Annotated in this window: 109 protein-coding genes (1 of these 109 running past the window's edge); 71 read left to right on the top strand and 38 right to left on the bottom strand. The window is 50.4% G+C overall.

Translation table 11 applies throughout. The features are described 5' to 3' along the window. Both PKO01S_RS03640 and PKO01S_RS03635 read left to right on the top strand, forming a co-directional pair. Positions 1 to 2,322: the 3' end of an S-layer homology domain-containing protein gene (locus PKO01S_RS03640; protein WP_127529937.1), read on the top strand. The gene continues 4,593 nt to the left of window position 1, outside the view; the window shows 2,322 of its 6,915 coding nt (coding positions 4,594-6,915); its start codon lies beyond the left edge, outside the window; its stop codon occupies positions 2,320 to 2,322. Between the two features lie 84 nt (positions 2,323 to 2,406). Beyond that, positions 2,407 to 3,684: a stalk domain-containing protein gene (locus PKO01S_RS03635; RefSeq protein WP_127529936.1), complete on the top strand. Its 1,278-nt coding sequence runs from the start codon at positions 2,407 to 2,409 to the stop codon at positions 3,682 to 3,684. 552 nt (positions 3,685 to 4,236) lie between these two features. Here PKO01S_RS03635 and PKO01S_RS03625 read toward each other — a convergent pair. Beyond that, a complete protein-coding gene (locus PKO01S_RS03625; RefSeq protein WP_127529935.1) occupies positions 4,237 to 5,322 on the bottom strand; it encodes a sensor domain-containing diguanylate cyclase in 1,086 nt (361 codons plus the stop codon). Positions 5,323 to 5,613: 291 nt separating this feature from the next. Between PKO01S_RS03625 and PKO01S_RS03620 the strand changes: the two genes are divergently transcribed. Beyond that, positions 5,614 to 7,062 carry a DEAD/DEAH box helicase gene (locus PKO01S_RS03620; protein ID WP_127529934.1) on the top strand — a complete coding sequence of 483 codons (1,449 nt, stop codon included), beginning with the start codon at positions 5,614 to 5,616 and terminating at the stop codon, positions 7,060 to 7,062. A gap of 76 nt (positions 7,063 to 7,138) precedes the next feature. Here the strand turns inward: PKO01S_RS03620 and PKO01S_RS03615 are convergent, their stop codons facing one another. After that, positions 7,139 to 7,996: an alpha/beta fold hydrolase gene (locus PKO01S_RS03615; RefSeq protein WP_127529933.1), complete on the bottom strand. Its 858-nt coding sequence runs from the start codon at positions 7,994 to 7,996 to the stop codon at positions 7,139 to 7,141. Positions 7,997 to 8,141: 145 nt separating this feature from the next. Here PKO01S_RS03615 and PKO01S_RS03610 point away from each other — a divergent pair, with 145 nt between their 5' ends. Both PKO01S_RS03610 and PKO01S_RS03605 read left to right on the top strand, forming a co-directional pair. Beyond that, the gene (locus PKO01S_RS03610) at positions 8,142 to 8,597 is read left to right on the top strand and encodes an Lrp/AsnC family transcriptional regulator (RefSeq protein WP_127529932.1); all 456 of its coding nucleotides are present in this window, start codon (positions 8,142 to 8,144) and stop codon (positions 8,595 to 8,597) included. Positions 8,598 to 8,620: 23 nt separating this feature from the next. Then, positions 8,621 to 9,541 carry a Gfo/Idh/MocA family protein gene (locus tag PKO01S_RS03605; protein ID WP_127529931.1) on the top strand — a complete coding sequence of 307 codons (921 nt, stop codon included), beginning with the start codon at positions 8,621 to 8,623 and terminating at the stop codon, positions 9,539 to 9,541. Positions 9,542 to 9,599: 58 nt separating this feature from the next. Here the strand turns inward: PKO01S_RS03605 and PKO01S_RS03600 are convergent, their stop codons facing one another. Further along, positions 9,600 to 10,514 carry a DMT family transporter gene (locus PKO01S_RS03600; RefSeq protein WP_127530058.1) on the bottom strand — a complete coding sequence of 305 codons (915 nt, stop codon included), beginning with the start codon at positions 10,512 to 10,514 and terminating at the stop codon, positions 9,600 to 9,602. A 208-nt stretch (positions 10,515 to 10,722) separates the two neighbouring features. Between PKO01S_RS03600 and PKO01S_RS03595 the strand changes: the two genes are divergently transcribed. Next, positions 10,723 to 12,066 carry an aminotransferase-like domain-containing protein gene (locus tag PKO01S_RS03595; protein ID WP_127529930.1) on the top strand — a complete coding sequence of 448 codons (1,344 nt, stop codon included), beginning with the start codon at positions 10,723 to 10,725 and terminating at the stop codon, positions 12,064 to 12,066. Between the two features lie 371 nt (positions 12,067 to 12,437). Then, a complete protein-coding gene (locus PKO01S_RS03590) occupies positions 12,438 to 14,699 on the top strand; it encodes a family 14 glycosylhydrolase (RefSeq protein ID WP_127529929.1) in 2,262 nt (753 codons plus the stop codon). A gap of 163 nt (positions 14,700 to 14,862) precedes the next feature. On the opposite strand, the gene PKO01S_RS03585 is transcribed toward PKO01S_RS03590, so the two are convergent. The 5 genes from PKO01S_RS03585 to PKO01S_RS03565 form a co-directional block, all read right to left on the bottom strand. Then, positions 14,863 to 15,726, bottom strand: a complete 864-nt coding sequence (locus PKO01S_RS03585; RefSeq protein ID WP_246070426.1) for a CPBP family intramembrane glutamic endopeptidase — start codon at positions 15,724 to 15,726, stop codon at positions 14,863 to 14,865. A gap of 157 nt (positions 15,727 to 15,883) precedes the next feature. Continuing rightward, positions 15,884 to 16,531 carry a response regulator transcription factor gene (locus tag PKO01S_RS03580; RefSeq protein ID WP_127529927.1) on the bottom strand — a complete coding sequence of 216 codons (648 nt, stop codon included), beginning with the start codon at positions 16,529 to 16,531 and terminating at the stop codon, positions 15,884 to 15,886. Then, positions 16,518 to 17,561 carry a sensor histidine kinase gene (locus PKO01S_RS03575; protein WP_246070432.1) on the bottom strand — a complete coding sequence of 348 codons (1,044 nt, stop codon included), beginning with the start codon at positions 17,559 to 17,561 and terminating at the stop codon, positions 16,518 to 16,520. The genes PKO01S_RS03580 and PKO01S_RS03575 overlap by 14 nt, the downstream gene beginning before the upstream one ends. 236 nt (positions 17,562 to 17,797) lie before the next feature. Beyond that, positions 17,798 to 18,943, bottom strand: coding sequence for a serine hydrolase domain-containing protein (locus PKO01S_RS03570; protein ID WP_246070425.1), 1,146 nt, complete (start codon positions 18,941 to 18,943; stop codon positions 17,798 to 17,800). 221 nt (positions 18,944 to 19,164) lie between these two features. Further along, positions 19,165 to 19,758 (bottom strand): isochorismatase family protein, encoded by a 594-nt coding sequence (locus PKO01S_RS03565; protein ID WP_127529925.1) that lies wholly within the window; start codon positions 19,756 to 19,758, stop codon positions 19,165 to 19,167. 140 nt (positions 19,759 to 19,898) lie between these two features. Here PKO01S_RS03565 and PKO01S_RS03560 point away from each other — a divergent pair, with 140 nt between their 5' ends. Continuing rightward, entirely contained in the window at positions 19,899 to 20,783 is an 885-nt protein-coding gene (locus tag PKO01S_RS03560; protein WP_164779463.1) for a TetR/AcrR family transcriptional regulator, read from the top strand. Between the two features lie 240 nt (positions 20,784 to 21,023). Here the strand turns inward: PKO01S_RS03560 and PKO01S_RS03555 are convergent, their stop codons facing one another. Continuing rightward, the gene (locus PKO01S_RS03555; protein ID WP_127529923.1) at positions 21,024 to 21,836 is read right to left on the bottom strand and encodes a class I SAM-dependent methyltransferase; all 813 of its coding nucleotides are present in this window, start codon (positions 21,834 to 21,836) and stop codon (positions 21,024 to 21,026) included. 391 nt (positions 21,837 to 22,227) lie between these two features. Here PKO01S_RS03555 and PKO01S_RS03550 point away from each other — a divergent pair, with 391 nt between their 5' ends. Further along, a complete protein-coding gene (locus tag PKO01S_RS03550; protein ID WP_127529922.1) occupies positions 22,228 to 23,703 on the top strand; it encodes an MFS transporter in 1,476 nt (491 codons plus the stop codon). A 202-nt stretch (positions 23,704 to 23,905) separates the two neighbouring features. Next, positions 23,906 to 24,484 (top strand): TMEM175 family protein, encoded by a 579-nt coding sequence (locus PKO01S_RS03545; protein WP_127529921.1) that lies wholly within the window; start codon positions 23,906 to 23,908, stop codon positions 24,482 to 24,484. A gap of 70 nt (positions 24,485 to 24,554) precedes the next feature. Here the strand turns inward: PKO01S_RS03545 and PKO01S_RS03540 are convergent, their stop codons facing one another. Continuing rightward, entirely contained in the window at positions 24,555 to 29,696 is a 5,142-nt protein-coding gene (locus tag PKO01S_RS03540; RefSeq protein WP_127529920.1) for a DUF7507 domain-containing protein, read from the bottom strand. Positions 29,697 to 29,980: 284 nt separating this feature from the next. On the opposite strand from PKO01S_RS03540, the gene PKO01S_RS03535 reads away from it, so the two are divergent. The 3 genes from PKO01S_RS03535 (at position 29,981) to PKO01S_RS03525 (ending at position 32,169) form a co-directional block, all read left to right on the top strand. Next, positions 29,981 to 30,652 carry a Crp/Fnr family transcriptional regulator gene (locus tag PKO01S_RS03535; protein ID WP_246070431.1) on the top strand — a complete coding sequence of 224 codons (672 nt, stop codon included), beginning with the start codon at positions 29,981 to 29,983 and terminating at the stop codon, positions 30,650 to 30,652. 76 nt (positions 30,653 to 30,728) lie between these two features. Then, on the top strand, positions 30,729 to 31,178 hold the full coding sequence (locus PKO01S_RS03530) for a peroxiredoxin family protein (RefSeq protein WP_164779462.1): 450 nt from the start codon (positions 30,729 to 30,731) through the stop codon (positions 31,176 to 31,178). A 49-nt stretch (positions 31,179 to 31,227) separates the two neighbouring features. After that, a complete protein-coding gene (locus PKO01S_RS03525) occupies positions 31,228 to 32,169 on the top strand; it encodes a LysR family transcriptional regulator (protein WP_127529917.1) in 942 nt (313 codons plus the stop codon). A 24-nt stretch (positions 32,170 to 32,193) separates the two neighbouring features. Here the strand turns inward: PKO01S_RS03525 and metE are convergent, their stop codons facing one another. The 3 genes from metE to PKO01S_RS03510 all read right to left on the bottom strand — a co-directional run bounded on the left by metE (position 32,194) and on the right by PKO01S_RS03510 (position 36,009). Beyond that, positions 32,194 to 34,479 carry a 5-methyltetrahydropteroyltriglutamate--homocysteine S-methyltransferase gene (metE, locus tag PKO01S_RS03520; protein WP_127529916.1) on the bottom strand — a complete coding sequence of 762 codons (2,286 nt, stop codon included), beginning with the start codon at positions 34,477 to 34,479 and terminating at the stop codon, positions 32,194 to 32,196. Positions 34,480 to 34,603: 124 nt separating this feature from the next. Then, entirely contained in the window at positions 34,604 to 35,122 is a 519-nt protein-coding gene (locus PKO01S_RS03515) for a dihydrofolate reductase family protein (protein ID WP_127529915.1), read from the bottom strand. Beyond that, complete coding sequence (locus tag PKO01S_RS03510; protein ID WP_127529914.1) at positions 35,119 to 36,009, bottom strand: alpha/beta fold hydrolase; 891 nt, start codon at positions 36,007 to 36,009, stop codon at positions 35,119 to 35,121. The genes PKO01S_RS03515 and PKO01S_RS03510 overlap by 4 nt, the downstream gene beginning before the upstream one ends. A 134-nt stretch (positions 36,010 to 36,143) precedes the next feature. Between PKO01S_RS03510 and PKO01S_RS03505 the strand changes: the two genes are divergently transcribed. From PKO01S_RS03505 to PKO01S_RS03495, 3 genes are all read left to right on the top strand, one after another. Continuing rightward, positions 36,144 to 36,509: a winged helix-turn-helix transcriptional regulator gene (locus PKO01S_RS03505; RefSeq protein WP_407669621.1), complete on the top strand. Its 366-nt coding sequence runs from the start codon at positions 36,144 to 36,146 to the stop codon at positions 36,507 to 36,509. 61 nt (positions 36,510 to 36,570) lie between these two features. Next, complete coding sequence (locus PKO01S_RS03500; RefSeq protein WP_127529913.1) at positions 36,571 to 37,128, top strand: DEAD/DEAH box helicase family protein; 558 nt, start codon at positions 36,571 to 36,573, stop codon at positions 37,126 to 37,128. Between the two features lie 201 nt (positions 37,129 to 37,329). Then, the gene (locus tag PKO01S_RS03495; protein ID WP_127530055.1) at positions 37,330 to 38,205 is read left to right on the top strand and encodes a YitT family protein; all 876 of its coding nucleotides are present in this window, start codon (positions 37,330 to 37,332) and stop codon (positions 38,203 to 38,205) included. 82 nt (positions 38,206 to 38,287) lie between these two features. Here the strand turns inward: PKO01S_RS03495 and PKO01S_RS03490 are convergent, their stop codons facing one another. Continuing rightward, entirely contained in the window at positions 38,288 to 38,839 is a 552-nt protein-coding gene (locus PKO01S_RS03490; RefSeq protein ID WP_127529912.1) for a helix-turn-helix domain-containing protein, read from the bottom strand. A gap of 147 nt (positions 38,840 to 38,986) precedes the next feature. On the opposite strand from PKO01S_RS03490, the gene PKO01S_RS03485 reads away from it, so the two are divergent. After that, positions 38,987 to 39,391 (top strand): DoxX family protein, encoded by a 405-nt coding sequence (locus PKO01S_RS03485; protein ID WP_127529911.1) that lies wholly within the window; start codon positions 38,987 to 38,989, stop codon positions 39,389 to 39,391. A 20-nt stretch (positions 39,392 to 39,411) separates the two neighbouring features. After that, complete coding sequence (locus PKO01S_RS03480; RefSeq protein WP_127529910.1) at positions 39,412 to 40,053, top strand: alpha/beta hydrolase; 642 nt, start codon at positions 39,412 to 39,414, stop codon at positions 40,051 to 40,053. 59 nt (positions 40,054 to 40,112) lie between these two features. Here PKO01S_RS03480 and PKO01S_RS03475 read toward each other — a convergent pair whose 3' ends face one another. After that, positions 40,113 to 41,219, bottom strand: a complete 1,107-nt coding sequence (locus PKO01S_RS03475; protein WP_127529909.1) for a winged helix DNA-binding domain-containing protein — start codon at positions 41,217 to 41,219, stop codon at positions 40,113 to 40,115. Continuing rightward, on the bottom strand, positions 41,216 to 41,431 hold the full coding sequence (locus PKO01S_RS03470; protein ID WP_127530054.1) for a MerR family DNA-binding transcriptional regulator: 216 nt from the start codon (positions 41,429 to 41,431) through the stop codon (positions 41,216 to 41,218). Before PKO01S_RS03470 ends, PKO01S_RS03475 begins: the two co-directional genes overlap by 4 nt. A 70-nt stretch (positions 41,432 to 41,501) precedes the next feature. Between PKO01S_RS03470 and PKO01S_RS03465 the strand changes: the two genes are divergently transcribed. Then, positions 41,502 to 41,861 (top strand): YciI family protein, encoded by a 360-nt coding sequence (locus PKO01S_RS03465; protein ID WP_307719805.1) that lies wholly within the window; start codon positions 41,502 to 41,504, stop codon positions 41,859 to 41,861. A 299-nt stretch (positions 41,862 to 42,160) separates the two neighbouring features. After that, positions 42,161 to 43,000 (top strand): GNAT family N-acetyltransferase, encoded by an 840-nt coding sequence (locus PKO01S_RS03460; RefSeq protein ID WP_127529907.1) that lies wholly within the window; start codon positions 42,161 to 42,163, stop codon positions 42,998 to 43,000. 84 nt (positions 43,001 to 43,084) lie between these two features. Here PKO01S_RS03460 and PKO01S_RS03455 read toward each other — a convergent pair whose 3' ends face one another. Beyond that, complete coding sequence (locus PKO01S_RS03455) at positions 43,085 to 43,957, bottom strand: AraC family transcriptional regulator (RefSeq protein WP_127529906.1); 873 nt, start codon at positions 43,955 to 43,957, stop codon at positions 43,085 to 43,087. Positions 43,958 to 44,162: 205 nt separating this feature from the next. Between PKO01S_RS03455 and PKO01S_RS03450 the strand changes: the two genes are divergently transcribed. Further along, positions 44,163 to 44,597: an SRPBCC family protein gene (locus PKO01S_RS03450; RefSeq protein ID WP_127529905.1), complete on the top strand. Its 435-nt coding sequence runs from the start codon at positions 44,163 to 44,165 to the stop codon at positions 44,595 to 44,597. Positions 44,598 to 44,655: 58 nt separating this feature from the next. On the opposite strand, the gene PKO01S_RS03445 is transcribed toward PKO01S_RS03450, so the two are convergent. Both PKO01S_RS03445 and PKO01S_RS03440 read right to left on the bottom strand, forming a co-directional pair. Continuing rightward, the gene (locus tag PKO01S_RS03445) at positions 44,656 to 46,311 is read right to left on the bottom strand and encodes an Ig domain protein group 2 domain protein (protein ID WP_127529904.1); all 1,656 of its coding nucleotides are present in this window, start codon (positions 46,309 to 46,311) and stop codon (positions 44,656 to 44,658) included. Between the two features lie 297 nt (positions 46,312 to 46,608). Next, positions 46,609 to 47,988 carry an MFS transporter gene (locus PKO01S_RS03440; protein ID WP_127529903.1) on the bottom strand — a complete coding sequence of 460 codons (1,380 nt, stop codon included), beginning with the start codon at positions 47,986 to 47,988 and terminating at the stop codon, positions 46,609 to 46,611. Positions 47,989 to 48,108: 120 nt separating this feature from the next. On the opposite strand from PKO01S_RS03440, the gene PKO01S_RS03435 reads away from it, so the two are divergent. Beyond that, positions 48,109 to 48,993 carry a LysR family transcriptional regulator gene (locus PKO01S_RS03435; protein ID WP_127529902.1) on the top strand — a complete coding sequence of 295 codons (885 nt, stop codon included), beginning with the start codon at positions 48,109 to 48,111 and terminating at the stop codon, positions 48,991 to 48,993. A gap of 105 nt (positions 48,994 to 49,098) precedes the next feature. Here PKO01S_RS03435 and PKO01S_RS03430 read toward each other — a convergent pair whose 3' ends face one another. After that, positions 49,099 to 49,674, bottom strand: a complete 576-nt coding sequence (locus PKO01S_RS03430; protein WP_127529901.1) for a dihydrofolate reductase family protein — start codon at positions 49,672 to 49,674, stop codon at positions 49,099 to 49,101. 261 nt (positions 49,675 to 49,935) lie between these two features. Between PKO01S_RS03430 and PKO01S_RS03425 the strand changes: the two genes are divergently transcribed. Then, a complete protein-coding gene (locus PKO01S_RS03425) occupies positions 49,936 to 50,280 on the top strand; it encodes a DoxX family protein (protein WP_127529900.1) in 345 nt (114 codons plus the stop codon). 72 nt (positions 50,281 to 50,352) lie between these two features. Here the strand turns inward: PKO01S_RS03425 and PKO01S_RS03420 are convergent, their stop codons facing one another. Beyond that, positions 50,353 to 51,375: a DUF4349 domain-containing protein gene (locus tag PKO01S_RS03420; protein ID WP_164779461.1), complete on the bottom strand. Its 1,023-nt coding sequence runs from the start codon at positions 51,373 to 51,375 to the stop codon at positions 50,353 to 50,355. A 154-nt stretch (positions 51,376 to 51,529) separates the two neighbouring features. Between PKO01S_RS03420 and PKO01S_RS03415 the strand changes: the two genes are divergently transcribed. Both PKO01S_RS03415 and PKO01S_RS03410 read left to right on the top strand, forming a co-directional pair. Next, complete coding sequence (locus PKO01S_RS03415) at positions 51,530 to 51,997, top strand: phage tail protein (protein WP_127530053.1); 468 nt, start codon at positions 51,530 to 51,532, stop codon at positions 51,995 to 51,997. A 139-nt stretch (positions 51,998 to 52,136) separates the two neighbouring features. Then, complete coding sequence (locus PKO01S_RS03410) at positions 52,137 to 52,631, top strand: SRPBCC family protein (RefSeq protein ID WP_127529898.1); 495 nt, start codon at positions 52,137 to 52,139, stop codon at positions 52,629 to 52,631. A 63-nt stretch (positions 52,632 to 52,694) separates the two neighbouring features. Here PKO01S_RS03410 and nspC read toward each other — a convergent pair whose 3' ends face one another. Then, complete coding sequence (gene nspC / locus PKO01S_RS03405) at positions 52,695 to 53,822, bottom strand: carboxynorspermidine decarboxylase (RefSeq protein WP_127529897.1); 1,128 nt, start codon at positions 53,820 to 53,822, stop codon at positions 52,695 to 52,697. Between the two features lie 2 nt (positions 53,823 to 53,824). Continuing rightward, positions 53,825 to 55,060 (bottom strand): saccharopine dehydrogenase family protein, encoded by a 1,236-nt coding sequence (locus tag PKO01S_RS03400; protein ID WP_127529896.1) that lies wholly within the window; start codon positions 55,058 to 55,060, stop codon positions 53,825 to 53,827. Positions 55,061 to 55,714: 654 nt separating this feature from the next. On the opposite strand from PKO01S_RS03400, the gene PKO01S_RS03395 reads away from it, so the two are divergent. From PKO01S_RS03395 to PKO01S_RS03375, 5 genes are all read left to right on the top strand, one after another. Further along, a complete protein-coding gene (locus PKO01S_RS03395) occupies positions 55,715 to 56,596 on the top strand; it encodes a LysR family transcriptional regulator (RefSeq protein WP_127529895.1) in 882 nt (293 codons plus the stop codon). A gap of 464 nt (positions 56,597 to 57,060) precedes the next feature. After that, positions 57,061 to 59,493 carry a M13-type metalloendopeptidase gene (locus PKO01S_RS03390; protein WP_164779460.1) on the top strand — a complete coding sequence of 811 codons (2,433 nt, stop codon included), beginning with the start codon at positions 57,061 to 57,063 and terminating at the stop codon, positions 59,491 to 59,493. A gap of 164 nt (positions 59,494 to 59,657) precedes the next feature. Beyond that, complete coding sequence (locus PKO01S_RS03385; protein WP_127529893.1) at positions 59,658 to 60,425, top strand: M15 family metallopeptidase; 768 nt, start codon at positions 59,658 to 59,660, stop codon at positions 60,423 to 60,425. Between the two features lie 176 nt (positions 60,426 to 60,601). Next, a complete protein-coding gene (locus PKO01S_RS03380; protein WP_127529892.1) occupies positions 60,602 to 61,846 on the top strand; it encodes a DUF4153 domain-containing protein in 1,245 nt (414 codons plus the stop codon). Between the two features lie 81 nt (positions 61,847 to 61,927). After that, a complete protein-coding gene (locus PKO01S_RS03375) occupies positions 61,928 to 63,157 on the top strand; it encodes an NAD(P)/FAD-dependent oxidoreductase (RefSeq protein WP_127529891.1) in 1,230 nt (409 codons plus the stop codon). A 203-nt stretch (positions 63,158 to 63,360) separates the two neighbouring features. Here the strand turns inward: PKO01S_RS03375 and PKO01S_RS03370 are convergent, their stop codons facing one another. Then, positions 63,361 to 65,802, bottom strand: a complete 2,442-nt coding sequence (locus PKO01S_RS03370; RefSeq protein WP_127529890.1) for a DUF7507 domain-containing protein — start codon at positions 65,800 to 65,802, stop codon at positions 63,361 to 63,363. Between the two features lie 783 nt (positions 65,803 to 66,585). Between PKO01S_RS03370 and PKO01S_RS03365 the strand changes: the two genes are divergently transcribed. From PKO01S_RS03365 to PKO01S_RS03340, 6 genes are all read left to right on the top strand, one after another. Then, a complete protein-coding gene (locus PKO01S_RS03365; protein ID WP_127529889.1) occupies positions 66,586 to 67,065 on the top strand; it encodes a hypothetical protein in 480 nt (159 codons plus the stop codon). Continuing rightward, positions 67,062 to 68,240, top strand: a complete 1,179-nt coding sequence (locus tag PKO01S_RS29100) for a LuxR C-terminal-related transcriptional regulator (RefSeq protein ID WP_218031452.1) — start codon at positions 67,062 to 67,064, stop codon at positions 68,238 to 68,240. The genes PKO01S_RS03365 and PKO01S_RS29100 overlap by 4 nt, the downstream gene beginning before the upstream one ends. Positions 68,241 to 68,333: 93 nt before the next feature. Further along, complete coding sequence (locus tag PKO01S_RS03355) at positions 68,334 to 68,789, top strand: DUF2269 family protein (protein WP_127529888.1); 456 nt, start codon at positions 68,334 to 68,336, stop codon at positions 68,787 to 68,789. A gap of 12 nt (positions 68,790 to 68,801) precedes the next feature. After that, positions 68,802 to 69,623 (top strand): arylamine N-acetyltransferase, encoded by an 822-nt coding sequence (locus tag PKO01S_RS03350; RefSeq protein WP_127529887.1) that lies wholly within the window; start codon positions 68,802 to 68,804, stop codon positions 69,621 to 69,623. A 30-nt stretch (positions 69,624 to 69,653) separates the two neighbouring features. Then, positions 69,654 to 69,878 carry a hypothetical protein gene (locus tag PKO01S_RS03345; RefSeq protein ID WP_127529886.1) on the top strand — a complete coding sequence of 75 codons (225 nt, stop codon included), beginning with the start codon at positions 69,654 to 69,656 and terminating at the stop codon, positions 69,876 to 69,878. Between the two features lie 300 nt (positions 69,879 to 70,178). Next, positions 70,179 to 70,937, top strand: a complete 759-nt coding sequence (locus PKO01S_RS03340; protein ID WP_127529885.1) for a class I SAM-dependent methyltransferase — start codon at positions 70,179 to 70,181, stop codon at positions 70,935 to 70,937. A 75-nt stretch (positions 70,938 to 71,012) separates the two neighbouring features. Here PKO01S_RS03340 and PKO01S_RS03335 read toward each other — a convergent pair whose 3' ends face one another. Both PKO01S_RS03335 and PKO01S_RS03330 read right to left on the bottom strand, forming a co-directional pair. Then, positions 71,013 to 71,567, bottom strand: coding sequence for a VanZ family protein (locus PKO01S_RS03335; RefSeq protein WP_127529884.1), 555 nt, complete (start codon positions 71,565 to 71,567; stop codon positions 71,013 to 71,015). Positions 71,568 to 71,664: 97 nt separating this feature from the next. After that, positions 71,665 to 72,333, bottom strand: coding sequence for a DUF4386 family protein (locus tag PKO01S_RS03330; protein WP_127529883.1), 669 nt, complete (start codon positions 72,331 to 72,333; stop codon positions 71,665 to 71,667). Positions 72,334 to 72,526: 193 nt separating this feature from the next. On the opposite strand from PKO01S_RS03330, the gene PKO01S_RS03325 reads away from it, so the two are divergent. The 5 genes from PKO01S_RS03325 to PKO01S_RS28655 all read left to right on the top strand — a co-directional run bounded on the left by PKO01S_RS03325 (position 72,527) and on the right by PKO01S_RS28655 (position 76,082). After that, complete coding sequence (locus tag PKO01S_RS03325; RefSeq protein ID WP_127529882.1) at positions 72,527 to 73,249, top strand: response regulator transcription factor; 723 nt, start codon at positions 72,527 to 72,529, stop codon at positions 73,247 to 73,249. A gap of 1 nt (position 73,250) precedes the next feature. After that, entirely contained in the window at positions 73,251 to 74,192 is a 942-nt protein-coding gene (locus tag PKO01S_RS03320) for a sensor histidine kinase (RefSeq protein ID WP_127529881.1), read from the top strand. Between the two features lie 82 nt (positions 74,193 to 74,274). Beyond that, complete coding sequence (locus PKO01S_RS03315; RefSeq protein WP_127529880.1) at positions 74,275 to 75,198, top strand: ABC transporter ATP-binding protein; 924 nt, start codon at positions 74,275 to 74,277, stop codon at positions 75,196 to 75,198. Then, positions 75,191 to 75,886 (top strand): ABC transporter permease, encoded by a 696-nt coding sequence (locus PKO01S_RS03310; RefSeq protein WP_246070424.1) that lies wholly within the window; start codon positions 75,191 to 75,193, stop codon positions 75,884 to 75,886. Before PKO01S_RS03315 ends, PKO01S_RS03310 begins: the two co-directional genes overlap by 8 nt. 25 nt (positions 75,887 to 75,911) lie before the next feature. Then, complete coding sequence (locus PKO01S_RS28655) at positions 75,912 to 76,082, top strand: hypothetical protein (protein ID WP_164779459.1); 171 nt, start codon at positions 75,912 to 75,914, stop codon at positions 76,080 to 76,082. 35 nt (positions 76,083 to 76,117) lie between these two features. Here PKO01S_RS28655 and PKO01S_RS03305 read toward each other — a convergent pair whose 3' ends face one another. Together PKO01S_RS03305 and PKO01S_RS03300 are read right to left on the bottom strand one after the other, a co-directional pair. Continuing rightward, entirely contained in the window at positions 76,118 to 76,888 is a 771-nt protein-coding gene (locus PKO01S_RS03305; RefSeq protein WP_127529879.1) for an SDR family oxidoreductase, read from the bottom strand. Next, the gene (locus PKO01S_RS03300) at positions 76,888 to 77,292 is read right to left on the bottom strand and encodes a MerR family transcriptional regulator (RefSeq protein WP_127529878.1); all 405 of its coding nucleotides are present in this window, start codon (positions 77,290 to 77,292) and stop codon (positions 76,888 to 76,890) included. Before PKO01S_RS03300 ends, PKO01S_RS03305 begins: the two co-directional genes overlap by 1 nt. 275 nt (positions 77,293 to 77,567) lie before the next feature. On the opposite strand from PKO01S_RS03300, the gene PKO01S_RS03295 reads away from it, so the two are divergent. Further along, the gene (locus PKO01S_RS03295; RefSeq protein WP_127529877.1) at positions 77,568 to 78,464 is read left to right on the top strand and encodes an NAD-dependent epimerase/dehydratase family protein; all 897 of its coding nucleotides are present in this window, start codon (positions 77,568 to 77,570) and stop codon (positions 78,462 to 78,464) included. A 268-nt stretch (positions 78,465 to 78,732) separates the two neighbouring features. Here PKO01S_RS03295 and PKO01S_RS03290 read toward each other — a convergent pair whose 3' ends face one another. Both PKO01S_RS03290 and PKO01S_RS03285 read right to left on the bottom strand, forming a co-directional pair. Continuing rightward, positions 78,733 to 79,476, bottom strand: coding sequence for a hypothetical protein (locus tag PKO01S_RS03290; protein ID WP_127529876.1), 744 nt, complete (start codon positions 79,474 to 79,476; stop codon positions 78,733 to 78,735). A gap of 84 nt (positions 79,477 to 79,560) precedes the next feature. Next, entirely contained in the window at positions 79,561 to 79,956 is a 396-nt protein-coding gene (locus PKO01S_RS03285) for a sigma-70 RNA polymerase sigma factor region 4 domain-containing protein (protein WP_127529875.1), read from the bottom strand. Between the two features lie 71 nt (positions 79,957 to 80,027). Between PKO01S_RS03285 and PKO01S_RS03280 the strand changes: the two genes are divergently transcribed. The 4 genes from PKO01S_RS03280 (at position 80,028) to PKO01S_RS03265 (ending at position 83,352) form a co-directional block, all read left to right on the top strand. Continuing rightward, entirely contained in the window at positions 80,028 to 80,237 is a 210-nt protein-coding gene (locus PKO01S_RS03280; protein ID WP_127529874.1) for a helix-turn-helix domain-containing protein, read from the top strand. A 188-nt stretch (positions 80,238 to 80,425) separates the two neighbouring features. Next, positions 80,426 to 81,649, top strand: coding sequence for a hypothetical protein (locus PKO01S_RS03275; RefSeq protein ID WP_127529873.1), 1,224 nt, complete (start codon positions 80,426 to 80,428; stop codon positions 81,647 to 81,649). Positions 81,650 to 81,837: 188 nt separating this feature from the next. After that, entirely contained in the window at positions 81,838 to 82,455 is a 618-nt protein-coding gene (locus PKO01S_RS03270) for an NUDIX hydrolase (RefSeq protein ID WP_127529872.1), read from the top strand. Positions 82,456 to 82,575: 120 nt separating this feature from the next. Beyond that, positions 82,576 to 83,352: a TerC family protein gene (locus PKO01S_RS03265; protein WP_127529871.1), complete on the top strand. Its 777-nt coding sequence runs from the start codon at positions 82,576 to 82,578 to the stop codon at positions 83,350 to 83,352. An 80-nt stretch (positions 83,353 to 83,432) separates the two neighbouring features. Here PKO01S_RS03265 and PKO01S_RS03260 read toward each other — a convergent pair whose 3' ends face one another. Next, complete coding sequence (locus tag PKO01S_RS03260) at positions 83,433 to 84,779, bottom strand: catalase (RefSeq protein ID WP_127529870.1); 1,347 nt, start codon at positions 84,777 to 84,779, stop codon at positions 83,433 to 83,435. Positions 84,780 to 84,967: 188 nt separating this feature from the next. On the opposite strand from PKO01S_RS03260, the gene PKO01S_RS03255 reads away from it, so the two are divergent. After that, positions 84,968 to 85,726 carry a spermidine synthase gene (locus PKO01S_RS03255; RefSeq protein WP_127529869.1) on the top strand — a complete coding sequence of 253 codons (759 nt, stop codon included), beginning with the start codon at positions 84,968 to 84,970 and terminating at the stop codon, positions 85,724 to 85,726. A 42-nt stretch (positions 85,727 to 85,768) separates the two neighbouring features. On the opposite strand, the gene PKO01S_RS03250 is transcribed toward PKO01S_RS03255, so the two are convergent. Continuing rightward, complete coding sequence (locus PKO01S_RS03250) at positions 85,769 to 86,497, bottom strand: SDR family NAD(P)-dependent oxidoreductase (protein ID WP_127529868.1); 729 nt, start codon at positions 86,495 to 86,497, stop codon at positions 85,769 to 85,771. A gap of 426 nt (positions 86,498 to 86,923) precedes the next feature. Between PKO01S_RS03250 and PKO01S_RS03245 the strand changes: the two genes are divergently transcribed. Continuing rightward, on the top strand, positions 86,924 to 87,577 hold the full coding sequence (locus PKO01S_RS03245) for a FusB/FusC family EF-G-binding protein (protein WP_127529867.1): 654 nt from the start codon (positions 86,924 to 86,926) through the stop codon (positions 87,575 to 87,577). A 73-nt stretch (positions 87,578 to 87,650) separates the two neighbouring features. Here the strand turns inward: PKO01S_RS03245 and PKO01S_RS03240 are convergent, their stop codons facing one another. After that, positions 87,651 to 88,631, bottom strand: a complete 981-nt coding sequence (locus PKO01S_RS03240; protein WP_164779458.1) for a phosphotransferase — start codon at positions 88,629 to 88,631, stop codon at positions 87,651 to 87,653. A gap of 169 nt (positions 88,632 to 88,800) precedes the next feature. On the opposite strand from PKO01S_RS03240, the gene PKO01S_RS03235 reads away from it, so the two are divergent. Next, positions 88,801 to 89,991, top strand: coding sequence for a styrene monooxygenase/indole monooxygenase family protein (locus PKO01S_RS03235; RefSeq protein ID WP_127529865.1), 1,191 nt, complete (start codon positions 88,801 to 88,803; stop codon positions 89,989 to 89,991). A gap of 394 nt (positions 89,992 to 90,385) precedes the next feature. Next, a complete protein-coding gene (locus tag PKO01S_RS03230; protein WP_127529864.1) occupies positions 90,386 to 91,777 on the top strand; it encodes an MATE family efflux transporter in 1,392 nt (463 codons plus the stop codon). A 305-nt stretch (positions 91,778 to 92,082) separates the two neighbouring features. Here the strand turns inward: PKO01S_RS03230 and PKO01S_RS03225 are convergent, their stop codons facing one another. Both PKO01S_RS03225 and PKO01S_RS03220 read right to left on the bottom strand, forming a co-directional pair. After that, on the bottom strand, positions 92,083 to 93,519 hold the full coding sequence (locus PKO01S_RS03225; RefSeq protein ID WP_127529863.1) for a HAMP domain-containing sensor histidine kinase: 1,437 nt from the start codon (positions 93,517 to 93,519) through the stop codon (positions 92,083 to 92,085). Further along, a complete protein-coding gene (locus PKO01S_RS03220; protein WP_127529862.1) occupies positions 93,504 to 94,187 on the bottom strand; it encodes a response regulator transcription factor in 684 nt (227 codons plus the stop codon). Before PKO01S_RS03220 ends, PKO01S_RS03225 begins: the two co-directional genes overlap by 16 nt. A 157-nt stretch (positions 94,188 to 94,344) precedes the next feature. Here PKO01S_RS03220 and PKO01S_RS03215 point away from each other — a divergent pair, with 157 nt between their 5' ends. The 12 genes from PKO01S_RS03215 to PKO01S_RS03160 all read left to right on the top strand — a co-directional run bounded on the left by PKO01S_RS03215 (position 94,345) and on the right by PKO01S_RS03160 (position 103,278). Beyond that, positions 94,345 to 95,064, top strand: a complete 720-nt coding sequence (locus PKO01S_RS03215) for a YceI family protein (RefSeq protein ID WP_127529861.1) — start codon at positions 94,345 to 94,347, stop codon at positions 95,062 to 95,064. 254 nt (positions 95,065 to 95,318) lie between these two features. Next, on the top strand, positions 95,319 to 96,299 hold the full coding sequence (locus PKO01S_RS03210; RefSeq protein ID WP_127529860.1) for a sigma-70 family RNA polymerase sigma factor: 981 nt from the start codon (positions 95,319 to 95,321) through the stop codon (positions 96,297 to 96,299). A 66-nt stretch (positions 96,300 to 96,365) separates the two neighbouring features. Continuing rightward, positions 96,366 to 96,977: a LysE/ArgO family amino acid transporter gene (locus PKO01S_RS03205; protein WP_127529859.1), complete on the top strand. Its 612-nt coding sequence runs from the start codon at positions 96,366 to 96,368 to the stop codon at positions 96,975 to 96,977. A 32-nt stretch (positions 96,978 to 97,009) separates the two neighbouring features. After that, on the top strand, positions 97,010 to 97,432 hold the full coding sequence (locus tag PKO01S_RS03200; RefSeq protein WP_127529858.1) for a MarR family winged helix-turn-helix transcriptional regulator: 423 nt from the start codon (positions 97,010 to 97,012) through the stop codon (positions 97,430 to 97,432). 54 nt (positions 97,433 to 97,486) lie between these two features. After that, a complete protein-coding gene (locus PKO01S_RS03195) occupies positions 97,487 to 98,314 on the top strand; it encodes an alpha/beta fold hydrolase (protein ID WP_127529857.1) in 828 nt (275 codons plus the stop codon). 43 nt (positions 98,315 to 98,357) lie between these two features. Then, the gene (locus PKO01S_RS03190; RefSeq protein ID WP_174818539.1) at positions 98,358 to 99,080 is read left to right on the top strand and encodes a hypothetical protein; all 723 of its coding nucleotides are present in this window, start codon (positions 98,358 to 98,360) and stop codon (positions 99,078 to 99,080) included. Between the two features lie 121 nt (positions 99,081 to 99,201). Then, entirely contained in the window at positions 99,202 to 100,071 is an 870-nt protein-coding gene (locus tag PKO01S_RS03185) for an ornithine carbamoyltransferase (RefSeq protein ID WP_127529856.1), read from the top strand. 101 nt (positions 100,072 to 100,172) lie between these two features. Then, complete coding sequence (locus PKO01S_RS03180) at positions 100,173 to 101,162, top strand: sigma-70 family RNA polymerase sigma factor (RefSeq protein ID WP_164779457.1); 990 nt, start codon at positions 100,173 to 100,175, stop codon at positions 101,160 to 101,162. Positions 101,163 to 101,242: 80 nt separating this feature from the next. Further along, positions 101,243 to 101,680, top strand: coding sequence for a VOC family protein (locus tag PKO01S_RS03175; protein ID WP_127529854.1), 438 nt, complete (start codon positions 101,243 to 101,245; stop codon positions 101,678 to 101,680). A gap of 202 nt (positions 101,681 to 101,882) precedes the next feature. Then, on the top strand, positions 101,883 to 102,227 hold the full coding sequence (locus PKO01S_RS03170; RefSeq protein ID WP_127529853.1) for an ArsR/SmtB family transcription factor: 345 nt from the start codon (positions 101,883 to 101,885) through the stop codon (positions 102,225 to 102,227). A 109-nt stretch (positions 102,228 to 102,336) separates the two neighbouring features. Next, positions 102,337 to 102,852 carry an SRPBCC domain-containing protein gene (locus PKO01S_RS03165; protein WP_127529852.1) on the top strand — a complete coding sequence of 172 codons (516 nt, stop codon included), beginning with the start codon at positions 102,337 to 102,339 and terminating at the stop codon, positions 102,850 to 102,852. A 51-nt stretch (positions 102,853 to 102,903) separates the two neighbouring features. After that, positions 102,904 to 103,278 (top strand): VOC family protein, encoded by a 375-nt coding sequence (locus PKO01S_RS03160; protein ID WP_127529851.1) that lies wholly within the window; start codon positions 102,904 to 102,906, stop codon positions 103,276 to 103,278. Between the two features lie 65 nt (positions 103,279 to 103,343). Here the strand turns inward: PKO01S_RS03160 and PKO01S_RS03155 are convergent, their stop codons facing one another. After that, a complete protein-coding gene (locus tag PKO01S_RS03155; protein WP_127529850.1) occupies positions 103,344 to 103,778 on the bottom strand; it encodes a MerR family transcriptional regulator in 435 nt (144 codons plus the stop codon). 155 nt (positions 103,779 to 103,933) lie between these two features. On the opposite strand from PKO01S_RS03155, the gene PKO01S_RS03150 reads away from it, so the two are divergent. Next, positions 103,934 to 104,785: an SDR family NAD(P)-dependent oxidoreductase gene (locus PKO01S_RS03150; RefSeq protein ID WP_127529849.1), complete on the top strand. Its 852-nt coding sequence runs from the start codon at positions 103,934 to 103,936 to the stop codon at positions 104,783 to 104,785. Between the two features lie 7 nt (positions 104,786 to 104,792). Here the strand turns inward: PKO01S_RS03150 and PKO01S_RS03145 are convergent, their stop codons facing one another. After that, positions 104,793 to 105,359 (bottom strand): DUF4269 domain-containing protein, encoded by a 567-nt coding sequence (locus tag PKO01S_RS03145; RefSeq protein ID WP_127529848.1) that lies wholly within the window; start codon positions 105,357 to 105,359, stop codon positions 104,793 to 104,795. Further along, a complete protein-coding gene (locus tag PKO01S_RS03140) occupies positions 105,356 to 105,874 on the bottom strand; it encodes an NUDIX domain-containing protein (RefSeq protein WP_127529847.1) in 519 nt (172 codons plus the stop codon). The genes PKO01S_RS03145 and PKO01S_RS03140 overlap by 4 nt, the downstream gene beginning before the upstream one ends. 260 nt (positions 105,875 to 106,134) lie before the next feature. Here PKO01S_RS03140 and PKO01S_RS03135 point away from each other — a divergent pair, with 260 nt between their 5' ends. The 8 genes from PKO01S_RS03135 (at position 106,135) to PKO01S_RS03100 (ending at position 115,224) form a co-directional block, all read left to right on the top strand. Further along, on the top strand, positions 106,135 to 106,581 hold the full coding sequence (locus PKO01S_RS03135; RefSeq protein ID WP_127529846.1) for an SRPBCC family protein: 447 nt from the start codon (positions 106,135 to 106,137) through the stop codon (positions 106,579 to 106,581). 206 nt (positions 106,582 to 106,787) lie between these two features. Continuing rightward, on the top strand, positions 106,788 to 107,333 hold the full coding sequence (locus tag PKO01S_RS03130) for a glutathione peroxidase (RefSeq protein WP_127529845.1): 546 nt from the start codon (positions 106,788 to 106,790) through the stop codon (positions 107,331 to 107,333). 129 nt (positions 107,334 to 107,462) lie between these two features. Beyond that, complete coding sequence (locus PKO01S_RS03125) at positions 107,463 to 108,035, top strand: GNAT family N-acetyltransferase (protein WP_127529844.1); 573 nt, start codon at positions 107,463 to 107,465, stop codon at positions 108,033 to 108,035. A gap of 107 nt (positions 108,036 to 108,142) precedes the next feature. Then, positions 108,143 to 108,871: a class I SAM-dependent methyltransferase gene (locus tag PKO01S_RS03120; protein WP_127530050.1), complete on the top strand. Its 729-nt coding sequence runs from the start codon at positions 108,143 to 108,145 to the stop codon at positions 108,869 to 108,871. 255 nt (positions 108,872 to 109,126) lie between these two features. Then, a complete protein-coding gene (locus PKO01S_RS03115; protein ID WP_127529843.1) occupies positions 109,127 to 111,814 on the top strand; it encodes a response regulator in 2,688 nt (895 codons plus the stop codon). 21 nt (positions 111,815 to 111,835) lie between these two features. Next, positions 111,836 to 112,672: a CheR family methyltransferase gene (locus PKO01S_RS03110; protein ID WP_127530049.1), complete on the top strand. Its 837-nt coding sequence runs from the start codon at positions 111,836 to 111,838 to the stop codon at positions 112,670 to 112,672. Continuing rightward, a complete protein-coding gene (locus PKO01S_RS03105; protein ID WP_127529842.1) occupies positions 112,644 to 114,428 on the top strand; it encodes a PAS domain S-box protein in 1,785 nt (594 codons plus the stop codon). Before PKO01S_RS03110 ends, PKO01S_RS03105 begins: the two co-directional genes overlap by 29 nt. Positions 114,429 to 114,597: 169 nt before the next feature. After that, positions 114,598 to 115,224, top strand: coding sequence for a DUF2306 domain-containing protein (locus PKO01S_RS03100; RefSeq protein WP_127529841.1), 627 nt, complete (start codon positions 114,598 to 114,600; stop codon positions 115,222 to 115,224). Positions 115,225 to 115,343: the final 119 nt, after the last annotated feature.

The raw sequence follows: 115,343 nt of genomic DNA, 5'->3' as shown, positions 1-115,343 counted from the left end.
ACCTACACCGTTACCGACGTTGAAGATCATATCGGTTCAACAGATGCCGTCACGAGCGCGGTGACGCCTAAGGATTATGAGGGCTTTACTTTTGACAGCAGTGTTCAGGGTACCGTTAAGTCGAGCACAATAGCAGCGGATGGCTCTACGGTTCTCAAATTGTACTACAAGCGCAATACGTATACAGCAGCATTTGATCCCAACGGCGGCTCAGGCAGTGTCTCAGCATTAACGGTTCCGTATGGGGTCAGCATACCGATGCCTTCTGTGACCAATGGAACGGAGGTACTCTCTGGATGGTCGCCTGCCATTCCGGCAACGATGCCAGCGCATGATGTCAGCTTCACCGCACAGTGGAGCGCGAAGACGGCTTCGTATACGGTGACCCATTACAGGCCGGATTACAATGCGCAATATACCGTAACGGAAAAAGAAACGTTAAGCGGTATCGTAGGCGCGACGGTCACGGCAACACCGAAGAGTTATGAGGGCTACACGCTGGACTCAGCCGTGACAGCTACAGTTGCATCGGGCACAGTCATCGATTCGAAGAGCAGCCCGCTTCAATTGAAGCTGTACTACAAGAAAAATATCTACAAGGCAACGCTTGACCCCAATGGAGGGGTTATCAATGGCGGGACAAGCAGTTACTCGCTAAATATGCGGTATGGGGATTCTACGTATCTGCTATCGGGAATGCCGATTACAAGGGCAGGCTATGTATTCGCGGGATGGTCCCCTGCTATTCCGAATGCAATGCCTGCCGAGAATGTCACTTATGTCGCACAGTGGACACCTGATTACACGATAACTAAGGTAAGTGTCGACAATACCACCCCTGCAGTAGGGGACACTTTGAATGCCAATGTAACGATCGGTGATGGTAATGCTGCAGGCAGCCGTGTGACGTATCAATGGCAAGTCGAGACGGCAACCAGCGGAACGTACATGAATGCCACAGGTACGGGGAATGCAACAGCGAATTACACGGTTGCAGCCGCGGACATGGGCAAGAAACTGCAAGTGGTGGTGACGGGAGTAAGCCCGGTTGCCGGCACGAAGACCGCAACAACGAGCGCAGTGACCGTTCCGATCACGGATGTCACGATCGACAATTTGTATCCAGCCGTTGGCGATACGCTTACCGCCATTGTGACCATGGGGGACGGCAGTGCCCCAGGTAGTCAAGTGACGTATCAATGGCAAGCCGAGACGGCAGCAGGCAGCGGAACGTACGCGAATGCCGCCGGTACGGGCAGTACAACCGCGAGCTACATGGTGGCGAGAGCAGATGCGGGCAAACAACTGCGAGTTGTAGTGTCGTATATGGGTCGATCGGCGGGAGCCGTAACAAGCGATCCTACAAGTGCGGCAGGCGTATATATTACAGGTGTCACGATTGACAATCTGTCCCCTCAAGTCGGCGATACCCTTAATGCTGTCGTAACGATGGGGGATGGCAACCCGGCAGGCAACCGCGCGGCTTTTGAATGGATGGTACAAGATATAGCCGGAAGCGACCGGTATGTGCCTGCTGCAGGTGCGGGAAATAGAACCGCGAGCTATACGGTTGCGGCGGGAGACGCAGGCAAGAAGCTGCAAGTCTGGGTGTACGGGGCTAATGAAGGTCTTGGTATGGTAATCAGCACGGTAACGAATGCTGTGCAGGTTGCCGCGCCTATACTTCCTGACTGGATCACCAGTTCTGGAGCATTAGATTTGACGTCAGCGACTGTCACTGCCGTATCTGCAACAGAAGTATCCTTAGTCGGTGCTGCGCTGACGGGTGATTGGACCCTCCCGAAGGGCGTAACGCTGAATATGAGCGGTACGGCGTTAAGCGGCTACACCTTGACCATTGACGAAGGCTCGACGCTGAATGTGAGCGACTCTACGGTGAATGGCAATATTGAGGTTCTCGCAGGCTCGACGCTGAATGTGCGGGATACGATATCGGGCGACGGCTATTACTGGAACATCTTAGAGGGTGCCGCGTTGAATGTGGATGGTACCGTTACGCTGTCTATGGCAGCAACGGTGATCGTTGACGGCACATTCCATATTCCAAGCTCAGCGACTGTGATCAATAACGGCACTATCACAGGCAATGCTGGTACTGGCGTCATCACGAACAATGGTATGATCACGAATAATAACATGATCACGAATGCCGGGATAATCACGAACGCCGGAACGATCACGAACAACAGCTATCTTACGAACTTCGGTACGATCACCAACAACGGTACAATTGTTAACACAGCAGGCGCGATGCTCAGTGACTTCGGTACGTTCACTGGCGATGCTCCGATCACAATTTAATTAGAACGCTTGGATGACTTGGTAAAGGGCTTTTCCCGATAACGGAAAAGTCCTTTTCACTATAACCAACGCGGGAGGTCTATCATGAACAAGCAGTTTGGCACAATAAGTATGGTCCTTGCGGTGCTGTTGGGGAGTCTAGCCTCAACATTATTGGAGGTATCATCCGCATCCGCTACATCGTCCGCGGCAGGAACATTGTCCGCATCGGCAACACAACCCGTCTCGTCTGACGACAGCGGCACGAGCTACGCGGTGCGAATTTTGGATGAGCTTAACGCGGTTCGGACCGCAATGGGGTTGCCCGCAGTCAAGCTCAACCCGTATCTCACCAAGGCAGCTCAGAACCACGCGGTGTACATGATCGCCAACGTCTACTACAACCACGACGAGAACCCGCGCGGTCAAGGGTTCACGGGGGTGACTCACGCCGATCGAATCCACGCCGTCGGTGGCGATACATCAATCCCCACCTGGGAAATTATAACCGTGGACGAAAGCGACCCGCACGCGATCATAGAGGAGTTTCTGAACACCGCGTACCACCGCGAGCCGTTGATTGCACCGGATGCCACGGAAATCGGTGTCGGCGTGTACGGCAGTGCCGTCGTCATCGAGATTGCTTGCGCGGCCAATACCATGGGATACGCCACATACCCCTACGATGGCCAGACTAACGTGATGACGACTTTCTCCGGGCATGAAATCCCGAACCCCCTCGAGCAATTCGGGACAGCTCGGTCGGGGCAGATTATTACGATCAAGACCCCATATCTGTTGGAAGGCATAGATGTAACCCTCACCGACCGTGCAGGTGATTCAATACCGTTGTTTCATCCTTTTGTTGCAACGAACTACTGGCATATCATTCCGCAGTCTCCATTGGCGTACAACGAGACCTACACCGTCTCGGTAACGTTCACGCCTTGGGCAGGTTCCGACGCAGGCAAGACCTTCAATAAGACATGGTCTTTCACCACGGAGAGCGCCGCCGCACCATACAGCCAGAACAACATTGGTATCCAGCTGAACGGTACCTACATAACCGTAAGCCCTCAGCCTCGGATGATAACAGGCAGCACATTTATCCCTCTTCGCGGGGTATTCGAGAAACTCGGCGCAACCATATCCTACAATGCGAAGGATAAGTCCATCGACATCATCAAGGACAGTACCGCAATCCACCTGCAGATCGGCAACAAGTCCGCCACAGTCGACGGCAAGCGGATCACGCTAGTCACAGCCCCATTCACCGATAAGAACGGATTTACATTCGTGCCGCTCCGCTTCGCAAGTGAAGCTTTAGACGCTGCGGTAACGTGGGACGCCGCCAGCTGGACTGCCGTAATCGATATAAAGTAACGGGGTGATAAGCAAGCCTCAATGATGGAATTATTACATATACTTCCAATTGATGATATAATCAAAAAACAGATAAATAACTACGGTGAAACCTGCTATGCGCTCGAAAGCGAGGGACTGTACCCATGAAAGAATATTGGAATAAGAGATTTATGAGTGAAGGTCTGATATGGGGGGAACAACCAAGTGAAACAGCGTATAGAGCAAAGGAATGGTTTGTACAGCATCAGGCCAGAACCGTACTAGTCCCGGGAGCGGGATACGGCACATGAGGATGCTGCATTTGGTTCGGGGGCAGAAATCGAACCGAACACTTTTGAATATAAGCAGGGGAAGCAGGCTCATTTTTTTAGCGAGGATGATCTAAGAAACCATTTCAACGGGACGAGCATTATGGAGACAGGATCGTTACAAGAAAGCTTTGAGTATTCGGATGGTACGATAAGAACTTATAAGCTAAGGTATATTGTTGGGAAGAAGAGATGAGCATGAAGCGAACGAACAAACAAAACCACTCCCGGAGTGGTTTTGTTTGTTATGCTAATTTAATTATTATGCCAACTTCCCGTCCAGAACAATCCGGTTGGCGCCGCTGGACTTGGCGAGATACATGGACTGGTCCGCGGCACGTATGAGATCGAGCTCTGTCTTGCCCTCCGCCCATAACGTACAGCCGACGCTGGTGGTCATCGAAAGATCCAGCCCTTTAATCCGCATCGGCAATTCCAGTTGATCGGTTAACCGTTGGGCGACCTGCATCAAACCGTCGTGGCCGTTCTGCAGCCATGCGGCCACCACGAACTCATCACCGCCTAGCCGTGCGACTAGATCCGATTCGCTAGTGGCCTTCTTGATGCGATTCGCGAATTCCACAAGCACGAGATCGCCGACTTCATGTCCGTAAGTATCGTTGCATTGTTTGAATTTATTTAAATCGAGGTAGAACACCCCGAATAAGCCTTCTTCTCGGCCGGCGCGGTCAATCCAGCTTTGGATTCGTACGCTAAAGCCTCTGCGATTCAGTAATCCCGTCAGAATGTCGCACTCGGTTAATTGAATAAGTTCGTGCTCTAGCTTTTCGCGTCTTTCAATTTCGGCTTTTAATTGAATCAATAATTGCTCATAATCGTTCAGAATACGAATTTTGTCATCATAGGTGATTTGCTTGCCTAGCTCTGACCCCAGAGCGAGCGATAACAACTGTAACGTCTCGATATCGCGGCTGGAGAAAGCATTAGGCTGGCCGGAGATGACTTTCAACACGCCGACAGCATTGCTTGATTCAAACAGGGGAACGCAGACCATGCTCCGCGCGCCGACTTTCATCGTCGCTTCCTTGTTGACACGGTCATCCTGTTGCGTGTCCGGCGAATACAAGATGGTCTCCTCCGTCACGCACAAGCCGGACAAACTGCCGTTCTTATGGATACGAATGCCAAGATGAGGCTGCAAAGTGCCGCTGACCGCAGCATAAACCATTTCATCAGCCGACAGCATCTCGATCGTAGAACCGTCGGCATCGGTTAATAGGCACATCCGATCGCATATCGTCTTCATAAACAGATTTAAATCAAAGTTAGATAACAGCATCTGCTGCTGGACTTCCATTATGACTTTCAGGCGACGGTTTTCAATCATCGTCCCTATTCCCCTCCATGCTAGCATAGTAATCTGCCTGACATTATTAGTTAACATGCTAGCATTTTTAAATAGGTTTGTCAGCCTAACTGCGTACCGTAGTTTACCATATAAAGTACGAAATAAAGGGGACTTATGGGACGCCGCGAACTGGACTGTCGTAATCCATACATTAGGAAAGGGTTCAGAAATGACTTCTGTTGGCCAATAAAATTCCTGTATTGAATAGGCGGGTATGTCTATAATAGATAGAATAGAACCGGTTGTTACTTAGATAAAAGGGGTTAATTTATGAGTGAGCAGGGCTTCAAAGACTATAAGTTAGGCGAGGAAATTTACCGTTCATTAGATAGCTTGGGGTATCAACAACCAACGGAGGTTCAAAGCAGGGTAATCCCTATTGCGCTTGAGCGTAAGGATTTGACCGTCAAGTCCCATACGGGAAGCGGGAAGACCGCCGCTTATGGCATTCCGATCTGCGAGATGATGGAATGGGAAGAGAATCGGCCTCAGGCGCTGATCTTAACGCCGACTCGCGAGCTTGCCGATCAGGTTAAGCAAGACATCATGAACATCGGCAAATATAAACGAATTAAGGCAACCGCTGTGTACGGGAAGCAGCCTTTCTACAAGCAGAAGGTACAGCTGCAGCATAGAAATCACGTCATCGTGGGCACGCCGGGGCGGTTAATCGATCATATCGAGAAGCAGACCATTGACCTGGAGCAAATTAAGTTTCTTGTAATTGATGAAGCCGATGAGATGCTCAAAATGGGATTCATCGAGCATGTGGAGAAGATTATCCGTGAGCTTCCCCAGGATCGAATGACGATGCTGTTCTCGGCGACGTTGCCTAAGGACGTGGAGAATTTATGTCATAAGTATATGAATCATCCATTGGACATAGAGGTGAAGACAGAGGCAAGAACGACAAGCCAAATTGAACATGCGATTTATTCAGTCAAGGACGAGAACAAGCTTGGTTTGCTCCGGGATGTCACCATCCTCGAGAATCCGGATAGCTGCATGATCTTTTGCCGAACGCAGATCCGGGTTGAAGTCGTGCATAAAGAATTAAGCAAGCATGGATATCCCTGCGGCAGAATTCATGGGGGAATGGAGCAGGATGATCGCACGAAGGTGATGAACGCGTTCAAGCAAGGGGAATTCCGCTATCTGATCGCGACGGATGTCGCCGCGAGAGGGATCGATATCGAGAACATCAGCCTTGTCCTCAACTATGATTTTCCGCAAGAGAACGAAAGCTATGTCCATCGGACCGGCCGAACGGGAAGGGCCGGAAATTCGGGCACAGCGATTTCCTTCGCTACGCCGACCGAAGAGAAATTCGTTGCCAACGTCGAGCGATATACCGGGTTCGAGATTCCGAAGAGAAACAACCCTTCCAAGGAAGCGGTCGCACGTAACCTTCCTGCTTTTGAAGCGAAAATAATGAAACGGCGAACGGCCAAGAAGGATCGCAGCCCCCGTTCGAATCAGGAAGTGCTGAAGCTTTATTTTAACGGAGGGAAGAAAAAGAAGATCAGGGCGGTAGACTTCGTCGGCACTATCGCCAAGATTGACGGAGTATCGGCGGATGACATCGGGATTATCACGATAGAGGATACCGCCTCCTACGTGGACATCCTCAATGGCAAAGGGCGCCTCGTTCTTGATAAGATGAAGGATACGACGATTAAAGGCAAGCTGCTGAAAGTACATGAGGCTAACCGGAAATAAAAAGACATCCCATGACATACGTTAATCCTGAAGAAAATAGTAAAGGCACCCAAGCGGGTGCCTTTTTGTTCTTGCCCTATAGAATGACACGGCCGTTCATAATGGATTCGTTCGGTTGCAAGAAATTCAACACGGCGTTCAAGAATTCGTCCTGATGCTCGACATTTGATAGGTGAACAGACGGCAATATGACGAGTGTTGCGTTCGGCACCGTGTCTGCGATTAATTCGCTGTGGCTAGGAAGAGTCACGGTATCATATTGGCCAGCAATGACTAATGTCGGGTTATCGATGAGGGAAACCGTCCGGCGCATATCCATATCGCGGATTGCGGCCCAGCTTCCGGCGATTCCTTCGGGGCGGGTCGCGAGCACCATCTCGCGAAAAGAATGAACGACCGCATTCTCCGGCTCCAGCATATGCGGAGGAAACCAGTTCTCAATGAAGGTGTCGGCGATTTCGGGGAGATTCTCGGGTTGTAGCACCGCTTGGATCAGCCCTTGCCATCGTTCAGGCGGCCCCAGGTAGGAGGAGGTATGGCTTAAGACCAGCCGGTCGATCCGCTCAGGGGCATAGATACCGAGCCATTGGCCGACGACACCTCCTAATGACAATCCGAGGAAATGTACCTTGTCGATAAGAAGAGCGTCCAGCAGTTCGATGACGTCCCGTCCCAGTCTGTCGAACGAATAGGGGCCGCTGGGAGAATCCGAGTCGCCATGTCCCCGGTAGTCGTAACGAAGCACGCGGAAATGCGGAGACAATTCTGCAATTTGGCTGTCCCACATATTCATCGTAGTGGCGATGGAGTTCGCAAGCATCAACACGGGTCTATTGCCTGATCCATCGATTCGATAAGCAATTCGAACGTTATCATCGGTCGTAAAATAGTGTACCCCTTCGCTGGCTATAGCTTCGTTAGGCGTCGTAGACATTTTATCGGTCCCCCTTACTGGTTATAGTGGAATTTTACTGGTATTGGTTTACAATCTAAATAAGATGATGAAGGAATATGGAGCCTGAAACCTTAATTTTATCGTTGTTCTCGATCCTAACTTTAAATAATGAGGTGCACGGATTATGGACCGGATAGACAATCAGATTTTATCGATCATTCATGAGAATGCCCGCATAACGATTTCTGAGATGAGCCGGAAGATCACGATGTCACAGCCGGCCGTCACCGAGCGGCTTCGAAGGCTGGAGGAGCAGGGGGTCATAGCAGGCTATAGGGCGGTGCTGTCCCCTCCCAAGCTTGGAAAGTATACAACGGCGTTCGTTCTGTTCAAAACGAATAACTGCAAGGAATTCGAAGAGTTCGGAGAGGCGGCGCCTGAGATCGTCGATCTCTACCGAACAAGCGGAGAGTATAATTATTTACTTAAGGTTGTAACCGCAACAAGCGAGACCTTGGAAGCCTTCCTCGAGAGCTGCCATGCATTCGGTTTCTCCTCGACGCTTGTGGTTCTGTCTACGCGATTCGAGGATAAGAGTCTTGTTGCAGACCAGGATGTATCAAGCTCAAGCTCAAGTTAAGTCTTGTAGATGGACGGTCAATAATGAATGACGGAGGCGTTAGGGTGAAAGTCGGAATGATTGGCATTGGAGATATTGCGAAGAAAGCTTACCTTCCGGTATTAACGCAAATGGAGGGGATTGAGCTTCATGTATGCACGAGGAATGAACAGACTTTAAGAGAAACGGCCGCTAAGTATAAAATTAACGATACCTATACAGATATGGATGAGATGTTAAAGAGCGGGATCAGAGCGGCTTTCGTCCATTCTGCTACTGCCGCTCATGAAGAGATTATTCATACATTGCTCGATCACAATGTTCATGTTTATGTGGATAAACCCATTACATCCGACGGCGAATCCTCTGCAAGGTTGATCGAGAAGGCGGCAAGCAAAGGTTTAGTATTGATGGCGGGCTTCAATCGGCGGTATGCGCCGCCTTATCAGAAATTGAAGGAAATAGAGAAGCCCAATCTGATCATTATGCAGAAAAACCGGGGTCATCAAGCCGCTGATTTGCGCACGTTCGTATTCGATGATTTTATTCATGTCATCGACACCTTGCTTTATTTGATCCCGTACCCAATAGACGAAATCAAGATAAGCGGCAAACAAGCGGACGGTATGCTGCATCACGTCATTCTGCAACTGGAATCCGGGCAAGGTACAGCAATTGGAATTATGAATCGTGAAGCGGGGACCTCTGAGGAGAAAGTAGAGGTTATGAGCCGCAGCGAGACAAGGGTTGTAACGAACGTGAATGAAATCTATACACATAAAGATAAACAAATCTTGCATTATGGCTCGAATGATTGGGAACCAACGCTTTATAAAAGAGGCTTTCACGGAATCGTGTCCGCTTTTATTGAAGCAATAAAAGATGGTTCACCATCCTATGATGGTTATGACCGGGATTTACAAGCGCATCAAATAGCAGAGAAGATTGTTCGAGCCCTTGGATAAGAGTTGAATAGGAACTTAATAAGGCACCCAAGCGGGTGCCTTTTGAATTCGCTGGCCTTCACTTGTTTACCGCGGTCTCCACTTTTCTTTGTCCCAGAAGATTCGTTCCCATAACCCCCGCAATAATGAGTACAGAGCCGATCAGATGATAAAACGTCACCTCTTCCCCGAGAAACACCGCTCCGGCAGCCATGGAGACGATCGTTGCGAGATTGGCGAATACGCTCATTCTCGACGCCTCCATCTTAGACAGGATGTAGTTGGACAACAACGCCGTACCTAGCGAGGATGCTACGCCCAAGAAGAGGATGGCGGAGATAAAGGTGCTGCTGGTAAGAGGCGCAAAATAGTGGCCGAGGGTGCCATCGATGGCATGGCTGGTAATTGTAATGGCCAGAAATACGACGCATCCGGTTCCTAATATCAAATAAGCCATTTCCGCCGGGCTGAACTGCTTCAATAGCAAACGGACCAGAATGATATATCCGGCAAAAGCGATACAGGTTAACAATAACAAGGAGATCCCTGTCAGATTCGAGAAATCGATGCGGTTGCCTTTCATAACGAAGATGAACACGACGCCGAACACCGACAGAAGAATAGACAGTTTCTGTAAGACGGACGTCTTTTCTTTAAGAAATAGAGAGGCAATGATCATCGTAACGACAGGGGTGAATGCATACAGAATGCCTCCCTCCGCCGAGGTGGCATGCTTCAGACCGAATGCTTGAAGCGTGAAGAAACCAAGCGGGTACGTGATGGCCAGCAGCAACACTTTGTACACAGGCTTGCCGCGATACGAAAGTTTAACCCGGCCGAGCGCTACCGGGATGGACATGGCCAAGAATGAAGCTGCGAAACGGAAGGCCAGCGCGTCGAGCGGATTAGCGTAGTCGAGTACGATCTTAGCTAACAAGAAGGATATTCCAAGAATAACCGCATTAAGAACGGCCAAGAAATAGGGAAGCCTCATATTTTTCACGATTAGGGTTGCTCCATCCTTTCTAATTAACGGTAACGTGTTCGCGAACTTCTCACCCGTTGATTTGAAGATAGGGCAATTCTAACAATCGAACAATGGCACTTTGCGCGGATTGTTCCGGTACAGTTAGATGGAATGCAATATTAAGAGCTGGAAAATAAATGTTATGATAAGGACAGGCAGGGAAGGAGAATCGTGTGTGAAAAAGTATTTCTCGATACTGTCGGACATGGAGCGAAAGATACAGGGGGGGATGTACCTTCCCGGTGAGAGGCTGCCCTCCGTTCGCAGTGCCGCAGCGTCTTACGAATGCAGCATCAGCACGATCACCCGGGCATACATGGAACTGGAGAAGCGCCACGCCATTTATTCGGTTCCGCAGAGCGGATTCTTTGTCGTCGAGAAGCCGGGAGACTGGCGGGACAACAGAGAAACGAGACTAATCAACTTCGCTTCGGTAGTGCCTGATTTGGATGTGTTTCCTTATCTGGATTTTCAACATTGTTTAAATAAAGCGATCGACATCTACAAGTACGACCTGTTCACCTATGGCGATCCGCATGGGCTGGAGTCGTTCCGTCACACACTTGTGTCCCATTTGGCTGGTGACCAAGTGTTCGCCAAAGCTCATCAGGTCATCATAACTTCGGGTGCACAGCAGGCGCTGCAAATTTTGGCCAAGATGCCGTTCCCGAACGGAAAGACCGCGATATTGGTCGAACAACCGAGTTACGATCTCTATCTACGATTTCTGGAAACGGAACGGATACCGGTCTATGGTATTGCACGTACGGCGGCAGGAATCGATTTGAGCGAATTGGAGAGGTGGTTCAGAAGCGGTGACATCAAATTCTTTTATACGATGTCTAGATACCACAATCCGCTTGGCACCACTTATAGCGCAGCAGAAAGGAAGGCGATCGCGAGATTAGCCGGCATGTACGACGTATATGTCTTAGAGGACGATTATATGGCTGACTTGGGCACGGAGCAGCCATTCGATCCGATTTACGCTTATGATACGGGTTCGCATGTCATCTATGTAAAAAGCTTCTCCAAAATTATTTTTCCAGGCCTAAGGGTAGGGGCCGTCGTGTTGCCGGAACGTTTGCTAACGGCCTTCCATGCCTACAAGATCTATCCCGATACGTCGCTGTTGTCCCAGGCGGCGCTTGAAGTGTATCTCAAGAACGGAATGTATGAGCGGCACAAGCACAAAATAAGCAGCTTATATGCATTGCGCATGCGAGCGCTGAATGAGTCGGTCGAGCGGTACAACGAGGCGGGTTCAGTCGAAGTACCCCGAATAGGTTCGGGCATTCACACGCAATTTAAAATAAAGCCGACGGTCAATATGGAGCAGCTTATTAAGCGGCTAGCCGAGAGGGATATCAAGGTCGTATCCGGAAATGCATTTTATATTTCGGGTTATTTGGAACGGGAGAAGTTTCTGCGGATCAGCATCTCCCAGACACAACCGGTGCAAATTGATGAGGGGGTCAAGGCCATCATCGAGGAAGCAAGACAGGGAAACCGGTGGTAAATTAGAGTGCTAACAAGATGGTCAATTTATTACAAGCAATAGGTCAATTTATTACGATGACAGCAACACTAAGCGCGTGGTAATTTTAAGACAGGAAAATGAAGGCAATGCAACCTTCGGGTTCAACCTCGCTGAGAAGTGTGGGTGGGACCTTTTTTTACTTTAACTGCAGTCCAATTACTGGCCGATTTTCCGTAAATTGTTGACAGGATGGCGCAGAGGGTGATAACATCTCAGGTGTTAATGCAAGCGTTTGCACAAAATAGTCAACCCTTCCCTTTAATCGCGGCGCATGAATCCTACTGTTAGAGGGGAAGGAATTGCAGGCAATTATGCAAACGTTTGCATCACATAAAAAAGGAGGATTGTTTATGTCTTTAGGTAAAAGACTGCTCAAAAAAGGAAGTTCGCTCCTGCTAAGTCTGACGTTATTGATGTCCGTGGTACTTGGATTAAGCACGGGCACCACGAATGCCGCGGTTGGGACCGACTTCCGTGTTTCAGTGATGGGGCCCTTGACGCAGGTTACGGATTGGACTTCATTTAGAAATCAACTGCAGACTTTGAAAAGCAACGGTGTGTATGCTATTACGACTGACGTATGGTGGGGGATTGTGGAAAGCGCCGGCGATAACCAGTTCGACTGGAGCTACTATAAAACCTATGCAGATGCGGTACGTGCGGCCGGCCTGAAATGGGTTCCGATTATGTCCACTCACCAATGCGGAGGAAACGTCGGCGACAATTGTAACTTTCCGCTTCCAAGCTGGTTGTGGAGCAAAGGGACCGCCGATGAGATGCAGTTCAAAGATGAAGCCGGGTTCGTGAATAAGGAAGCGATTTCCCCGTTCTGGAGCGGTATCAGTGCGCAGTATAACGAGCTGTACGCTTCTTTTGCCCAAAACTTTGCTTCCTACAAAGATATCATCGCGAAAATTTATCTGAGCGGCGGACCTGCGGGCGAGCTTCGTTTTCCATCCTATAATGCTGCAGCCGGTTGGTCTTATCCGTCCCGCGGGAAATTCGAAGTTTACACGGACACGGCGAAGCAAGCGTTCCGCAGCGCAATGATCAGTAAATACGGTTCATTAAGCGGCGTCAACAGCGCGTGGGGGCTGAGCCTTACCAGCCAGAGCCAGATCAATCCTCCGAGTGACGGGGATGCCTTCTATACGGGAGGCGGCTACGCCACCAATTACGGGAAAGACTTCTTAACCTGGTATCAAAGCGTGTTGCAAAAACATTTGGGTGTCATCGCCACTGCGGCTCACAATCAATTTGATTCCGTCTTCGGCGTTCGCATCGGGTCCAAAATCTCTGGCGTGCACTGGCAAATGTCCAGTCCAACTATGCCGCACAGTGCTGAGCAAGCGGCAGGCTACTATGATTACAACAGTCTGATTCAAACGTTTAAAGACAACAACCTGGATTTAACCTTTACTTGCCTGGAAATGTTCGATGCCGGCTCCGCGCCGAACTATTCCATGCCGTCGACGCTGGTGAACAACGTGTCGTCTATCGCGAACGCCAAAGGCGTGCGTATCAACGGCGAGAATGCGCTCGTCGCTTCCGGAAGCAGCGCTTTCCAAAAAATCGAGGAAAAAATAACGACTTACAACTACAGCGGCTTTACGCTGCTTCGCCTCAATAATATCGTTAATTCCGACGGATCGGCGACAAGCGATATGGCCCTCTTCAAGCAGTATGTCATCAGCCATTCAGCGCAGGATGACACGCATAATTCCGTAACGGTGTATTACAAGAAAGGCTATGCAACGCCATTCATTCACTATCGTCCAGCAGGCGGCACATGGACGGCGGCTCCAGGTGTCAGGATGCAGGATTCTGAAGTGAGCGGCTATGCGAAGATCACGATCGACATTGGATCCGCTACGCAGCTGGAAGCCTGCTTCAACGACGGCAACGGCAACTGGGACAGCAACAATTCGAAGAACTACTTCTTTAATGTGGGCACCTCAACCTATATGGGCGGCGGTGTCATCACGTCCGGTCCGCCTGCAGGCATTACGCCGGATACGACGGCGCCAAGCGTGCCAACAGGGCTGACCAGCACAGGAAAAACGGATACAACCGTGTCTCTGTCCTGGACAGCATCGACAGATAACACGGGCGGCAGCGGGTTAGCCGGATACGACGTTTACCGGAACGGCAATTTGGTGAAGTCGGGCGTTACAGCAGCATCCTATACCGACACCGGCCTCAGCCCGGCGACGAGCTACAGCTATACCGTTAGAGCGAAGGATATTGCCGGCAACGTGTCCGCAGGCAGCAGCGCAATATCCGTAACGACCAATACGGCCCCGGCTACTAACAAAGTAACGGTATATTACAAAAAGGGCTTTACAACGCCATTCATTCACTATCGCCCGGCAGGCGGCACATGGACGGCGGTTCCAGGTGTCAGGATGCAGGATTCTGAAGTGAGCGGCTACGCGAAGATCACGATTGATATTGGAACCGCCACGCAGTTGGAAGCTTGCTTCAACGACGGCAACGGCAACTGGGATAGCAACAATGCGAGGAACTACTTCTTTAATGCAGGTACCTGGACTTATTCGGGCGGCGGCGTCATTACGGCAGGCGCACCTGTAGTCAGTTCCTTGGCAGCATAGCCGGATCTGCCTTAGGAACCCGCAGCGATTACGGAAGTAAACCGACAGAGCAACGCGAGCAATCGCCGAGCTCTGTCTTTTTTCTACCGTTAAAACTCATGGTGGAAGTAACGTACGATTAGTAATAATATAACGGGCATACAGGCTGCTCTTATAGTTGGGCCTAGTCTTTAGAGGACCGTGCAGCAGCAATCAGCATGGGAATGGCAATCAGAAGGCTAATGATAATCGGAAAAATAGAGCCTTCGAGTCCAAAATCCCCTCCTGTAAGAAGGGCAGGACCCTTTACTTGTACAGTGAACAATCCGGTAGCAGCATGCCCGGAAACAGGGATCCCAAGCATTCCCTCAAGTGCATTCCAGGCAAAGTGCAGTCCGATGGCAAACCACAGGTTCCTTCGCCACAGGAATGCAGCTCCGAGCAGAACACCTGCTTCAATGACTATAGCGAACCCGCTCCATAGTGTTGCCCCTGCATTCCCAAGATGCACAACTCCGAAGAAAAGGGAGGTCACAGCGAGTGCGGGCCAGGTTCCAGCCCATTTGCTGACGGCTTGAAACATAAGGCCGCGAAAAATAAATTCCTCAACAATGGCTGCACCTAAAGCTGCTACAATGGAGGTCATCAGCACAGAACTCGTATCTGCAGCACTCGCCCATTGAAAGGAATAAACTCCCGTGGCAGCAATAATAAGAGTGGATACTAGGATAAAGATTACCCCGGTTAGCATTCCCATCCCGGCCTCAACACCGGCACGTTGTCTTGCTATCTCAGGCGTTGACCGGCGGGCCAAGTATTTCATCGTAAGGCTATAGACCATGATGATAACTGCACCCTCCGCAAGCGTCACAAGAAGAGAAGTAATTCCCCCTGCTTGCTCCGCTAGCGGCCGAAATATCGAATCGACCAGAATAATACCGATAGCCCCTGTAATCATCCAGACGAGCGGGAAGCGCCAAAACGCACTCCAAGCACTTCTTTTTCCGCCATTTTGCTGCATCACTTTATGTTCAGATCTGTTCTTCATGTCTCGCATCAGCTCCTTTATTATTGCTTGATGATTATCAGTTTAAGCTGAAAAAGTCATGAAGGGAGAGTGCGCTTTAGTCAGAATTTGGTCACATGACAATACAAAAAAAAGCCGGCAACGATAATCAGCTGCCAGCTTCCTAGATATCAGATTTTTAATGATCATCCATGATTCCTGAGTCTCGGGCTTTACGGGCTGCTTCCCGCCGTCCCTTCACATTAAGCTTCGAGTAAATCGTGGAAATATAATTTTTGACCGTGCCTTCACTAAGAAACAGTGCCTCAGCAATGTCTTGATTGCGCATGCCTGAGGCGAGCTTATGCAGGACTTCAAGTTCGCGACCGCTGAGCCCGTATTCATTACTTTTTGGAGCGGAGGCATGGTTCATGCTTTTGATCATTTTACCCGCCATCTCCTGCGTGATTAAGGTTCCTCCCGCATGAACCACCCGTATGCCAGCGGCTAGTTCCTTCGGATGAATGGCTTTGAGCAAATAACCTTCTGCCCCGTGGCTTAATGCCGTCAGAACATATTCGACTTCCCGGTAGGAGGTCAGGATGATCACTTTGACTTCAGGCATCCGCTCTTTGATCTGTGCCGTTGCGGCAACGCCATCCATGACAGGCATATTGATGTCCATCAGCACAATATCGGGCTGGAACTGCTCACAGATTCTAACGGCTTCATCCCCGTTCTTGGCTAACCCGACAATCACCAAATCTTCTTCCATGGATAGTACGATATGGAGGCTCTCCAGAATTAATTCCTGATCATCGGCAATCAGTACTTTAATTGTGGCCATGCAGCATCACTCCTTTCAGCGGAATTTCACATTTGACCTCGGTGACCGCTGCGGCTCCCGTCTTAGACGATATGCTCAGGCTGCCTCCCAGTTGCTCGACCCGTTGTTTCATAGTCGTCAGGCCGAAGCCATACTCCAGCTTGTCGATTGGCTTCCCATTATTTTGAATGATCAATTGTAGAGTGGACTCGGAGAACGTAAACTCCAGATTCAATTGAGACGCTTGGCCATGTTTCAATGCGTTCGTGAACGATTCCTGAATGACTCGAAGGATCGTCTGCCGTGCTTCGAATCGCAGTGGAGGCTCTGTCCCGAGCAGATTCAAAGTCAGGACGGTTCCCGTATTCTCCTGGAAGCGGGTCACAAGCGCCTCGACCTGCTCGATAAGATGGGATTCCTCTTCGTCGCCCATCTCATGGACAATGTTCCTCATCTCGTCCAGATTGTGCTCTGTCAATGCTCTTAAACGAATTAACCGATCTTTGACCTCGGCGGGCTTGTGATCCATTAAGGCAATGGAAGCGTCCAGACTCATGATGATGGAGATAAAGGAGTGTCCCAGCGTGTCATGAAGCTCCTTGGACATGCGGTTGCGTTCTTCAAGCAAAGTCATCTTCTCAATCTCCGCGGCGTAGTGGGTCAGCAGCTTATTCTGCTGTTCGACTTCAGCTACCAATGCATTCTTCTGAGAATACGCATTGGCTACGGAGCTTGCCCATATCCCGATGAAGCAGAACAGCAGGTTGTCTGTTCCAATACTAAGGGTTTGTTCCCAAGATAATTCCGAATGAGATTGAAAGGTAAAGGGCATCAGAACAACTGCGGGAATGACCCAGAGCGTATACTTCGTCCATACGTACCCCATTGCGAGACTCGGCAGCAAGTAGTCTGCCTTGGAAGCAAGATCCGGATGGAAGACCGTATACACAAAATAAGAACCGCCCAGCACTAGCTCCAATATGCAGAACCAAGCTTTGTTCATTCGCCGCCCAGGAAACCAGAACATCATCGGGGCGATAAACGCTGCCATCAACCAGATGAACTCCAACCATGTACGGCTAGAGGGCTCACCCATAGTAAGGAGCTGGGATAACAGCAAAATATAATGGTATGAGCGGAGAGCAAATATGCCCCAATCCATGAAAGATAATATTTTTTTCATATGAGTGATGACCGTAACTCCTATATATTCATTTTCTATTGATCTCCAATAGAATACCATTTTTTATACTAAACTTCTTCCAGAGATTGTGCTTTGGTATTTGGTTAAGAGTGCAGCCACTCACGCACTTTATTCACTAGGAGTACGTCTGTATCCTGATTCCCGCGGTTGAAGGAAAGGGAGTTCTTGAGCAGGGCAAAAGAAAACTGATGCTCCGGATCGGCGAATCCAATCAAGCCGCCCATACCGGTATGGCCAAAAGTACGAAGGCTGCCGCCCATCGCGAGCGCCGACTCGTTATCCCCCAGCCAGTAACCAAGGGCTTTCGGAATAGAGATCAAGCCCATAAACACTTCATCGGGTTGCTTGGTATGCAAGAGGGTAGCCTGTTCTAAGGTGGAGGGGTTCAATAGCCGAATGCCATCAACGCCGTCACCGATCAGGGAGGCATATAGGCGGGCAAGTGCATTAGCTGTGAGGCAAGCGTTAGCCGCAGGCACAACGGCCTGATGAAACGCAAGTTCATTCCAAGCAGCATTCTTGATGGGCATGATGGGGGTAGGCAGCATTTTTTTAATCAGCATATCGTCAGGCATATCCATCCAAGGCAATGTTTCCCCGCTAATCGTAGCAATCCGTGACTCCGCTCCATCTGGAACGCCGAAGTAGAGCTCGTTCTCAATACCAAGGGGGACACCGATGTCCTCCTGTACAATCTGAGCAAATGGCCGCCCGTCTGCGCGTTTCGCTAGTTCACCCAGAATCCAGCCCATGGTAAGTCCGTGATAACCGGTCTTGGTGCCAGGTTTCCACACAGGCGTTAGCCGTTCGATTGCATGAACCATGGCATCCCAGTTGCAGACGGTGTCCATATCGATAGGCTCCGGCATTTGTGGAATGCCGGCCTCATGGCACAGTACTTGGCGAATGGTTATATCGGCTTTGCCGTTCACGGCGAACTCCGGCCAATAGTCGGCTATCTTGTCGTCGTACCTCAGCTTGCCGGATTGCGCCAGCAGGTGGATGACCGTTGCGGTAATTCCTTTGCAGCTGGACATGCTGATGAAGAGCGTATCGCTTGTTACGGGTTTGTTCGCCGCGGCATTCATGACTCCCGATTGAGCATTCAATACCCGCTTGCCTCTGTGGTAAGCCGTCACCTGAAGGCCGGATTCCAACCCGCTCTCCGTAAATTCGTCCAACATGGCTTGAATCGAATGCTGCAGATGATCCGGTCGCAGTTCGTTCATTGTTATCCCTCCATGATCCTTGGCATCTCAATGGCTGATATATGGAGTATACGGGGCGTATATAAATTCAATTTAAACGACAAGGTCCCCTTCGCCGTCTCGGCGTATACCAGTTGCTTAAAGAACGGGGGCGGTATTATCCGGTTAAAAGGCAAGAGGGTTGTGACAGGCTATTAACAATAGCCAGTCGCAGCCCTCTTCATTCGTTATTACCGTTGCTGTTATACGGATGACCTGTCTTGTTGAAGCGCGGCGCAAGCGAGGATGTCTTCGGTCGTACGAATTCTGCCGATGCGCGGAAAGATAATCTGGCGCACATGCTCATGCTCCGCCTCGCTGAAGCCGGTCATGGCGTCCATCGCGAATACGACCTGATAGCCATGGGCGAAAGCCTCACGCGCTGTCGTATCTACGCCAATACCGGAAGCAATCCCGCACAGCACGATGGTCGTGATGCCGCGCCGGCGCAGCTGTTGGTCCAAGTCCGTTCCATAGAAGGCTCCCCATTGGCGCTTCGTAATGAGGTGGTCACTGTCGGTGACTCCGATCTCAGGTACGATTTCATCCCATCCGGGCACTAGATTGAAGGGGGGAGGGGCCTGATCCAGCAGAGGACGGGGCATATCCTTGAAGTCTTTCGTGGATACGCGGACAAGTCCGACGAAAGCGCCTGCCTCGCGGAATGATTGAACCATGGCGGCTGCGCGGCTGATGACTTGCTCCTTCGAGTGAGGGGCGTAGCTATTGCCAAGCCATTGCTGCAAGTCGATTACGATTAATGCCGTCTTCGGCAATTGAAACAATAAATCTTCCAAGATCGATCACACTCCATCCAAAAAATCGAGCACGACCCTTGCTTGACCTTGAGTATGAAAAATTGAACACGGGGTCGATTGACTCTATGTTCATTATTTTGTACGATGAGTTCAAAGGTGTCAAGAGGGGATACGTGAGGATGAGCGCAACCAAGCAGGATATCATTCGTTCGGCTTCTAAAATGTTTAAAGACAAAGGGTTTCTGGCGACCTCGATTCAGGAAATCGCCCAAGACTGTTCCATTGCGAAGGGTTCGGTGTACAAGCATTTCCCGTCCAAAGAAGACCTGCTGTGCGAGGTGTTCGACGAGTGTCAGACCGGTTATTTCGACCGGGCTGAGCATCTGCAAGAAACCGGGACGGGTACTCCCAGAGAGAGATTCGTCCATCAGATCGTATTTCGTTTTCAGTATTTTATTGAATTCCGTCACATTATGGTCGACTTCACCGATCTTCCGATCGCGCAGTACGCGGCTTTCCGCTCGCTGAGAAGTCATGTTCGCGCCCGCATGATGGAATGGCACAAGAGTTGGCTGCTTGAAGTGTACGGCAAGCGAGTCGAGCCGTTTCTCTGGGACCTGATCTTTATATACCGCGCGATTCTGAAGGATTACTTGCAGCGGATCATCAACGAGGTGAAGGTGCTGTCGATAGAGGATACGGCTTGGTTCATCGTCGATAAGTTGGATGCGCTGGTCGAGCACATGGCGAAGTCGGATTCGAAGGGGCTGCTTGGGCGAAGCGCTTATGATCAATTCGTTCACTCAGGCCCAGACGACTGGAATAACGACAAAGACCGGATCGCTAAGGAGAAGTTCGACAGATTGACGACGCTGCTTGAGGCTTGGCCTGGCGGAACCGCCCGGCGGAAGGAACTGCAAGAAATTGCCCAGCTGCTGGGGGCGGAGATCACGCAGGCGCAGCCTAGAAGGCCGCTCATTCAGGCACTTTGCGCTTATCTGGAACAAGAGCAAGAGCTGAGAAGCTTGGTCATCCAGTTGAAGCAGATTGTTCTGGAAGAGTAAGGTGGGGCAAGCGGCACGGGTAACAGGAAAGAGCTGTCTCAGAAACAGGAAGAAGGGGCAACTCTTTGTCTGTATTCGATGTAACTTTGCGATTTTGCCCGTCGATTGTACTTCGTACAATGAAACTGGCCCGTTCGGAGCCAAAAGAAATGAAACGGGCTGTTCCAAGATCAGAGGTCAGAGAATGACTTATAGGACAGCCCGTTCAACTTTGCCGTTAAGGACAGGGCGGGTATTGAACTACAGCTTTCTTGCCTTGATTACGAAGGTAACAGGAAGCATCGCTGCTTTTGCCGCAAAATCGCTGTTCGTACTCCACGACTGCATAATGTCCTCGTCAGATTCCTCAATTAATTGCTCAATGACAAATCCCGCTTTCGCCAACGCATTCACATAGGTGGAGAGTTTACGGTCCGATAAGGTTAGCGTACTGTCTCCAAGGGATACCGAATACCAGGATTCATCGAAATAATTTTTCTTGAAAACAAGCCGGTCATCTTCTGCCGCAACACATTTATGGATAGGGTGAGACCAGCTAAAAATAAATACGCCGTCTTTTTTCAGGTACGAAGCAATTCGGCCCAGAGTGCCTTCAAGGTCGGTTGTCCAGCCTATGGCATAGACCGAATATACAAAGTCGAAATAATTCTCCGGTATGCCGCATTCTTCTTCCATCGGAGAGCAGACTAATTGCGCGGACAGACCGCACGCCGCCAGATGCTGCCTGGTCTTCTCGATCTGGTTCTCGGACAGATCCATGCCCCATAGTTCAGCTGCGCTCCGTTCCCCCTGATATTGCAAAGAATGGCCGCTGCCACAGCCTATCTCCAGCAGCTTCTTTCCAGAGACATCGCCGAACAGCTGACACTTGTCCTCAGAGACAAATGCTCCATATAGAGGAAGTGAGGTTGCCCCTAATAGCTCAGTGCCTTTTGTATCCCAAAATAAGCTGTTTACGGTATGAACAACGTTCTTATTCATGTCTACCGAAATAGCAACGCCAGCCTCGCCAGTGCCAATAACGTTTGTTCTATAAACAGAATGATTATCCATGCAGACACTCTCCCCGAACATAAATGATAGGAGGCTAGCTAATTCGCACAGCATAATCTACCATTTTTTGAATAATAAATCCACATAACTTTGCCCGTCAGTTGCTAGAGACTGGATATATTTGATTGGAAACTAGATGAAGTTGATTGTTCATCATAATTAGGCTATACTCGTACTCTACTCAAGTTTGTTTGTTTAATAAACAAAGAAAGTCGATTGACTCAAACGAAGAGGAATAGGATGAGATTTTTGGTAAATAATTGACTAAAAGTCTCTGGTCATTTTTTTAATTTAAACCAAACGCATAGTTGAGTTTGAAAAAATGTAAGGGCTTTATTTCATTTCATAAACGCCTTTTGCTTTATTTGCATCTTAGAGAGGAGTATTCATCATGAGTAGTAACACGCGGAATGTTCAGCAGAACGAGTATCACAAGCTGAGTCTTGTTGAGCGACTTGGTTACGGTTTCGGGGACTTTGCTCAAAACCTTGTCTTTGGTACAATTGGAGGCTTTCTTGCCCTCTATATGACGACCGTCAATGCAATCGGTACAGCCATAGCAGGTTTTATTTTTCTTGTTGTCCGTATCATCAATGTGATCTGGGATCCAATGGTCGGGACATATGTCGATAAGCGCTCATCCAAAGCGGGCAAATATCGTCCTTGGTTGCTGCGTGCAGGTATTCCGATGGTGATCTTGGCTGCGCTGATGTTTGCACCCATTCCTGCCGTCCAAGGCTCTGTGACCTTTATTTTCATCACGTATTTCATACTCGATCTGGTTTATTCCGTCGTTAATATTCCTTACGGCTCGCTTAACGCGTCATTGACCCGTGACCCTGAATCGGTTGACCAAATTACAACGACGCGCATGATGCTTGCGAATGTGGCCAATCTTCTCGTGTATACTTTGTTCCCTATGTTTGTTCAGATGGTTGCTCCTAAAGACCGTGAACTCAAAGACACCGGATTTTTCGGACTGAAACTGAATATGGGAACGTATACGGATCCTTCCGCAGGCCATGCTTGGTTTAGCGTTTATGCCGTTTATATGGTGATCGGCGCCATTGCGCTGTTCCTTTGCTTCAAACTGACCAAAGAGCGCGTTGTCGCTAATGCTGAACAATCGGCACACGTTAAGGTTAGTGACTTCTTCGCTGAATTTAAGAACAACAAGCCGTTGGTTATCTTAGGATTGTTCTTCATGTTGGCCTTTACATTCATGTTCTTCATGAATACCGTTAATGGCTTCTTTAACCAATACACGGTCGATCACTCGGACTGGATGGGCGCTGTGGGGCTGATTGCCTCGATACCGGGTATCGCCTTTGCGGTGTTCTGGCCGAAACTCAAGAAAATCTTCGGTAAAAAAGGTTTCTTCCATGTCTTCCTCGGCATGTTTGTTATCGGCGAGATTCTGACTTGGGTCTGGAGCCTTGACGGCATGCATGATCAACTGTGGCTGGCTTATGTTTCGACCTTCATCAAGCAATGGGGCTTGAGCTCGGCGACGGGCTTCATGTGGGCACTTGTTCCTGAAGTCGTTTCCTATGGCGAGCTGAAGTCTGGTAAGCGTAATGCTGCTATTATCAATGCCATTATGGGACTGTTCTTCAAGGTTGGCTTCACGATCGGCGGTGCCGTGCCACTGTGGTTCCTTGCCGCTTATGGATTTGACGGAGACGCGGACCGTCAGACAGCTGGCGCTCTTGCAGGGATCAATATGACGGCGATTTGGATACCTGCTGTTCTTGCTATTGTTTCCATGGCCGTGATGCACTTCTATCCGCTGTCCGATAAGGATGTCGAGAACATCAATAAACAGCTCGACGAGAAACGCGCTGAAATGAAAACAACAGAAGCGTAAGATACGCTTAAAGTAATCATATAAGCGGTTTAAATCAGAGATGATGTCCCAATAGGCATCATCTCTTTTTTTCTGCAATCTCTCCCACGTCCCTCATGTTCTTGGTAAAGTTGTGCTTGAAGGATGAAGAAAATTCATATTAAACTACAGAAACAGGAAGAGAAATAAGAACATGAAGCGAGGAATAGGTGATTCCCCCACAATGAAAGCAAACCGGATGGAAGCGTTCAGCGATGGCGTATTGGCAATCATTATTACGATCATGGTGCTTGAATTCAAAGTGCCGGAAGGCCATGACTGGCATGCGTTAATCGAGCTAGGCCCGAAAGTTCTTAGTTACATCTTCAGCTTCGTTTATGTCGGCATATACTGGAACAACCATCATCATCTGCTGCACATGATTCGAACCTTGAACTGGCGGTTGATGTGGCTTAACTTGATCCTGCTCTTCTGGCTATCCCTTATTCCGTTCACGACCGCCTGGATGGGAGAAAGCCATTTTGCACCGGCCCCGACGGCGTTGTACGGGATCATTCTTCTGCTTGCCTCGGTCTCCTACTGGCTGCTCCAGCTCGCAATCGTAAGCCAGCATTCCGGCGATTCTGCACTGGTTATGTCGATGGGGAGAGACTGGAAGGTAAAGCTATCTCCATTCCTCTACTTGATCGCGATATTGACAGCGTATGTGGGTCCATGGGTCTCCGGCTTCTTTTACGTACTTGTTGCTGCGATCTGGGTCGTGCCGGATAAGCGAATCGAACATATTTTGAGAGGTCAATAACTGTTGCAGATGCGTTCTTGGGATAATCAGAAATCGCCCGTCCTCCAAACTGGAGAAGCGGGCGATTTCTTTATTCTTCTTCCTCGGGGATGACCACTACCGAGGCTCTCGCTTCAAGAGTCGGACCGTTATCCGATACGAGAGCCGCCACGTTCACGAGCTTGGTGTCTTCTTCAACTTCCGGTAGAACGAATGGAGTCCGCAGCGTCTCGATCGCCCTAACGTCAAATCGCACTATTTGCACCTGCAAGCCGAGCAGCGGATCTGTCAGCCTTACATTCACCAATGGAACATTGCCCGTATTGCGGAGCTGGATGGTGAAAAGAACCTTCTCTCCCGACTTCCCGCTCGTAGGCACGACCATTTTGTCGAGAGACGCTCTTGCTAGTGCTTGCACTACGACGGAAGCAGAAGCCGATTGCGGCGCAGTCTCGCCGGTTGACAGGGTCACGGTGTTGGTCAAGAGCGAACCGGGCTCGGCGAATGGAGGAACGACGACGCTTGTCGTGAGCGTAGCGGTCTCTCCCGGGTGCAGCTCTTCGAGGACTTCGTTCAAGCTTGTAAGCAAATCGATCAGGTTGAGGTTGGTCAACTTCTGATTAGAGGTATTGGTCACCGTCGTCGTGAATGTGACCGTACTGCCTGGCTGCGCTTCCGTTACGTTCGCCGTTTTCCGCAAATCCACTGAGAAACGGCTAGCGACGATCAGCTCGGAAATCGTACTCTGTACCGGTGTTTGATCGGTTCCTACGTTGAGGATATCAAAAATCCTCACGTCCGCCAGCGCATCCAGAGGAATAGCAAAAGGCACCGTAAGCCTCAGTGTCGTTCGAGGTTGGATAACGGTCACAGTCTCTGATAGTCCGAAGAGGGGGTCGTTTATTTGCACGTTCGTCAAAGGCACGTTCCCGGTGTTCTCTATAAATATAAAATAGGTGACGGTTTCCCCGGGCGCAGCAAGGTTAGTGTTTACGGTTTTGAGCAGCGATAAGGCCGGGGCCGCTGCCGTAACGACGGACGAGGAGGCCGTAACGGTCAGCGATTGATCGGAAGTCGCTGTCGCCGTATTGACGAACACTGTACCTGCTGGCGATTGAAGCGGAATGACAAATTCGGCCGTCACTGATTCGGATGTACCTGGAGCCAGGAACGGGATAACGGCAATAAATCCGAGAAGTGAATCCGTAATGTTCACATTCGTAAGAGGAGCCGTGGACGTATTGGCAGCGACGATTGTAAAAATAACGGTTTCGCCCGGGACCGCGGTCGGAACATTAACGGTTTTGCTGAGCCCCAATGCCGGAGCCGCTCCAACGCTGAACGAGGCTTCGGCTTCGACGGGAACCGGCGTTTCGTCCGAAAGCGCAAAGGCAGTATTGCGGAATATCGTCCCGATAGGTGCGGCCGGAACGATGAACGGGACTTCGAAGGAGCGGGATTCGCCGATTGGCAGCAAAGGAATCGTAGTTGCAAAGCCAAGTGCCGTATCGGTCACTTGCACATTCGTCAGCACCGTGTTTCCCGTGTTGGTGACGGTAAGGGTGAATAGAACGATCTGGCCGGGCAGTGCACTCGTTACATTTGACGTTTTGCTAAGCGACAGGATCGGATTCGGAAGAACGACGATAGACTGGCTGGACGTGCTCGCGCCACCGGGCGAAGTTACAGTTACTGTATTATTCAAGACGGTTCCTTGCGGAGTGCCGAGCGGGACGACAAAGGGGACCTCAAAGATTACTGTTTCGCCCGAAAGCAATGTAGCGATAGTCTCCAGAAGACCGACCGCCGGATCGGACACGGTAATGTTATTGATCGTCGTCATCGTCGGATTATGAACAGTGATCATGTAAGTAACGGTTTGCCCAGGTATGGCCGCGCTGACGCTAGCCAATTTGACGGCACTGGGGATAAACGGACCCGTCTGTACAATCGCGATTTCTGCCTCCGTCGACTGCACACCCGTTTGCTCCGAAACGACGGCGATGGTATTGGTAAAGATACTCCCGGGAAGTGCCGTCGCCGGTATCTGAAACGGAACTAAAATCTCTACAGAGGCACCAATTGCGAGCAATGGAATTAACCTCAGTAAAGAGATCGTGGGATCGCTCACTTGCACATTCGAAAGCGGGGCGTTACCCGTGTTGGTGACGATAATCGTATATAGAACGGACTGATCTGGCTGCGCAGTTCCAACATTGGCAGATTTCGAGATGGATAGACTGGGGGCTGCCGCAGCCGTTACGCTGGCAGACGCCGTTACTTCCGCTGTTTGATCGGATGTTGCCGTAACATTATTGACGAAGACCGTTCCGTTTATGGCGTTTGCAGGAATCTCGAAATCCTCCAATAAAGTTTCCGATCCGCCGGGAGCGAGTTCCGGGAACTGATGCGTCAATCCAAACAAATCAGAAATAAGAACGATGTTGGTAAGCGTGACGGAGGAGGTATTGGTTAGTACCGTTTGGAAGGTTACCGTCTGGCCGGGAAGCGCCGCTGTCGCGCTAACGGTCTTGGTTAGCACCAGCGTCGCCGGAGTGCCTATGAACACTTGCGCCGAAGCCGTTACTGGCGACGGTGTTTGATCCGATAGAGCTGTTGCCGTGTTGGTGAAGACCGTGCCGGGCGGAATCGCTACCGGCAGGGTGAATGGTACGGTGGTGATACTTGATTCACCGACGTTAAGCAAAGGAAGCGTGATATCGACCCCGATATCGGTATCGGTCAGACTAACGGTAGTGAGAGGCGTGTTTCCTGTGTTGCGGATGGAAAGTGTAAAGGTGACTGTCTCTCCAGGAAAAGCGAAATTAGGAACAACAGACTTCTGCAGTGTTAATGAAGGTACCGCTGCGACCGTCACCAGTGCTGTAGCTGTTCGGACAGGAGTTTCGTTGGCGTTGGCAGTGACAATGTTCGTCAAGATGGTCCCCGCAAGCGTACCCGCAGGTATGGTGAATGGAAGGGTGAATATCAGGATTTCTCCGGCTTCCATCGTATCGATGACCTGATTGAGACCAAGAGTAGGGTCGCTTATTCTGACATTCGTAATCGGTCCATTGGACGTATTGGAGACAAGGACAGTATACGTCACCGTTTCCCCAGGAGAGGCTAAGTTTCTATCCGCCGTCTTCTGCACGCCAATCGAAAAGACGGGTTGCACAATCACCTCGCTCGTCGTTTCAACGGTGCCCGTCTGATCGCTCGCAACAAATACGGTGTTGAAAATATTCGTCCCTGCCGGTGTGTCTGGCGGCACGGGACTGTTTAAACTGAAGGATTGCACACTGCCGACGGGGAGCTGCGGGATCGTCAAGCTGAAGCCTAGAGACGGGTCGTTGATAGCCACATTCGTTAATGGTACGTTGCCGGTATTGGTGACGACGATGTCGTAAATGATAATGTCGCCAGGGGCGACCTGGGTACGGCGGGCATTTTTGGTTACCGTCAGCCCCGGGAGTGCACCGACAATCACTTCTACTGTCGCAAACGTGCTGCCGAGCTCGGATGTTAGCGTTGAAGTATTGATTATTGGGCTTCCGGCGGGAGTTCCTGGCGGTACGGTGAAAACTCCGGTAAATTGCACGACAGAGCCTGGAGTGAGCTGGTTGATCGTTTCATTTAAGCCGAGCAGATTGTCCGTTAATTGCAAATTAGTCAGCGTTGTAACGAGGGAATCGTTCGTCACGGTAATCGTATACGTAACCGCTTCTCCAGGCGCAGCTGAGGAACGGTCAGCCGACTTGGCTAATCGGACCGCAGGAATTTCCGTAACGGTAACCGACGTTTGCGACGCAGCCGGATTAGGCAAATTATCGGCTGTCAAGGTTGCCGTATTGGTAATGACCGTACCGATCGGGGTACTGGCTGGTATCGTAAAAGTAACGGTAGTCAAAACGCCGCTCAAGAAGCTGGGAAACAGAAGGTCGACTCCCAGCAGGGGGTCAATGAGCCGAGCGTTCTGCAAAGGAATTCCGCCGATATTATCAACCCTGAATTGGTACGTCACCGTTTCCCCGGGCGCCGCCGTCAGCCGATCGACGCTCTTATCGAACAGGATACTAACGCTGCCTGTGACCGTAACGGTAGTGGTTGCCGTTGCCTCTGGCGTCTGGTCGGAGGCTGCGGTAACGATGTTCTGTTGGATTGTCCCCGGTGCACCGGCTGGAACCTGGGAGTTAACGGTGAATATAACCTCCCGTCCGCTCTGCAAGGAAGGGATGAGCTGGCTGAAGCCAAGCAGCGGGTCGGTGACCTGCACGTTCGTCAGCGTGCCTCCGCCTGTATTGGTAACAGAGATACGGTATTCGATCAGTGTACCCGGCGTACCAGAGAAGGAGGCAACGCCGTTGACCGTCTTGCGAACGGCTAACTGAGGGGCGCAGAACAACTGCGGTAAGCAACCGATGAACGGAATGTTGTGTGCTTCAAGCGTGCCCGTCGTGTTTCTCAGAGATCGGGCAACGATCGTGCCGTCGATATTGCCGAAGCCGATTGCACTCCAATTCGCAGACGGGGCAAGCACAGAGCCTTTTATCGACAGATTCAGGTTGAATGCCGTGGTTGCTTCGAAGAGGTTCCATAGAATGAGCCGGCCATCGCTTGGAATAGCCGTATTGCCGTTAATGAATATGGAGTAGTTGCCAAATCCGATATTGGTCCCCGCAATATTAATCAGAACGGTAGAGCCCGGAGGTGTAACGATATTGATCCCATTCACCGAGGACAAGCTAAATCCGGAGCCTGCTACGTTGTTTCCGTCGATAGTAAACACATTCAACGATGGATCGCTTCCGGTCAGCACGATCTGTCCGAAATTGACGCTGACCGTTCCGTTCGGAGCGACTGCGGCCCATGACGAGGAGGCACAGGTCAAAGAGAACTCGGCGTCTTCGAAATCGAACGGCGTCTGACGCAGCGGCTGCCCGGGAACACCGTTATTGTTTGTCATTGTATAGTTGATGATGGCACCGGTCGGACTGATGACGCTGTTTCCACTGAAGTTGGTGCCGCCGATGATGTCCATGCTGCCCCCGACGATAAGATCATTCCGCGTCGTGGATAAGGTGAGCTTGTTTCCGATTCCATAGTTCCGGTAAACAGCGTTTCCGCCGACGGCGACACGCCCCTCCGAATCGACAAAAGATTGTATATGGTCCTCAAATACAAAGACATTAAAATCGTTAGCGATGCCCAAATTTTCGCAGGCCACCTTCACACCACCTCTCCTCTGTGGTATTTTGCGCCATTACTAATATATAGGGAAGGCCGGCAAGTATGAGAAATTTTCAGAGGCGGTTCTGGTGTGGCGCGGTTGAAGATTTGGCGGTCTTCAGTGTGTGGGTGACTCTGTATCATGCATTGAGGTCATATGGAGATAAACGTTTGTAGAGACACCCATTATGAGGCGTCTCTTTTTATTTCACTCTATCAATGTTATGGTGAATCGTGTCGCCACTAACGGCAAGTTTTATAGGTTAAGGGGGTGTGAAAACATTGGGTATGCTACCGAAATCACTTAACCCGCAAGTTTTGGATGTTCTGCCTTACTTGAGCGAGATTACTTCTGAAGAATGGGTCAAAGCACAGCCGACGGTTCGGAAGTACTCACCTAAATCGCGAATATTTCAGCGGGAGGAGGCGGCTTCCTATGGGATGTTCCTGCTGAGCGGCACCGCGCGCATTAGCCGTATCGCTGAGGATGGCAGTGAGTCTATCATGAGTGTACTCCAAGCAGGCGAGATATGTGCCCTATTCGTACTTAGAGGCCTAAGCAGCCGCGATTACCCAGGGACTATAACGGCTGAGTCGGACGTCGAGGCGCTGTTCGTTACCAAAGAGAGCTTCCTCGGCTGGCTGCAGACGCATGCGGAAATTCGGGGGGCTGTGTTCGGAGGGCTGCTGGATGATTTGCTTCGCATAAGCGAGCAGCATGGCGGCCGCCGTTCGGAGTCCTTGGAAGCGCGGATGGTCAAAGCATTGCTGCGACATACTTCGGAACGAAAACAGCTGCTGAACTTGACCCACCATGAGCTGGCCGTTGAGATTGGTTCCTCTCGTGAAGTCGTAAGCCGCGCATTGCGGCGCTACCGACTGCAGGGTTGGATCGAAACGGGACGCGGCTGGATCCGAATTGTACGGCGAGATGAATTAGAATCGCAGTTAGGTGACTAAGTCACAGAAGCGATGCCTACCTCCTGTTAAGATGAAGTCGCGAACTCATCCAATGAAATTTAGGAGGTATTTTGCTATGTCTCACCTGATTCGACCTGGCGTATTTGCCCCGACATTCAATACGGTTGACATGCTTGGCAGCCCTGTAGCGTTGGAGAGCTATCGGGGCCGTAAAGTGTTGCTCTCCTTCTTCCGAAATTCCGCCTGCGCATTATGCAATCTAAGAATACGTCAGTTCATTGGCCGACACGCTCAGTGGAACGATCAGGGCATGGACGTCATCGCTGTGTTCACCTCCGAAGAGAAAATGCAGGCAACAATGGCCGACTTCCGTACAAAGGCGTTTATCGCTGAGGCTGCAGCTGCCGGCTTCGAGCTTATCCACGAGAAAGATTCCAACTTCCATCGAGTCCCCGCCGAATTTCTAATCAACGAGAATGGAATTGTGCAGGCAGCCCATTACGGTCAGCTTGTCACCGATCATCTGGATATCGCGGTGATCGACCGGTTCGCAGCAGGCAAATAAGCTGGAATACGTTATACTTTATAGAAACACACCATAAGGGTTGATAAGAATGACCTTGCAGCAATTAAGATATATTCTGGCCATCGTGAGCTGCGGTTCCATTAGCGAGGCGGCTAAGCAGCTGTTTATTTCTCAACCGAGCCTATCCAGCGCAGTGAAAGAAATAGAGCAGGAGATCGGCGTAGATATTTTTGTACGGTCATCCAAAGGCATCGTGCTCTCGAATGAAGGGGCCGAGTTTTTATCCTATGCCAGACAAGTCGTAGAGCAGGCCGAACTGCTCGAGCAAAGGTATATGAATAAGAAGCCTTCGAAGAAGCTATGCGCGATATCGACGCAGCATTATGCCTTTGCCGTTCAAGCGTTCGTCCGTTTATTAAAGGATCTGAACGAGGAAGAGTATGAGTGCACGCTGCGAGAGACCAGGACCCATGAAATTATAGAAGACGTACGAAATATGCGCAGCGAGATCGGCATCCTGTATCTCAACGACTTCAACCGCAAGGTCATCGAGAAAATGTTAAAAGAAAGCGAGCTGGAGTTTCACCCTTTGTTCACTGCGGAGCCCCACGTCTTTGTTAGCTCCACGCATCCTCTTGCGGCTAAGGAGATGCTTGAAATCGAAGACTTGGACGAGTTCCCGTGTCTTTCTTTCGAGCAAGGCGAATACAATTCATTTTATTTCTCAGAGGAGATTCTAAGCACGAGGTCCTACAAGAAAAAAATTATGGTGAGCGACCGGGCGACATTATTTAATCTTCTCGTCGGATTGAACGGCTATACGATCAGTTCTGGCGTGATCAATGCGGACCTGAACGGGGGGCATATTCAATCGGTGCGCCTAAGAACGGAAGCGAACATGCAAATTGGTTATATTACGCATAGGAAAGCCAGATTGAGCCTGCTCGCCGCTGAATATGTCCGGAATCTGAAAGACGTCATTACGGATTACGGTTATCCGATTCTAAGCCAAGAGGATGAACTCGGGTGAGTTCATCCTCTTCTAATACGTACCTTATGAATGCAACGGCAACGTTTCTCTAACCTCTTTCGCCGCTTGGACTAGATGTCTCAGACTCGCCCAAGTTTCGGTTACGCCTCGCGTCTTCAGTCCGCAATCGGGGTTCACCCACAGCTTGGCGGCGTCGATGGTGTTCAGCATGCGTGACAGCCCCTGCTTGAGTTCATCCACGCTTGGAATGCGCGGGGAATGAATATCGTACACCCCCGGACCGACCTCCGTCTGGAATCCGCACGTGTTGATGTCTTCGATAATCGCCAGGTCCGACCGGGAGGCCTCGAACGTAATGACGTCGGCGTCCATGTCATCGATCTCACGAATAATATCGCTGAATTGGCTGTAGCACATATGAGTATGAATTTGCGTATCGGGCTTCACGCCGCTATGCACCAACCGGAAAGCGGGGATAGCCCAGCTCAAATACTCGGCATGCCAATCGGACTTCCGAAGCGGCAGCTTTTCTCTCAGTGCGGCTTCGTCGATCTGAATGATCTCGATATGGTTAGCTTCCAGATCCAACACTTCGTCTCGGATCGCAAGCGCAATCTGGATGGCGCTGTCCTTCAAGCTGATATCCTCGCGAGGGAAGGACCAGTTGAGGATCGTGACCGGACCGGTCAACATTCCCTTAACCGGCTTGTCGGTTAAGCTCTTCGCATAGGCTGAATATTCGACCGTCATCGGTCTGGAACGGCTAATGTCTCCCCACACGATCGGCGGTTTCACGCATCTTGTTCCATAGGATTGCACCCAGGCATGGTCTGTGAAAATATAGCCGTCTAAGCACTCCCCGAAATATTCGACCATATCGTTGCGCTCATATTCGCCGTGGACCAGCACGTCCAAGCCGATTTCTTCTTGCAAGGCGATGCATTCCGCGATCTTGTCGAAGTTGAACTGTTTGTACTGCGTCTCGGATATGGCTCCTTTCTTGAAGGAGAACCGGTTCGCCCTAACGTCGGCTGTCTGCGGGAACGAGCCGATCGTCGTCGTCGGCAGCGGCGGCAGATTGAACTTGGCTTTCTGAATCGCTCCCCGTTCCGCGAAAGCCGGCAGTCTCGTGAAGTCCGTATCCGTCAAGGCTGCCGCCCTTGTCTGCACCGTCTCGTTGCCTAGGAAACGGACGCTCTTGAAGAGTTCCTCGTTGTGTCTATATGGCTCATTCGTATAAGGATCTTCTGCACGTGCTAGGATGGATTTAAGCTCCGCGAATTCACGCAGCTTCTCTTCGGCGAAAGCGAAATATCGTTTCGTCTCCTCTGACAACTTGGCTTCGTGCTGCAGGGAGTAAGGCACGTGCAAGAGCGAGCAGGAAGAACTAAGCACCAGATGCCGGGCGTGACCGCCTAACTCTTGAACAAGCGCGAGCGTGTTCTTATAGTTGTTTCTCCATATGTTCTTCCCGTTGATGACGCCGGCGAACAGCACTTTGTCGTCGGGGAACCCGTATCTCCGCACGAGTTCCAGAGACTGCTTCCCTTCGACCAGATCGATTCCGATCCCGTCGAACGGCAAGGCCTGAAGCGTTGGATAACAGTCCCGAACATCCCCGAAGTACGTCTGAGCGAGAACCTTGACGCTGCCCTTGGCAGATAGAATGCGCGAATACAGCTTCGAGAAGAGCGCAATATCCTCTTGGGTCAGATCCGTTACGAGCGCGGGTTCATCCAGTTGGAGCCAATCGGCTCCGAGTGCGTTCAGCTTTTCCAGCACGTTCACATAGGCCTCCGCCGTTTCATGAACGAAGTCATCGGCTTGTTTGACGCCGGTATATTTCGCAAGCTTCAGCAGCGTAAAGGCTCCGGTCAACACGGGCTTCGTCGCGACCTCGTGCTGCCTGGCCTCCAAGAACTCATCGAACGGCTTCGTGCCCGCCAAGCGAATGCTTGTGGAATCATCGATCTCGGGAACCATGTAATGATAATTCGTGTTGTACCACTTCTTCATCGCTAACGCTTTAACGTCGCCATGTTCGCCCTGATAACCTCTCGCCATGGCAAAATACGTCTCTAACGGGCTAAGCCCTAGCGCTTGGTAGCGCTGCGGAACGATATTGAACAGGCACGCCGTATCGAGCAGATGGTCATAGAAGGAGAAGTCGTTCGACGGGATGAAGTCGATGCCGTTCTCTTGCTGTCTTTTCCAATGGCTCACTCTTAGATCGGCGGCTGTCTGCTGCAATTCATGGATTGTAATCTCGCCCTTGAAGTACTTCTCGGATGCGAATTTAAGCTCCCGCAATGATCCGACTCTTGGATAACCGATAATGGATGTTTGCAATGTCAATCTCTCCCTGCTCCGAATAGTGACTTTATTATAGAGCGGGATATTGGCTATCGGAAAACACATATAAACTATATCGGGTCATAGGTATTTCATATGGCTGGAATTTCAAACGAGGAACCTAAGAAACCGTTCGGTCAATCGCATAGCGCAGTTGAACGACGCCGCCTCCGAGTGGTTTGCAGTCCAGCAGCTGCACTTGCTTGAACCGATAGTGATCTCTGTCGATCAGGAGATTTAATCCTCTGCCCTCCAATACGGGAGCCACGTTGAAAATGACTTCATCTACAAGTCCCTGGCCCAGGAATGAATTGTGGATATCCGCGCCACCGCTAATAAGAGCAGTTAGATGACCATTGCCCCTCAGGTAATCCAAGGCGTCTTGCGGAGAGCTTACAACCTTTGCACCTGGTATATCCGCAGCGCTCTTGGACACGACGACGATATCGAGATCAGCCAGTGGCCCTGGTCCTCCGCTGCCGCGCATTCCTTCGAAAGTCCGACGCCCGACAATAAAATTTCCTGCAGCTGCGGCTTGTGCGAAGAAGTCATCCAGCGCTTCTTTGGTCGGCGGGTTATCGGGACCGGATTGTGCATAATTGCCGTTGGCGGTTAAAGTTGCCCATACAATCGTTTTCATCGTAATACTCCTCCTAAAGTTCGACTCGATACTCTTCGGATAGCGGAAGCTACCCGATCCGGACGATCCTCTTGTACATAGTGCGAGGCGTCCTCCAGCATCTCGGTTTCGTTCATCGGCAGAACCTTCTGCCATTTGGCCATTTGTTCAAGCGGGAAGCCGGCACTGTCTTTGGTCCCCCACAAAATATGAGCAGGCAAGTCGGACAGATTCGGCAGCTTCGATTCAATGCCGGCGAGCCATGTTCGCTCTTTGCGGATAGATCTTGGAAATACCCATGTCGGTATTCTGGACTCCGGAGTCGGGAACGGATCGGTGTAAGCTTTCCGCAGACGGTCCGTGACTTTCTCGGCGTGGTGGATCCCATTCGGTACAATGGTTTTGGCGAAGAAATTCCGCCGCGTCTGAAGCCAGTACCCGAAAGGCTTACCTCCCATAGCGAGCGAGAACAATTTCATCGGCATAATCTCTGCTGGCCAAGCCCATGTGTTCATGACGACGATGCCGCACAAATTTTCCCTATGCTGTACCGCGTAATTCAGCCCGACCGGACCTCCCCAATCTTGGACCACCAATATAAAATCTTTCAGATCAAGATGGCGAATCAAATCTTGTACGGCTTTCGAATGCTCTTGCGGCGTAAACCGGTAGTCGGCGGGTGCCTTCGACATGCCGAAGCCGGGGTAATCCGGAGCGATAAGACGATAATCCTTGCGGAGCTCTTTGATCACGTTCCGATAAAGATAAGACCATGTAGGATTGCCGTGCAGGAGAAGAATTGCCGGTCCTTGCCCTTCATCCACGTAGTGGATGTTGCCGTCGCGATAAGGCAGCCAGCGGTCGGTGAAAGGGTACTCCTCGGGGTCGATTTCGAACGGTCTATTCATGTTGAGCTCTCCTTTCTAATGTGTACTAGCATTTATTTCCTTTCCTTGATTCACATGTTAATCCCTCTGTGGTACATTTGAAAAGTAGTTACATTTAAGTGCAATAGTTTCAAAAAATGAACTATGGAGTGGTTATGATGATGGATCAGTCCTGCCCGGGTACGGTTGAACCTATCCTGGAAATCTTGGACGGTAAATGGATGCTTCTTCTCTTGTTTGAACTGTTCAACGGGAACCGGCGGTTTGGCGAGCTGCGCCGCAAGCTGCAGCCGATAAGTCCGAAGACGTTGACCGACCGCCTGCGGCTGCTGGAGGATAAAGGAATTGTCACGCGCACTTTATTCCCCGGCGTACCGCTGCATGTCGAATATGACCTTACCGAGAGCGGAAAGGGGCTTCAGCCGATTTTTGAAGCGATGTGGAAGTGGACGCAGGAGCACGGCGCATATTTGAGGAATGAATCGAACGAGACGGATCAAGAAGCAGAACAGGTGCTGTAATCATCTTTTTTTTAAAACGCTGTGATAGTTTTGTTGAAATATTTTCCAAGGGAATGATTTAATGAAATTTGTTATAATATTTGGTCCGCAGGCGGTAGGAAAAATGACAGTAGGACATCAATTGGAGAAGGTAACTGAACTAAAGTTGTTCCACAATCACGTAACAATTGAAATGTTAGCTCCCCTATTCGGTTTTAATCATGAAATGTGGAGATTAGTAAATAAATTTCGTCAAGACATATTTGAAGCCGCCGCTGATAGTGATATGTATGGAATGATTTTCACTTATGTATGGGGATTCGATTTACAAGAGGATTGGGATTACGTTGATAAAATTTGCAAAACAATCGAAGATAAAGACGGCGAAGTGTATTTTGTCGAGCTTGAAGCCGATCTTGAGAAAAGAATTGAGCGTAACAAGACTCCTCACAGACTTGAACACAAGCCAACAAAAAGGAATGTTACTCGTTCTGAACAGGATCTATTACAGACAATGGAGCAACACCGATTAAACTCCTTCGAGGGAGAAATTAAAAGAGGAAATTACATCAGAATTAACAACTCGAATTTAAGTGCTAGTGAGGTTGCTGAAATCATTAAGAACAGATTCGCTTTATAATGATTTGAATTTAACATAGCCTTAAGATAAAAGGGCCGTCCCGACAGGGATGGCCTTTATTTGCAGGCGGAGTCCTAAATTAGCATCCAGCACCTGAAAGTGGTATCATTCTACAACAGGTGAGCCATCCTTTAGCTTATATTGGCAAGATGCGAATGGAACACACCAAATACGCTTGTGATGAAATGAGGTTAAGACATGATGACGGGACAAAAGGGACACAGACAACCTGCCGTGTTAAGAAAGTTTCTGCGAGGGCTAATGGTGGTTCTGGGGGCATTCATAACGGCTTATGGACTTGAAGCGGTATTAATTCCGAACAACGTATCCGACGGCGGCGTGACGGGCATCAGCATCGTGGGGTCCGAGCTCATCGGATTGCCGCTAGGGCTTCTCATCGCGGTTCTTAATATTCCGTTTATCTTTCTAGGGTACAAGCAGATCGGCAAAAGCTTTGCAATTTACTCCGTGATCGGTATTGCTTCGCTCGCTGTCGGCACGGCTGTCATGCATGAACTATCGCCGATCATTGAAGGGGATACGTTGCTGATAACCGTCGTTGGCGGTATTATTATCGGCTTCGGAATGGGTCTTGCCTTGCGTAACGGCGGTGCATTGGACGGCATCGATATGCTTGCCGTGCTGTTATCCCGTAAGTTGCCATTCGGCACCAGCGACCTGATCCTTTTCCTGAACACCTTTGTATTCATTATCGTCTCGAGCATATTTGGCCTTCAAGGGGCGATTCTATCGGGTATTGCTTATTTCATTGCCTCGAAGGTCATCCATATCGTTGAAGAAGGTCTAAGCGGGGCCAAAACGTTCAAAATCATTACCAGACATCCAGAGGCTATGGTCGAGACCATTCGTGACCGATTAGGCCGAAGCGCAACCTATAACCTCGTGTCGGGCGGATACTCGAACGAGCAATTCAAAGAAATTACTTGCGTCATCAACCGAATGGAAGAAAGCAAAATGAAAGAAATCATCCACGAGCTCGACCCGAGCGCATTCGTAATGGTATACGACGTGGCGGAAGTGAAGGGCGGCAACTTCAAGAAGAGAGACATCCACTGAGCTGGGGATGTACATACATGAAAAAAGCCGGTTTTCTACTCGAGAGTAGAAAACCGGCTTTTTAATAATTCCTATAGTTGGTTTAAAGAAAATCTTGAGCCTGATCGCTTTCGATATAGACAGCAATCAGAATAAGAGCGGTTTCCTCGCTAATATTTTTGACAAGATGCGGCGTGCAGGCATTCCAGCCGAAGGAGTCACCCTCTCTGAATTCGGACGCATCCTCTCCTTGCTCGGCGTAAATTCTGCCCTTCACAACAACGTGGACCTCCTCGCCTTCGTGAGCGTGCGGAGCCAGGCCTGTCGAAGCGCCGGGAGGGATCTCCACGAGCATCATCCTTACGTTTTTGGTAGAGCTCAAGTGCTCTACTTTTAATTTCTCGGTCCCGCTGGTCGTTATTTTTCGCTCGTCCTTCCGAACGATATTCATGCGTTCCTCCTGCTGCAGCAGCAAGTAAGCCAACGGCACCTTCAAGGACTTGGCAATGCTCTCCAAGGTCGCGATGGAAGGGGATGTTTTATTCGTTTCGACCTGGCTCATGAAGCCTTGGGACAAACCGGTTTCTTCACAGATTTGCGCGATCGTTATGTTTTTGCGTTTGCGTATCGTTCGAATGGTGGAGCCGATGTTCAACGGATTTCACCCCATCAGAATATTTGTAATACAGAATATATATTCATAATAACAATATTTCTATTGACAAGCTACTCCTTTCCGCAATATATTAGCTATACGAAACAAACATCTTTATGACTAATATGTTCAAAGGAGAGAAATAATATGACGAAAATCAACATTGTTTCGACTATAGCGCGTGTCGTACTCGGTATCTTATTTACAGCTCACGGAATCGACAAATTACAGATGGGCTTAGGCAATGTGGAGGCGTGGTTTGACTCCATCGGTGTACCGGGACCATTCGCATATGCCGTGGCGTATATCGAGCTCGTTGGGGGAATTCTGCTGATCGCAGGTCTCTTCACTCGATATGTAGCAGCCTTGCTGGTGGTCATACTCATTGGGGCGATTATGACAGCTAAGCTGTCCGTCGGATTGCTTGGGAACGGCCAGATGGCCGGCTATGAGTTGGACTTGAGCTTTATTGTTATCGCGTTTTACCTGATTGTCGCTGAACGATCGCCGTTGTCGCTTGATTGCGTGTTATGGAAAAAACGCAGCGCCTAACGCAAAGGAGAAGTGACCGCATGACCCCAACTTATCAGTATGACATTCATCTTCCAGCTCATATGGATCCGGACAAGCGGTATCCGGCGATCTTCACGCTTCACGGCAAAGGGTCAAATGAAAGGAATATGTTCGGTTTAGTGGAGCCTCTGGCGGATGAATTTATTATTGTCGGCATTCGCGGCAATCTTACATTGGGCGCGGGCTACCAATATTATGAACTGAAGAGCTTAGGCAATCCGATACGGGACATGTTCGATCAAGCGGTTGAACATTTGCAGGCATTCCTTCACTATGCGACGGAGAAGTATCCGATTGATGCGGCCAAGCGCTATTTGCTCGGGTTCAGTCAGGGCGCGATCTTGTCGATGGCGCTCGCGCTTACGATGGGGGATGCGCTGAAGGGAATCGTGGCGTTGAACGGGTATGTGCCGGAATTCGTGAAGACGGAATATATGCTCAAGAGCATCCAAGATGTATCGGTATTTATTTCTCATGGCGAATTCGATTCTGTGTTCCCGATTCGGATCGGTCACGAAACGGCCGATTATATAGGAAGTCTGACGTCTCACTTGACGTTCAACATTTATCCGACCGATCATGGTGTCTCCGAGCGCAATCAAAGGGATTTCGTGAACTGGCTTAAGCATGTGAACGAATAATTAGGCGCGCAGCAAATAAGACGTTGAAGGGCACCGACTCGTGTGCCCTTCATTTTGTTTTATTCCATCGGGTGAAAAGAGGTTGCGGCCAAAGGGAGTCCCATAAATGCGCAATATCGCTCTGCAGCCTCAATGATATGCTGTTCACTGTCTCTCAGAGGGGCAAAGAGTTTAAATTCGATGTCGATCCCTTTGCTCTTCACAGTTCGCTTCCATATGCCGCAGACTTGACCGTCGACAACGATGGTCGGCATGAATACCCCGTTATTGCCCGGGATGATGTGCCGGGCATGTTCCGCACGCAATACCGGGCTCCGGTCTTTGTAGCCGAGCAGATATTCGTCGAATCCCGGTAGCAGATGAACAGCCGGTCCTTCACCCGCGGAGGACTCATGGGCGTTGTCGGCTCTCCAGTAGGTTTGTCCGTTTATTGTTTCTGACACCAGCCGAGATTGCGCCGCTTCGATTCCTTGTCTTGCATCCGAGAGCGTGATCCCGGCCCACCAGGCCAGATCCTGTACGGTTGCCGGGCCATGGCTCGCATAATACCTCTCCGCAAGCAAAGCGAGCGCATCGCTCCTGCTTAAATCGTTCGCTGAAGGTACCCACTCATCCAGCAAAACAAAGGTTTGCTGCTTGCCTTCTCTCGGCCCAAGACAAATATGGCCGCTCTGCGCGAGATGCCACAGAAGATGATATCCTCGCTGGTTATCGGTGGGGATTCCATGCTCCTCCAGTAATAGCATCAGATCAGGACGGGCTAACCGTTGGCTCCTGCCCAAGGCGGTATAGACGATCTGTCTGCAGCGCTCAATAATCTCCTGATTAAGCTCCAATTGTTCCAGTCTTCGCTCATCCTTAGCCAGAATACGCGGGGCTAGATGCTTCAGCATCCATCTCACGTTGTCCGGATGGACGCAATGAATTGTACCGCGCAGCGCCCAAGTCAGAACAATTTTACGGTCTTCAATGAGCTTCTCGACATCCGTCACGGTGGCCGATTGCGTACGCATTCCGACGGCCCACAAAGCCTGATGATAATCTTGCGCTTGCAGAGCGCCGAGATGTCTGACGACATGCTCGCACGTATCTAACCTCGCGCCGGCGATCCGCAGATTGTGCATCCGCCGATAGGGAATGCCTCGTTCGTTTAAGGATTGGATCATGGACGGCCTCCTGAACCCGATTCATAGTCATGGATGGAATTGCGATAGTTGTTCGCACCCCTTGGACATGCCGATCTAACAGCCTTATCTAACAGCCCCTCCTTCTCATAATAACGTATAGTGTGAATCGATAAACCTGTCCGAACGGCCAGTTCCTGAATTTCATTGGAGTCACAGCTGAATGGAGTAGCTGACGATGGCGTCCCGTACATGAACGTATCCGTCACTTGCATCGGGAAAGCGATTGAAGGGATAATGATCATGAAGTGAAGGGCTAAATGGATGACAAATTTGGGGTATGTGGAGGCTCTCGCAATGTCGGATAACACCGCAAGCAACAATCCGGGAAAAATGCACTTTATGTTATGGTCTACACCACCAAGATTAACTTTCCATCAAGATATGACCGAGGAAGAACGAAGCATTATGTTTAAGCACATTGCTTACTGGACGGACAAGCAGAACCAGGGGATCGCTCTTGTGTTCGGACCTGTCCGGAAACCGGATGATCCGCATGGGCTCGCCATCATTGAGGTCGAGAATGCTGATCAAGTCCCAACACTCATCGCAGAAGATCCTGCCGTTATCGCGGGTATCATGACTACGGAATTTTATCCGATGATGGCCGTCTTGCCGAAATAACACCCAACAAAACCCGGTCATGCAGACCGGGTTTTGTTATGCATGCCTCTGATGTCACGGGGCATTGACAGCTTTGCTTCGTCTTATTTTTGCACATTAGGTTTTCCTTGATCATTCGGGTCGTTCGAACGCGACGCGCTTTTCTTTGGATCGCTTTTATCGGGCTTAGCTTTCGTACTCACTTTGTCGTTCACCTCCTGTGTCAGCCATACAGAGTATTTCACCAAACCGGTATCCTTATTAGGATATGAACATTTCTAGCAGTATCTGTTAAACTGTATATTAAAGGTGGGATAAATATGGAGAATAGCATAGAGAGCAGAGTATGCCGATTCATGTCTTTGATATCTACGGGTGCGGAGAATTACGTGCGCGACGCATTTGCTAATGGGACAGTAACCCTTGTTCATTATGAGGAATCGCGTTATCACCACGGTGTTTTCTGTATAGTTGAGAATGATGATTGTACGATCGCTTATGCAGCTTTTTCTCGTTATCGTCATGATGAAGCTTTGCTGAACCTTATGGAGACAAGCCTGCAAAGACACTTAGGCACCAATGAAACAAAAGAAGTTTGTTTTAACATCTACGGGCCGAATAAAGAGTTCATTCAGCTCGCTCGTAAACTTGGATTTGCGACCGACATGGAAGGCTTCCAGCTCCAGTACGATTTCAGTAAGGAAATGAAGGTATTGGAGATGCATCCGCTCGTTGAGAAGGGATTTTCCCCGGGGTGGCTTGATCCTTTCGTTCAATTGTTCGATAGAGCCTATTATCAATTGAATGTTGAAAATGGCTGGAGCACAGAAATAAAATCAAAAGACGATTTTTTGCGTTTCTTGCTAAGTTGCGAAGCGGAAGATCGGGTAAGATCTTTTTGGATTGAGGATAAACTAGTCGGAGCTTACATTATAGCAGGCCAGTACATTCGGGATTTTGTCATTCACCCTGACTATCAGAACTGCGGGTACGGAAGTCTAATATTGAACAGTTGTATCCATCGAATGGCGTCCATATTGGGGATAAATAATATATTTTTGCGTGTGGCGCAATCCAATAGCGGGGCCAAAAGATTTTACGAAAGACATCAATTTATTGAGCGGTCTAGTTTCGCTGAGCATACGTTTGTACCCAAATAACCCCTCACAAATTAAGGTGGAAGCAAGGTAAGCCCCAAAAGAGCAGTACAGTGGGAATCACTTGTGCTGCTCTCTGTCTCCGCTCTAAGCCCCGGACCTCTTAACGACCGGAATCCAAACTTCGATTTCGTACATGCCGCTGCCGCGGTCGTAAGTCATTTCGAACTCGGGGCCGTTGGCGAATTCGTAATTGGAGCTCGGAAACCATTCTCCCCATATCCGTCTCCACAATCCATGGATATCATTCTGTCCGTCGGGATTGACTCCGGTTGAGAAAATAGCGTATGTCTGAGGAGGAATTTGAAACCTCTCGAACCCCTCCGGCAAGCCGCTTTGGGGCAAGAAATAACCGATCATGTAGTTTTTACTCTCGGCTTGATGGTTGTACGTGACCGAATGAATCTGGCCATTGTCCCCTAATTCTGCAGCTGCACGAATTCGATCGACGGTTCCGTCGGTGATGCACCGTGTCCAGAACTCCGGTATTTCAATAAACGGTCTCTCGCCATCAGCACTGATGACAGTCGATACGCCGAACATTTCAATGGCTTGTTTTTCCTCGATTCTATAATTCATTGCCGCATCTCCCCGAATTGAGATGTGAAAGGATAACCGGGGATAGGCTTTGAGTGAAACGCCCTTGTCGCGCGCCGATGTTGGCATCACACCATGCATTTTTTTGAACGCTCTGGAGAATGCCTCTGGCGATTCGTAACCATACTTCAACGCGACGTCGATGACCTTGGCGCCGCCAAGTTGCAGATCGAATGCGGCAAGGGTCAGCCTCCTGCGCCGGATGTATTCAGAGAGCGGTACATTGGTTATGAACGGGAACATCCGGTGAAAATGGTAGGTCGAGCAGCAGGCAATTCGGGCTAGTTGATCGTAGTCCATTTCTTCCGTCAGGTGTGTCTCTATATATTCCATTGCGTTATTCATGCGGGCAAGCCAATCCATGCCGATCCTTCTTTCAGGTTTGATTATAGGAGACGGCGGATAATGGAACATTGCCGTCCTTGTACGAAATGATCATGTTCGGTATTGTTTTAGTAAAATCCTCTATTTGGGCGTGCAGCGATCCAGATTGTGCAAATTCACTGACATACAGTTGTCAGCGGCTTTAACGTATGATGAGTGCAAACGAGGAAAAGAGGGATGCTAGATGTGGACGGTTTCAGCAACGGAACAAACCAAGGTGTCATCGGCCGAGGTGTGGCAAATCTATTGCGATTTCAGCAATTGGTCGAAGTGGGATTACGGTCTTTCCTTCTATCGGCCGGAGGGGCCTTTCGCAGCGGGAACAACGGGAGTGCTGCAGCCGGCAGGAGGGCCTGAGCTTGCGTTTGAATTGCTTCAAGTCGTAGAGGGGCAATGTTTTGTCGACCGAACCCCGATTGGACCCGACCATGCGATTGTTGGCCGGCATGAACTGACCCCTCTATCCTCCGGCACTCAAATTACTCACATCATCGAAATCGAAGGACCGAATTCGGAGCAAATGGCTCAAGAGATGGGCTTTTGCCAAGAGGAGCTGTACGAGACGGTATCTAACCTTGCCCGATATGCAGATAAGCTCGCCGTCGCAGGAAAGGAATAGGCAGCCAAAAAGGATGGCATCCCGCCATCCTTTTTTGTATTCCACTTCAAGAATCGGACTAATTCACAACCAAGAAAGTATCCACGTTGATCCGGCTGTCGGCCGTGCCGGCAACGACAATCTTGAAGCGGACGGGAACGGTCGAGTTGACGGTAATCGTCTTCTCGGTCAAGGTCGAGGTCGCGGCTGCTGCGGTCGTAACGTCGGTCCAGCTTGTCCCTGCATTCGTCGATTTCTGCAGCTTCCAAGTCGCGCCCGAGTCAGTGTTGAAGTTCGCCACGCTTAGCTTAACGGTTGTTGCAGACGCCACGTTGAAGTTCATTTGGATGAATCCAGCCGCGCGAACGCGGGCGGATTGCGTGCCGGTCTTCTTGTCGGTGCTCAAATTGCCGATAAGCGCGTTATTGAACGTCCACGAACCGGTGCTGAGCGTAACATTTCCAGTCGTATACGCGGTTTTGCTGCCGCTCTCGAAACCTTCGTTAAGCGTTGTTGACGGGTTCGTAACGGTACAGGTGCCGGCTCCGTAGGAGCCCGTCTTGAACGTGCAGCGGTCCCACCATTTGTAGTCGGCAGCTGGTGCCGCCCATGGTTCTGCTTGCGGCTCGGTCGATGCAGCCGGATCTTCCATTGCAAGCAGCGAGGTCGGTTGGTCCAGCGTCAGCCCGCTTACTTGATTCAGGCTAGTGTAGGATTCTTGAACGGATAGCCAGTTGGCGAGGTTGACGAGCAGCGCGCTGTCATTTTGTTCGGTGAATCCGGCGTAAGTCGTCTTCGCAGCCCCGGTCTCTTCGCGCTTATACTTCGGCGTTGCGTCCTCGACGGCAGAGGAGTCGCCGATGAAAGCGGCTTTCCCGAGTCCGACTTTCGAGACGGCAACATACGGCCCTTCATTCACGCCGCCGCCTTCATAGACGCCCTGATCGACGGCACTCGACCATTTCGTCGTGGTGGAAGGCAGATAGACAATTCCTTTCGCTTTGAGCGGGTCCATAATGGCAAGTGTGGAACCTGCATGCATCGCTACGGTCGATACGCCTTGGGTGATGCCGAACGCTTGCGACGGGGAGACGATAGTATTCGCGGTAACATCCCCGATGGCGTTATAACGGAACCGGACGCCGAAGTTCGTTCCTAGCCAGTCCGAACTGACGACGCCCTGCATGGCGTCGGAGTTAGCCTCTTCGGTGCTCATCCCTTTGGCCGGGTTCGTCCATGCGCCGCGGCGGTACCCGTTGAACACTTCGGAGGAATCCCACCGGTTCTTATTCCGGTCCGCATTGTAATGGTCCGCGATGAAGAAGATGCTGCCGCCGTTCTGAACGTACTGCAGCATCGCAGCTTGTTCGGATGCCTTGTAAGGGATGTTCGCTTCGCCGATAACGAAGACATTGTATCCCGATAGATCGCTCAGCGTGAGCGGGGTCGTTTTGCGCAGCTCTTTGACGTAGTAGCCTTGTCCAGCTAAAGCCTGCGCGTAATCCGAGAAAGCACCGTCAATCACCCAGTCCGCGGCGCCCGCCGTTTGACCGTGTGTGTTATCGAACAACACTTTCTTGCCGTTCGAGGTGCCCGTCGGCTGCAGTACCGGAGCCGGATCGGCAGGTCCCTCGCCAAACGCGGCCCCAGGTATGCTGATGACACTCATTAAAATAGCGCACGCTAAAAGATAAGTCCCTGCCGTGCGGCTCCATACTGGGTTGCTCTTGCTCATTTTCTCTCCTCCATCTCCTCAATGGTTTCCTTCATTCCGAGAGCCCATGCAGTCAACAATACCGTTCATCGCGATACTCCTGCGAACTTCAATGTCCCTCCTTGCCTGTTGAATGGTTGTTACGAGTCTATTAGAACAGAACTTTATTATGGAAGAGTCATGGGGTCCCGAAGGATTTGTAAATTTAAACATAGAGAGTATCGCGTTCATGAAGATTTTCCGGGCAAATGCCAAACTGCATCGGTTTCTGGAGGATTTTAATCTCCAGAACAAGTCCATCACGGATAGCGCCGTTCCTCATTGCGAAGATGGGCTGGATTCCCTGCGTCTCCGGCTTGTGAACGTCAAGGACAATGCGATAGCCGTGAGGATGATTCCAAGCACTCGAAACCCCTCGAAGCTGAACTGATTCCCCATTACGACGCCTATCAATAACGACGACAGAATGGCCCCTAGATTTCTTGATGTGCTGAACATGCCGGAAGCGACACCGATGATGTCCTTCGGAGAACTTTTAAATAAGGCGGCTTGCATTCCGACGCTGTTAAGCCCGTTGCAGATGCCGAACGCAGCCAACGCCAAACCTACGCTGATCATGGGTGACGTATGATTCCATGTCACAATCCACGCGGACCCCAAGGCCATGAGAATGGCGGACACAAGCAGTGCTGGCCGTGGACCGGCTTTATCTATCCATCGTCCGGCCAGCGGGGATGCGAGGAGCGAGCATAGACCTAGGCTCAACATGAGCATTCCCGTGTGGAACTCGCTGATATGGCGGACCGTTTGCAAGTAGGACGGAATCCCGAAGAAGAGTGCGTAGAACAGCAAGTTGACGACCATAAATTCGATATTCACCCAAGTGATCGCAGGATACTTGGCAAGCGTGCGTATAGGAATAAAGGGCGACGCCGCTTTTAATTCATGCCGTATGAAAGCCCCCAGCAGAGCCAGCCCTGCCAGCCCCGCTATGACATTCGCAGCCGTTATCTGACCGGATGATTTCGTTGATAATAAGCCAATCAACAAGGGGACCAGCCCCGCCGTGAAGAACACCATTCCTGTCGCATCCATTACAACCAGCCATTCACGAAAGGACATGCCGCGTGCGGTTAAAGACGCCTCGTCCGAGGGAATCATCCTCCAACACAGCAGGAAGCTCAAGACGACGAACGGAATGTTGACGAAGAAGATGGCGGGCCAATCCCACCAGTGAATCAATGCCCCGCCGATAAACGGCCCAATGGCCGCCGCCCCAGATTGGAAGATGGTCAGAACGGACAGCGCAGTCGCCTGCTTCTCCTTCACATGTATGCGAATAATGGCCATTCCGACGGAAATCGTCATGCTGGTTCCGATCGATTGGATAATGCGGAACACAATGAGCCAACCGAAGTTGGGTGAGAAAGGTGCGAGTAAGGATGCGGCAAGGGCGATGATAAGCCCGGCAAGGAAGATTTTTTTGCGGCCGAATAAATCGCTTGCCTTACCTGCGACAGGGTTCGTAATCGCACTTGCGATGTAGAAGGAGAAAATAATCCACGAAATAACGGTAAAGTTTAGTTGAAAGGCATGACTTAGCCGGGGAATCGCTACAGCAATCATTGAAGAATTCAAAGGATTGAGCAGCATCCCCAATCCAACGGAAATCATTAGCCACGAGCCGCGTGCATTCATATTAAGCCCCCCATTAGATAGAAACATCTCTTAATGGAATCGTACTTGAAGGCAGACATTTACTCCAACGCATTTTGTGTTATGATTCCATTGATTAGAAGGAATGAGCGGAGGGGCGGAATGGAACTTCTTCAATTGCAATATTTTCTTACAGTGGCCCGTACGGAGCATATGACGGAGGCCGCGCAAAGCCTTCATGTGACGCAATCGTCGCTTAGCAAGACGATTCAACGTCTGGAGGAGGATCTCGGGGTTCCTCTATTCGATCGAACGGGGAGAAGACTCCGGCTTAATGAGTTCGGAAGAAGATTTCTGCTCCGTGCGGAACGTGCATTATTTGAGTTAGAGCAGGGGAAGCAGGAGATGAACGATTTGTCCAGTCCGGAGAACGGCTGTATCGAGCTGGCGGTGACAACCGCAAGCACGCTGCCGCAGCTCCTTCGAGAATTTCGGGCAAAACGGCCTAATGTCCAATTTCATGTCCAAATGGTCAGGACTCAGAAAATGGCGGCGCTTCTTCACCGGGGAGAGGTCGACTTCTGCTTATCGTCACCGCCGATAGAAGACAGCGACATTGAGTCCCAGGTTGTATTCATCGATCCCATCCTTGTGGCTGTGCCCAAGGGGCACCGGCTAGCCGACCGAAGCAGCGTGTCTCTGGCTGAGCTTAAGGACGAATGGTTCGTCGGAGTCAAGAAAGGTTTTGGCGCACGTGACTTCGTGGATTCTTTGTGCCAGTCGGCCGGATTCGTACCGAGGTTCGTGTATGAGGGCGATGAACCGGCAAGGTTAAGCTCACTTGTAGAAGCCGAAATCGGCATTGCCTTCATGCCCAGCACGGCAAGGAACTTACGGGAACCGATCCGGTACCTCCAAGTGGAGGATCATGAATTGATACGGAAGATCGCGTTGTCATGGCACCGCAGTCGTTACATTTCGCGGGCGGCTCAGGAATTCCGTGAGGTAGTGGTAGAGTATTTCAAGAACATATCCATGGAGCGATAGGTAACGAAAGGCAGTCTTAAGACTTGGAATATAAAGTCTTAGACTGCCTCTTGTTATGGGGCTATCTTTCTCCGTTAGTCAGCGTAATCTGCTTAGAAGACAAAATCATCTGAGCGTCTGGTAAGCGAGGCCTATGGCTCCAGAATCAAATGTCTTATTCTCGATAAGTTCAAGATTGATCTTCTCCTTGAGACCTTGGAATAACGGCAACCCGCTGCCGATCAGGACGGGAGAAACCGTTATTTTATACTCATCTATTAAATTAAGCTGCATAAGGTAGTGCGCGAACCTGGGACTGCCGAGGATGACTATATCCTTGCCTGGCTGCTGTTTGAGGTTCTTGATCTCTTCCTCGACATTTTCTTTCACCAGTCTGGAATTGTTCCATTCGACCTTCTCCAGTGTCGTGGAAAAAACGATTTTGGCGGTCTTTTCGATCCACTCCGCATGATTCCGTTCATGCTGCGAAGCTGATGGGTTCGAAGGCACAGATGGCCAGTAACTGTACATCATCTGATAAGTCCCGCGTCCCCAAATGACAGTGTCGGCAGTACTCAAAATTTCTTTCGCGTGTTTCTCCAAATCAGCATTGTAGGAAATCCAGCCAATGTCCATTGCTCCGTTCGGCCCTTCTACAAAACCGTCAAGCGATGCGTGCAGAAATAAAACGAGTTTTCTCATGTTCGTTTCTCCTCCGAATTCGAATTTATTATGTTCGACTTTTATGGCTGTTAACCCGCGTTTCATCCTGCTGGTACGTTCATTATAAATCTTAACACTACGTAAGGTTCAAGCGGAAATGAAGCCGAATCGCTATTCGGAGTCGGACTTTTCTGTGTTGACAGGACACCAAATGGTGTCCTATAATAAAAACAGCCACCAAATGGTGTCCAATTGGATCGAATAAGTCGCAACCAAATCCTAAGTAGGAGGAAGAAACGTATGTATATCCTTTTCGTTATTTTACAAAGCTTTCTGCTCGTCTCGATGTCCTTTGGCGGAGCAACCAAGCTGACAGGATCGAAAAATTTTGTTGAAATGTTCGAATCGCTTCGACTACCGCAATGGTTCCGAGTGGTTACGGGGATCGTTCAATTAATCGGTGCTGCCGGGCTCGTCATCGGTTATTGGGACCGGGGAGTAGCGGCATGGGCAGGCATTTGGATTGGGGTCACCATGTTGGTGGCATGCCTCTCGCATTTCAGGGTCAAACATCCCGTTGGGCAAGCAGTGCCTGCGTTTGTGATTACGGTAATTGCAGCCGTGTTGGTTGCCGTGCAAGTCTAAGAGTCAAGCAACAGGCAGAGCGAGCGGACGGAATAAAAAAAGCCCGCTATCCTTAAGATAGCGGGTGGCACATCACGTTAAGTGGTCATCACTTGTCGGCGTGTTGTCATTCTGGTGCGAAATGCTGCGTGTCTCGGACTCGGCTTGAGCACGTTGGCGGCGGCGCCGTTTCACAATGACAATTATTATGATGACAATCGCGGCGAATGGCAGCAGCGGCAGCAAGAAGGCCGCAGCAATAACGAGCGCTCTACCAAGTGCGACGATCATATCCGCGCTATGGCGCAGAGCGTCTCCGGCTTTCGTCATCAGACCAGGATTCTCGTCCAAGTCCACCTCGCGGCCGTCTCTGCTGAGCGTCTGGTACATGTCGATGTCGACCGTAGAGTAGTCGACATTCTGGTCGATGTAGCGCATTCTTCCCTTAATCTGCTCAATGGCTTCCTGGACTTGGGCAAGCTCGTTGGAGAAGGAGACAAGATCTTTGGAAGTCTTGGCGCTCTCCATGAAAGAGAACAACCGCGTTTCTGCCGCTTCTTTGGCCTTTAGACGTGCGGAGAGGTCCGCATATTCTTCGGTCACATCTTCGCCGCTAATATTTTTGCTCAGCTTCTTATCGGGCAGCTTGTCGATCGAATCGATGAAGGAATCAAAGCCCTTGGCGGGCACCTTGATCTTGAACGATCCGCTCAGCCGGTTCGATGATTCATCTTCCGCGAAGGAGAGCAGGTACCCGCCGCTGCTGATGATTAACTGGTCAATGGTGTTGCGTGCACTGGCAAAGTCTCTGACTTGCATTTGAAGATTTGCGGTATAGATTACTTGCCGATGGACATTCGCCATTGCGGAAGTATCCGCTATTCCGCTGTCTGTCTGGCTCGCCGTACCAGTTGCAGCATCTGCGGTCGTAGTCTCGTTCTTGAGCTCCGAGTTTGACCGTGCCATAGCGGGCGGCGAGGCCTCTGCCGCTTTTGCATCCTCGCTCGAGGACTTGTCGTCACTTCCGCTGCCGCAGGCGGCAAGGCTTGCAGTAAGCAGGAAGACCGCCAGCCATAACCCGATAAGCGGAACGATTCTTTTTCTCTCTAATCTCATGTAGATCCCCCTCTGGCATTGGTCTTCATGGAATATTCTTGATGATGACCATATAGACGTATCGGTTATCAATATGTTGCAATAGATAGTGGCCAGTATGATATGATCAGTCCATGTGAACCAACCAAACCCTAATAGAAGATGAGGGATCATGATGTCGTATATCGTTGATTTTAAAAATGTGTCCACAGTCGGCTTAGAATCATCACCGGTAGCGGAAGCGCTTGCTGGATTACGTGCGAATGAAGCCCGTTACTTTATGAACAAATACAAACATGAATTTGCGGTTGTACCGGCTAGCGAAAGCCAGGACAACCTTGAATATGTGACCCGGATCTTGAAAGAAGAGCGCGGGATTGAGTTTGCAGCCAAGCCTTTGGAAACCGCGCGTCTTCAAGTGGAGAATATCGACTGGACCTTCGTTTTCTACGAGGACGGTCTTGGTGTCAACGTGTTGTATACGATCGATGACCCGAAGAAGCGGGCCGTTGGGTTTAAGCTTTCGGAGGGGATGGAAGTACCGAAGGAGTTGGAAGAGAAGAAGTTTAAGTTCGCTAGGCAGAAGTCGAAGCTAGCGGGAACGATTCGGGGTACATTCTTTGTTATTAAAGGGCAGTATTAATGGAGAGCCTCTATTCCTAGGTGGAATAGAGGCTTATTTTTCATTAGCTTGATGTGGCACCTGCTAGAAGGATGTCTGTGGTACTGCATAGAATGGATATTTATTGCATTTACCACTTGAGGTGGACACGGGAGGAACTATGGCTGCGAATGAGTATTATATGCCGACAGATTGGCGTGTTAAGGGAGACATTAGGGATGTTTACGAGATTTGCGCTGACTTTAAGGGTTATCAAAGATGGTGGGCTGAAGTGTACTTAAATATTGAGGACGCGGGGAAGGATGAGGAGACGCACGGAGAGGTTTTCGCAATTCTTTCGAAAGGCAAGCTGCCATACAAACTGCGCTGGAAATCGTGTAAAACCGCCGAAAATGCACCCCATTCTATATCTTTGAAAGCGGAAGGAGATTTGGCAGGCCGCGGTACGTGGACCTTTGAGCAGGATGGGGAATATGTTAATGCACGGTTCGATTGGTATGTAAACGCGGAGAAGCCTCTTCTTAAGTACTTGTCTCCAATGTTGAAGCCAGTCTTCCGCTCGAACCATTACTGGGCAATGGCTAGAGGAAGGGAGGGCCTGGAAAGGGAAATGGAAAGAAGGCGAAACGCCGGAATCTCCGCAGGCCGTAAATAAAGAAGTGTTAGATAGAATAAGGCCATCCGGAAGGATGGCCTTATTGGTGATGCGGCATCTATATTACGCTAAGCGCGTCTTAAAATCTTGATAGCCGAATTCGCGCACGACGCGGCAGTCTCCATCCTTGCCTTTGACAGCAATAGCGGGCAGCGGAGTGCCGTTGAAGGTGTTCGTCTTCACCATCGAATAAATCGCCATATCGCCGAACACGAGCCGGTCGCCGTACTGCAGCGGTTGGTCGAATGAATAATCTCCGATTACATCGCCCGTCAGGCAGGTTTGGCCGGTAAGCCGATATGTAAATGGCTTCTCGCCAGATTCGCCGCTTCCGAACAGCGGTGGACGATACGGCATTTCCAATACGTCTGGCATATGGCAAGTGGCGGAGGTGTCAAGAATCGCAATGTCGATCCCGTTCTTATGAAGATCCAATACCGATGCGACCAAGTAACCTGCGTTGAGCGCAACCGCTTCACCAGGCTCGAGATAAACCTCAAGGCCGTACTTCTCCTGCATACGCTTGATACAAGCATCAAGAGTGTCGAGGTCATAATCTTCTCTGGTGATATGGTGGCCGCCGCCAAAATTGATCCATTCCATCTGAGGAAGCCATTCGCCGAACTTCTCTTCGACCGCTTGCAGCGTCGTCGCCAAGTCGTCGGAGTTCTGCTGGCAGAGCGTATGGAAGTGCAGTCCGGATACACCGTCCAGCAGTTCCGGTCGGAAGTCTTCCCGTTTCACACCGAATCTGGAGCCCGGGGAGCACGGATCATAGATCTCATGCCCCACTTGAGTCGAGCATTCCGGATTGATGCGCAAGCCGACCTTCCTGCCGGCTAGCAGAGCTCTGTCTTTGAACTTCTCCAATTGAGTGAAGGAGTTGAAGATAATGTGATCACAGATCGAGAGGATTTCGTCGATCTCTTCTTCCCGATAAGCCGGGGCAAAGACATGCGTTTCTTTGCCCATTTCTTCATAGCCTAATCGAGCCTCGTATAAGCCGCTTGCTGTCGTCCCGCATAAGTATTCTCCAATAAGGGGGTACATGGTTGTCATAGAGAATGCTTTTTGGGCCAAAATAATCTTAGCTCCCGTGCGCTGCATGACGCCGCTCAGGATCTTCAGATTGTTCTCGATGAGTGCCTCATCGACGACAAAACAAGGCGTTGGCAGTTCTTCGAACCGCATTATTAGCGAACCAGCGCTGGTTGCTTAGCTTCTTGGCCGTCGTCAACCAGTACAGGATTAAAGTCTTCTACCCATGGAAGTCCCCATTTGTTCAACTCTTCCATGAATGGATCCGGATCGAACTCCTCGACGTTGTATACGCCTGGTTTGTTCCATTTGCCAGTCAGAACCATAGCTGCGCCGATCATGGCAGGAACGCCCGTCGTATAGGAGATCGCTTGGGAGCCGACTTCTTTGTAGCACTCTTGGTGGTCGCACACGTTGTACACGTAGTATGTTTTCGCAACGCCGTCTTTTTTACCTTGGAAAATGCAGCCGATGTTCGTTTTGCCGACCGTACGCGGTCCGAGCGATGCTGGATCCGGCAATACAGCTTTCAAGAACTGAAGCGGAATGATTTGTTTGCCTTCGAACTCGATTGGCTCGATCGAAGTCATGCCCACGTTCTCGAGTGCGCGAAGGTGCATCAGGTAGCTTTGGCCGAACGTCATGAAGAAGCGGATGCGTTTCAGACCTGGCATGTTAACAGCAAGGGACTCCAGCTCTTCATGGTACAGCAGGTACATATCCTTCTGGCCAACTTCAGCGAAGTTATATTCGCGCTTGATTTCCATTGGCTTCGTTTCGATCCATTCACCGTTCTCCCAGTAGCGGCCGTTAGCCGATACTTCGCGGATGTTGATCTCTGGGTTGAAGTTCGTAGCGAACGGATAGCCATGGTCGCCGCCATTGCAGTCGAGAATGTCGATATATTCGATCTCGTCGAAATAATGCTTAAGTGCATAAGCGGAGAATACGCCCGTTACGCCTGGGTCGAAGCCGCTGCCGAGAAGAGCCGTAATGCCGGCTTTCTCGAAACGCTCGCGGTAGTCCCACTGCCATTTGTATTCGAACTTAGCCGTATCTTCCGGCTCATAGTTAGCTGTGTCCATGTAGTGTGTTTTCGTTGCCAGGCATGCATCCATGATCGTGAGATCTTGATAAGGCAGAGCCAGGTTCATAACGATGTCCGGTTTTACTTCGTTGATCAGAGCGATCAGCTCATCAACATTGTTTGCATCAACTTGTGCAGTCGTAATTTTCGTTTTGCCGCCATCGAGTTTTGCTTTCAGTTCGTCGCATTTCGATTTTGTACGGCTTGCGATACAGATTTCTTCGAAAACCTCACTGTTTTGAACACATTTGTGGATTGCTACCGATGCCACACCGCCACAACCAATAACTAACGCTTTGCCCATTTCTCAATCCCCTTACCTCATAGATTTTTTGGTTAAAACTTACATATTCCCGGCAAACGATCGATTTTTACGCACAAAAAAAACAAGTCGTAAAAACGCATCGTCGCGAATCACACTTGTTTGATATAAATTGCGAATATTAAATGTCACCATCACATGGGACATGGCTTTAAAGGAAGCACATTAATATTCAAAATATATCGATAACGGATCAGAGTCTATATAGCAAATAATCGCCTTTAATACTCTTATTGATCGTTTCACAAGTTGATGCGCTCTTAACGCACTGGTCGTAAAGAAACCAAAACTTATAAAATTTGAGCTCTTCGCTCAATCAATAAGGCAACAAAGTTGCCAATCGGCATTTGACCCGGCTGTCCGTATGGCCTTAACGTCCGTAAGTGGATGTGGTCAAAAATTATCTGCTTTTGGAAAGATCCTCGTATATTTTGAATAACAACTTTCCAACAACACAACTCATAATATCACAAACCTTAAATATAGCAATACAAAAAAATAAAAAATTTTCGATATAATATTTCCAAGTAACAACATGGACACAATTTTCAAAAAGCGCTTGGTCGAGCGGCCTTTATTTCTGCTGCTTCCGGTCGGCGGCCAACCGATAACACACCAACGTAGAGGGGGAGACATGTGGATCTCAGAACACTGAAAACCTTTCAGATGATTGTGAAGTACGGAAGCTTCGTGCGCGCCGCACAGGAACTGAACTATGTGCAATCGACCGTCACGATGCAAATGCAGAGGCTGGAAGCCAAGCTTGGAGTTCCATTGATCGAGCGGGGCAAGGACATGGCGCTGACGGGAGCGGGAAGGCTTTTCTACGATCAGAGCCTGCAAATCGTTAAGCAGATGGAGCATCTTCAAGCAAGCCTATCGGATCTCAAATCAGGCGAAGCGGGACATGTTCGTATCGGGGTTACCGAACCGACAGCCAGCTACCGGCTGCCGCGCATCCTAAGCGCATTTATGTCGGCCCATCCGAAAATTAAAGTTTCCGTGGACATTGCGGGCACGGCGGTTCTGAGCGAGCAATTACTAAGAGGCGATCTTGAATTCGCGCTGTGCACGGCGCCGGAAATCAGATCGGACTTCTACTTCGAGCCGTTGTTCCAGGAAGAATTCGTAGCCATTATGCCGAGCGGTCACCCGCTTGCGCAGAACGATATGATCGCGCCGGAGGATCTTCAAGGGCATCGGCTGTTGGTCACTTCCGAGACTTGTCCTTACCGCAAGAAGCTGGAGATGGTCATGCTGGACAAAGGGATTGCGGTCCAGGATGCGATGGAGATCGGCAGTATGACGGCATTGCAATTTTACGTAGAGAACGGGTTCGGAGTCGCCTTAATTCCTAAGATCATGGCGGAGTCCGCAACAGAAGGGACTGCGATTAGGAAGATCAGCGGAAGCCTCATTCATATGACCACTGGCATCCTATGCAAGCAATCCGCCTATCCGTTTCCGTCGGCCAGTCACAAGCTTTATGAGTTTCTCGCGCAGGAATTGGTTAGATAACGAACGAAAATCACGCTAATTTATTGTTCGCTGGACTTTCTATTGAAGTAGTAGACATGTTCGTTATATTTATAGAAATAATTCGTCCAGGTCAGTATTGTAGATTTGGAATAGAATCTCCTTCTGATTCCGATCATTAAACACGAAGCAGCTTGCTCCGCTATGGACGATTTCGTTTCTAATTTTTCTTAAGCTGTCGAACCATTGGCTGGAAAGTATTTTTCTCGAGAAAGCCTCCGAATCTTCGGAGATATCATGCAAGTAATTTAGTTTATTCTCTAAGTTATAGCACAACTATACATTCTCGATCAAAGCCTAAACATGGCGAAAGTATTACGAATAAAATAAAGCTTGCATCCAACGTCCGGCGCCTATTCTTTAGGCGCTTTTTATGTACCGCAACCTCCTTGTCCAATCTATATATGTTACAATATTACAGTAAAATTTTTCCTTGGAGGTGTGCTTTGAAGAAGATTCAGAGACTCATTGTAAGTTTGCTAGCCGTAGTCTTAGCCGGCAGCATCGGATTGTCGAATGCTTATGCGGCGAGCGATACGTTCGTAACAAGAGGACAATTGGCAGCCTTGATTAATCAGACGTTCCAGATCACGGCGGACAAGTCGGCGCAATCCTTTGTTGACGTGCCTGCCAGCAATCCGAATGCGAAAGATATAGCAATCGCTGTAACGGTCGGCTATATGAAGGGGAAGGGCGGCAACAAGTTTCAGCCTAACTCCTTCGTGACGGGACCGGAATTAGCCGTTATTGCTTGTAACCTTCTTGAATGGAAAGGGATCGAAGCAAACAGCAGCACAGCAGATGTGCCGGCATGGGCTGCACCGTACTATGCGGCACTTGATGATTTTGGCTTGTTGGACGATCTTGGGCTTCCTGCTCACAATGCAACGATCGAACAGGCGCAGAAATTCCTGACGACGTTGTCGTTCGTGGCGCATGCAGCTGCGAATAACCCTTACGGGGCACAACAGGTCGGCTTGAAGGATGACTTCTACCTTTACACGAACCGGAAATATGTTGCGGCTCCGGTTATACAGCCGGGCTTCCATGAAGCCGGAACATTCTATGACGTGATGAAGAAAGTGGACGACACCCGTTCTGAAATTATGCAACAGCTTCTCAAGAACAAAAGCGCAGCGGCGCTTGGATCCACGGAATGGAGAGCGGCTCAAATCTATAGCTTGTACACCGATACAGCCGCGCGCGAGAAAGGAATTCAAAAGCTCCGTTCTTATCTAGATGAACTGTATGCGGTCAAAGATGTTGCGGGCTTGCGGTCAATTGCCGAGAAATACGGGGATCGATTCAACTTCGTTCCTTTCATGGCCTATGCGCCTACCGAGGATACGTTGGGGGACCGCTCGAAATTTGCCGCTGCCTTCATCGGCACAGACTTGGGGTTGGGCGCGCCGCTCTATTATTCCAAGGACTCCTCTTTCGCAAAAGTCCAACAGGCCTATAAGAAATATATCGAGCAAGTACTAAGCTACAGCGGCGAGAAAGATAAGCTTCCTGAGCGCGCGCAAGCGATATTCGAGATCGAGAGGCAGCTTTCTGCCAAGGCTACGCCGGTGGAACAGAAGCAAGACCCGGCCAAATCCTTAGTGAAGTCCACATGGGACGACATGAAGAAGGCGACGCCGAACTCGGGATTAGCTGCAATGGTAATGAAGATGTACAACCTTCCTGCTACTATGACGGTCTACTCCCCAGAGCATGAATACATTAAATTTGCCGACAGCCTCATCACCGATCAAAATTTACAAGCGATTAAAGATTTGCTCACCTTCAGAACGTTTGAACAGTATGAAGATGCTTTCTCCGAGAAGGCACAGAACTTCCGGGATGGATTGGACCAAGCGTTATTGGGCGTCATGCCGGAGAAGCTTCCACTCGAAGAGCGTGCGTCTGCAGTGGCCCAAGACTTGGAATCGCAAGCATTCGATAAAATATTCGTCAGCCATTATTTTTCGGAATCCAGCAAGAATGATGTAAAAGATATGGTCAGCGAGATTATTGCAAAGTATGAGGAACGGATCAATGATCTGACATGGATGAGCGCCGAGACGAAAGCGAAAGCGATTGAGAAGCTGAACCATATCAAGGTGAACATCGGCTATCCCGACAATTGGGGAGCGACGCTTTCTTATAGCTTCTCAAGCGCATCGGCAGGAGGCACCATGTTCGATATGCTGATAAGCCGGAACGTTGCGACGGAAGAAATAATTAAGAAAGCAGTTAGGGGACCGTACGCCTCTGATGAATGGAGCCTGCTGCCGGTGATGACGGTTAATGCATTCTACCTGGCCTCGACCAACAGTATTACGTTCCCTGCGGCCATTCTTCAAGCGCCTTTCTATGATCCAGAGGCGAGCCGCGAGCAGAATTTAGGCGGCATCGGTTCGGTTATCGGCCATGAGATATCTCATGCTTTTGATGTGAACGGCGCGAAGTTCGACAAAGACGGCAATTTGGCAAATTGGTGGACGGACGCGGATTATGCCGAATTCCAGAAGCGTACAGACCAGATGGCGGAGGAGCTGTCGGACATTGAACTCGTGCCTGGCCATAAACTGAACGGCGAGCTGACGCTGGCCGAGACCATTGCCGATCTGGGCGGAATGTCGTGTGTTATGGACATCGCCGATGACGACCCGAACGCGGATCTTTCGCAGGTGTTCGAAGGCTTTGCCCATGCTTTTGCAGCTTGGATGCCTGTTGAGTCGGTCGTCAACTACATGCAGTTCGACAGTCACGCTCCGAATAAAGTGAGAGTAAATTTCGTGCTGGGAATGTTGGACAGCTTCTACAAGGTGTATAACATAACCGAGAAGGATGGAATGTACTTATCGCCGGATAAGCGCATCTCCATCTGGTAAACCATTCGAACCGGCTTACACTCGCAGGCCGGTTTTTTGCTGTTCTGTCCGCCCGGCTTCCGGCAATTGGCATTCATCAAGAAGAGGGAGACCAGCTCATACTAGGAAACAGCCGACAATTCGAGTGTGACGTTGCCGGACCAGTCTGGTGTAGAGGTGCCCCGATGAAACGTAAACAGATGGCCGCATTATTCGTGATAATGGGCTTTGCTCTCCACGCAACCGGGTGCGGCAAGCATATGAACCCCGAACCTTCGCCGCCGAATCGATACCATACCCAATCGATTGATCATAGATCTTACCGCGCCTATGACGACAATACTCCGGCGCAGACGATGTTCCCGTCGAAGTATCCCGCATCGATCGGAGTCATTGTGAACAAAACTATTTATTTGCCGCAAAACTACAAGCCCAATGATCTGGTCTATCCGAACGTGCCGTTCTTGTTCGAGGAAAAGATCGAAAAGCGGCAGCTGCGGGCTGAGGCCGCTCAGGCATTGGAGAAGCTGTTCGCGGCCGCGCGGAAGGACGGCTTGTATTTGAGCGGGGTGTCGGGCTACCGTTCGTACGATACGCAGAAGTGGCTGTTCGAGAGCTATATGAAGAGAGACGGCTATATCGAAGCGATGAAATATAGCGCACTGCCGGGTACGAGCGAGCATCAGACGGGGCTGTCGATTGACGTAAGCGGCGAGGACGGCAAGTGTGCTGTATCCTCGTGCTTCGAGTATACGAAGGAGGCGCAGTGGATCGGCCGGCATAGCGCTGAATTTGGATTCATCATTCGGTATCCCAAAGGCAAGGAGCATATTACCGGTTACAAGTATGAGCCATGGCATATCCGGTATATAGGACCGAGTAAGATCTCGCTTGAGATGGTGAGACGCGGCGTTTCCTTAGAGGAGTATTACAATGTGATTCGGGTCCAATAAAGCAGCATCGCCTCACCCTTCTGTACAGCGTGCAGAGGGGCTTTTGTCGTATGAAGGGATGGAAGGTGGGCTGTCACATACTCGTTTCTAACGAGATTTAAACGATAAAAATTTATTGTAAAACGATAAAAGTTGTGATAATTTCTTTAGTGAAAAGCAATAAGGGAGGCATGGCTATGGACGTTAACAATCGAATAATGGAGAACCTTTCGAATCCACAGGAGCTCGAGAGAATGTTCCGAACGGAACCCGAAGCTTTTAAGAAATCGTTCGCATACGCCTGGGAGCAGAACCCGCATTCAGAGGTTCTTGCCGTCTGGAACGAAAGGCTGAATTATAAAGAGACGGTAAGCAAGGAGAAGGCTTCTTTGCTTCACAAAGCCTTCATATCCATGGGTATTCTAGCGCTGCTGGCGGGGATCAGCACCCGAATCCTATTTTACTTCACCGAGCAGGAATCGATTGCCCCGATCAACCTTGCATTCGGCATACTCCCTTTCATTGCTGCTTATTTCGTATACAATAATGCCGCCCGCAAGAAAGTGGTTTACACTGTTGCGTCATTATTATTAGTCTCTGGCGTTTATCTGAACCTGCTGCCGCTGGAGCAGAGCGACAGTATCATTCTCGCTTATCTGCACCTCCCGATATTCTTATGGGTGTTAGCGGGTCTTGCCTTTACAGGGAACGAGTATCGGTCAGGCAAGACGAGATTGGCTTATCTTAAATTCAACGGGGAGTTCGGTATTCTCTACGCCAGCATGGCGATCTGCGGGATGCTGCTCACCGGAATTACGATGCGGTTGTTTCAGTTTGTAGGGATGGATATAACGGAATTCTATTTCCGGAACGTGGTTCTCTTCGGTGCAGCTGCTCTTGCAGTGGTCGCTGCGCATCTTGTATCCCGAAACCTGAAGCTTGCGAAAAATATTGCACCGTATATAGCCCGGATTTTCGCTCCGCTAGTGCTGGTTACCTTGCTGGCTTATCTCATAACGGTGGCATCGGTCGGCAAAAATCCATTCTTGGACCGTGATTTCCTCCTGTCCTTCAATGGGGTGTTGATCGGCGTTCTGGCTGTCACCATCTACTCCATTACGGAGAGCGGCACGAATGAGCGAAGAAGCATTTCGGACTATATCAATGCTGCTCTGATCGTTCTAGCGGTCATCATTGACGGAGTGGCCTTATCCGCCATCGTGTTCAGACTTTCCTCTTACGGGATTACGGCCAATAGACTTGCTGTGCTAGGCATTAACGCGGTTATTCTGGCCAATCTAATATGGATCTTAATCTCATATGTACGCCTTCTGCAGAACCGGTCGGGTTATTCCTCCATCCAGGATGCCGTGACGAAGTATCTGCCGGTCTACGGGCTGTGGGCGGCTGTGGTTACTTTTATATTCCCTCTCTTCTTTTAGTCCGGCATAGGATTTCATTCTATCCAATATGATGGTTGGAGGACCGATCGTCGGTACAACCGTTACGGGAGGAATGATTGAATGAGCCATCAATACGACGTCATTATTGTTGGAGCCCGGGTCGCGGGCTCCACTCTTGCTTATGAGCTGTCCCAGGCAGGCTACGAGGTTCTGCTGGTGGACAAGGGTGAGTTTCCGAGCGATATCTTGTCGACCCACAATTTTTTCAACAACTCCTTGGCGATATTACGGGAAATGGGCGTTCTGGATCGGCTGCTGCAAACCGGCACGCCTTTGTACAAGAGGGCTGTCGTTCAGTTCGAAGATGTCGTCATCGACGGGGAGTTTCCGGAGGTGGATGGGGAGACGGAATGCTTGTGCGTCAGGCGCCTGCATCTGGATCATATTTTGTTCGAGCATGCAGCATCGCAAGCCCGCGTCACCTCGATCGAAGGCTTCCGGGTAACGGACGTGATTCGGGATGGGAGCAAGATTGCCGGGGTTACGGGTATTCGCCGCAGCGGAGAAGCAGAGCAATTCACAGCCAAGCTCGTTGTTGGTGCCGACGGCCGCAACTCGACCTTGCGTGAGAAGGTGAACAGCGCACAGCTCATGGCCGTGCCGACGGACTATGCTTCTTATGTCGGGTACTTCTCCGGCTACAAGCAGGACGGCGACCTTCATGTAGAGTTATACAAAATCAAAGATAAAATGGTCATCGTATTCCCGACTAGCGATCAGTTATACGTTATCGGCGTCATGTTTCCATTGGATGATCAGGAGTGGAGCGGGCGGTTCACCCTTTCCCCGGAGACGGCTATGCGCGAGTTGATTGATAGCGGATTCGCGGATTCTCCGCTGCCGGCGCGGCTGCGCCAATCGACTCTTGCTGGCAAGGTGCGGGGGCTGCGAGGCTACGATAATGATTGGCATCAAGGGATGGGAGAAGGATGGGCGCTCGTGGGGGATGCCTTATCGTTCAAGGATCCCGCTGTCGGGCAAGGCATGCAGGATGCGCTGTACAGCGCACGCTTATTGACCGATATTTTATCTCGTTATGACAACTGGGACGCTTCATGGGAGGAAATGGCGCAGACGTATCAGAAATTGGCGGAAGCGAAGATGATGCCACGGTATGATATGGCTTGCCAGGTCACGAGGAATGTTACGTTCACACCGGAGCAGACAGCAGTTAACCGGCTGATCGCGGCTGATCGAGAGGTAACGCGGGCTTTTCTTGGGATGTACAATCACGCGTTGGAGCCGGAAGACTTTGAATCGCGTATATGGAGTTTGTTGGAAGGAAGTTAGTTCTATTCCGGGGGCTGTCTCAAAAGTCAATTTTGGATTTTTTGGCCCCCACTTAGAATCAAATATCTTCGAAAAGAAGGACCTCAACCTCCACTTTGCTGCAGTGGATTTCGAGGTCCTTTTGCGTATTAAATGGGACGTTCTCGTGTTATACGAACGCTTTTGGGACAGTCCCTTCACTCGCGCTAGAGAGAGGAGAACGCTTATTCCTCTTCCTCTTTCAGCTCCACTTCGACCCGGTTGGATTCCTGTTGGAAGATGGGGCCAGACACGACAACGCGGAACGTCACAGCGGCTTGGTTGGCAACCATATCCGCGTCGTTGAGCCGTTCGGGAATGGCGAAGAACGTAATGACGATCTCTTCGCCGGGTGCAATCGATCCCAGCTGAATCTCTTCAAGGTTTACGTCGGGCCGCTGCCGCCCATTAACCTTTACACTGCCCTGAACGAGCCGCAGCGGCTCCGGCAAAATATCGGCAACCTTCAGATCGATCAGCTTCAATTGTCCCGGGTTGGCGATCACAATTCGATAGTGGATCGGTTCGCCTATGGCGACCTCATGAGGCACAGCCGACTTCGTGACGGCGAGCGGCGGAGGCACGACGGTGATCTGCTCCTTGCCGCTTATGGGCGGCGTCTCGATCGAGACGCCCGTCGCAATATTGGCAATGACGGTGCCGCCCGCGGCATTGGATGGAACGACTAATGACCGCTGTACCGTTACCGATTGTCCAGGCGCCAGCAATCCGATCGTTTCGACCAGGCCTAGAAGCGGATCTGTAAGCACGACGCCGGTAAGAGGGATATTGCCGGTATTCGATACCTTGAACGTGTAGACGATCTGATCCCCAGGAGCGGCTGTCGTTCGGTCGGAGGTCTTGGATATCTCTAGCTTAGGCTGCGGCGGTACGGCAACCATGGCGGTTGCAGAGACTTCGCCCGTCTGGTCTGACGATGCACGGGCTGTGTTGACTAGGTGCGTATTGCCCGGAGTGCCAGGCGGTATGGTAAAGGGCACGCGGAAAGCGATGGATTCGTCGGATGCCAGCATCGGAATGGTTTGCTCGAACGAGAGGAAAGGATCCACGACCTTAACCTCTGTGAGCGGAGCGTTGGATAAATTCGTTACCGTAATCGTATACAAGACGGTTTCTCCAGCTAGAGCTGCCGTCCGATCAACGGTCTTGGTAATGCCCAGTTGATAGTTCGGCGGAGCAATAGGGGTTATGACTTCGTTGGAGGGGATATCCCCGGTATTGATCTCGCCGCCTGCGATGCTCTGGTATTGGAATTCAACAATCGCTTGGTTGCGAATAAGACCATCATCCGGGAAGGATACGACAATAGCTTGGTAGGTAACGATGACGGTGTCGCCAGGCGCCAATGATCCAAGGCTAACGCCTGTGAGCGGATCGCCCGGACTCGGGACGCCGTCCACTGTGAGACTGCCGGGAACGAATGCGGTATCGTTCGGCAAGCTGTCCAGCAGGAATAGTGCATCCGCCGCCGTTGTGCCCGAGTTGCCGATGACGACCGTATAGGTCAGAATCTGTCCGAGCTCGGCCAAGTCAGCATCGACGTCTTTCTCGACTGTAATGCGAGGTGAATTAATATCGATGTAGATGCCAACCGCAATAACGGAATAGCCATCGTTGGTCGTCCGCAACTGGAAGACGGCCGAAGTCTGGTTGTTCTGAAGCGTCTCGGAGATGTCTACGTTCGTGATGTCCCAGCTTTGTCTGCCGCCTACGATTTGCGTCCCCGGCTCCCCATTGATCTGATTCCGGTCGCCGAATGTTCCGGACGTGTCCAGATTGCCGCTATCGTCGTTAATTTGCGAAGCAAAAAAATTGTTTAAGAAGTTGTTAGGTCCGCTCAACGCGGTTAAGTTCGCTTCGCTCGGACCGAACGCCACTTGGTCTCCGACTTTGTTGGCGTCGCCGTCCTGGGCGACGAGCGCCATTCGTCCGCTTACCGGACCTTCGATCGGCGTTGCAAATCCGGATAGGGTAGTTGTAACAGAAGGATCGCTTCCGAAGGCGATTTCGACAATGCCGACATTAAGGCTCAAATTCCGGAAGGGCATGGCGGGATCCTCATAGACAACGCATAACGTCCAGCCGCAGCTGTTCGCTGTGCTGTTGCCAAAGTCGATATTACCGACCACTCCTCCAACCGTATAGGTACCGGCTCCGCTTGACTGAATGATGGGAGTAACATTGGCGGAACGAAAGTAATTATCCGTAGCATTCCGGTGTGATATTTGCGCTGTGGCCGGATCGGGTGCGATGGCGAATGTCGCGCCCAGCGGAGTCGTTAACGAGACAGACTTGTCGATAAAGGCCAAATAATTGTTCGTTCCGCCAGTGACATTGTACGTACCCGCCCATACCAGCTCTGCGTAGAGAACCTCGCTCTCGGCAGGCAGACGCAGAATAGCGCTCGCGCTGTCCAAGTTAAAGTCTGAAGTTGTTCCAGGGGGGTAGCTCCCGAATTGCAGATTCGTATCGACTGTGATGAAGGCCCCGATATAATCGCGGGTTCCGGGGACTCCCTCTTGTGAAGAGCGGCTAAGGCCTAACGTATTGCCGGTGAACGTTATGGCGCCGGTGTCGTTGCCGCTGAATCGGAGAATGAAAGGCATCGTATGTCACCGCCTATTCTGCATAACTTCTTCGGCTCAGTTTATGCCTGCGGGCCAGTACTCATGTTCCAGATGTGATATCCAAATCCCGGTCTAGCACGAGAGAAACTCTGATTGCCGCGAGGGCATTGAGCACACTGTGCTTGCCGAACGTTGGAATGCCGAAACGGCCGATCCTGGTACTGTGGTAATAGACATCGAAGAAAGCGGCCCCTTTTTCAATGGATATATCGGAGGTTGAGTTCGTTGTTTTGTTCGAAACCATAATAGAGAACAGGTGTAGTTGTCTTGAGCAGATGAACCTGTTCGTCGTCTCCGCATGCTATAATCGTTTTGGACATTTGGGAGGCCATCTCTTCAAAGGCATGCCTAACTTCATCCACACACAATAGTCCGGATGGTCATAATCAATGCGCTCATGCCGCAGCCTTTAATGCCGATGAAGTGAAAACTCCCCATAGTGACCCCCTGCAAAAGATAATTGAGTTAGTCTGTTACGATCTACTATATTTAAATAATATTCCTCGTAATTAACAACTGTGATATGCTCTCCAAACCCGAAGCTGTACGTTATGATGAGAAGCTTGTATAACGACGCAAACCAGCCGACCATATGAGCTTGGCAGTTGGACGGGGCGCAAGTCGAACTAGCCAAACAAGTTGCCCTTGATTCGCTGAAAAGGCTTGAAACCCGCAATCGGAACCAGCTGCGCGGCGAGCATGCTCTCTATGCACTATGCCAGGATCTCGGAATATTGAAGTAAGCAGGAGATGGGGAACGACATGAATAAGTGGCCAGACGAAATTAACCTTTTTTTGCAAAGGCCGGTGCCTATCTTTATTCATTTGGCGGCAGCACAGAAAGGAACGACTCCTTATATCTCTAGGGGATACGGCGTACAGCCGGAGCCCGAACGGGAGTTGTTATGGATATATATCTTGAAAACCCAGTGGTTAAGGCTAAAAGAATGTATAGAGAACCAGCAGCATTTGGCCGTGCTTCTTACCTCGGGAGTGGACAATGAGTCCTATCAGTTTAAAGGCCAGTTCATCGGTTTTCGGTCGCTGACGAAGCAAGATAATACGAAGCTTTACGAGCAGAGCAGAAAGGTATCCCAGCAGCTGCCGGGTGTTGCATCACTAGTTCAGGTCTCGCCATCCGAATGTCTTGCGGTCGGCATTCAAATCCGAGCGGTCTACGTGCAAACCCCCGGTCCTAGAGCCGGATCTATTGTGATGGAGACGGAAAGAGGGAAATCATGATGCTGCCTATAGAACTTATGTCTCTATTCGAAGGTGCTTGGCCTGCATGCCTTGTCACCAGTTCTGTCGAAGGAATCCCCAATATCGCCAACCTGACCCGGGTCTGGTGCACCGAAACTCGCCACGTTGCTATTGCTAACCAACTTCTGAACAAGAGCTTTCGGAACTTAGAAGAAAATCCGCTTGCTCTGCTAAAAATAGTGAATCCACAAGATCTCATCCACTGGGAGATTTCCGTTCGTTATATCCGTTCCGATTACGAAGGAACCCTCTTCGAACAAATTAGACAGGATATTGAGACCGTATCCTGGGTGGCTGGTGTTCCGTTGCCTGCGCAATTACGGTCGGCCGTCGTATTCGAGGTCGTCTCGGTGCGCCAATGTGTCGAAGAATCCGTTCATCTGAAACCGCCTCCGGAAACGTACGGGGATCTGCTGAACGTACTGGCAGCCGTTCATGACTGGAACCGGCTGTCTTATTGGATTCCGGGGGAAACCGATGAGGATGTGAAGCTGCAAGCATCACGGGGAGTTCCAGGAGCCGGAGTGGATGAGTCGGCATTTGATTCGATGAAGAGACTTGCTCGGCTCGTCAAGAGTGAAAGCCGCATTGTCCGTTTAAAAAACATTCGCTCCCAGCTTAGGTATCTCCATTCGATCTGCTCTGAATCAGTCGAGCAGGGGGATCGGCCTGCGGCTACCTTCACAGAAGGGACACCGGTCAGTTACCTGGCGTTCCCCATTCTTTCCTCTCACGCCTTAGCCGGTATCGTCTGTTGTGAAGGGGCCAGCGGACAGATGGAGTCCGTTCATTCCGTCGAGGACCGTTATCTTGCCAGTCTTGCTGCAAAGCTTGGAGAAGTTTTGCTTACGATTTCATCCATACCGGCACCGGAGCGGGAAGCGTTGTTTAAGCAGGTTATAGAGCTTGCCAAGCTGCAATGGCAAAAAGAAGCTGACCCTTTCCACTCCAGCCTGAGCGCAAGGGAGCGGCAAGTGGCGGTCAATGTTGCCAAAGGGCTTACGAATGCGGAGATCGCAAAGCAATTGTTCATTAGCCCGAGAACCGTGACGACGCATCTGGAGAGGATATACCTGAAGCTGAATGTTCCGTCCCGCGCCGCCTTGACCCGTTATGTGATGGAGAAGGGATTGCTCGCAGAAGGCTCCGAATAGGCCGTTAAATACGTATTTTCACCGATATAAGCATTCAAAACCGCTTGTTATGATGAGGGCAGAAACAAATACTCATCGAAAGCGGTGATTTAAATGATGGGATTAGTGGTTGTTCATGTTTTGACCGCGATCCTGGGCCTGGGACCGGCCTATGCATTTCCTTTCCTGCTGCGGAAGGCGTTAACGGTTGAAGAGATGAAAAGAAATTTGATGCAGGTCGCGTATTTGGAGATATTCCCCAAAATATTCGGCACGCTGGCTGTTCTCTCGGGCCTCTTATTATTTTTCCTCGGTTCGTACGGTCCATTCGCACAAGTATGGATTATTGGATCATTGGCCGTATACGTTGGAATTGAAATCCTCGTCATTGGGTTTTTGAATCCGTCAGCAGCCAAGCTGCTGAAGTTCATTGACGAAACCGGAGAGAAGACCCGGGAAGAACCGGGGGTCCATCTGAACGGTCTATATTCCCGTGTACGTAGTCTTCATTTGTGGGCGGGTATACTAGGGCTCCTTCTATTTGTCTTCATGATTGCAAAGCCGGATTAATGGGGTGTTGACGTGGATATAGCCTTACAGCAGCGATACTTATCTCGTCTTCAGGCCGACATTCAAACGCCGACATTGGACTATTTGCGCTTATTGGTCCGAAGGCATTTGCACACGATTTCGTTCGAAAATTTGAGCAAGTTTCATTACTGCACGACTCGAGGGAAGACCGGATGGGAATGGCTTCCGCCGTTGGACACCTTTCTAGATCATGTTGAGCGCGAGGGATTGGGGGGCAATTGTTATATTCTGAACCTCCATTTCGGCAGGCTGCTTCAATCGCTCGGGTTCCGTGCGGAATTCATCCGGGCAACGAACGGCAATGCCCATATGGCTAATCAAGTGACCGTCGAGGGGCGCTCCTACTATGTAGATGTAGGTTATGGGGCACCGTTGTTTGAGCCGTTGGATTTGGAGGAGCAGCCCCGGTTCTCCCGCCGCGGGGAGGAAGTAGAGATTTCCAAGCTGGATTCTAACCGTTACATGATCGATAGAAGAGCAAATGGTCAAAGCCTCGTAACGAAATATATCGAGTGGACGCCAGCCGCAGCGGAAAGCTTTGAACCGGATATTACTCATTCGCTTAGGGATGAAGAGGATAACCCTTTTATGCGCAGAATCGTCGTGACCTTATTCAAACCGGGCGCTGCCTACTCGGTCATCAATCAGAAGCTGTTCATCAAAACCGACTATAGTACCGAGGTTCATGAATACTCCTGTGAACAAGACTGGATAGCGATGATGGAGCAAACGTTCGGCTTTCGGAGAGAGCGTCTCAATCAAGCACTCCTATTTATTGCTGATCGCGGCAACCGGTTGTTCGCGGAGATCTAAGAGCTATAACCATATTGGAGGTAAACGAAAATGAAAAGAAAAAGCGTGATGATGATGGCATTAGCTGCGACTATGATGGTTGCTGCATTCCCGGTGTATGCTGCTGTTAAGGCCGAGGCAAAGCCAGAGCGAGTAGCCGTAGCGGTGAAAGCCGAAGCGAAGCCGGAGAGAGCCCAAGCTGTTGCGATGCAGATGCAGATGCAGATGGGCCCAGATACAAATGAGCCGGAAATACCTGAAGTTCCGGTTGTGTAAGCCTGTGTAAGCTATACCTCCAGTATCGTTCGCCGTGTCAGCGGCGCGCATGCCATTGTTTTCTTGTGTGAAAATGATTTTGTAACCGGCTGCTCGCTCATCGTTGACGGCGGTATACGGTTCAATAGCTCGTGGCCCATTAATAAACATATGCCCAATCAGTAGACGGACACTATCCGTGTATGGTTTGGGCTATTTGATTTGTTCACAGTTTACTTAGGTCGGCATATATGTCCAGGCAGGTTAATTGATTATTTATATGGAATATATTAGGTATAAAAGTAAGAGAGGAAGAGATACATGTTGGAATCAATAAAAGAGGATTACATCATATCCAACAAAAAAAGCTGGGATGCAGCGGCTCCTCGTTTTTTCGGAAGGTCTGCACTTCCAGTATACGGCCCATTCATGCCTACAGAAAACGAACTAAACCTATTTGGCGATCTATCGAATAAGAGAGTATTGGAGATCGGTTGCGGAAGCGGGCACTCGCTAAAGTATATGGCCTCGCACGGCGCCTCGGAGCTATGGGGAATCGATCTGTCCGATACGCAAATCGATACGGCGCGGAATCTGCTGTCGGACTGCCAAGCTAAATTAAACCTGTTTCAAGGAGCTATGGAGAAGAACCCTGGTATCCCGACAGAGCATTTCGATATCGTGTATTCGATTTACGCGCTTGGCTGGACGGTTGATTTAGGGAAGACGCTCCACAATATAAACAGTTACTTAAAGCCGGGCGGAACGTTTATCTTCAGCTGGGAGCATCCGCTTCACAGCCGTATGAAACAGAGCGGCGACCAATTGGTCATTCATAAGTCATACCATGAGGAAGGCCTTCAGCAGTGTGAACCATGGGATAGTCCGGCTATCATGACTCAATTGAAACTGAGCACCTATATTAATGAACTCATTCAAGCGGGCTTTCAAATTGAAAAGGTCGTGGAGGATGTCATGATCTGCGAGGACAATAAATCGGGTGACCCCGCAGTGTGGTACACGCCTATGAAGGCATCCCTTATTCCTCCTGCCTTCATCATAAAATGCACGAAAAAGTAAAGAATGGCTGCCATCGATATGGCAGCCATTCATCTATTGCGGGTAATGTTCAACGTATAAATAAATTCTGGCCGGCTAGGAGACGGTGCTTTGTGAAATAGAAGAACCTAGTGCAGCCGCTGGTTTAGGTGCCGTCTTAGCGGTCAGCGATAACAAGTGGAACAGCATGCATCCGAGCACGCCGCCGGCCGTGTTCAGAATCAAATCATCCACGTCAAACGTTCCGATGGTGCATAGGAGCTGAATGCCTTCCAGCAGCAAGCATAGTACAAACGAGGAAACCAGCACTGCCCCGTATGTTACAAAGCCAAACCGCTTGCCTCGTACTAGATACGCCATGAACATGCCGAAAGGGATAAATAACCCGATATTTCCATAGAGCTGAATATATTCGTAGAGCGCTCCGCTGTGCAGGTTGCCTGCAATGGTATGGAATGGGGTGAAATTAGCTCCGTACAGCCCAACCCGCAGCCGGCTATTGTCGGTTATAGCCGCCTCGGCCTGCCTCCATAAAAACATGAAGTTCACTTCGCCGAACTTGAATAAAATGATTTTGACCAGCATGTATAGGTATACCACAAACAGCAACGTAACCGGCAAAGTTATAAGCGCCTGCATTCGTTTCATCATTTTGCCTCCCGCCTTTCTCTATCCAGCATAGAGCAGCGGGTTTAAGCAAACATAAGAAAAACCTTTCGATTTTCTTAAAAAACGGATTTGGTCATAACTAATTTATGGAACGGCTGCGGAGCAGCGCGATGCCCGCCCCGATAAACCATGCAATAGCACCTAAACCGAACACATAGCCTGCGCTGTAAAGCGCGGGAACAACCGTTAAGATTCCTGCTGTACCGATGATGATCCCAATGATGTTGAGCGTCTTCGGAAGAGCATCCGACCGCAGAGCAGCTCCGCTTACGAGCAATATCCATAGCCCGCCTGGAAGCTCGATCGCGCCTCCAAGCCCTTCCTCTACAGCCGACAGCGATAACCATACCGTACTCGCCCGTGTGGGATCTTCGCTGTACAGGTCGGCAATGACGCCGAGATCGTTGACGATAATCATGCCGCTGGAGATGACCGTAACGACCCAGATCAGCCCGAAGGAGGTGGCGATCATCATCCCTGCAGGCGATCCGTGCTTAAGCCGTTCATGCAGCGCGAGTGCCAAAGGAACCATCGTTACGCCGGCGATCAAATAGATGAGCAGGTGCCAGACGAACATCAGCGTCTGATGATCGGCGATGAATTTTACATACTCTTCGGTTTCAGCGTTCATGACTGGACTCAGGTAGGTGAATACAAGACCTATTCCGACGATGTACGCGAATGCATTAATTAGCGCGGCAATGCCGCCTATAAGCGTTAAGCTGTTCAAGCTGCGGGTCGTCAACATCGTTCCGATACCTCCGCTCTCCTGCGCGTTTTACGATCAGTGTACCGGCAGCACGGATCATCGAGTAGATACTAAAGTATGTTCATGAGGAAGAAGGAGGGATTCCGAATGCCTTGCGAAGGTTCTAGATCATGAATATGATAGATGGATAGGATAGAAATAGACAGCATTTGGAATGAAAGGGGCAGAAAAGATGTCTCATCACTTGTTGCTTATCGAGGATGACAGCCAGATCGTCGAGATGCTCCACAGCTACCTGCTCAAAGAAGGCTATAACGTCACGGTGGCGCTAGATGGACTAGAGGGTGTTGCCCGGTTCCAGCAAGGTGCTTTTGATATTGTTCTTGTGGACCTCATGATGCCTAAGCTGGACGGCATTGAAGTAATTAAGCGCATCCGGGAGCTGAGCAGGGTGCCCATCCTGATCATGTCGGCGAAGGATAGCGATGTAGATAAAGCAATTGGACTCGGCTTCGGTGCGGATGATTATATCGCGAAGCCATTCTCCCTCATCGAAGTATCCGCCCGGATCAAGGCGGCTATTCGCCGCGCGACGACCTATTCCGATGCTGGGCCTGCCGGAGCCGGGAACCATTCGTCCGCTGCGGAGCCGCGTGTATTGACGATTGGCACGCTGCGTATAGACTTGGATAATTTCTCGGCTAATAAGAATGGTTCGGATCTGAAGCTGACGGCCAAGGAATTCGAGATTTTGAAGCTGTTCGCTTCTAATCCTAACCGCGTGTTCACGAAGGCGCAGCTATACGGATTCATATGGAACGATGAATATTACGGGGACGAGAATGTCATTAACGTCCATATTCGCCGGTTGCGGGAGAAGATAGAAGATCAGCCGTCCGCTCCCCGTTACATCAAGACATTATGGGGCATCGGCTACAAGTGGGAAGGCCAATAAGATGGTCGTTGTATTAATCGTACTCATCGTCGTTCTGATAGCCGTCATTGTTATGCAATATTACGTTTACCGGACAAGAAGCGTTAATCTTACACAAATTCATCGCAGACTGCACGAAATTATCGAAAGCGGTACAAGCGAGAAGCTGCTCTTATTTACGGGAGACCGTGCATTAACTCCGATCCTTACCGAAATCAATCATCTGTTGGACCACAACCAGAAGACGGCGGCGGACTTCCTTAAGATCGAACAATCTATGCGGAAGATGGTTTCGAACATATCGCATGATCTAAGAACGCCGCTTACCGTGCTGCTCGGTTATTTGGAGACGATAAACCTTGATCCGGCCATGAGTGCGGGGGAGAGGGAGCGGCTGTTGTCAAAGGTGCAGAATAAGGCGCATGAGGTTATCGGACTCATTCGGCAATTTTTTGATCTGGCGAGATTGGAGGCGGGCGACAAGCCGATTCCGCTCTCCCGCCTTCATATCAACGATATTTGCAGCCGAAATATGCTGTCCTTCTACGACACGCTCACAGTGAAAGGCTTCGACGTTTCCATTGAAATTCCGGCGGAGCCTCTTCTGGCATGGGGCAACGAGGAGGCGCTTGACCGCATTCTGAACAATCTGATCGCTAATGCGATTCAACACGGCGGAGAGGGAGAGACGGTCGGACTCATTGTGCAAGGTGATGAAGAATCCGTATATGTGCAAGTATGGGACCGCGGCAAAGGCATCAACGAACGGGATCAGGACCGCGTGTTCGAGCGCATGTATACGCTGGAGGACTCGCGTAATAAATCGAACCCGGGCAGCGGACTTGGTCTGACGATTACGAAGAGGTTGGTCGAAGGGCAAGGGGGAACGATTGCGATACAAAGCAGGCCGTATGAGAAAACGGTGTTTACGGTCAAGCTGAAACGGATCGCCTTCACCGCTTAAGAAATTCGTAAGAAGCGGGTAAGAAAAAAGCCGAAATCGATGTTTACAATAAAGCTTGCAACGAGCAAAGGAGGTATGAACGATTGTGAGCGTGGTGAGAACGAAGCAGCTGACTCGTGTTTATAAAGGCAAGGAGGTTGTCTCGAACGTTAATATGAATGTCGGACAAGGTGAAATTTACGGCATGCTCGGTCCGAATGGGGCTGGTAAAACAACGGTCATGAAAATGCTGACGAACCTTATAAAGCCGACGGCCGGTGAAATCGAGCTGTTCGGCGAACGGTTGACCGATACGTCGTACCGGCAGTTGGGGCGGATGGGTACGATCATCGAGAATCCGATTTTCTACGACAAGCTGACGGCACGGGATAACTTGGAGCTGCACTGCGAATATTTGGGCTATCCGAACAAGATGGCGATCGATGAGGCGCTTGAGCTTGTTAATCTTCGCAAGGTCGACGGCAAGCTGGTGAAGGAGTTTTCCCTCGGGATGAAGCAGCGGCTCGGCATCGCGAGGGCCATCACGGCGAAGCCGGAGCTGCTCATTCTGGATGAGCCGATTAACGGGCTTGATCCGCTCGGCATGAAGGAGCTTCGCGATCTGTTCAAAATGCTGAGCAAGCAGTACGGGATCACGATCATCATTTCGAGTCATATGCTTGGCGAAATCGAGTTGATCGCCGACACGATTGCGGTCATGAATGACGGCAAACTGCTGCAGGAAGTTTCGATGGATCATATCGCCAAGCAGACGTCCGAATATATCGAAATCACGACCGGCGAATGCAGCAAAGCGGCTTATGTATTAGAAAACCATCTGCATATATCGAATGTTAGGGTCACGGACGAAGGTCAGATCCGCATCTATGATTGCCCGATTCCGCAAAGCGAATTAATGAAGGCATTAGTGTTGCACGATGTCGCGATCGAAGCGGTCCATAAGAAAAAGGGCTCGCTCGAGGATTATTTCTTATCCATCGTGAATGGAGGTGTCGTCGTTGTTTAAGCTTATGCGGCTCGAAATGCGCAAGTTTCGTATAGGGACGTACATCCGCGCGGCGGTGATCGCCAATGTCGTGATACTAGCATTGGTCTGCGCGATTAGCCTTAACGAGGAAATCACGCAGGACGTGCCTTTCACAAGCTACGGCATGGCGTTCTCCGTCATCGATACACTGGTTAGAGGTACGTACGTCGTATTCGCCGCTGTGCTCCTTTCACGGTTAGTCATTGACGAATTCCGAAGCAAATCGATTACGGTGCTGTTCATGTACCCGATCAACCGCAAAAAGCTAATCGCGGCGAAGCTGCTCGTCGTGGCGTTGTTCACATTGGCCGCCGATATTGCTGCCAACCTGTTCATTGGCGCAGGCTTTTTATTGTTCAATCAGTTTACGGATATCATTGCGGAACCGATAACGGGAGCTATAGCCGCTCATTCGCTGTTCGTCACGGTTATGAGCGCGCTGGCGACCAGCTTGCTCGGCTTGATTCCTCTCTACATCGGCATGCGCAATTATTCCGGTGCAGCCACCGTCGCGTCGTCGTTCTTCGTCGTGGCCCTCGTCTGCCAGACCGCTGACGGCTTCACCTTATATTCGATCATTGCAGTACCGATTGGCTTGGCGCTTCTCGGCGCGGCTGTCGCATATATGTCAATTCGCAACATCGAGCATATCGACGTGCTTAAGTAACGGAGCAGGGGGAGAAGTTAAGGCAATGAACCGAGTGTTAAAATGGGTCCTGCTGATTTGCGCCGCTTCGGTGGTGGTGAACGGATTGTTGTATTGGGGAACGGGCAACCGGGACGTGATCATCAACCTGTGCAGCTCCACCGGGTTAGGCGTCTTATCCGCCGTCTGGTTGTTGTTCTTGAGGAAAAGACAGTAAAAAAACTCGCCATCTCCATGGCGAGTTTTGTTTACTTATTCGATCGCACTTTTTAATGCCTCGTACATCTTCGCTGCGTATTCGTCGATCTCATCCCGAGACATACGCAAGCGGGGCACAGAGCTGCCGTATCCAATCTCCGGCTTGCCCTCTTCTAACCCCGCGAAGATTCCGTCCGCGAAAGCGTCCAAAGGCTCGCCATGAATATGCAATCCTGCTCCGCCCAGATCGGTATTGACGGCCGGAGGAGCGACTTCAATGACTTCTACAGACGTGCCCGCAAGCTGATGTCTTAGGCTCATCGTAAAGGAATGCAGTGCGGCCTTTGTCGCAGAGTAAATCGGTGCAATCGCGAGCGGCGTAAACGCTAGACCGGAGGTAACGTTAATAATTGCCGCCTGTTCCTTGGCCTTGGCTGCCGCAAAGTAAGGAGCGAACAGCATCGATAGATGGAAAGGCGCTTCAATGTTCGTCGTCAGCTCTTGGTTGAAATAACGCCAATTGTCCTTCGCATCCGCTTTGAGCACATGGAAACGCTGCTGGATGCCGGCGTTGTTGACCAGCACATTCACAGCCGGATAATTCGCCGTTACCCAATCGAACAAGGCGGCGCGTTCGGATTCAACAGCCAAGTCGCTCACGCGGGTAATGAGGCTTGGGAGCTTTTCTTTGGCAGACTGGAGCACCTGTTCACGCCGTCCTGTCACAATGACCGTATTGCCGGCTTGAATAAAACGTTCTGCGAAAGCGAGCCCGATTCCGGAGCTTCCGCCTGTAATAAGAATCGTATTCCCCGAAAGTTTCATTATTGTTCCTCTTCTCTCATAAGTTTGTCCTCGCTTCGTCGTTCCTGAATTCGCTTGGTATAGTTTGTGATTTTCACATCTATTCCGGCTAATGATTCTGTCATCAACGCAATCTCATCCAGCACCGTTTGCTTGTGCTTGTTCATCATCTCAAGCCGCTTCTCCAGCGTGCTCTCGCCTTCCAGAATCCAGTCTATATACCGCTTGATGCTGCTTATCGGCATGTGCGTATTTTTAAGACGTATGACGGTTCCGAGGAGTGCCATTTGATTGTCCGAAAATAACCGTCGTCCAGCCTCGTCACGCTCCATTAGCGGAAGCAGTCCTTGTTTCTCGTAATATCGTAATGTTGATTCCGGAATATGGAACGCAGCAGCAGCTTCGCTGATCGAACGATACTTCATCTTGAATCCTCCCAATGGGCCTTGCCTTTACTTCGTCGACAGGAATAGCATACGACTTAAACCATGGTTTAAGTCAACAGGGGGACGGGATTAAATATTTTAGCAAGAAAAGTACATTTGATCGGAGAGAAGGATAGTAAAATTATTTCTTCAATTACTTTCAATGGGAGGGTGTGTGATTCTATCTCGAGGAGATCAAATTCAAGTTTACGATCCTTCCCGTGACCCCGGGTTTGACATAAGGTGTGTATAAATGACAGAGGTGAATACGACATATGAAGCTTCAAGATAAACTTGTTCTCGTTACAGGTGTGTCTGGTACAGCGGGCGATAGAATCGCTGCGAGGTGTGTTCGTGAAGGTGCTAGAGTGCAGGGGCTCATTCGTAAGGAAGAACAGGTCTCCCTTTGTAACGAACTCGGTATTACGCCTGTGCTAGGAGACTTAACGGATAGAGAGACCATTAAACAAGCGCTTCAGGGGGTCGACATCGTCATCCACGCTGCGGCATATCTGGGCGGCGATAGAGCCGCTGCTGAGCAGGCTAATATACAAGGCGTTCAGAACTTGGTGGACGAGTCCTTATCCGCAGGAGTGGGATGCTTCGTACATATTTCGACGGTATCGGTTTATGGGCATTCGGAGGACGAGGTGGAGATGGATGAAGCAAGCGAGCTTGCCTATGGCCATTCCGACGTGTACGTCTCAACGAAGTGCGAGTCGGAGAAAATCGTACAAGCTGCCGCCACGAACGGACTTCCCATCGTCATATTACGGCCAGGTGTTATCAGCGCCGAATATAACTCCCACTGGGGAGATAAACTTGTTGCAAAGATTGACGCAGCAGAAGAAGTAACGTGGATTCACCCTGACGATCTCACGCCATGGGTGCATGCCGATAATTTGGCGGAGATGTGTATACTAGCAGCGACCCATCCGGCGGCATGTAACCAAGTTTACAATGCAGTGGACGGAAACTATAGGGAAGATGAATTCACCGCGCGTATTGCCCGTGCCATGGATAAGACGCTCAAGATCCCAGGCGGCAATCCGATAAGAATGGCTTTTCGCCATAACAAAATAAGAGACGAGCTGGGCTACCGCCCCGTTGTCACGTTCGAAGAGACCGTAACGCAGTTGGAGAGTCAAACCCGGAGATTGAGTTCCATGTAGTACCGGCGGGTTCTAAATTAGCTAATTGGAGCATACCTTATTGGAGGAAGAGTGGTTTGTTTCACGAATCAATCACATGGACAATGACCCCTCAGAATGAGGCTGCAATAGAGAAATCAATCAACGCAACAAAGGGGTTGAACAGCTGCCGCATACATTGGATAGTGGCAACCTCGTTGGGCAAACACAAACAATGCCCTTAACCGCTCCTATTTCCTATTGGAGCGATCAAGGGCTATTGAGTTTGCCTATTCGATCCGACTTAGTTCTAGTAAGTTTTTCTAAAATAGAAATTGCCGATTTTGATTCTGCCTGTTCCGGATGTCTCGTTGAAATAGAGATATCCTGTTGGCAAGCTAGAGAATCTCGTGTAATCAGATGCACTGCTAACCGATGAGAACCAAGGGTACGCTCTGTTTTCGTTAGCCAGCATAATGTAACTATTGTTATACGCCCTTACCAGTGCTCTAATTGAGTCTGTGCTCGAAGACGCATCCGGAACCGGATTTTTCATAATAGAGTGCCAGTAATTGCTTGAACTTGAATTAAGGCCATCTAAACTAGTGAATGCACTCTGATAGTTTGTTGCCGTGTTAGCGATAATTCGATTCGTCATACAGTCACTTGCTCCGTTAAGGCTATCAACTCTGCTAGTAAGATTACTAACCTCTAAATACAGCCCTCTAGTCATAGCACTCACTTGAGATACCCCAGTCGAGCTGGTTACCGTTTTAACGGCGCCGACGAATTTCTTGAATTCTGTATAACTATCTCCGGATCCTAGCATCGCAGTACTTCCGAAGTAATTGTCATCCGTGAACGCTTCCCAATACTTGTAGATGCTGCTTTTATAAGTCGTCGGCCAACCGGCATTCATGATGTCGGTAATCTGTGCGTCTGTAAAGTAGGTGCTATTCGATGTTGCAGCAGAAACTGTAGCATTTCTTGGAACTAATAATCCGCCAATTAATAATGACAACACCATTGAGAAAAATAATATCTTTCTCTTCATAACTCTAACTCCTCCTAAATTTTAGATTTCAAATTGTTAAGAGAAATACAAGTATGGTAAAGTAAAGTTGAAATTTAAAAAAAATCAAAAAATGTCACCTTTCTCGAAAACCAATGTTTTTCTTGCCTTATCTATAAAGCTTTTTTTATAGCTAAATGCCAATTGCTTGCTGATTCCAAGTTTGTCTGCACAATGGGATAGTGGCATTCCTCCGAATAAATTATTGACTATAATAAACTTTTGTTTTGGAGGAAGTTTGTTGATCAAGTTGTAGAGTTCTTCACTTTCAACGTGATGGTTCCAGTCGGAAGTGAATTTTTGTTCATAATAGATTAGTGCGTTTGAAAATTTTTCAAAATCATATACCCTGTCGTGCTTATTAGTTTGTTGCGCTTCTTTCAAAAATCTTAATTTTTCTCCATGTAAATACTTTGTTATGTAACTAATGAACTTCCGCTCTGTTATAGATAAATTTTGCACACGAAAATCCCCCCTTTAAGAAAAAGAAGAGCAGGAAGCAACAAAATGTAAAATGAAAGGAGGAAAATAATATGAATAATATTGAAATGAAAGAGGAAATGTTTGCTCAGGTGCTAGAGAAAGCGAAAACATGTAATGATTCCCTAATGGAAATAATACACAAATACGATCCGCTAATTAAAAAAAATAGCATAATTGATGGGCGGTTTAATGAAGATCTACACTCCCAGATCATTATTGTATTTATTGAGGCTGTGAAAAAATTCCGAATAATTGAATAGTGAATTAAATATAAGTAATTCAGGAAATCATATTGTTATATTTCTGTAAAGGAAAAATATACGTAGTTGAGGCCTGGAGGGCGTTGGTCAAATTGGGGATTAATGAAGGAGAATCAACTCTTCTAATCGAAGTAGTTGCGAGAATTTCAGAGGTTGAGGAATTTATCAGAATAAGGGTGTGAATCCGGATGAGGGTCTATAAAGAAAAACATTTTAGCGCGAGTGCATTGCACACTGTGAGATATGTATTTGTTTTATGTATTATTTTTCTTATTTCATGCAGCAATCAAGAAAGTACTGTACCGGAAAGCGTGTCAGAAGAACATATAGCATCTTCAATTGGAGTGGCAGATCAAAATCAAAGGAATGAAGAGACTTCAAATAAGAGTCAAAACATCGATGCGCTATTATCAGGGGAGAAAGCGAGTTTAACGATCAGCCAGCATGATAATGTGTTTATTGCGGCTAGTCCATCTTTTACTCAACGAATCATCGATGCGCTCAAAACCCACGATGATGCAGTTACCAAGACAAGTGAAGTTGATCCGTATGATATAGCGCTAAGATTTGACGGGTACAAAGATATATTTATAAACCTAGAATGGAATTCATTCTGGTTTGAAGGAGCCGATCAACAATACCCAATGGGCATTGCGTTTGCGAATCAATGGGACCGTTATTCGATACATGTTGTGGATGGAAATATTACGTACGACACTTTTGAGAAAACGATATTAAGAAAGACGCCGTTCATTAGTCATGATGGGATATCGAATACGGCGGTGCTGTTTTATGATGGGGATATTCGATTGGACGTCAATAACTCGCAAGTCGTGATCGATTCAAACGTAGATGAGAATTCTTTGAATTATAATGATTCAAGTGCTCCGTTGACCTCCTACTCTATGCAAACGGTAGGTGATTATCCTTTACTTGCAGTGATGAAAAATTTCAGTACTGTAAAGGGTCCTAACGTTACATTGGATCTATTCTCATATACCGATCAAGATATTCGCAATGTATTTTCAACATCAGAGATGGCATGTGAATTAGATGCACTTGATTTGGTGAAGGGGAAGGTCACGATTGGTCTGCCTTTTGCAAATACGATTATGACACATAACTTAACGAGTAAGGAAAGAAGTATCTCCGCCAGTAAAATGAAAGATTTTAAAGAAAACAATGTGGAGATTGATGATGAGTATATAAAATCAATCAAGGATACAATATCATGCGCACCTGTTAAGGTTGCTTTTAAAGTTGCAAATGGCGTTGAAGAGATATTGATTTCAACCAATATACAATCAGTAGGGGCAAGGACTCCCATAAGCATCAATTGGAACGTTGTGTTTAAATTTGAGATTAAGGATAACTTAGTCCATTACAAAGAAGCTGTGTTTGATAACGTATAGGCCTATAAGCGCACTCACTTTCATATAAGATGTAAGAATGGCGTATAGGCAAGAACCAAACAACCCCCACCTTGAACATCAAGTTGGGGGTTGTTTGGTTCTATCGGTTTTTTTTGGGGTAAAACTTTCTTGCTAAAGAATCGTATTTAAAATAAATAGTTACATAGCGAACAGGGGGCTTTATATTCGTGGATCATGAGCGGTTAAAAATTTTTGATGATAACGGGAACGAAATAGGCGTTGCAACCCGTGAAGAGGTGCACCGGATCGGCCATTGGCATGAAGCGTTTCACTGCTGGTTTCTTAGCAGAGAGGGCGGCAAGGGGTATATCTACCTCCAGCTTCGCAGCAAGCTGAAGAAGGATTATCCGAACCTTCTCGACATTACGGCCGCCGGACATCTGTTGGCTAATGAAAAAGTTCTGGATGGGGTCAGAGAGATTCATGAAGAGATCGGAATCGATGTACCGATTCAGGAGCTTTTGCCCCTTGGAACGATTAAGTACTGTGTAACTAAGCCTGGCTTTACGGATAAAGAGCTGGCCCACGTTTACTTGTACATAGGGGAAAATATACTCGGCAAAGCGGTCCTTCAGAAAGAAGAGGTATCCGGGATCGTCAGGGCGGAGTTCCAGTCCTTCTGCCAGTTATGGCTCGGGCTTATAGACCGGATTCGGGTAGAAGGATATGAAATAATAGACGATATCCGCATCCCGATAAGCCAAGAGGTACAACGGGACCGGTTTGTTCCCCACGACAAGTCTTATTACGAGGATATTGTAAAATTAATCGCCAGCCAAATATAACTCATGGAAGAAGACCATCCTAATTAGGTGGTTTTTTTGTTATTTTGTCGTTACGAAAAGACCGCTGAGCCGTACTACAAGTGACGGCACAACACCCGTACATAGAGAGGAGAAACACTGTTGGATCAAATATGGTTGGAGTACGCGTGGACTTTACTGATTCTCATTGGATTAGAAGGCTTATTGTCGGCGGATAATGCACTGGTTCTGGCGGTTATTGCGAAGCATTTGCCGGAGGACAAGAAGAAGAAGGCGATTAATTACGGCATTATTATGGCTTTCGGTTTCCGCTTCGCCGCTCTATTCGCCATCTCGTTCATTGCGAACGTGTGGCAGATCCAGGCGGTTGGAGCAGCCTATCTTCTATACCTTGGTTTAAAGCACATCATCAAAGCGCGTTTCGGCAAAAGCAACGAGAATAATCAAGAAGAAGTGAAGAAGAAAGCGGCGGGAAGCAGCTTCTGGCCAACTGTGGGGAAAATTGCCATCGCAGATTTGGCCTTTGCGATTGATTCTATTCTGGCGGCAGTAGCGCTGGCACTTGGTCTTCCGAATTCGCCGCTCGGCGATTTCGGCGGGATGGACGGCGGACAATTCCTGGTTGTCTTGCTCGGCGGGGTCGCGGGGCTTGTTCTAATCAAATTCGCAGCCGCTTGGTTTGTGAAGCTGCTCGAAGACCGGCCGGCTCTGGAGACGACCGCTTACGCAATCGTGGCATGGGTGGGCGTGAAGCTCGCAGTCATTACACTGGCGCATGAGGACATCGCGGTGCTGGATCATCATTTCCCGCACAGCACGGGCTGGACAGTCGTCTTCTATGGCGTCCTGGTCGCGATAGCGGTACTCGGCTGGTTTGCACCAGCGAACAAAAAACAACTGCAGGCTGACCGGCTGTAGACTCGCTAAGCAGACTGCAGACTATCCTTCAAATGAAAAGCAAGGCCATCCCGAGCGGATGGCCTTGTTCGTGTATAATGCTATCCTTTGGCTTGCGTTTGGATCTTGCGGGCAACCCGTTCTCCGAGCTCGGCGGATGCCTTATACAGGTAGCCGAGTACAATGGTTTGCGTGTCGGGCGATATGCCGGCGAGATCGGCGGCCAGGTTATCGACCAAGTGCTCTTGCGCTAGCGGTGCAAGAGCGCGGTAATATTGGCCGGCCTGTGTGAAGTCGTCCTGCTTGGGGATGTCGGAGCGCATGAGACGTCCTTCTACATGCCGCCCGTTGCCGCTCGTCACAAGAGATTCAGGCGTCCAGTTCTGCTGATGATTGATCGGAATCTTGCGGAAATCCGGGCCGAGCCGATGGCGCTCCGAATCATAATAAATATTAGCGCGCCCTTGCAGCATTTTATCGTCCGACAGCTCCGCGCCTTCCAGCAGGTTGGAAGGGGAGAAAGCCAGCTTCTCGACTTGCTCCATATAATTATCCGGGTTGCGGTTCAATACCAGTCTTCCGACCGGCTGCAATGGATATTGCCGTTCATCCCATATCTTCGTATCGTCCAGCGGATCATAAGGGAGAGTGGACTCGTCTTGGGGGTTCATCAATTGAACGTAAAGCCCGTATTCAACGGTCTTGCCCGCGGCGAGCGTATCGTATAAGTCCTTGCCGGCATAGTCCGGATTCTCGGCAGCAAGTCTGGCTGCTTCTTGACGGTCTATGTACTGCACGCCCGCAAGAGGAATCCAGTGGTATTTCACATAAGTACGAACGCCCTGAGCGTTCTTCCAGACGTAAGTATTGACGCTATGGCCCGGGATGTGGCGGAGACTCTTGACGGTGCCCGCATCGGAGTAGAGCCAGACGAGAAAGTGGGTGGCTTCCGGCGCCCTTGCGATGAAGCTCCAGAACCGCTGCGGATCGATGAGGTTGTTAACAGGCGAAGGCAGGAATGCCTTGATCGACTCCGGGAAACGGATGGCGTCACGAACGAGAAATACGGGAATGTGGTTGAAGACGAGATCGAACACGCCATGATCGGTATAGAACTTGGAGGCGAATCCGCGAACGTTGCGGGAAGTGTCTGGCGTGCCTTTGTTGCTGACGGCTAAAGAGAAGCGTGCTGCGACGGGAACTTGCTGGCCCGGATTTTGTAAGAAACAAAGCTGCGTGTAGGCTGACATGGCATTCACGGTCTGAAAATAGCCGAAAGCGCCATAGCCTTTGACGTGCACAGGCCGTTCCATCAACTTCGAATGAACGAACGTTTCCAGCGTTTCGTGCAGTACGGTGTCCTGCTCCAATACGGGGCCTCTATCGCCCACGGTCTGCGAATGCAATGCAGCCGGATTGTCCGGTCGATTGCCGTTGTTCTCGTTCATCTCTCTACCTCCCATGCCGGCGATGCGGATTGTCTGGATATATAAAGGTATGAACAGCCTTAAGGCGAATATGACAGTGCCGTGTCCAATAGAGCCCGGTGAGGGTCTTCCAACGAATGCGCTCGAATAGGCAATCTGGGCAAGACTTACCTGATTGATAATACTGGTTTGTATAGGAGGACGAAGGATTGCTGCTAACTAAGAAAGCGAGCCGGTTTAATGAGATCGGTGTCTATGAAACGTCCGAATTATATGGGAGAACGGGCAAGTACCGCATTTTGCAGTTCGCGGACGGGGCGGTGCAGGGCGCAATGGACATGAAGGAGCCGCAGCGTGTCGTGCTGGAATACCAACGCGCCATCATTCATCTGATGGATTGGAATGATCCGGACTTTAGGAGTGCCTTCCTTATCGGTCACGGGACCGGGACGATCGCTGGGCACTATCCCGGCAAACCATTCGTCGTCGCAGAGATCGACGAGATGGTGGTGGAGCTGAGCCGTGAATATTTTGGTTACCGGCCGCACAATGTCTTGATTGGAGACGGACGCGAGCTTCTAGAGGAACAAATGCCTAATGCCTTCGACTACATCATCTTGGACGCCTTCACTTCGAAAGGGACTCCGATGCATCTGACGACGCTGGAATTTTTCCAGACGGTAATGGACAAGCTCCGTTCGGGGGGCGCCATCATTCTGAATCTTGCGGGCAAGCTTCGGAACGACAGGCTGAGCTCGGCCATTCATACGACTCTGAGCGAGACATGTGCCTATACGAGAGTCTTCTTTCTGCCGGTGAACGGAGCGGGTATGGACGACTCTGGGAATATGATCATGATCGGCAGCAACCGGCCTATCCAGGCACAGTCCGGACTTACGGCAGGCTTTGCTGAGATTGAGATGGAACAGGGGCATATGATTAGAGACAGTAAGCAGCATAATGTCTGAATCTCCCCAAGATAAAAAAGAGACTGCCCGTAATCCCTATTGTTAAAGGGTTTGGCCGCTATCTACCGTAATGATCTGGCCGGTCATGGCCTTCTGTTCCAAGGCAGCGCAGATCATGGCGGCGATATCCTCCGGTGTCGATATGCGCTGCAGCGGAAGATGGGGAGCAAGGCGGTTCATTTGCTCCTCCCGGCCCTCCCACCATCTTGTCGCAACGGCTCCCGGAACGATGCAGTTTACTCGAATCTCAGGAGCAAGAGCGCGGGCCAATGATTTGGTAAGACCGTGAACAGCCGCTTTGGATACGGCATAGGGGAGTGAGGAGCCTAGCCCTGTCTGTCCTGCGATGCTGCCAAGATTGACGATCGCGCCGGCCGGACTTTGCTTCAGGTAAGGAGCGGCCGCCCGTGCACAGTTGAACATTCCCTTTACGTTCACGTTGAACAATTCATCCCATACCTCATCGGTCGCAGCATCCAGGTCGCTGAATGGAATGTGCCTGGTAATGCTGGCGTTATTAACGAGCAGGTCAACGGCACCGAATCGCTCGATAATTCTTCGTACCTCTTGATCCCGGGATACGTCGGCCTGTATAGCGACCGCCTGACCCCCCTCTTCGAGGATGGCCCACACCGTTTCCTCCGCGTCGGATTCGGATCGGGAATAATTCACTACTACGACCGCTCCTCGTCTAGCCAATGCGATGCTGGTTGCTTTGCCAATCCCTGTGCCGCCTCCCGTAACTAGTGCCACCTTGTCCTTGAATTCCATAGGGGCTCCACTCCTTCATCTGTTATGGGTCTCATTGTAATGCCGTTTGGGTAGTTTTGTATAATTGAACGAATTGAATAAGGTATTCAAATTTCTTGAATTCATTCGGAACGACGGGCATGAAGGAGCGACAAGGAGAAATAGGAGGAGCGGAGGGAAACAAAAGGGGCATGAGCAGCTTTTTTTCGATATCCCATTCGGCTATAATAGTCACATTCCGGATAACGGGAGGTGATACTCATGGCAGTCAGAGATTGCCTGACTGGAAAGCCTCGTGCAAAGCCTGTAAGAGGAGGCGATACTTTGCATGGGGGACACGGATTCATACTTGTCGCCTGAATAATCGCATATATCGTTTTCTAATACTTGGCTTTGCACCTTATTGTCGTACCACCGTACCACAATACCAATAAGGGGCTGGCGTCCATGTGTAAACCATTTATTAGAAACCATCACTATAACTTTATTAAAAACCAGGCAGACTACGTGCTTCATGCACTCCGAACGGTCGGTGACCGGAAGGTGCTGGAAGCCGTCCGCTACAGCGCACAGACGAAGGTAACCGAGCTGTTCCCTGATGTGCAGGACGATCGTAGAGCGATGCTGGAATCGGTTGCGAATTTGCAGACCGCAGAGGAGCAGCACAAATTTTTGCAGGCACTCGAGCCTTACCGGGTAGAGTTCCCTCCGATTACCGAGGCGCAGATTCGGAAGCTGTTTCCGAAGAATAAGAAGCTGAAGCTGCCCGATCTGGTGCAAATCGATTTCCGTAACGTATCCTATCTGAACTGGATCGATATATCGACCAATAAAATGTTTATCGTCTACCATACGGATGGCCAGTTTGTTGGGATTGAAGGCCGCTATACGGCAACCAACAAGAAGAGCTACTGCTTCGCATGCAACCGGTACGAGAGGCTGGCCTTGTTCTCGGCCGTATCGAAGAAGCGGCCGGCGAATGCTTCGCCCGATTATTACAAGGCGGTCGGCAACTATATCTGTATGGACGGCCATGACTGCAATAAGAACATGACGGACGTAAGCTCGTTAGAACAATTTATCCGCGCTGTTCTAGGGTAGAGCGAGATTGGGATCGGGATGATAACGCAAGCACAAGAGGCGGCCGCTGGCCGCCTCTTGTTTGTTGTACCGATTAAATACCGGCGAGCATATCGCGCAGATGATCCCAATGATCGGCCACCCAAATATTCTCTTCCCTGAATCGCTTAAGCGGGATCGAGTCATGTTCCCGTTCGACTGCAACCCACTCCGCTTCTTTCCACCAGGTTAACTGGATGGACCGAACCAGTTTCTCCGCCGTTAATGGCATACGCTCGCGGTAGCCTTGGACAAAGGTCTGTACCTGACCGATACGAAGCTGCCGTCCATCCAGAGCGCAGGACAAGATAGGCCGGGATATATCGAATTCGGGATAAACATAGTTCAGCCTGTCGAAGTCGAGTATCGCACCGACTGACCCAGGCCGGAACAATAGGTTGTCGGTGAACAGATCCCAGTGTCCCCAGCCCCGTTCGCATTCGGCAAAAATACCGGTATCCGTATCCTCCAAGATGATGCGCTGAACCTCTAAAGCGGCAATCGTTCTCCCGCATTGCATGGCATTGGCATGAAGCCATCGCTGTTCCCAGAGCAGATACAGCTCCTCTTTGCTCCGAATATCCCAATGCAGGGGCTGCGGAACACCTTTCGAGTTCAGAAGGTGATGCATTTTACCGACCGCCTGCCCAAGAGAGTGCATTTGATCAGTGCTAGCCATGCCCGGCTTTATGATATGCCCTTCGCACATCCGCATGAGAACGAACCGTTCCTGCGAAGGAGTTCTTAGAACATGCCTCCCTTGGTGGGCGAATAATTCAGGCACGGGAACCCCTTGCTGATGCAAGCGGGCTTGATGAGCTAATGAAACTTCAAGTCCATGAACGGATTGCTCCGGATAACGCGTCTTGTTGTACTGCTTCACGAACAAGCTGCCGATGTCGGTAGTCAGTTTCCACTTCCGATTCAAGTAGCCTTGCTCGATTTGGGCGTAATCATGAATCGTTATTCCGAACAAATCGTTGACCGTGGTGAAGATGTCATCTCGAACCATTAGAGCTTCGCTCGTCTCCAGCAATACATAACTCCCCCGTCTTCGGTGGCTGTAGTTTCTCATTCGAGGAACACATGTTCTAGATCTCATTCTACACCCAAGTAATGGACGTGTCATTGACCTCGAATAAATTTCCATAACTGCAAGTATGATTCCAAGGGAGTCATCCTGAACATGCAGGGGGGATGTTGAAGTGAGCAACAAGAAGGTGGCGATCATCGGGGCAGGGATAGCGGGGCTGACGCTAGCCTATGCGCTGGAGCGAAGCGGGCGGTTTGATTATAAGCTCATCTTGGCCAATGATGCGGAGGACATTCGGAACGGCCGCATTCTATCGACGCAGGTTCATTTCAAGAACTTATTGCAGATCGAGGAACGCCATCAGATTCAAGATTACGGACCCGTGAATGAAATTAAACGAATGGAACTGTATATAGACGGACACAAGATGTTCCAGGGAAATCTGCATAGCCGGGCTTCGAGCCAAGATCAACGCTTATATCTATCCTCCTTACTCAACGGGCTTAAGGCAAGGGGAGCCGATATTCAGAAGACGCGTCTGGACAGCAACGATTTGGGGGGACTCGCGGATGAGTTCGATCTTATTGTCGACTGTACGGGCAAAAGAGGACCGCTAGCTTCGTTTCCTCCCTATGAGCAGCTTCCAAATGCTCCGTCGACACCGTTAAGAAGGATAACCGCCGGTATGTTCCATGGGATCGAGACGGAAGATTGGAATCGGATGGGCTTCAACATAGTTCCGGGGCACGGGGATTTGTTCGTCATTCCTACTGTAACCCGGTATGGTCCGACAATCTCCTTGCTGCTCGAGGCCGTGCCCGGAGGTGAACTGGACCGAATCAAAGGAAACCCGGACCCGGATGTTCTTAGCAAGGAGATGCTAGCCATTCTGAAGGAGCACTTTTATCATCTCTATGAAAAGGTGAAGGCAGATGATTTCCGCCTCGTCGACCCGCTGTCCTATTTGAGAATCGCGATACAGCCGCAGGTTCGCATTCCCTATACGACCGTGAATGGAACGTTAGTCATCGGCTGCGGGGACAGCGCCGTGTTGAACGATCCGATTACGGGACAAGGGGCGAACGCGGCCTCATATTGCGCTAACGCCTTATACGAAGTATTATCGAGTTCCGCTGACCAGCCGTGGGACGCCGCCGTCGGGGAACGTTACTGGAATGCAACGAAAGAATACGTGACGAAGATGTCGGAGTGGACCAATGCGATGATGGGCCCGCCCTCGCAAGGGTTCTCGGAGCTGCTGGGCAGAGCTTCGCAAAGTCAGGAATGCGCCGATCAGTTCGTCAACTTGTTCGCCAATCCGATATCCGCGCATGGCGCGTATTTCTCTGCAACTGGTCCATAATGAAACGGTGATCGGCACTGCTGCCGACTAAGGCTGACCTTCTGCGCCGCCGCCTTCCTTTTATCCCGTTAAGAGGAAGTCTGGAGGAGCGGGCGGCGAGAGTCGACGACGTGCTGCAGAAGTTCGTGAAATACCGGAGTCTGGGTGAGCTAGTGCTGATATCCAGTGAGGAGAGCAGTGTTCCGTAAGCCGCTATGGATACAAGCGGAGCGCTTGAAGGCGGCACTTTCGGAATGTAAATGATAAAGGAGAGAAGCCTACTGGCCCCTGGACGCACGAAGCAGAAGACAAATTTGCACAAAAATTGGCCGTTTCAGCTCCATAGACGCGAGGCCCTATAGGCACTACACTAGGATAATCACACTGAATAGGGATTATAGGGAGCATTCGAAACGTGACAATATCCGATCATATTCCATCTTGGAAGAAGCTTAGTCTGTTTGCTGTTACTTGGCCGATTTTCATCGATTCCGTCCTGCGCATGCTGTTAGGCACGGTAGACGTGTTCATGTTGAGCCGCATCTCCGACACGGCGACCGGAGCGGTAGGCTTGGCCAACGAAATCATTTTTTTCTGCATCCTGATGTTCGGCTTTGTCGGAATCGGGACCAGCGTAGCGGTTGCTCAATACATCGGCGCAAGACGGGAGAAGGAAGCGAGCCGCATCTCGGCGCTTGCCATTACGATTAACCTGATCTTCGGGATTCTCGTCAGTGTCGTCCTTGTTACATTCGGGGAATCGCTCATGCGGATGATGCATTTAAGCCCCGAACAAATCGGGATCGCCAGCCGGTATTTGAAAATTATCGGCAGCTTCATTTGGGTCGAAGCTCTGTCGTATGCCATCTCCTCCATCATTCGTTCCAATGGCCATACGAAGAGCGTTATGTATGTGACGTTAGGCGTTAATCTGGTTCATATTGCGGGCAACTACTTGCTCATCTTCGGTAACTTCGGGTTTCCGGATTGGGGCGTTACGGGCGCGGCCGTATCGACAGTTGTGAGCCGCCTGCTAGGCATCGTCGTTCTAATCATTCTGTTGTACCGCCGGATACCATCGCCGATTCGAATCAGAGATTACGTGACCTGGAACGGCACCTACGTCAAGCAGATCATGAGTGTCGGTCTGCCTGCTGCGGGCGAGCACTTGTCTTGGCAGTCGCAGTACCTTATGGTTGTAAGCTTCGTGAATGTAATAGGCGTTACTGCGCTTAATACCCATGTGTACGTCATGAACGTATCCAACTACTTCATGGCTCTTGCTCTGGCGATTGGTGCAGGTACCGAAATCATCGTCGGACAGATGGTGGGAGCAGGGGAAATGAATGCTGCGTACCGAAGACTGATGAAGAGTGTGAAAATCAGCTTCGTTCTAACGTTCGCCATCGTCGGCGCGGCATCGTTATTCCGGCATCAGATTATAGGCATGTTCACCAATGATGCTGATATCATTTCGGTTGGCGCGAGTATTTTTCTGCTGTCCATCGTGCTCGAACCGGGCCGGACCTTCAATATCGTCATTATTAACTCGCTGCGGGCGGCTGGGGATGCGCGTTTCCCGGTTATGATGGGCGTGCTGTCGATGTGGGGAGTATCGGTGCCGCTTGCTTATTGGCTCGGTGTTCATACGGACTTGGGGCTGCTGGGCGTCTGGATCGCATTCGCCGTTGACGAATGGCTGCGCGGAGTCATCATGCTGCTTCGTTGGAGGAGCCGGGCTTGGGAGAGCAAGGCGCTGGTGAAGCCGATGTCCGCTTCGGACTCCGGCACAGAGCTTCAGGCTTAACACATACAAGTGGAATGAGGGGCTGTCCTGCAAGTCGTCTAACGACTTCGGGACGGCCCTGTTTGTTGTTCTTCGTTGTATTATGTACAACGAAATTCAATAGCTGATGCGCAAGGGAAGTCCTCATTGTACTTCATACAACGAATATATCGGCGAGACCGTTAAGTAGATGCCATACGGCACGATTCACGTTTTTCCCATTGTACGTTATGCAACGAAACCTTTCACTTGGCACCAAATGGGCTCAATTCATTGTACAAAGTGCAATGATGCTAGCGCACTCCGTAACGATGAAACTTCAAATGTTAGTGAAGGAGCGGTCCGGCAGGCTGCTGCGGTCCTTGCGCGCCCGCAATCGGCAGCGTCATGGCGAATGCGGTCCCCTCTGCCGAGCTTTCCTTCAGCTCTAAATCCCCTTGTTGGGCTTGCCCAAGAAGCTTGCTGAACGCGAGACCTAGACCAAGGCCGCGAACGTTCTGCTTCTTGCTCTCTCCTCGAAAGAACCGTTCGAACACTAACGGCTGCTCGGACAGCGGAATGCCCGAGCCGTTGTCGCGAACGATGATTTCGGCATGCCCGCTGTTCCGTTCGAACAAGGTGATCGTGATCCGGAGCGGCCGGCCGGGATGCTTGGACTGAACGCTGTTGTTCAGCAGATTGACGATAATCTGTTGGATGCGGAGCGGGTCGCCTTCCACTTCGACCGGCTGCGCGGGCAGTGTAAGCAAAGGCTCACAGATACCCTCGTCTTGGTGCAGCGTCCATTGATAGATCACCTCGGATAGAAGCGCAGCCGCATCCAACCGGCAACGGCTGATGTGGACAAGGCCGGCGGCCAGCGCGTTATAGTCGAGCAGATCGGTGATCATCCGTTCCAGTCTGCCAGTCTCTTGGAGGGCAATCTCAAGAAATTCGTCTGCCTCTTCCTCTTGGACAACCTTTTCCTTGACGGCGTGGATAAGTCCTTTCGCGGAGGTGACGGGCGTCTTCAGTTCATGGGTCAGGCCGGCTAGCATGAAGGTGCGGGAATGCTCCAGCTGCTTCAGCTTGCCGGCCATTTCCTTGAACGAGACGAATAACTCGCCGAGCTCGCGCTCCTTCGCATTGGCGCTTAGCTCGATGTCGTAATGACCGAGGCTGATGCTGCGGGCGGCCGACGCTACATTGCGAATCGGGCGCGACAGCTTCCGGGACAACAAGTAAATCATCAGCCACCCTAGAGCGGTTAGGTTGACCAGCAGCAGCATTAACGCCCATTGGAACTCGCGGCGCTGGATCAGAGACTCGGTTGGATGCAGCAGAGCGACTTGTCCGACCTTACTGCCGTTATTTAGAATCGGGGCGGTAACGGCGCGATACCCGGGCACAAGCGACTTATTCAGTTTCGCGTTCAGCCTTTCTGGAAGATCCGCCTGCGTGATCTGCTCGTTCGAATACAGAAGCTTGCCCGCCTTGTCGGTAACGATGACGCACAATTTGATCCTGTTCCCGAGGAACCGGACCCTCTTATTAATCATCTCGCTCATGTTCTGCGGAATAAGAATCGTTCCGTTGTACGAATGAAGACGGTAAGCGATCTCCTGTGCGAACATCTCCGCCGTCTGCTGGCGGCTGTCCATCGTGGCGCGGTTCGTCCACCATACGACGGCGGCGGCTATAGCGAGCAGCATGATGAAGAGAATTAGAAAATAACGCATTGTCCAATAGGACAAGATCGAAGTTGGCTTCAGTTGGCGATCCAAAATTGATACCCCGTTCCTCTCAGTGTCCGAATTTCTCCTTCTTCCGCGGGCCAATGAGACAGGGTCTGCCTGATTCGCTTAATCGACAAGTCGACCGCCCGGTCGCTTCCTTCGTAATCCGTCCCCCACACATTCTCGATGAGTTGAGCCCGCGTGAAAATCCGGTGCGGGCGTTCGGCCAAATATAACAGCACCGCCATATCGCGGGGGATTAAATCGACTTCTGCGCCGCTGAGCGAAACGCTCTGGCAGAGGAAGTCGATGCTTAAACGCCCGAAGCGGCATTGTCTGCCTCCGTCTGTCCATTGCAGAGGACGGCGCAGTACCGCTTGTACCCGCGCGACAACTTCTTCCGGTATGAATGGCTTGGACATGTAGTCGTCGGCACCGCCGTTCAGTCCGGACAGCCTGTCTTCGATCCCGTCACGGACAGTCAGCATAATAACCGGACAGCTGCTCGTTTCCCGTATGTGGCGCAGTACTTCCCAACCGTCGACGTGCGGCAGCATGACGTCAAGCAGCACAAGAGAAGGGGGGTGCTCCGTGAATGATTTGAGCGCTTCGCGTCCATCGGAAGCGAGCGTCACGCCGAAGCTGGCTTTGCGCAGATAGGCGGCCAGTACGCGGGCGATTGCAGGTTCGTCTTCAACCACTAAGATCGACTTCAAGCGATTAGCTCCTTTCGATTGTTCTTATCAAATTATAACAACGCATTCATAAACTTCATATAAATCCCAGTTCCTAAGACTCGACATCTGCTCGACATATTCGGCTGTTACAATGGTCACGCAAGTGTGATTTTCAGAAGAGAAAGGGGGGATATTGATGAAAAAGAAGCAGGTGATCTGGTTATCGGTCCTCATTGTCGTCTGTGCGGTCGGGGTCGGGGCTTATATGTGGTTCGACCGTTTCGTCGGCAACAATGTGGAGATCGAGTCGGTTATGGCCCCGGCTAATGAGGCAGGGAAGACGGAAGAAGCTGGAGCGACCGCTTCAGCGGCAGGAGCGGCGGTATCGTCCGACAAGCTGAACGGCATGTGGCATATCGCGGACGGTTCCAAAGTGTATTGGTCGGTCACGACGTCGAAATCGGAGGTTAATTTCGTTGATGAAGCCGTAACGGGCTCATGGTCGGTTAATCTCGACGACGCGGCGGCGATGGTAGGCGAAGGGGCTGTCGATCTGAACGCACTCGACTCGGGCAATAGCACGCGAGATCAGCACGTGAAGGAACGCGACGATTTCCTGGATGTTGCGAAGCATCCGCAAGCGACGTTCAAGGCGAAATCGTTCTCGGCGGTGCCGAAGGAATGGAACGAAGGAACGTCGGTGCCGCTTACGATGACAGGAACATTGAACATTAGAGGCATTGACAAGGAAGTGACGTTCGACTCGAACGCGATGTACAAGGACGGACAACTGCTTCTCTCCGGCAAGACGCAGGTCACGTTTGCTGATTTCGGCATGACCAATCCGCATACGGTCGTAATGGCGACGGAGAACGAGTTCGCGGTGCAGGTGGAGCTTGTCATGAATAAGATGTAAGGATGGATTCACAGCTATACGGTTTATGGATTGGCAGAAGGCGCCCGAGAAGGCGCCTTTTTGCTGTGCTGCTGATGGCGGCAAGGAATACCTTAACCGTTGTAGAATCATAACCTATGCTAAGTGACCGATGGACGTCGAACGGGACAGTGTTTCGCAAGCGGCTGAAGTGACCGGAAACTGGAGGACCGAGCGTAAGGAAACGGCGATCTGATTCGTCTTAGATATATAGAATGAAATGGAGGGATGCTTAAATGCCGACGGCAAGGACGGAGTTGCAGAAGCTCGGAGATGAGACGCGGCCATATTACGAGAAGTTCTGGGGAATTATTACCCCTTATCAGGACGAGTTGTGGAGATACTGCCGGAAGCTTGCGGGCAATCCATGGGACGGCGAAGATCTGTTCCAAGATACGATACTGAAGATGTTCACCTCATTATCCTCGCTTTCTCATCGGGAGCAGCCGGTTCATCCCCGGGCATTCTTGTTCCGGGTCGCGACGAACCACTGGATCGATATTTGCCGCAAGCGGAAAATGCAATCCGAGAAGCAGCAAGATAGTCCTGCTGCAGCAGAAGAGCTGGATATCGAGACGCCTCTCGATATACGGGACGCGTTCGAGACGTTATTGGCGCATCTTCCTCCTCGGCAAACGGTCGTCCTCGTGCTGGTGGATGCCTTTCAATTTACGGTTCGGGAGGCGGCTGACATCGTCGGAACAACGGAAGGTGCTGTTCACGCCGCCTTATTCCGTGCAAGAGGCACTCTACGGCAATTGGCCGCCAAGGAAAACGCTGAAGGGGAAGATGCCGGGCGAGCATCACTCGCTCCTAAGCCGGACCCTGCTCTGGTGGAGCGGTATGTGTCCTGCTTTAACAGCCGGGATTTTCAAGGTATTGCGGACCTGTTGGCCGACAATGCCGTCTATAGCTTTGTCACTCAATCGAGCAAAGAATACGGCAAGTCCGCAATTATGAAAGCATCACATAATCCGAGCCATTATGAGCGCCGCGATTTGCAAGCTTTTGTGATGGAGCTGTGGGGGAGACAGGCGGCCGTTTTCTGCAAAGTGAGGCCAGACGGTACGCCCGAGGCTTTGAACGAGGTTATAGCTCTGGAAACGGAAGATGACCATATCGTATACTTGAGCGGTTACTTCTTCTGCCCTTCGTTCATGGAGGCAGCGGCGCTCCAACTGGGTCTGCCGCGTGAAGAATGGCAATGCGCAGAGTAATCTAACCGTCACATAGGAACGGCGGTTTTCGGATAGGCTATTGCAGGAAATGGAGAACATCAATTTATGCTTACCGCTGTCACTCAAGGCGTTTTGTTATCGCTGGGACTCATCTTGCCGCTAGGCGTTCAGAATGTATTCGTGTTCAATCAGGGCGTTAGCCAGCCTGGATTTACTCGAGCTTTACCGGTCGTTCTAACGGCTGCGTTATGCGATACGGCTCTCATCTCGCTCGCTATTCTAGGGGTATCGGTCTTCATCGTCACCGTGCCGGCGGTGAAGACGATTTTATTCGCGGCGGGGATCTTATTCCTGCTATACATGGGACTGGTCACTTGGAGAAGCAAGCCGAAGGGCGACGGCTCCCCGCAAGACGCGGCGATGTCTCCGCGCAAACAGATCATGTTCGCGGCCTCTGTCTCCTTATTGAACCCGCACGCCATTCTGGATACGGTGGGCGTCATCGGAACGAGCTCGATCTCTTATTCGGGCGCGGATAGGCTGGCGTTCGCGTTTGCCTGTATCATGGTGTCATGGGTCTGGTTCTTCGCGCTGGCCTTAACCGGAAGGCAGGTCGGAAGATTGGATAAGTCGGGAACGTTCATCGTTATATTGAATAAAATATCGGCCGTTATTATGTGGGTGACTGCTGTCTATCTCATAACACGGTTACTGTAGACATTTGTTTGACGTCAAACTATAATGAGCATATGGAAACCAGAGACATCGTATCGTTAATCTCCAAGATCAGAGAGAAAGTAAACCGGCACATCGTCTCGGAGATGGCCAAGCAAGGAATGGAAGAGATCGGCACATCGCATGGCGATATTCTCTATGCGTTATTTAAGACGCCCCGGCTTACGATGGCTGACATTTCGCGGCGGATCAATAAAGACAAGTCAACGGTTACGGCGCTTGTCGATAAGCTGGTCCGGCTCGGCTACTTGACCAAGGAGAGGGACCAAGAGGACGCAAGGGTGGTCTATGTTGCTCTCACTCCGAAGGGCAGCGAGCTGGAGCCGATTTTTGAATCCATATCGAGAGAGATGCTGGACCGGTTCTATGCGAACGTTACAGACGAAGAGAGAGAGCTTCTATTTGGCGCGCTGACGAAGATTTATAACAACTTTTAAATTTTTTTGCCAAATAGTTTGACGTCAAACCATTATTCGAGGAGGACTTTGAAGATGGATTATACGAAACTGTTGCCTGCACACACGGGGAAGTATGTAGGGGAGAATGATTTGTTTCTGGAAATATTCGAGCCGGACAGCACAGTCGGCGGAACGGAAGAAGCAATGGGCAGACCGCCGCTGTTATTCGTGCATGGCGCCTTCACGGGGAGCTGGATGTGGAGCAAGTACATACCGCATTTTGTCGATGCAGGGTGGAAATGCTGCGTCATGAATTTGAGAAGTCACTATAGAAGCCGGCAGCTCGATCTGTCGCGGATTACATTCGAAGATTACTTAGAAGATATCAGGCAGGTAATCGGGGAGTGCGATACCGCTCCGATCGTGATCGGGTTCAGCATGGGAGGCATTCTGGGCCAGAAGCTGGCCGAGACGGCTGACATCGCCGGGCTGGTGCTGATCGATTCGGTTCTGAGCCGGGAAGTACACGATGAAGTGCCGTACCTGCAACTAGGCGAGCTTGTGCCTCATATCATCGTGCCGGCCCCCGTCCGCGAAGAGACATCCAGCATTGATGAATCGGCAGAAGATATTGCGTTCCAGAGGAAGTACCTTGCGATGGAATCAGCCAACGCTTATAACGCATTCGTATTTTCTCCCGAATCCAAGGGAATATCGGTCGACAGCCGCGCGGTTACTTGCCCGTGCTTGGTCATCAAAGCGGTAGGCAGCGATAATGACGACCGCCAGGGGAGAGCGATGGCTGATCGATTCCGCGGCGAATACTTAGGGCTATGGAACACAACGCATACGGGAGTGCTCATCGGGCAGAGGTATCGGGAGGCGGTAGAGCGAATATTGGAATGGCTGAAGCGGTTGTAGAAGGGGTGATCGAGGGCGTATGGTCGCAGGGGCAATCATAATCGTGATTCTTATTGTTGCGGGTATTCTTTATATCAGAGGACGGCGAACAACGAAACGCAAGCAGATTGAGGTTAGTCGACAGGGGGGAGCCGCTAAGCAGGACCGTATAATCGGCGGATTCGCTGCGACGCCTGACTATCCGGAACCGTTCGGCTATAAGTGCCAATGGTTTGCGGTGAAAACGTTGGATACGCAGGCTGTAATTGAAGCCATGAAGATGAAGGACGTGCAGGTGTCGAATTGGAAGTCCGGCATCGAGGGCTCATATGAAGGTTATTATTTTGTCTCCCCGCCCGTGGAGGGATGGACCTTGGTCGTGAATCCTATCATGCCGGATTTAAGCGGTGCTGCCGCTCCGAGCCCGTTAATTGTAATCGACAGGTTGAGCTCGCGGTTCGGGGAAGCCTGTTATTTTGCTACTCATCGGGTAGTCGAATATCATGCTTGGGCAAAGTCGATTCATGGCAAGATCGTTCGCGCTTATGGTTATGTAGGCGAGATCGGGGAGACGATTATTGATGAGGGCGAGATGAGTGAAGAGGAACGGGAGAACGACGTGATCTTCACCGGGTTGGACGCCGATGAACCGCGTCTGCCTAGTGAAGAAGATGTGCTTCTCATGGCGGCTCAATGGACGATAGACCCGATGATGCCTAATGACCACTACGATAAGGGCACCGGATTTGTCGGTGTTGTTATAAACGAAGAACCACTCCATCGTTGATGAGAGTGGTTCTTTTGTATGCAGGGGAAAGGGAATCTTAATCCAAAATATTGAATAATTATTCTTATGAGTGTATTATCATGCATATTAATGGGACTTCATTCCAGAGAGGGTTGTATGTATGCACTTATTGGACCTCCATCCATTGTCGTCAGGTGATGTTATTGACATTTTCGATCTTGCCCGGAGATTGCAGTACGCAGAGAAGGACAGACCTCGGCTATTAGAGGGGAAGACGTTTGTTTTATTTTTCCCGGAGATAAGCGTACGGACGAGAATCACATTCGAGAAGGGAATCAAGGATTTAGGCGGCGAGAGTATACTTTTCCCGCCGGCAACGCTTGACCGAAGAGAGTCATTAAAGGATACGGTGAAATATATAGAGAACTGGGCGGACGGTATCATCGTCAGACATCCTGACTTCTCCGTCATTGATGAGATGGCGAGGCATTCCGCTATTCCTGTCATTAATGCTATGACTTCCGATAATCACCCTTGCGAAATATTAGCCGATCTATATTCAATCCGTGAATTGAAGGGGCAGGATACGGAGTTAGTGTACACATTCGTTGGTCCGGCGGGCAATATTGCGAGATCTTGGGCCCATATAGCGAAAGTCATGAACCTTCCATTTCACCACGTATGCGCAGCAGGTCATGAACTAATGCAGTCTTCGCCTAACTATACGTTCCACACCGAGCTTGAACCTGTATTGAGGATTAGCGACATCGTGTTGACCGACTCTTTGCCAAGCTCATTTCGAACGGCAGAATATATTAATAGCTATCAGATCACGCTAGAGAGAATGAGGATGACGAAGAAAGGTGCTCTATTAAATCCATGCCCGCCGTTTTTCAGAACTGAAGAAGTGAGTGAAGAGGTAATGGATTCGCCTTATTTCGTCGGACATGCGTTCAAGAGAAATTTGATTTATGTTCAACAGGCCATCATTTGTTATTGTTTATCGAAACAGAATGATGGGGGGGAGTAAACTGTTATTAGGAAGGTAAACATTGGACGATATAGAAATGATATAGGGAAAACCAATTCTTTGATCTAAAATTATACGGATACGAGGTGTCATGGAATCCGGTGAACCACTTCAGCTCTGATCCTGATCCTGATCCTGCTCGTGAGCAGGCAGAAGACGAACGCCTTGTGCTGGCTGCCGCTGGCGGTGATGTCGATGCTTTCGCTGAGCTCGTTCGCAATTATACCAATGCCGTGTGCGCAATTGCATATGATGTTATGCGCGACTATCATCTGGCCCAAGATATTGCGCAGGAAAGCTTCGTTAAGGCTTACCGGTCTTTGCAATCCTTGCAGCAGCCCGGCAAATTCGGCAGTTGGCTATATGCCATCGCGATGAATCTAAGCATTGATTACAAGCGGTCGCAGGCCCGTAAGACCCGGACATACGATCAGCTTGAATCGATGGAAGCTGCGGAGCGGAAGCCTTCAGCGGATGACCGGCTGCTGCAGCAAGAGCTGCGTCTCGACGTCGGGCTGGCACTTGATCATCTTGACGAGACGAGCCGCACAATCCTGTTGTCGTATTACATTAGCGAAATGACGATGCCTGAGATTGCCGGGATGTTGGACATGTCCGTGTCTGCCGTGGAGAGCCGAGTAAGACGCAGCCGCAAGACGCTGCAGTCGAGCCATCTCTCCGCTTATGCCCGTCAATACGGTAACCGCGGCGCCTCCGATAAGCTGGTCATGCGCGTTATGGACCGAATCGTCAAGCAGGCGGGGCAGTTCTATATTCCCGTATCCGACCGAAGCCGGTCGACGGCATGGTTCGTTACGCACCTTGGTCTGTCCTTGGACTCTAACGGCCATGTATGCCTGCCGTCAGGCCAGGCTTTATTCATGGTCCATGTTAGCGATGAAGTACTGGCGGAACGCTCGCAGTCTGCGATACCCGTCTTAGTATTCTCAGTTGAGGATACAGCAGCTTTCTACCAGGCCATAATCGGTCAAGGGATTCGCGCCGTTCGTGAAAGCAGTCCGGAAATGGCGGGAGAGCTTGTCCTGTTCTACGACCCGGACGGAAATTGTTATGGAGCTTGTTCGCCATAAAAATTTTTTCATCTGTGCGACGGTTCTCTGCGATTCCGTTCGTCTATATAGCGATAACCAATGAGGAGGGTTCACTTCAGATGGAGAAGACGACGAATTCACAAGGTCAACAACCGGTGGCTGCATCAAAGCCGCTGGTACAAGGGGTACACTGCAATTACATTCCGGTCGCGGATGTTAAGCAGGCCAAAGAGTGGTACATGCGAGTACTAGGCGTGACTCAAGTTCGGCCGGAAGGCGGGATCGTCGTATTGGGGAACGGACAGTGGCTATTTCTAATCGAGTCCAAGGACCGGCCGAACGCAAACTTTACGACCGACGATTGGAATGAAACCAAAGGCTTCGAGATGTTCTCCCTGACGTTCGCAACGGAAGATATCGTAGCGCTGCACGAATCGTTGAGGCAGCATGGCGCGGAGGTGGAGCCGATCGTTGACTATGGTCCATGCGGGCTGCAATTTTTATTCAAGGACCCGGACGGCAACCGGTTCAACGTGTGGCAGGTCGATCGAGCTTAATCAAATGTAAGTCGAAGGCAAGCGTCTCATGTATAAAAGAGTCAGGTGTATGGCCATCCTGCACAGGGTGGCTCCAATTATTTTTTGAATATTCCTTTACAGGAATATTCCCTATGAGGTATTATGGATTCAACAGGAAGATAATACCCGCTGCGGAAGGAGATGATGTACACTAGAGATCAATAAGCAATGAGGTGACGACATGTCAGGCAATCATTCGGAGATGGATATGACGACGCTGAGCGCCCTGGCTGAGCCGAATCGCATGCATATTGTAGAGCTCTTGCGGGACGGCCCGCTCACCGTAGGGGAGATCGCCGAACGGCTTGGCCTTCGCCAGCCGCAGGCATCGAAGCATTTGAAGGTGCTGAGCGATAACGGGATCTTGGAAGTAAGGGCCGATGCGAACAGGCGGATCTACAAGCTGCGGTCCGAGCCGTTCCAGACGCTGGATTCGTGGCTCAAGTCCTTCCGGCACATCTGGGAAGAACGATTCGATAACTTAGATCAGTATCTGCGCGAGCTGCAGAATAAGGACAAATCATAGATCAATCATGTATGTGAAGTGTGACTTTGAGCTCCGCTCAAAGATCCAGATGTACAAGAGGTGTGACTTTGAGCTCCGCTCAAAGATCCTGATGTTAGGGGGAAGAACAATGACGAACAACGTAATGGCTTCAAGTGTAGAAAACGGACGGGTGCTGGTACTGGAGCGGGTATTCGATGCGCCTCGCGAGCTTGTGTTTCGAATGTTCAAAGAGCCGGAGCATCTGAGCCGTTGGTGGGGACCGAAGGGCTGGGAGCTGCCGGTATGCAAGATCGATTTTCGGCCGGGCGGCGTATGGCACTACTGTATGAAATGCGTGGACCGCAATCAGGGCGATTTCTACGGCATGGAATCATGGGGCAAAGGCGTGTACAAGGAGATCATCGAGCCGGAGAAAATCGTCTATGTCGACTTTTTCTCGGACGCGGAGGGCAACGAGAATCCGGATATGCCTTCGACCGAAGTGACGCTGACGTTCATTGAGCAGGATGGCAAGACGAAGCTGGTTAACCGCGCGGTGTATGTGTCCGAGGAAGCGCTGAAGACGGTTATGGATATGGGGATGCTGGAGGGCATTACCCAGACGTGGGACCGCCTGGACGAGATCGTTCAATCGCTTAAGTAATCAACTCCGCTGGCAGCGGATTACGAAATCATATTGAGGAGAGTGTCAGCCGTGATTAATCAAGTTGGCCAAATCATGCTGTACGTGAACAACCAAGACGAGGCTCGGGACTTCTGGACGGAGAAATTCGGCTTTGCTGTAGTCGGGGAAGAAAGCCACGGTCCTATGAGATGGATCGAGATCGCGCCACAAGGAGCGGCAACGACGATCATTTTGCACAATAAAGAGCTGGTCGCGCAGATGAACCCGGGCATGAACCTCGGAACGCCTTCGCTCATGTTCTTCACGGACAAACTGGATGAATTGTACGCTGATCTCAAGAACAAGGACGTTAAAGTCGGTGATATCGTTGAACTCCCTGGCGGCAAAGTGTTCAACTTCGCGGACAAGGAAGACAACTACTTCGCCGTCATGCAGAAGAAATAGATTCGTTGTGACAAGCACGCAGGACCTCAGCCTCCACCCCGAGTGGAGGCTGGGGTCCTTTCTCATTAAATCGGGAACCGCGGATCTGGGGGCCGTTTCTCCGGCTCCGCTAGCGTGCACGATTCTTTATGGAGGTGAGTGCCTCCCGATTGGAGCTGGAGATCGAGAAAATCGACAATTTGCTGCAGAGAGGCGATTTGATGCTCGATCTTGCGCTTATGCTCCTCCATCATCGAGTACAGTTCCGGATGGCTGCTCAGATCTTCGCCGCGAGATAATTGAAGATAGGGCTTCATGCTTTCCAGCGGCATCCCCGTCTTGCGGAAGCAAGTGATCATTCGCATCGTCTCTACGTCCTCTTGCCGGTAGACGCGATGGCTGTTCGGTTTCCGCTTCGCGCGGGGCAGCAAGCCGATCTTCTCATAATACCGGATGGTGTCCTCCGTCAGCCCCGTCTCGATGGCCGCTCCCTTGACCGTATAGGTTATAGGTTCATCCATAGCTGGCCGCAACCTCCTCATCGTATACGCTCTTTCTATTATCGTACAACTTGGAGCCGACTCCAAGTCAACTGAAATGTTCGGCGCTTGACTTGGAGTCGGCTCCGGGTTGTAGACTGAGCGCATATCGTCAACAACGAAGGAGGAACCGTGCAATGTTAACGAATCGGGAAGGATATACGGCTCTTATTACAGGAGCAAGCAGTGGGATAGGGCTTGAGCTGGCCCGCCGGTTATTGAGTGAGGGGTGGCATGTCATTGCGCTCAACCGTTCGGCGTTTCCCAGCGATGACAGCGCGATACAGGGAGCGGTACGCGGCGGCAATCTGCGGGTTTATCAAGCAGATATGACGGATTTCCGCCAGTTGAAGCAGGCGCTGCAGGCGATACAGGCGCAGGAGACGAGAATCGATGTGCTGTTCAATAACGCGGGCGGGAGTCTGAAAGAACTGCGTTATTCGAAGCAAGGGCGCGAGCTGCATTACGAGCTGCAGACCGTTGCGCCGTATATCGTGTTTATGGAATTGAAGGAGCTGTTATTAAAAGGGGCGCTGCGAACCGTTGTCGGCACGTCTACCAGCGCTTTTGCTACCTTGCGCTCATTCGATCCGGAGATGCTGGAGCGTCCGGTGAAGTTCCGCAAGCTGTTCGGTCCGTACTCCTCGACCAAGCTGGCGCTATCGCTATGGACGCGAGCCATTGCGCCGCAACTCGAACCGGAGGGCATTACAGTAAGAAGCGCGGACCCCGGCGGGAACAACACGATTCGCCAAGGCAATAGCTCGGGGCTGCCGTTTTATTTGAGACCGGTCATGAAGCTGCTGTTCCCTCCGCCAACCCGGGGGGCCGCACTTCTCTATGAGGCGGCGCTCGGTCGGCAGGCGGGTTCGAATGGGGCTTACTTGAAGCAAGGCAAAGTGTCAGAGCTGAAATATACCGAATACGGACGCCGGGTGTTAGATAAGGTGGATGCGATCTATAAGCAGGAATACCGGCAGCTTGCCTGACTCCTCCCTAGAGGGAGAGCTTCTCTTTCAATTCCTGGTCCGACAAGGGTTCGAGCAGGAGCAGTTCTGCGTAAGGATCTCCTTCGATACGAAAATAGTGCGCGAAAGCGGGCTCGGTCTTGAGGCCGAGCCTTTTCAGTCTGCGGATATGTTCTTTTGTGCCGGGATCTGTCATAGCCAATAGCCGGTGCTCAACCGCCATATGCAAGTATCCGTTTTGCTTCATAACAGGCCGGTTCTGTCCGAAGATCTCGATGCAGAAGCCGTCGTATACGAATCCGCATACTGCCGCGTCGCTCTTATCCTGCAGGATTGTCTGACCGATCTCGAACCCCTCATAATGCCGATACAGCTGTTCCAGCCGGTCCGTGAAGCGCATCAGGTCTGGAACCTCGCATAAAATGTCCAAGTCGCTTTCCTCGATGTCGATATCGATCGGAATAGTGCCCGCCAGCAGCGGGGAATAGGCGGACAGGTCCTCGAGGATGTTCAGGCTGGATAAACACCGAAAAGCCTGCTGTTGCCTCTCCGTTCCTCGGTTCAAATAACGGATATCCAGCCAATCGATACTCATAAGCTACGCTCCTGATGGGGCGTACGGAATGCTTCGGCCACTGCGAGGAGCACCAGCTGGTGATCGTTGATGACATAAGCGATTTCTTCGGGCTCGACCCATATTCTTGTCCGGCATTCATTCTCGCGCCGATAAGGCAAACATTCCGCAATGCGGGCCCGGTAAAATAGCTGGTAGCCGATAAGCGGATACTTCCCGTTAGCATCGAACGACGGATTGCCCTCGTGGCTGACTTGAATCGCCCCGATCAGGGACAAGGAATCGCATCGTACGTATCCTTCTTCCATACACTCTCGCGCAAGCGCTTCTTCCGGCGTTTCTCCTTCTTCAATGTGGCCGCCAGGCAGATTGAACCCTCTTGCTGTGACTTGAACAAGAAGAACCTTGCCATGGTCTTCGCATACGCCATGCACGCTTGTCGCCTGCATTTGCTTCCTATCCGGAAGTGCCGAAGCTGCGAACCACGTTAACTGCACGGGATGTCCGCCCCAAGTGACCGTAATCGTTGTCTCCATCGATGAGTACGCCTCCATGCTGATCAAGATAGTATCCGAGATAACTACGGGATGAATTCGATTCGCACTTATGCATCACCTCTCTTAATTGTTCCATAATTATGGCAATTATGTAACGCTTTCAATTCGCTGAGCCGTCCCGGATTCCGCTGTAAAATTTTATTTGATCCTGCGCTTGCACCTGACGCTACGTCATGTTTTATAGTGAAGCTACTGGTGATCCAATAGCATAATCAAACAATATGAGGAGGCGTATGACGATGACAACGGTTGTAGGAACGAACGAAATCATTACGACGCGGGAGCTTGAATTTGCACGGGAGGATGTTTTTAAAGCGTGGACGACCCCGGAGCTGATTGCCCGCTGGTGGGGGCCAGACGGATTCACGAATACGATCCATGAATTCGACCCGAGGCCTGGCGGCGACTGGAGGTTCATCATGCATGGACCGGATGGCACTGACTATTCGAACCATAACGTATTCGTAGAAGTCGTGCCGTACGAGCGGATCGTCATTAAGCATCTGTTTGCCCCGGAGTTTCAAGTTACAGCGACCTTCGAGGAGCGGGGCGGTGCTACGGGCATGATGTTCCATCAAACGTTCAACAAGCCGGAAGAGTTCGAGGCCGTGAAAGGCTACTGCGGCGACGCCAATGAGCAGAACTTGGACCGGCTGCATGCGGTGCTGGCTGGGTTAGCGAAATAAAATGAGGGCTCCTTCGGTCTGGACCGGGGAGCCCCTAAATGTTTAGAGCGGGTTATTTGGCTTTCTTTTTTGTCACAAAAAACCGACATGGCGGAAATATGCAAGATTATTTTATTTGTAATATCTATTAAACTAATTACAACTATATATTAGACCTATAGCAAACAACGGATTATGATAATGGCAAATAAGAGGAGGGATTGCCATTGTCGATATATGAATACCAGGCGCGCTCCGTGGATGGTGCAATTGTTGACTTATCCGTCTATCGCGGTCAAGTTCTGCTTATCGTCAACACCGCCAGCCGATGCGGCTACTCGCGCCAATTCGCCGGGCTTCAGAGCCTGTATGACGATTACCGGGAGCACGGCCTCGAAGTAATCGGATTTCCTTGTAACCAATTTAACGACAAAGAGCCGGGAACCGGCGTTGAGGCCCAGCAGTATTGTGAGCAGAATTTCGGCATTACCTTCCCATTGTTCGAGAAAGTAGAGGTTCGGGGACCAGCCGCGCATCCGCTATTCCAATACCTTGTGGAACAAGCGCCGTTCGAAGGCTTCGACCTGCAGACCGAGAGAGGGCGATGGATGGATCAGTTCCTGCGGGAACAATACCCGGATCTATATTCAGATGATGGGGTGAAGTGGAATTTCTCGAAGTTTCTGATCGACCGGGATGGCCATGTGCGAGGCAGATTCGAGCCGACGATCGAGCCGGCTGATATCGGGCAGGCGATCCGGGAGCTTTTATAAAAGAGAGACTGGACCTGCTGTACAGAAGAATGATGCACCAAACCTTTATACCCATTCTTGGCCTATGATGCGGGAGTGCCGCCTCGTATACTTGTCGTATGAATACGGGAGATGAAGGAGGGGTTGAACGTGAAGATAGAACTGCAGCTTTGCAGTGTCGAAGACAAATTTATTATCAATAATATATACCCGCTGTATTTGCATGATTTGTCCGAGATATGGGAGCGCAAGACGAATCAATATGGTGTTTTCGAAGAGGACGATACCCAGACGTTAGCGGACCAGAACCGGGTATTCGATATATGGTGGGAGCACCCCGGCGTCCTGTTCCCTTATCTCATTAAGGCAGACGGTCTTCCGGCCGGACTTGCTTTTGTCGCGACAGCGCCTTATATGCCATGTCCGGATGATATCGACTACTACTTGAACGAGTTCTTCTTGCTGCGCCATTACCGCGGGAAGGGCGTCGGAGAAGAAGCGCTGAGGCAGCTTTTCAGCCAGCATCCCGGACACTGGGAAATTCACACGAACAAGACAGACCGCAATTCGCGTGCGCAAGGATTCTACAGAAGGACGCTGGCGGTTCTTACGAATGGTGGATTTGCCGAAGAAACCGGTCCTAATCCAGAGGCCGGAGAGATGACTATTTATAGGTTCCGTTATGAGAACGGCGAACAGACGGACACGGCTTTGGATCGGTAGATCCACTACTGAGGCTGCGGCTTAATGCCGCAGTCTTTTGCTTTTGTCCTACAGGATTGTCAGAGGTGTCCATAGAAAATAAAGGTTGGAGGCGATGCTGGATGACCATGAAGGACAAAGTAATCGAAGCTTACAGCAAGCTGGCGAAAGATTACGAGCTGCATGTAGATACGCAGAGCGGGCATAACGCTTACTATGAACGTCCGTCTATGATGAAGCAGATGCCGAGCGATATGAGCGGGCTTAAGGTCTTGGATGCGGGCTGCGCTGCGGGATGGTATACGGAACAGTTCATTCGGTTGGGCGCACAGGTGACGGCAGTCGATTTGAGTCCGGAGATGGCTGAGGCATGCTCAAGGCGGGTCGGCGACCAAGCGAACATATTTGCCTGCGATCTGACGGAGCCTCTCCCGTTCGAAACGGACTCGTTCGACCTTATCGTCAGCTCCTTGACGCTGCACTACATCAGCGATTGGGGACCCACCTTCCGAGAGTTTCAACGTATCTTAAAGCCTGGCGGGAAGCTGATTTATTCCGTTCATCATCCTTTTATGGATTTTACACATTTCGAGCGGCCGGATTATTTTGCGCATGAGCTTCTTTCTGAAGTATGGAACAAGAAGGAGTCGGGTCCGGTCGAAGTGACGTTCTACAGGCGGCCGATTCAAGAGGTGATCAATGCGACGGCGGAGCTGTTCGTGATCGACCGAGTCATTGAGCCGCAGCCCGAAGCGGAGTTGTGGAACAACCCGGATGCGCTGGCATGGTGCAACCGATGGTTCGACCGCCTCTCGATCCGTCCTCACTTTCTAATCGTGAAGGCGAATGCGAGGTAAGTCGCTTAAAGTCAGCATATATGAACCAAGTAAGCTTAAGCGTCCTCACGGGATGCTTATTTTTTTCGTCAGTAGCGAGAAAAATGGCGAATCTTGTCGAAGCCTCTTGGCAATTGTGTCTATTTTGTGACAGTTTCGCGCACCCCCTTACAATTCATTGGCGCTATATTAATCTGTTAACAAGAATAGTAATTTACAGTTAACAGAGGCGAATTGTTCGAATTAGAGGCCGAAGAAACGAATTGGAGGAACGACATGAGGTTTACGATTCGAAGCAAGCTGCTAATCGGTTTCTTATCGGTTGCGTTCTTTGTAACCGCGGTTAACATTACAGCCTATATCTATAACGATAAGGTCAATAAGTCATATAACCATCTCATTGACCAACGGGCGGCTATTCTAAACAAGGTAAAGGATATTCAGTATTTGTCCGTGGAGCAGACGAACAGTTTGAGGGGTTATTTGCTTACAAGTGATGCCGATTTTCTAACCGAGCTTCAGTCTGCTAACGATCAGATGAATCTGCTGACCGGCCAAGCCGAATTTATGATTACCGCACCAGAAGAGATGGAGGCTTTCCAACAGCTCGATGCGACGAATCAAGCGTTCAAGAGCAGCTACGAGCAAGTACTATTGAGTCTGGAACAAAATGACGATCAAGAAGCGGCGTTAGCCTATTTCAGAGACAAGGTCATGCCAATCGGCCAAAAGCTGGGGACGATCTCGAAGTCAATCGCTGATCAACAGCAATTGCTGCTCGATGAGGGCAGGGACGCGAACATCGACATGGTCCAATTTGTTAACCGGACGACTGCAATCCTGACGGTAATCACTTTTATTCTAACCCTGCTAATTGGACTTATACTGTCACACCGCATTACGACCAATTTGTTCAAAATTACGAGTGTCATCACCGGCTTTACTCATGATTCGAAATCGTCGTCCGTGCTTCCGCAGATTGAAGTGCGCACACAGGATGAGATCGGCGACATCGCCCGTTCTTTCAATGAAATGGCGAAGACGCTTAACAAATATTCGGTTCTGGAGCAAGAGCAGCGCTGGCTGGAGACGAACGTTGCGAATTTGGCGACGAAATTTCAAGGTGTTCACAATTTGGAGTCGCTCGCCCAGCTGTTTATTGCGACCATTACGCCGCTTGTCGATGCGAGCTACGGTGTTTTCTATTTGAAGCAGAGCAACGGCCGGCGCCAACAGCTGAACAAGCTGGCGTCTTACGCTTATCAGCAGACGAATATCGGAGCGGAATCTTTTAAGAGCGGGGAAGGCCTAGTCGGGCAAGCCGCCCTCGAAGGCCGGACAATTGTGCTTACCAGTATCCCGGACAACTATATTCAGATCGCCTCCGGGTTAGGCAAGGCTGCGCCGGCCAGTCTGCTCATTATGCCGATTCAATTCGAGGAGCAGGTCGTCGCCGTTATCGAGCTGGCGTCGTTCGGTACATTCAACCCTATCCAGCAGACGCTGCTTCAGCATGTATCGACTCATCTCGGAAGCGTTATCAGCAGCATTTCGGGCCGAATGCAGATCGAGCAGCTGCTCGTGGAGTCGCAGGTGCTGACCGAAGAACTGCAGACGCAGTCGGAAGAGCTCCGGGGAATTAACGAGAAGCTTGAAGAACAGTACCGAAATTCCGAGCAGAAGACGAAAGAGTTAGAGAAGACGAAGAATGAATTGGAGGAGAAGGCGGTACAGCTGGCGCTCAGCTCGCAGTATAAGTCGGAGTTTCTCGCCAACATGTCGCATGAGCTGCGTACACCGCTGAACAGTCTGCTTATTTTATCTAACATACTGACGGAGAACGTAGACGGCAATCTGAACGAGAGCCAGATTAAGTATGCAAGAACGATCCATCATTCGGGCAACGACCTGCTTCAGCTGATTAACGATATTCTCGACCTGTCCAAGGTGGAGTCGGGCAAAATCGATCTCGTCCACGGAACGGTCGGACTGCAGAATATCCAGGAATTTGCTGAGCAGCAGTTCTCGCCGGTCGCCCGCCAGAAGGGCTTGAAGTTTACGACGATGCTGGACCCGAATCTGCCGCCGGCGATCTTCACCGATGAGCAGCGTCTTCTGCAGATCGTCAAAAACCTGTTATCCAACGCCTTCAAATTTACAGAGCGCGGCGAGGTTAAGCTGCATATTCACCGCGCGACTGCGAACTGGCTGAACGGGCACGAGAACCGGGCGGCCATACACAATGGCATCGCGTTTACGATTAGCGATACCGGCATTGGCATTCCGCAGGATAAGCAGAGTCTGATCTTCCAAGCGTTCCAGCAAGCAGACGGGACGACGAACCGCCGTTATGGCGGAACCGGGCTTGGTCTGTCGATCAGCCTGAATATGGCGCATCTTCTCCATGGCGACATTATCGTGAATAGCGTGGTCGGCAAAGGCAGTGTCTTCTCGTTCATTCTGCCATGCGAGGAGTGGAAGGAAGCAGGCGATTCCGGCAGTCTGCATCAGGAAATTGCAGCAGCCGATGCGAGTGCTACAACGTTGGCAGACCCGTATGACGCTGATGCTGAATTCAACGGGGCTTCATGGGAAGGCCGAAAAATATTGATCGTCGACGACGACATGCGGAATATATATGCTACGACAATTGCACTGGAGAGCCGGAATGCGACCGTGCTATTCGCCGAGAACGGAATTTCTTGCTTGAATGTGCTTAAGGATCACCCGGACGTAGATCTCGTGCTCATGGATATCATGTTGCCGGAGATGGACGGTTACGAGACGATGCGTACGCTGCGGACAATGCCGGCCTTCGAGTCGCTGCCGATCATCGCACTCACGGCCAAGGCAATGAAGGACGACAAAGACAAATGCATCGAAGCCGGCGCATCCGACTATATCAGTAAACCGGTCAAGCTGGAGCAGCTGTTCGCCCGTATCCATCAATGGCTTAATAGATAGAGGTGGTCACCCATATTGTGTATGAATGACAATGAACCAATTGACGAGCTGGAGCAGATCGAGATCGAGCTGCTGCTAGAGGCGCTTTACCGGCATTACGGCGTTGACTTCCGGAACTATGTCATGTCGACGATCCGCCGGCGGATATGGCATCGCATGAGGGCCGAACACTTAAAGACGGTCTCCGGCTTGCAGGAGAAGGTGCTGCATGACCGCAGAGTGTTCAAGCGGCTTTCCGACGACTTTTCGATTAATGTGACGGAACTGTTCCGCGACCCGAGCTTCTTTAGAGCGTTCAGACGTACGGTCGTTCCGCATTTGAAAGGCTATCCCCTCATTCGGATTTGGCATGCGGGTTGCTCCACGGGCGAGGAAGCGTATGCGATGGCGATCTTGCTGCATGAGGAAGGGCTGCTTGCGAAGACAAGAATTTATGCGACGGATATGAACGAGGGGGTACTTGAAGATGCGAAGCAGGAATCGTTCCCGCTCGATCGAATGGAGTCGTATGCCCGTAATTATGAATTGGCGGGCGGCAAGAAGTCGCTAGAAGAATACATATCCGTCACCGGCGGCCGTGCGGAGTTCCGTCCGTTCCTCGGAGAGAGGATTACCTTTGCTCAGCATAATCTGGCCGTGGACGAGTCCTTCAACGAGTTCCATGTTATTTTGTGCCGGAATGTGATGATCTACTTCAATACCCATTTGCAAACCCGCGTTCATGAATTGTTCCATCAAAGCTTATCGCCGTCCGGATTTCTAGGATTGGGACATCGAGAGAGCATCACCTTTACGAGCTTTACAGATTGTTACAAGGAGATGGAACCGAATGAGAAGCTATACCGCAAGGTCAAATAGCGCGGCGTCGCAAGTGAACATCTTGATGGTGGATGATCGGCCCGAAAACTTAATCGCGCTCGAAGCGATTCTCAACGCGCCTAATTACCGGTTGTTTCGCGCGCACTCCGGCGAGGAGGCACTGCGTCATGTGCTCACGAATGACTTCGCTGTCATTCTGCTGGACGTTCAGATGCCGGGTATGAATGGCTTCGAGACGGCAAAGCTTATTAAGATGAGAGAGCGGTCGAAATACGTTCCAATTATTTTTATCACGGCCATTAGTCAGGCGGCGGAGCATGTGAAGCACGGCTATGAAGTCGGCGCTATTGATTATATATTCAAACCGTTCCATCCGGAGACGCTCAAGATGAAGATCGAAGCGTTCGTCCAAATGTATCAGTACCAGGAGCGGATTAAGCTTCAGAATGAACTGCTGAAGGTAATCGGAGAGACATCGAACGATATGATCGTAACGGTCGACGAGCAAGGCATGATATCGTCGCTGAATCCGGTTGTCGTCTCCATGTTCGGTTATTCGCCGGATATGCTGATCGGGCAGCCGGTCGATTGCATTGTACCTGCGCTGTCCTCCGTGCTGCTCAGCGATACGAGCGGCGTAACCAAGCTGATCGAGACGACGGCTGTTCGCCAAGACGGGACCCCGTTCCCCGTCGACGTTCAGGCCGGGAAGGCGAGCATTGTCGGACAGGAGCTGTACGTCTGCTCCATCCGGGATGTAACCGACCGCAAGATGATGGAGGAAGAGCGGTTCCGCCAAATTTTCGATACGACGCCATGCCTCATTGCCTTAAGATCGATGAAGGATAAGCGGTACATTAACGTGAATGAGAGTCTTCTGAACGCGACCGGTTTCCTTAAAGACGAGATTGTGAATCATACGGCCGATCTCATTCAATACATCGTGGACACGGATGACCGAGACCAGGCTGCGGGGCGCCATGATCCGTGGGGACCGGCCCGTAATGTGCGCATACGGTATATGACGAAGTCGGGCGATCTGCGAGAAGGCTTGCTGTCGAACGAAGTGATGCACATTCGCGGCGAGGAGCATCTGCTTAGCGTTGTGACAGACATATCGGAGCGCATATTCCTGGAGAAAGAGATGGTCCGTCTCGACCGGCTTAATTTGACAGGAGAAATGGCGGCCGGTATCGTCCACGAGATCCGGAATCCGATGACGACAGTGCGCGGTTTTCTGCAATTGTCCAAAAATAATCCTTCGAGCGAATATACCGACATCATGATCGAAGAACTCGACCGGGTGCACAGCATCGTCACCGAGTTTCTGGCCGTGGGCGCTCAAGCGCCGACAAGCCGCAAGTCGAAGCAAATCAACACCATAATCGAAACGTTGTTCCCGCTTATTCAATCGAAGGCGATGACTGGCAACCACGATATAGCGCTTGAACTGAGCGAATGCCCGCCGATTCAATTGGACGAGAAGGAGATTCGGCAGTTGGTGCTGAATCTGGTGCTGAACGGGTTGGACGCGATGCCGACGGGCGGCACGATTACACTCAAGACTTACGCTGACGATAAGCAGGTCGTCATGGAAGTTATCGATCAAGGCAGCGGCATTAAGGAAGAGTTTCTAGAGAAGCTCGGGACGCCGTTCTTCAGCACGAAGGCGAGCGGTACTGGCCTCGGTCTGTCGGTCTGCTACGGCATTGCCGAGCGGCATGGCGCCGTCATCAAGGTGCAGACGAGCAGCAGGGGCACGACGTTCTTTGTTCATTTTGATTTGAGCGGTTAGAGAAGAAGCCATCCCGTGCGGGATGGCTTTTTCGTTTAGGCGAAAAAACGTAACAATTGTCTGAACGGGAGCCGGTCATACTATTTTATAATTTAATAAGGGATCGAATGGTTCGGTTCTTGTTCTGCGCATGTTGGTAATGCGTGTTGGTAAGAAGGAAGGTGACAAGATGGCTGGACGGAGGAAGACGTATTTCTGCTTGGTGTTGGCAGCGGTTCTATTGACCGTATATACCGTATACGCCAACTTTATAGATGATCCTAGTGCCGAGCGGTTTCTGAGCCACAAGACGGCTATCAAACGAGTGTTGAATTTAGATGCTTGGCTGCCGGTTATGCGGATTCACGTTGTGTTTGCCTGTTTGTGCATGATTGCCGGTATGATCAACTTCTCGTCGGCGGTCTATAAGAACCATCGCAAGTTTCATCGCATGAACGGGTATTTGTATGTGGTTTCGGTGATGCTCGTCGGCCTCACATCTGGATATATGGCCCCTTATGCAACGGGAGGAAGGGTCACGAGCATTCCATTCAATATGTTGAATATCATCTGGGCGGCCATGACCGTTATAGCCGTGATCAAGATCAAGAAGAAGCAAGTAAATGCGCACCGTAATTGGATGACGAGAAGCTACTTGTTCGTCTTCACGAACTTATTGATCCATCTGTTCACGAACCTCCTTCAAGAAGTAAGCGGATTGTCATATATAACGAGCTATACGGCTTCCGTATACGGCTCGATTCTAATGCTTCTGCTGGCTGGTGAGCTTATCGTGCGCAGGCGGCAGGTCCGGTGATATTTCCTGGGCAATATTGGATTTTTATAGCACATAGGTGCCATTATTGGTGCCGAAAGGCACCTAAGTGAGGCAGAACCGGGGATCGGTGCTGAGATAGGTGTCGAAAAGCACCTAAG

It is taken from the genome of Paenibacillus kobensis NBRC 15729 (genome assembly GCF_004000825.1).
GTDB classification, from domain to species: Bacteria; Bacillota; Bacilli; order Paenibacillales; family Paenibacillaceae; genus Paenibacillus_T; species Paenibacillus_T kobensis.
The sequence above is the reverse complement of the archived record's forward strand: the minus strand, read 5'-3'. Positions and strand labels throughout refer to the sequence as shown.

Excerpts from the sequence above, each read along its gene's own strand:
- PKO01S_RS03625 (WP_127529935.1), bottom strand. The coding sequence starts at position 5,322 with ATGATTGAAAACCGTCGCCTGAAAGTCATAATGGAAGTCCAGCAGCAG.
- PKO01S_RS03325 (WP_127529882.1), top strand. The coding sequence starts at position 72,527 with ATGTCTCATCACTTGTTGCTTATCGAGGATGACAGCCAGATCGTCGAG.
- PKO01S_RS03600 (WP_127530058.1), bottom strand. The coding sequence starts at position 10,514 with ATGAGGCTTCCCTATTTCTTGGCCGTTCTTAATGCGGTTATTCTTGGA.
- PKO01S_RS03440 (WP_127529903.1), bottom strand. The coding sequence starts at position 47,988 with ATGAATGCACGCGGCTCGTGGCTAATGATTTCCGTTGGATTGGGGATG.
- PKO01S_RS03185 (WP_127529856.1), top strand. The coding sequence starts at position 99,202 with ATGCACTTATTGGACCTCCATCCATTGTCGTCAGGTGATGTTATTGAC.
- PKO01S_RS03295 (WP_127529877.1), top strand. The coding sequence starts at position 77,568 with ATGAAGCTTCAAGATAAACTTGTTCTCGTTACAGGTGTGTCTGGTACA.
- PKO01S_RS03400 (WP_127529896.1), bottom strand. The coding sequence starts at position 55,060 with ATGGGCAAAGCGTTAGTTATTGGTTGTGGCGGTGTGGCATCGGTAGCA.
- PKO01S_RS03420 (WP_164779461.1), bottom strand. The coding sequence starts at position 51,375 with ATGAGATTAGAGAGAAAAAGAATCGTTCCGCTTATCGGGTTATGGCTG.
- PKO01S_RS03590 (WP_127529929.1), top strand. The coding sequence starts at position 12,438 with ATGTCTTTAGGTAAAAGACTGCTCAAAAAAGGAAGTTCGCTCCTGCTA.
- PKO01S_RS03110 (WP_127530049.1), top strand. The coding sequence starts at position 111,836 with ATGAATGACAATGAACCAATTGACGAGCTGGAGCAGATCGAGATCGAG.
- PKO01S_RS03610 (WP_127529932.1), top strand. The coding sequence starts at position 8,142 with ATGGACCGGATAGACAATCAGATTTTATCGATCATTCATGAGAATGCC.
- PKO01S_RS03290 (WP_127529876.1), bottom strand. The coding sequence starts at position 79,476 with ATGAAGAGAAAGATATTATTTTTCTCAATGGTGTTGTCATTATTAATT.
- PKO01S_RS03470 (WP_127530054.1), bottom strand. The coding sequence starts at position 41,431 with ATGTACGGGACGCCATCGTCAGCTACTCCATTCAGCTGTGACTCCAAT.
- PKO01S_RS03500 (WP_127529913.1), top strand. The coding sequence starts at position 36,571 with ATGAAATTTGTTATAATATTTGGTCCGCAGGCGGTAGGAAAAATGACA.
- PKO01S_RS03525 (WP_127529917.1), top strand. The coding sequence starts at position 31,228 with ATGACCTTGCAGCAATTAAGATATATTCTGGCCATCGTGAGCTGCGGT.
- PKO01S_RS03545 (WP_127529921.1), top strand. The coding sequence starts at position 23,906 with ATGAAAGCAAACCGGATGGAAGCGTTCAGCGATGGCGTATTGGCAATC.
- PKO01S_RS03335 (WP_127529884.1), bottom strand. The coding sequence starts at position 71,567 with ATGATGAAACGAATGCAGGCGCTTATAACTTTGCCGGTTACGTTGCTG.
- PKO01S_RS03250 (WP_127529868.1), bottom strand. The coding sequence starts at position 86,497 with ATGGAATTCAAGGACAAGGTGGCACTAGTTACGGGAGGCGGCACAGGG.
- PKO01S_RS03530 (WP_164779462.1), top strand. The coding sequence starts at position 30,729 with ATGTCTCACCTGATTCGACCTGGCGTATTTGCCCCGACATTCAATACG.
- PKO01S_RS03340 (WP_127529885.1), top strand. The coding sequence starts at position 70,179 with ATGTTGGAATCAATAAAAGAGGATTACATCATATCCAACAAAAAAAGC.
- PKO01S_RS03345 (WP_127529886.1), top strand. The coding sequence starts at position 69,654 with ATGAAAAGAAAAAGCGTGATGATGATGGCATTAGCTGCGACTATGATG.
- PKO01S_RS03585 (WP_246070426.1), bottom strand. The coding sequence starts at position 15,726 with ATGAAGAACAGATCTGAACATAAAGTGATGCAGCAAAATGGCGGAAAA.
- PKO01S_RS03280 (WP_127529874.1), top strand. The coding sequence starts at position 80,028 with ATGAATAATATTGAAATGAAAGAGGAAATGTTTGCTCAGGTGCTAGAG.
- PKO01S_RS03385 (WP_127529893.1), top strand. The coding sequence starts at position 59,658 with ATGAAACGTAAACAGATGGCCGCATTATTCGTGATAATGGGCTTTGCT.
- PKO01S_RS03365 (WP_127529889.1), top strand. The coding sequence starts at position 66,586 with ATGAATAAGTGGCCAGACGAAATTAACCTTTTTTTGCAAAGGCCGGTG.
- PKO01S_RS03140 (WP_127529847.1), bottom strand. The coding sequence starts at position 105,874 with ATGGAGACAACGATTACGGTCACTTGGGGCGGACATCCCGTGCAGTTA.
- PKO01S_RS03605 (WP_127529931.1), top strand. The coding sequence starts at position 8,621 with ATGAATGACGGAGGCGTTAGGGTGAAAGTCGGAATGATTGGCATTGGA.
- PKO01S_RS03580 (WP_127529927.1), bottom strand. The coding sequence starts at position 16,531 with ATGGCCACAATTAAAGTACTGATTGCCGATGATCAGGAATTAATTCTG.
- PKO01S_RS03435 (WP_127529902.1), top strand. The coding sequence starts at position 48,109 with ATGGAACTTCTTCAATTGCAATATTTTCTTACAGTGGCCCGTACGGAG.
- PKO01S_RS03260 (WP_127529870.1), bottom strand. The coding sequence starts at position 84,779 with ATGAACGAGAACAACGGCAATCGACCGGACAATCCGGCTGCATTGCAT.
- PKO01S_RS03495 (WP_127530055.1), top strand. The coding sequence starts at position 37,330 with ATGACGGGACAAAAGGGACACAGACAACCTGCCGTGTTAAGAAAGTTT.
- PKO01S_RS03215 (WP_127529861.1), top strand. The coding sequence starts at position 94,345 with ATGAAAAAGAAGCAGGTGATCTGGTTATCGGTCCTCATTGTCGTCTGT.
- PKO01S_RS03245 (WP_127529867.1), top strand. The coding sequence starts at position 86,924 with ATGTGTAAACCATTTATTAGAAACCATCACTATAACTTTATTAAAAAC.
- PKO01S_RS03450 (WP_127529905.1), top strand. The coding sequence starts at position 44,163 with ATGTGGACGGTTTCAGCAACGGAACAAACCAAGGTGTCATCGGCCGAG.
- PKO01S_RS03120 (WP_127530050.1), top strand. The coding sequence starts at position 108,143 with ATGAAGGACAAAGTAATCGAAGCTTACAGCAAGCTGGCGAAAGATTAC.
- PKO01S_RS03105 (WP_127529842.1), top strand. The coding sequence starts at position 112,644 with ATGAGAAGCTATACCGCAAGGTCAAATAGCGCGGCGTCGCAAGTGAAC.
- PKO01S_RS03505 (WP_407669621.1), top strand. The coding sequence starts at position 36,144 with ATGATGATGGATCAGTCCTGCCCGGGTACGGTTGAACCTATCCTGGAA.
- PKO01S_RS03175 (WP_127529854.1), top strand. The coding sequence starts at position 101,243 with ATGGAGAAGACGACGAATTCACAAGGTCAACAACCGGTGGCTGCATCA.
- PKO01S_RS03115 (WP_127529843.1), top strand. The coding sequence starts at position 109,127 with ATGAGGTTTACGATTCGAAGCAAGCTGCTAATCGGTTTCTTATCGGTT.
- PKO01S_RS03135 (WP_127529846.1), top strand. The coding sequence starts at position 106,135 with ATGACAACGGTTGTAGGAACGAACGAAATCATTACGACGCGGGAGCTT.
- PKO01S_RS03510 (WP_127529914.1), bottom strand. The coding sequence starts at position 36,009 with ATGAATAGACCGTTCGAAATCGACCCCGAGGAGTACCCTTTCACCGAC.
- PKO01S_RS03620 (WP_127529934.1), top strand. The coding sequence starts at position 5,614 with ATGAGTGAGCAGGGCTTCAAAGACTATAAGTTAGGCGAGGAAATTTAC.
- PKO01S_RS03195 (WP_127529857.1), top strand. The coding sequence starts at position 97,487 with ATGGATTATACGAAACTGTTGCCTGCACACACGGGGAAGTATGTAGGG.
- PKO01S_RS03445 (WP_127529904.1), bottom strand. The coding sequence starts at position 46,311 with ATGAGCAAGAGCAACCCAGTATGGAGCCGCACGGCAGGGACTTATCTT.
- PKO01S_RS03615 (WP_127529933.1), bottom strand. The coding sequence starts at position 7,996 with ATGTCTACGACGCCTAACGAAGCTATAGCCAGCGAAGGGGTACACTAT.
- PKO01S_RS03555 (WP_127529923.1), bottom strand. The coding sequence starts at position 21,836 with ATGGATAATCATTCTGTTTATAGAACAAACGTTATTGGCACTGGCGAG.
- PKO01S_RS03300 (WP_127529878.1), bottom strand. The coding sequence starts at position 77,292 with ATGAAGTATCGTTCGATCAGCGAAGCTGCTGCTGCGTTCCATATTCCG.
- PKO01S_RS03480 (WP_127529910.1), top strand. The coding sequence starts at position 39,412 with ATGACCCCAACTTATCAGTATGACATTCATCTTCCAGCTCATATGGAT.
- PKO01S_RS03380 (WP_127529892.1), top strand. The coding sequence starts at position 60,602 with ATGGACGTTAACAATCGAATAATGGAGAACCTTTCGAATCCACAGGAG.
- PKO01S_RS03355 (WP_127529888.1), top strand. The coding sequence starts at position 68,334 with ATGATGGGATTAGTGGTTGTTCATGTTTTGACCGCGATCCTGGGCCTG.
- PKO01S_RS03460 (WP_127529907.1), top strand. The coding sequence starts at position 42,161 with ATGGAGAATAGCATAGAGAGCAGAGTATGCCGATTCATGTCTTTGATA.
- PKO01S_RS03305 (WP_127529879.1), bottom strand. The coding sequence starts at position 76,888 with ATGAAACTTTCGGGGAATACGATTCTTATTACAGGCGGAAGCTCCGGA.
- PKO01S_RS03475 (WP_127529909.1), bottom strand. The coding sequence starts at position 41,219 with ATGATCCAATCCTTAAACGAACGAGGCATTCCCTATCGGCGGATGCAC.
- PKO01S_RS03320 (WP_127529881.1), top strand. The coding sequence starts at position 73,251 with ATGGTCGTTGTATTAATCGTACTCATCGTCGTTCTGATAGCCGTCATT.
- nspC (WP_127529897.1), bottom strand. The coding sequence starts at position 53,822 with ATGCGGTTCGAAGAACTGCCAACGCCTTGTTTTGTCGTCGATGAGGCA.
- PKO01S_RS03560 (WP_164779463.1), top strand. The coding sequence starts at position 19,899 with ATGAGCGCAACCAAGCAGGATATCATTCGTTCGGCTTCTAAAATGTTT.
- PKO01S_RS03465 (WP_307719805.1), top strand. The coding sequence starts at position 41,502 with ATGACAAATTTGGGGTATGTGGAGGCTCTCGCAATGTCGGATAACACC.
- PKO01S_RS28655 (WP_164779459.1), top strand. The coding sequence starts at position 75,912 with ATGAACCGAGTGTTAAAATGGGTCCTGCTGATTTGCGCCGCTTCGGTG.
- PKO01S_RS03155 (WP_127529850.1), bottom strand. The coding sequence starts at position 103,778 with ATGGATGAACCTATAACCTATACGGTCAAGGGAGCGGCCATCGAGACG.
- PKO01S_RS03370 (WP_127529890.1), bottom strand. The coding sequence starts at position 65,802 with ATGCCTTTCATTCTCCGATTCAGCGGCAACGACACCGGCGCCATAACG.
- PKO01S_RS03455 (WP_127529906.1), bottom strand. The coding sequence starts at position 43,957 with ATGGATTGGCTTGCCCGCATGAATAACGCAATGGAATATATAGAGACA.
- PKO01S_RS03200 (WP_127529858.1), top strand. The coding sequence starts at position 97,010 with ATGGAAACCAGAGACATCGTATCGTTAATCTCCAAGATCAGAGAGAAA.
- PKO01S_RS03570 (WP_246070425.1), bottom strand. The coding sequence starts at position 18,943 with ATGAACGAACTGCGACCGGATCATCTGCAGCATTCGATTCAAGCCATG.
- PKO01S_RS03170 (WP_127529853.1), top strand. The coding sequence starts at position 101,883 with ATGTCAGGCAATCATTCGGAGATGGATATGACGACGCTGAGCGCCCTG.
- PKO01S_RS03535 (WP_246070431.1), top strand. The coding sequence starts at position 29,981 with ATGCTACCGAAATCACTTAACCCGCAAGTTTTGGATGTTCTGCCTTAC.
- PKO01S_RS03425 (WP_127529900.1), top strand. The coding sequence starts at position 49,936 with ATGTATATCCTTTTCGTTATTTTACAAAGCTTTCTGCTCGTCTCGATG.
- PKO01S_RS03330 (WP_127529883.1), bottom strand. The coding sequence starts at position 72,333 with ATGTTGACGACCCGCAGCTTGAACAGCTTAACGCTTATAGGCGGCATT.
- PKO01S_RS03210 (WP_127529860.1), top strand. The coding sequence starts at position 95,319 with ATGCCGACGGCAAGGACGGAGTTGCAGAAGCTCGGAGATGAGACGCGG.
- PKO01S_RS03575 (WP_246070432.1), bottom strand. The coding sequence starts at position 17,561 with ATGGCAGCGTTTATCGCCCCGATGATGTTCTGGTTTCCTGGGCGGCGA.
- PKO01S_RS03410 (WP_127529898.1), top strand. The coding sequence starts at position 52,137 with ATGGCTGCGAATGAGTATTATATGCCGACAGATTGGCGTGTTAAGGGA.
- PKO01S_RS03430 (WP_127529901.1), bottom strand. The coding sequence starts at position 49,674 with ATGAGAAAACTCGTTTTATTTCTGCACGCATCGCTTGACGGTTTTGTA.
- PKO01S_RS03515 (WP_127529915.1), bottom strand. The coding sequence starts at position 35,122 with ATGAAAACGATTGTATGGGCAACTTTAACCGCCAACGGCAATTATGCA.
- PKO01S_RS03550 (WP_127529922.1), top strand. The coding sequence starts at position 22,228 with ATGAGTAGTAACACGCGGAATGTTCAGCAGAACGAGTATCACAAGCTG.
- PKO01S_RS03275 (WP_127529873.1), top strand. The coding sequence starts at position 80,426 with ATGAGGGTCTATAAAGAAAAACATTTTAGCGCGAGTGCATTGCACACT.
- PKO01S_RS03485 (WP_127529911.1), top strand. The coding sequence starts at position 38,987 with ATGACGAAAATCAACATTGTTTCGACTATAGCGCGTGTCGTACTCGGT.
- PKO01S_RS03100 (WP_127529841.1), top strand. The coding sequence starts at position 114,598 with ATGGCTGGACGGAGGAAGACGTATTTCTGCTTGGTGTTGGCAGCGGTT.
- PKO01S_RS03145 (WP_127529848.1), bottom strand. The coding sequence starts at position 105,359 with ATGAGTATCGATTGGCTGGATATCCGTTATTTGAACCGAGGAACGGAG.
- PKO01S_RS03205 (WP_127529859.1), top strand. The coding sequence starts at position 96,366 with ATGCTTACCGCTGTCACTCAAGGCGTTTTGTTATCGCTGGGACTCATC.
- PKO01S_RS03415 (WP_127530053.1), top strand. The coding sequence starts at position 51,530 with ATGTCGTATATCGTTGATTTTAAAAATGTGTCCACAGTCGGCTTAGAA.
- PKO01S_RS03635 (WP_127529936.1), top strand. The coding sequence starts at position 2,407 with ATGAACAAGCAGTTTGGCACAATAAGTATGGTCCTTGCGGTGCTGTTG.
- PKO01S_RS03150 (WP_127529849.1), top strand. The coding sequence starts at position 103,934 with ATGTTAACGAATCGGGAAGGATATACGGCTCTTATTACAGGAGCAAGC.
- PKO01S_RS29100 (WP_218031452.1), top strand. The coding sequence starts at position 67,062 with ATGATGCTGCCTATAGAACTTATGTCTCTATTCGAAGGTGCTTGGCCT.
- PKO01S_RS03165 (WP_127529852.1), top strand. The coding sequence starts at position 102,337 with ATGACGAACAACGTAATGGCTTCAAGTGTAGAAAACGGACGGGTGCTG.
- PKO01S_RS03375 (WP_127529891.1), top strand. The coding sequence starts at position 61,928 with ATGAGCCATCAATACGACGTCATTATTGTTGGAGCCCGGGTCGCGGGC.